A 113,038-nucleotide genomic window follows, 5' to 3' on the forward strand; every position below is an offset into this window, starting at 1 on the left:
CCAGAATATCGCCGTAACCGACACGCTCGACCCACTGCTCAATCGTTTGCTCGGTGCGCTGTCGCGGCGCGGTTCCCTGCACGGCCTGCTGCAGAACCACCCCCATCCCGGCATCGCCCGCCACCGCAACGCCGGCGCCCGCTGGATCAAGCGGCGCGGGATCGAAGCGCAACCCGGTCAGGTGCTCCTGTGCAACGGGGGACAGGATGGGCTGATGGCAATTTTTTTGGCCATCGCGCGTCCGGGCGGCACCATACTTACGGAAAAGCTGAACTATGCCGGCATAAGGTTTGTCGCAAGATGCCTGAACCTCAACCTCCGCGGCGTCGAAAGCGATGAGCAGGGCATTATACCCGATGCGCTAGAGGCGGCCTGCAAGCAAGAGAATGTCTCGGCTATTCTCGTAACCCCGACCAATCACAATCCGACCAATGTCTTCACGCCCCTCGAACGGCGGAAGGCCCTGGTGGAAATTGCCGGGCGGGCCGGGACGCTCCTCGTCGAGGATGACGCCTTCGGCCACCTGACGGGAAACAAGGTGCCGACCTTGACCGCCCTGGCGCCGGATCGCTGTATCTACGTTTGCGGGCTCTCGAAGAGCATGGCCGGGGGCCTGCGCGTCGGCTATGTACTGGCCCCTGCCGCGCTGGTGAGCGGCCTCGTCAACAGCCTCCGCACGATGTATTCGGTCTATCCGACCTTGATGGCCGAGATCGCGACCTCGCTGATTGAGGAGGGCCAGGCGGACGAATTTGTCGGCTGGCATCGCCGCGAAGCGCGGGAGCGTAACGATCTCGCACGCGAGGTGCTCGGGCTCGGCAACGGCCCGGAAGGTGTGTCGAGCTATCACCTTTGGCTGCCTTTACCTGAAGGCCGGCGGGCGGTCGATTTCGTGGCCGATCTCAGAGCGGAAGGCGTGCTCGTGGCCCCCCCTGAAAAGTTTACCGTCGACCACCAGCCGGCGCCCAATGCCGTTCGCCTCGCGCTCGGGTCGGTGCGCGACCGTGAGCGTTTGAAGGAAGGCCTCCGCCGCGTGGCCGACTGCCTCAGCGGCCGGCCGCACCGATGGCACAATTTGCGGCCGGATTAATACTTTTTAATACATCCTCAATCGATTGTCGTACGACAATCCTAACATTGCCTCCCGAAATTGTTTGCATTGTACTCTACCAAGCGGGGCGTAAATCGATTGCTTGCGGCAACAAGTTCTCCCCGCCACTCAAGAGTGGCTGAGAATCGCCAAAGGCGGCGGGCCGGACAGTGTGCGGGGATTTACTTTATGAGCGAAGCTGCGAGCTGGGAGAGTTTCTGGGACTTGGCCGATCCCGAACGAGGCGCCCGCCAGTTGAGGGAACTCTACGGCGCCGAAGCCGCCGAGGCGGCGGACAGTTGCGCGTCTGCCGCGCAGGCCGATGACCGGGACGACGACTACCGCTTCTGGACCGCGGTCAAGGCCAGGCTCTGAGCCGCCACGCCGCCGCCCTACCGGGCGCGATCCCGGCATCATCTCGAAAAACACTCCGTTACCCCCGTCTTTCCGGGATAATTGCCCTGACCTGAGCCCTTCGCGTGGAATCGGCTGAAGCGGTTCATCGACCCGATGAGACCGCTCCAAAGATGAGCTGATTCACCCATTTTACCACCTAACCGCGTTTTCCCTTGCCTGATTTCTAATCAGTCCGGTAAATTTTTACCCCTTCATCGTTCTTGCTGCATGATGGGGGCAGCGGGGAATAATCGGCTGTGGCGACGTCCCGCCGCCGATATCCTTGGCAGAAGAAGCGGCCAAGCAATCCGAAGGTGGCGGTTTGGATGGATCAGAAACGCTGTCTGGCAAAAAATGGAAGGGCCACCTGGTGGCCGGCACGAAGATCGAAAACACCGGAAAACCAACCATACTGATCGAAGGCGTTGACGGTCGTTATCTTGATCTTCTGGTGTACGTTCTGGCGGGCCAGGGTTTCGCGGCCGTTCGGTCGGGCGGCAAGTCTCAGAGTTCGGGATCTGCGCCGAAGCGCGCGGAGGTCATCGTGCTGGACTGCGTGTCGCTGGGATCTTACGCCCCGGACGCCCTGCGGCGGATCAGGGAGGCGCCGGCCAGCGCGCGGACCCCGGTTCTCCTGCTGACCGAAGAGCAGGCGGCCCCCCTGGCGACAGGGTCCGCCAATGGCGCCCACGACTATTATGTATGGAAGTCGGCGGGCCCGCAGGGGATCGTGGCGGGGCTTCGCCGGGCGCTGCGGGAACAGACGCCTGTTTCCGATCCCAACATCTTGGAATACGCGGGCATCAGGATGGACACCACCGCGCATCGGGTGCACCTTGGCGAAAAGGAAATCCATCTGGCGCCGACACAGTTCGAGATACTCAAGCTCTTCCTCACTCACCCCGAGCGCGTTTTCACGCGCGAAGAGTTGGTGCAGGCCATCTGGCCCGCGAAGGCGCATGTCGGAAAGCGGACAGTGGACGTCCATGTAGGGCGCCTGCGCCGCGCCCTTAGCGGGCCGGTAAAGCACGGCCTGATCCGCACGGTGCACGGCGTCGGCTATTCCCTCACCGGCGAATAGGCTCGGGCTGCCCCCTTGCGGCTGCCCTGCGGCGCCTTATCCGCGCGTCGGCCGGTCAGGCCGCCGGATTGACAAACCCTGGGGTTGAGCCTATACAGGAAGAAACAAGCCTGAAATCTTCCTCACGGCGTCAGCATCATGGCATTGAACATCAAGGACCCTGAGACCGACCGGCTGGTCCGCCAACTCGCCGACCTCACCGGCGAGAACATCACCGATGCGGTGAAAAAGGCGGTGCTGGAGCGGCTGCGGCAGGAACAGCGGCAGCGGGGCAAGAAGATCGACCTGAAAAAGCTCGACCGGATCATCACCCGCTTCGCCGCCCTGCCGGTGGTCGACGACCGCAGCCCGGACGAACTGCTCGGTTACGACGACGGGGGCCTGCCGACCTGATGGTGGTCGATACCTCTGCCGTGATCGCGATCCTGTGGAACGAGCCGGAGCGGCATCCCTTTGTCGCGGCCGTTCAAGCCGATGCCACGCGCCTGATCTCCGCCGGCTCCGCCCTGGAGGCGGCGGTCGTCGTCATGCGAAGGACCGGGCCCGAGACGGCTTCCCGTGCTGCCGCCGAGTTAGACGCGGTGATGAACCAACTTGGCTTGGCGATCGAACCCGTCACCGCCGCCCAGGCCGGGATCGCGCGCGAGGCTTACCGGCGCTACGGCAAGGGCTGTCACCGGGCCGGCCTCAACTTCGGCGACTGCCTTGCCTATGCCCTGGCCAAGGACAGCGATGAGCCCCTGCTCTTCAAGGGCGGCGACTTCGCGTTGACCGACGTGATCCCCGTGCCCGTGAAGCCAGGAACGATGCCATGATGAAGACCAGCCTGGATCACCTGCCGGCCAGGAAGCGGCGCGAGCTGAAGCAGGTCGAGAAGATCCTGCACGACGAGTTCGAGGACGCCTTGAAAGACAGCGAAGCGGCCTGGAAGAAAAAGGGCCGCATCCTCAAGATCATCCTCTTCGGCTCTTACGCCCGCGGCACCTGGGTCGACGAACCCCACACCACCAAGGGCTACCGCAGCGACTTCGATATCCTGATCGTGGTCAACAACAAGAAGCTGGGCGAATACGCGCCTTACTGGCACAAGGCCGCCGACCGCCTGCTCCGCCGCCGCGCACCGGCAACGCCGGTGAACTTCATCGTCCACAGCCGGCGCGAGGTGAACGCCGCCCTGCGCAAGGGCCAGTACTTCTTCAGCGACATCCGCAAGGAAGGCATCGTGCTCTACGAGCTGGACGAGGAGCCGCTGGCCGCGCCCCGCCCGCGCAACGTCAAGGACGCTCATCAAACGGCGAAAGAGCATTTCGAAGAGAGTCTACCTCTGGCACAGAGCTTCCTCGAAACCGGAATTTCGCTTTCTCGAAAGAACCAAAGGCACCAGCTAAAACACTCCGCCTTCGAACTGCATCAGGCGGTCGAGCAGATCTATCGTGGCCTCCTGCTGACCCTGACCAACTACTCGCCGCCCTCGCACAACATCAAATTCCTGCGCGCCCTGGCCGAGGGCCGGGAGCCGAAACTCGCCGCCGCCTGGCCGCGCGACCTGCCACGCCACCGCGCTTGGTTCAGCGGCCTCGCCGAGGGCTACGTGAAGGCGCGCTACTCCATGTTTTACCAGCTCGATGCCGATGCACTGGCCTGGCTCGGCGCCTGCACTCAGCAACTCCAAAAGCTGGCCGAGCGCGCCTGCCAGAAACACCTCGCCAAACTCGTCCGCGCCGCCGCCAAGCGCTGAACCGAACTCAGGCGCCGCCGGTCAGCCGCCGCCCGGTTCATCCTCCCCGCCGCCCAATCCCTCGGCGGCCTCCAACGCCTCTTCCTGCCAGTCCGCCATGTCCAGCGCCTCGTAGAGATAAGCGGCCTGATGCAAATGCCGCCGCGCCGCACCGGCCCGGCCGAGCTGCTTTTCCAGTTTGCCCAGGCCAAAAAGCACGTTGGCCTCGCCCAGGCGGTCTTCGACCTGCCTGTAGAGCCTGCGCGCCTCGGTGTAGGCCGTGCGCGCCTGATCGTCGCGGCCGAGCTTGCGTTCCAGGTCACCCAGACCGTGCAGCACATTGGCCTCGCCCAGGCGGTCTTCGACCTGCCTGTAGAGCCTGCGCCCCTCGGTGTAGGCCGTGCGCGCCTGATCGTTGCGGCCGAGCGTGCTTTCCAGGTCACCCAGACCGCACAGCGCGTTGGCCTCGCCCAGGCGGTCTTCGACCTGTCTGAAAAGCGTCCTTGCCTCGGCGTAGGCCGCGCGCGCCTCATCGTCGCGGTCGAGGTTGCGTTCCAGGTGACCCAGACCGGTGAGCACGTTGGCCTCACCCTGGCGGTCTTCGACCTGCCTGAAAAGCGTCCTTGCCTCGGCGTAGGCCGCGAGGGCCTGATCGTTACGGTCGAGTTTGCTCTCCAGGTGACCCAGACCGCTGAGCGCATTGGCCTCACCCAGGCGGTCTTCGACCTGCCTGAAAAGCGTCCTTGCCTCGGCATAGGCCGTGCGCGCCTCATCGTCGCGGCCGAGCTTGCGTTCCAGGTCGCCCAGACCGTGCAGCGCATTGGCCTCGCCCAGGCGTTTGTCAGCCTGCTTGTAAAGGGTCCGCGCCTCGGTGTAGGCCGTGCGCGCCTGATCGTTGCGGCCGAGCTTGCGTTCCAGGTCACCCAGACCGTGCAGCACATTGGCCTCGCCGAGGCGGTTGCCAGCCTGTTTGTAAAGCGTCCGCGCCTCGCCGTAGGCCGCGCGGGCCCGGTCGTTGCGGCCGAGTTTGCTTTCAATGTTGCCCAAACCGAGCAGTACGTTGGCTTCGCCCAGGCGGCTGCCAACCTGCCTGAAAAGCATCCTTGCCTCAGCGTAGGCCGCGCGGGCCTCATCGTTGCGGCCGAGCTTGTGTTCCAGGTCACCCAGACCGATGAGCACCTTGGCTTCGCCGAGGCGGTTGCCAACCTGCTTGTAGAGGGCGCGCGCCTCGGCATAGGCCGTCCGCGCCCGGTCGTTGCGGTCCGCAAGATAGTCCTCGTCCGCGCGCTTGAGGAGGGCATCCGCCTCCGGAGTCTCAGGCCGTGCGGCCGCCGGCGGCGGATCGGGATCGGCCCGCTCCACCCGGGGCATAGTCGGCGGTGCGGCCGCTGGCGGCAGAGGTGGGGCGGGATCGTCCGCCACCGGTTTCACGCGCGACGCGGCCCAGCCGAACAGCCCGAAGCCGGAGAAGATGAAAACGAACAGGCCGGCCCGGTATTCCAGCGGCGCCTCGTTGAAGAAGGCGAAGCCGAGCAGCCCGAGGGCAACGATCACCAGCGCCCAGATGCCCAGCGGGCTTCTGGCGGCCTCCGCGATGGTGCGCGGCACCTGCTCCCACATTGGTTCTTCTCCCCCGCCGACCCGGTTGTTTTTCCCTCTGCAATCAGACTACGCGAAGTCGCCCGCCCGCCGCCACATTCCCTGCCGCCACAATCGCCGCCGCCGGCGCCAAGGTTTCCCGATGCCCGCTCTGCAGTTGCATGACGGCGCAATTTCTGCAACTCTTGATTTCCGCGTACTTTGCCGTGCGGAGAGGCCGCGCCTCTGCCTGCATGGCGCCCATACCGGCCAGGGACGACACGGAGGACATCCGAAAGCGGATATCCGTAGACCCGTGTGCTCACGTATCCCGTGGGTTTGCTGAACGTCCGGCCACCGAGCTTTACACCCCGTGCCGGACCGAACCACGGGAGGTTTGGTATGGGCGATCAGTCCCTCGATTGGAACAGTTTTTGGGATGTCGCGAACCCGCGGCAGGCCGCGCGGGCCCTGACCGCGCTCTACGGCGCGGACGCCGAGGGCGCGGCGGCGCATTGCGCTCAGATTGCCGAAAGCGACGGACGAAGCGAAGACCAACGCTTCTGGCTGGCGGCCCTGGACGAGATTCGCGCTGTTGGCACGGAACCGCCCGGCACGACCGAGACGGCGGGGCCGCCGCCGGGGGACGAGCATTCCTGACCCCTGCCCGCGCCCAGGGGCCTGGCATAGGGCGCATCACTTTGTCCGTCGGGAAGCGCGGCTCGCAAGCCGCTGACGGCGGCAGTCTGAAACCGCCCTGGCCGAGACTGATATGGGTATGAACCGGCACCCAAGGCCGATCTGATGGGATCGCACGTCATGTCAGAGCAAGGCTATGAAGCAATGGACCTTCCAGTCCCGCCGGAGTGGGAAAGCGGCGATTGCCTTCGGAGGATAACGCCGGAGAACGGCTCTCTCGACGCCGCCATCCTGGCAGCCCTTTATTTGAAGGAGCCGCAAGCGCAACTCAGCCGGTATGAACGGGAAGCACAGCAGACAGACCGGCAGTTGGAAGTACTTTTTTGGCGGCGGGCCCAAGAACTTTTCGTCAGGATCATGACCCCAACCGAAAACAGCGACACCCTTGACAAACGACCCACTTGGCATTGAGTGCCGACACTATCCGTGCCATCGGACACTCGCCGGGAATGCCGCCGCCCTGCAAACCTTCTTGGCTCGCCAAGATCACCAATCGGAAACGGATTAGCGCAGAGTTCCGTGTAACGCCGGCCCGCGCTGCCATCGTTTCGGTGAGAAATCGAACGCGACAACGGGGTGCGAAACCCGGCGGGCGAGACACAGCCTCGCTGGATCGTAATCGACAAGTAAGCCGTCGCGTACCAGAGTTTTGAGCGCTTTCAGTATCGCCCCCTCACTCTCAGGAAAAACGAAAACTTCGACTTGGACACCTTCAGACACAGCGTGCACACATATCGAACAATCATCAGTATCTCCAGGATGGCTGCCTGTCACCGAAGCGGCCGGTTGCATTCTCAGGGCCGGTCCGCCGCTTCATGTCTCGTTGTTGACGTGAGTGTAGTGCAAACAATCTGACGGCCAAATGTAAGACTTGTCGTACGACAGTCACTGAATATTTGCCTTACGACAATGGTCATCAGATTGAATGCTGTTTTCGAATTTTTTCTGTCTTCAACGACAACCTGTGCTGACGCTCTATCGAATGCGAAGTAGTCGTCTGTGAAGAACCCGCACCGCTGTGTTTTCAGGCGATCTGATAGGCGAACGAGGTTTTGCGAAGCGCCTCAAACGACCGGATGAGCAGATGGAAGTTGTAGCCGGCGGCGGCGAGGACGGCGTTGGCGCGGTTGCCCTCACGGCCCTTGAGGTAATCGCGTTCCATACGGTGCTCGGCCTTGACGTGGCCGATCACCGGCTCGACCGGGCTCGGCAGTGAAAACAGTCGCAACAGTCACAGCAAGAAACGGATTCTTACGGAAAGCAGTTCAGTCGAGGTTGCGGTTCCGCGCGACCGCAGCGGAAGCTTTGAGCCTCAACTGGTCAAGAAGGGCCAGAGCCGGCTGCCAGGCTTCGAAGCGAAGGTGATTTCGCTCTACGCCCGCGGGATGATCCAGCGCGAGATCCGGACTCACTTCGAGGAGTTCTACGGGATCTCGGTATCGGCGGATCTGATCAGCCGGGTGACCGATGCGGTGATTGATGAAGTCAAAGCCTGGCAGACCCGGCCCTTGGATCAGATCTACCCGGTGATCTTTTTCGACGCACTATTCGTCAAGGTCCGCGATGAAGGAACGGTCCGGAACAAGGCGGTCTATTTGGCGATCGGCATCACCATGGGCGGGACCAAGGAGATCCTAGGCCTCTGGATCGAGCAGACCGAGGGGGCCAAGTTCTGGCTCCGGGTCATGAACGAGTTGAGAACCCGGGGGATCAAGGATCGGCTGATCGCCGTAGTCGATGGCCTCAAGGGCTTTCCCCAGGCGACCAACAGTGTCTTTCCTGAGACCCAGGTTCAGACATGCATCGTCCATCTGATGCGTCATGGCCTGTCTCTCTGCTCGTTCAAGGACCACCGCGAAGTGGCCAAAGGCATGAAGACGATCTACAGGGCCGAGGCCGCGGCCAATCGCCTGACCGAGTTCGAGCAGTTCTGGGCTGCCAAGTATCCCTCGATCGCGGCCGGTTGGCGTCGGAACTGGGAAGAAATCATCCCGATGTTTGCCTTTCCGCCTGAGATCCGCCTCTTGATCCATACCACCAATGTCATGGAGAGCCTGAACCGAGGGCTGCGAAAGATCATCAAGACCAGGGGGCATTTCCCCAACGACCAGGCGGCCACCAAGCTGCTCTTCCTGGCTCTCAAAAACATCGAGAAGCGTTGGAAGGCCGCGCCACAAACGCATTCCACTGCTCAATTGCGGCGCGGCGCTCAGCAAGATAGTCATATCGGTCATAGTGACGCGTAGAGACATCACTTCCCTTGAAGTGATTTTGCAAACGGTCTCGCATCTCCTTCGAAATGCCCGCGCGACCGGCAAGAGTCTTCCAAGTCCGTCGGAGGTCCCGTGGCGTAAACCCCTGGGTGCCTGTTTCATTCGCATATCTTATTTGGTGTCGTATCGATGGCGTGCCGCGTGGGATCGATCCGATGTGGGAAAAAGAACTCTGAATCATTGGCGATGAGTCCGTCGAGGATCTCCATCGCGATGGCTGGCAAAGGCAATGAATGTGGCAAGCCATTCTTGGTTTTTCCAAATTAGCAGGCGCTCAAGTCGATCATATTGGGTCTCTGTAAGACTCAGAATTTCTTGAACGCGTTGGCCGGTTACCATGATCAGTTGGATTGCCGACACAGAGCCGCTACGCATGTTGTTGGACACCAGCCAAGCCCAGAACAGTCTAAATTCCCTTGGCGTCAGAAATCGGTCGCCCACGCGCAATGCTTCCAAGTCAGTTGGGATCGCAGCAGCTGGGTTGGTCACTATGCCCCAGCGACTGCTCAAATCTCGGCGTGTATAGTCATGCTCGGATTTCATGCCAAATGCGAAGGCCGCGCCAATATAGGCACGCGCACCGTGCGCCATACCGATCTTGCCCCGCGAACGAATAGCGGCAAGGTAGCGCACAATGGCTTCGGGTCCGATTGACCTAGCCAACTGATCGGCACCGAGGGCAGCAGCTGCATTGTCATCACGCTTCAACAACATCCGTTCAACTTGGTACCAACTCACCTTCCGGGAGCTTCTCAAGTATTCAACTTAAGCGGTGAACAGACCCCGAACAGAGATCTCTGAAGCATTGTTGTGCAGAGAAACCATAGTCTCGCGTCGGAGATCGAAGACTGAGGAGTTTGACACCAAACACCCGATTACCTGATCAGCGGGGGCAGAGTTAAACCCGCGATCTCCAGATTGTGAGTCTGTGAGTTTGGGGTGCCATGGAACTTCTTGGCTCTCTTAGTGCAAAGGACTTGCACACACCACCGCATAACTACTTAGAATACATAGATTCCTTATCCAATCCATCATGGGCGCCGCGGACAACACTCTGCCGTCAAAAAAAGGTGCAATCTCGATCGGCCGTCCTGCCGACAAGGCAAGCACCGCCTTCGGCGCGTGCCAGCATCTCGACGGCCAATTGATCCAGTTCAACTCAACCACTTTGTGCAGGTTAGCTTGTCGACAGCCCGATGATCGCCCCCCATTTGGGGGCTGTAAGGCGGCCCTCTACCGATCACAATATCAACCGTCGGAAGTAATTTACGATCATTGATTTTTGACAGGTCAAGGCCCGTCACGAAGGCCGCGCCTGCGCGGCGGCAATACGACCGCCAATGTTTTTGGCGATGTTTGTACACTTCGTATTACTCGAAGGAGGGGAAGCATGAAAACCAGGATAAACCTTATTGTCCTTGCCGGATGCAGTATCGTGCTCGCTGCCTGTGCATCTGATGAATCGATTAACCGCGAAACCAAGATCGAACTGACGCCGATGCCCAAGCCAGCCAATCTGATCGACGAAGCGCGCTGGCTGGATAAGGGCGAACCGAGCCTGGACAAGATTGTCTCAATCGAGGACGGGTTAGTGGCGCGGACAGTATTAGAGGGCAAATCCAAGGGATGCGATTACACCACAGACGGTTGGTTCGCGCCCGCTGCGCGTTGGCTGAACTGCAATGGGTCGACCGGAAACCATAAATACACCAAAACAGGTAACATATGGCCGCTGGCCGTGGGCAAGACTGAGTCCTACAAGGTCGAAGGCAAAGACAATAAGAATACCTGGAAAACGACACGAAACTGCGAGGTCGCGGCGGCGGTCACGGTGTCTATTCAAGATCAGCAGTATCAAAGCTATGAAGTCGTTTGCAAAGACAGCTTTAACACGCGGACATGGTACGTCTCTCCGCAGTTGCAGCGCACCGTCAAATTCAAAAGGCGGCATCACAAACGAGGGCTGGAAGTAGATTCTGTCGCGGTCCTGAACTGACCGAAGCGCCACGAGGGCCTGCGCGCGGCAAGCTGTGCCATCGACGCCGCGTGCGGGCCCACTTTGGCGTAGTGGAGTCCGCTTTGCGTGTCTGTCCAAACAAAAGACCGTCACTCTTCATCGAACCTTAGCCGCGAGTAATACAGCACGGTCCTGGAACAGGCCTTCGGGAAGGCGTCGGTACAATCGAAATTCTATCACCGGATGTATTTTGAATCTCCACTCGACTGAAGTAACCGTGAAGACCTGCATGCGCTCAATAAAGTGATGAGGCATCAGAGGATTGTATTTCAAAGACTTTTCGGTAGCGGCCCTCGAATCTCTTAACACCTGCCTAGCATTCGACCACCATTCTTCTTAACAGGCGGTACTGCTTGTAGTTTAATCAACTCTAGAGAGCACCTGCAAAATCCATCTAGAACTCTGTCGGAACCGGTTCTTTAATGGGGGGAGGAACCAGTGACGAGCGACTCGTTAATCGATACCGTTGCCTGCATTTACCGCTCCGCCACGCTGCCGGAAGGACAATGGGCGGAGGCCTTGGATCGGATCGCGCGGGAGATGGGCGCGGCCGGCAGTCATCTGCATTTGGTAGACCTGCGCCGCGGAGAGGTTTCGATCAGCGGCATGTCGAGCATGTTTCCCGATCGGCATTCGTCTATCTGGAAGACCTGGCAAGACCTCTACGTGAAGTACGACCTGCCGGCCTATCGAGCCTTGATGGGACTTCAGAGAATAGGTTTTCACACCGATCTTGATCTGCTCGACTTCGCCGACGAAGAGCAGCATCGCGCCTTTCCCAGCGTTCGTTTCAACATCGAGCACCTGGGCATTCGACATCGCGCCGGCAGCCGGCTGAACCTTCATGACGCCTGGTTCGATATGGTAGCCGTGCAGTATGCCGATGACCGGGGGCCCATGACGCAGCCGGAGGCTGAAGTCGGCCGGCTTATCGTTCCGCACATCGCCAAAAGCGTCGAGATGCAGCGCACTTTCGGAATGCTTCGCCGTCGCTACGACGCCGTCGTCGCCGCACTTGATCACTGGCGTATCGGTGTCTGCATCGTCGTTCAGGATGGCAGTATCCTAGTCACCAACCATCACGCCGATAAGATCCTGAGCGAGAGGGATGGGCTTCAGATCAGCCGCGAGGGTCGGCTCGCGGCCCTCGGCAGCAATGAAGGCGGATTCCTGCAAGCAGCAGTCCACAGCGCCTCGAACACCGCCTCGGGAGCCCTGGACAGTGCGGAGTCTCTGTTCGCTGTAAATCGACCGTCCGGCGATGATGCCTATTTGGTTTGCGTATCCCCCCTGGGGGATGACGGGGGCGAGCTTGAACCCGGCTTCACAGGCGCTTTGGTCGCTATCATCGATCCGACTGAAACGGAGTCGATTTCGACCGCAGGCATGGGCGAGATCTACAACCTTACCGAAACGGAACAGCAAGTCTGCCGTCTGCTGGCCGAAGGCTACAAGTCCGATGACATTGCCGAAATCCGTAGCCTGCAGCTTGAAACCGTGCGCAGCTACGTAAAATCCATCTTGGCGAAAACCCGTACCCACAGCCGCGCCGATCTCGTCCGGCTTGCGGTACTTCTCAACCCGCCGATCGATGATGACCGAAAAGAGCCTTAGCGCCGCAGCGAGAGACATGACGCGCAGTTTCATCTTTGACGCACGACGATTGAGGAAACCTGAAAATGCGCATCCGGGGGCAGGATCGGAATAACCGGGTAAGAGCGGCACGGGCTCTTCATGTGCCGGGAGCGGCGCTGTGAAACCCCATACATCACTGATTGATACCGTTGCTTGCATCTACCGTTTGGCACTGGCGCCGGAAGGACAGTGGTCGGATGCCTTGGACCGTATCGCTTGGGAACTGGGCGCGATCGGTGCTAGCTTTCACTTGGTCGATCCACGCTGCGCGGAACTTTGCGTGAGCAGCGCGTCGTCGTTCTATCTCGGGCTTTCTTACGAGCAGTGGCAGCAATGGGCAGAGAAGTACGGCAAGAGCGATTTGCCGTCCTATCAAGCACTGATGGCGATGCGCGAAACCGGCTTTCACTCCGACATGAGCTTACTAGGCTACAATAGCGAGGAAGAACATCGGACTCATCCAAGCATTAGATACGCCATCGAAGAATTTGGAACCCGGCACCGCGCCGGCACCAGGCTGAATCTCCACGATGCTTGGCTTGATGTGCTTGCCGTTCAGTATGCTGCCGAACGCGGGCCCATCACCAAGGCGGAAACCGAAACCGGCGCTCTGATCATTCCACATATGGCCAAGAGTGTGGAGATGCATCGTGCCTTCGCTTTGCTTCGCAGCCGCCATGATGCCGTGGTTGCGGCCCTCGATCGCTGGCATGTAGGAATCTGTATTGTCCTCGAAGGTGGGAGCATTGTGGTATCCAATCGCCATGCCGAGGCGATACTGGACGCCGAAGATGGGCTGAAGACAGACCGACAGCGGCGTCTCTGCGTAACCGGCAGCGAAGAAAACGGGGCCTTGCAAAAGGCAATCCGCGGCGCCTGCGCGACCGCCCTGGGTTCCGATCTCAGAGCGGAAACACTCATGACGGTAAAACGCCCGTCCTGCTGCGACTCATACCTGATCTCTGTCTCGCCACTTGGCAACGATGGGCAAGAACTCGATCGTGGGTTTACCGGCGCGCTTGTCGCGATCATCGACCCGACAAAATCTGACTCGATTTCAACGGCCGGTATGGGCGAAATCTACGATCTGACCAGGACGGAACAAGAGGTTTGCCGGCTGCTGGCAAAAGGCTGTGCGACAGGCGACATCGCCGACATCCGAAACCTGCAGGTTGAAACCGTCCGCAGCTACGTGAAGTCTGTTCTGGCGAAAACCAGAACCCACAGCCGCGCTGATCTGGTACGCCTTGCGATCCTGCTCAACCCGCCAATCGATGCGCCGGATGAGAAGCCATAACCGCCCCTATCTCGACCCACACCCGCAGCGGCATCGCCCTCTGCCTATACGACGGCGCTGAAGACGTCAAGATTGACCTCGGAAACCGATATGCCCTGCAGCACAGCCAGGAAGGCACCGCTTGACTGAAGCGCAATCGCTGCGTCGCCGCCTTGCGTCGCGGTGACCGCAAGATCACCCACACTAAGGCCGTCAACCAGGCCGAGACTGTCGATGCCGATCTCAAAATCGGCGATGACATCGGCCAATTCCAAGACATCTGCACCATCTTCCGCGCGCAGAATGAAAAGGTCCGACCCGTCCCCTCCCGTAAGGCTGTCGCGCCCGCCGCCGCCGTCCAGCCGGTCGTCACCGGCACCGCCGATGAAGTCATCGCCGCCGGTCCCGCCGAGGAAGATCGCGGCATCACCGGCCCCGTTATCGTTCAGGACCACAAAGTCCGCATCTCCGCCGGAAAAATCGACCGCGAAGTCAAAGCCCTGACCGACGCCGCGAAGGATGAAGGACAGCGCCTCCACCTCCGCCGTCAGGCCGTCGCCGGCGGTGAGAAAGCCGAAGCTGTCGCCGGCCTGAGGAGCATACCCATCGATCACCACGAATTCGAAAACGCCGCCATTGAGCTTCGCCTCCCCGGCGATCTGATAGAGATCGAAGGCGCCCGAAACGGTGCCGCCCAGTTCCACCTCCAGGGTGCCGGCGTTCATGGTGAAATCGCCGCCGAAGACGGCGGTACCCGGCGAATTGCCGTTGATCAAGGTGCCACCGTCATTCTCAACGTCGCCAATCAGAGTGCCGCCGGCCTGCACCGTGACAGTACCGCCGCTGCCGATGAAGATGTCGGCGATCCCATCACCCTCAGCCACGCCGGCGCGGACCGTGCCGCCATTGGCGATGGTCACGCTGCCGGTACCGCCGTCGTCGAAAAGCACCTCGCCGCTGTCGAAGTCGAACCCGGCGCCTACGACCAGCACGGCCCCAGCGTCGAAGAGCGTCGCCGTGCCGTCCACCCCGTCCACCACCAGGGCGCCGTTAGAGCCGGCTTCACGGCCGACGAAGGTGTAACCGCCGGCGGCGTTCACGACCTGCCCGCCCTGGGTCAGGTCGAGACTGCCATCGCCCGCGCGGCCAATGTTTATGGTGCCCAAGCTACCAGCGACATCGCCGGCGCCATTCGAAACGATAACCTCGCTGCCAAGGCCGTCGACTGTCATGGTACCGACGGACCCGGCCTCACGGCCAAGATTGAACCCGGGAAACTCGCCGCCTTCTCCATCGATGGTGAGCAAGGCCCCGCCTTGAACCGTAAAGTTGCCCTCACCTAAGCGGCCGACCTGGAGGAAAGCGCCGAAACCGTCAACGTCCTGACCAGCGAGCCGCAGCTCGCTGCGCTGCGCACCATCGGAACTGCCGTCGATGAGCACGCTGCCCCGGCTGCCGACCTCCCGGCCAACATTCATGAATGTAGCGGTAACGAGGCCGCCCTGGTCGATGGTGAGTTCACCCGTTCCGAGGCGTCCGACATTGATGTTCGGCTCAACGCCCTGGAGCAGGAGCTCCGATCCTTCGCCGCGCACCAGGACCGATCCATTGCCGTTCGCGTAGCGACCGATGTTCATGCCGGCAAAGGCGTCATCCCCATCGATCGTCAGACGGCCACCACTCAAGATCTCGAGGCGGCTTTGGGCCAGGACCGTCGAGTCCTCGGGATTGCCGCGGCCTACGAACACAGTGGAGTCCTGGCCGAAGAGGCTGACGGCGCCGCCATTCCGGATGGTCATACTGGCATCGCCGCTGCGCAACTGAAGGCTTGGGCCGAAGATATCGTTATCCGGATCGACGGGGTCGGTTTGGGTGATATTGATCTGGGAGCCGGCACCGTCGACCAGCACGCTGCCGGTGCTCCCGTCCTCACGGGCGATCTGCAGGACCGGACTGTTGAAGCCCGGACCTGCCGCAACGTTGATCACCGCGCCTGCCAGAACGTTGAGCGCACCCTGACTCCCTGCATTGCGTCCGATCCGGAAAAAGCCGGCGTCGTCGTCATCCGGCGGCAAGTAGGTACCGAAGTCGTTTGAAAGATTGATCTCCGTACCGGCACCGGTTGCCGTCACCGTGCCGGCCCCGTCACGCGCGACATCAATCCAAAGCCCATCGACAGCGGCACCGCCCGAGACGGTCATCTCACCGGTTCCAGACCTGCCAACTTCGATGATTGCGTCCAAGCCCGAAGTCGTGAGCCTAGACCCTGCCCCCGTCACCTCAAGAGAACCGAAGGCACCGGGCTGGCCGCCGACAAGCACCCTCTGCGCCACAACCTCGGCACCGCCACTGATTTCTAGACTTCCGTTGGCGAAATCCGTGCCGACCACGATCTCACCCTCGAACGGCGTACTGACATCCCCGTCCGCAAGCACCCGGAAGACGAAATCGTTCGGATCCAGGACGTATCCAGGCAGGCCTTCAAGAAAAATCGCGTAACCGCCGCCGAAGTCGAGCAGCGTTCCACTTGTGACTGAGGACACGCCAATGCCGTCCGGGCTGGTGCTGTTCCAACCGATAACCTCAATGACATCCTGGCCCGGCGCAAAATCCGTCAGGGTGATCGCGGCGCTGGGTGCGCCGAGGTCCAGCGGCGCCAGGGTGATTACGAAGGTATCGCCACCAAAGCCGCCGCTCAGAGTGTCGTTGCCCCCGGCGCCACCCAAGGTATCGCTGCCTCCACCGCCTTCCAGCAAATCGGCGGTGGCGCTGCCGCGGTCGAAGTCGTCGCGGTCGCCGCCGTCCAGGATCACGCCGTCTCCGGACACCACGCCGTCGCCCAAGAGGTCCAGCGTCCGGCTCCCCGCATTCCCCGAGAACGCGAAACTGGCCTCGGCGGCGACGATCCCCGTCATCCGGTAGGACACAGAGTTGCTTTCAAAAAAGGAGCCATGGGTCAGGAAGGTAAAGCTGTCACCACTCTCGGCCACGAAACCCGGATCGAGGTCGAACTGGACCAGGCCGCCGTTGAAGTTGACGTTGCCGGTCGCCGAGACGACATCATGACCGCTGACCGGTGTTTGCCCTGCGATCTCGATGCGCAGCAGGCCTTCGTTCAGATTGAAGTCGCCGTCGATTGACAGTTGACCCGGCGAGAGGCCGGGGTCGATGGTGCCGCCATTCAGGGACAAACCGCCGTCGACCAGACCGTTGCCGCCAAGGCTGCCGTTGACACCGACGGAAATGAATTCGGCCTGAACCTCCCCGCCGTTCAACAGCGTTACCGTCCCCTGACCGGTCTCTCCGATCACGAGGCCCGCGCCGGCATCAAAAAGGGCGCCAGCGCCATCGACCGCAACCGTGCCTTGCCCCCGCTCGTGGCCGCCGACGTTTGCCTCCTCGGCGATGACCGTACCGCCGTTGATCGCGAGAGAGCCGGCGGCCACCAGGTCCTGCCCAAACTCGCCGAACGGGTCGAAGGAACCGCTCCCCACGGAGAGGAAACCGCTGAGGGTCAGCGACGAGGTGGCGTCGACGGTCACGCTGCCGGTCGAGCCACCGGCCGAAGCGATGGCGTTGAAATCCCCGCCAGCGGTGACCGACCCGCCATTCTCGATTGTCAGTGTCCCGGAACCCTCTCGCCCGACCTGGAAATTGCCACCGATCTCCCAGGTCGCATTGTCGACCACGGCAGTGCCGGCCCCGGAAATGCCAAATCCGATGTCGACACGCTCCGCCACCACCCTGGCGCCGTCGCGGGTCTCAAGTCTACCCTGTCCTTCCTTGCCGACTTCGATGCGGTTGCCGAAGCTGTCCTGGGCATTGGTGCCGCCGACGCTCAGCAGAGAATCCGCGCCCTCGATGACCACCCTGCCGTCGCTGCCCTCGTTGCGGCCGATCCTGAAGCGTGTATTGGCGTCGCCGCCCTGCACGGAGAGCGTGGCGCCGCTCTGGATCAGTAGGTTCCCCACGCCTCCGCCGTCTCGGCCCACGTCGAGCGCAACGAAATCGTCGCCGCCCACCAGAGAGAAGTCGGCGCCATTGCTGAGCGTCATCTGGCCGCTCCCCTCGCGGCCGATGCTGGAATACACCTCTTCGCCGGTCAGCGTGATCGAGGAATCCGGGCCATCGACCAGGACTGTGCCGTCGCCCGTTTCCCGGCGCCCCAAAGTGAGGTCCGAATTCTCACCGGTGAGGCTCAGCTGACCGCCGTTGCGGATTTCCAGGCTGCCGCTCCCGCGGAGGCCAACCGGCATGAAGGGCCCGAACACACCGTTGTCCGGGTCCGCCGGGGCCGTTTGTGACAACACGATTTCAGATCCCGCCCCATCGATCACCACTGAACCGGTGCTGCCGGCATCTCGCGCGATGTAAAGTCCCGGTTCGGTCGTGTTCTCGTTCACGCCTTGGCCGTTGCGAACTTCCAGACGTCCGCCATTCAGGACCTCGATGGTGCCGTCACTGCCAACTTTGTTCCCCACACTCACAAACCCGGCGGCATCAAAGAACTCACCGGAGAAGAGGCCCTCGTCGTTGGATGCCGTAACAATTGTACCCGCACCTTGGATAGTGATCGTTCCGGTGCCCTCGCGGCCGGCCTCGAGTTGCAGGGTGCTGAGGGAGGCGCCGCCCGACACCACCAACTCGCCGGTCCCGCCGCGGCCGACCTGTACGGTGTTGTCTTCTCCCCTTGTGGTGACAGTGGTGCCCGGCCCCTCAATCACCAAGGTGCCCGCACTCCCGGCCTCGGCGGCGACCACAAGGTTGTCGAAACCATCGCTCTCGAAGATGGCGGTGGCCCCGCCGCTGATGGTCGCTTCTCCGGTCCCAAAAACGCCGATGGCGGTGCTGCCCTCGACCGACAGTTGGCTGCCGCCAGTTACCTCAAGTGCGCCCTGGCCGGTCGCGGTCTCTCCCAGATTGAAGAAGCCGCCGGGACCGGACTTTACAACACTGGCACCATTGTCGATAGAGAGAGCGCCGACGCCGGCGTCGCCGACGATGATCCCCGAATCCGCGCCGTCAACGGCGATGGCTGAGCCGGCGCCATCTATCACGACAGCGCCATTGCCTACGGCCTCTATACCCATTCTCAGCGTAGCGCTGTCACCCGCCAGGGTCAGGTCACCGCCGCTTGAGACCGTCAGGTTCCCCTGCCCGCTGCGCCCTACCGTCACAAAGGGCCCGAAAAATCCGTTGTCCGGATCAGACGGCCCGGCCTGGGACACCGCGATGATGGAGCCCTCGCCATCGACCAGCACCGCCCCGTTGCTGCCCGCGTTGCGGGCGACCTGGAGACCCAGATCGCTGGTATCCTCATTCACGCCGACGCCGTTGCGGATCTCCAGCCGGGCGCCGCCCAGAACCTGGAGCGTGCCGCTGCTGCCGTCGTCGCGGCCGACGCGGACGAAGCCGCCGTCGGTGGAGTCCGGGTCCGAAAAGAGGCCGTCATCGTTGGAGACGGTGACCTCGGTTCCCAAACCGTTCAGTGTGACGTTGCCCTGCCCGGCCCTGCCGGCCTCCAGCCAGAGGGTGTTCAGGGCGGCGCCATCCTGAACCGTCAGCGTACCGGTTCCGGCAAGACCGACCTGCACCGTGTTGTCTTCGCCTCTGGTGGTAACGCTGGTGCCGGCGCCCTCGACGACCAGCGAGCCGGTACTGCCCTGTTCGGCGCCGATAATCAGATGGTCGACGCCGTCGCCTTCGAAAACAGCCGTGGCGCCACCGCTGATGGTCGCATTGCCGGTTCCAAAGTTGCCGATGTAGCTCGACCCCTCAATGGTGACTTGGCTATTGTTGGTCAGCACCAGGGTGCCGACACCGGTGGATTCCTCGCCCACCGAGAGGTAGCCGGAAGCGAGGACCTGGCCGGCGTCGATCATCAGGCTGCCGACCCCGGTCTCGCCGACAATGATCTCGAAGGGCTCGACGAAGGTGTCGCCGCTGCCGCTGATCGCCACAAAGCTGGCGACACCGCCGGCCAGTTGCACGCCGAGCAGGCCGCCGGCGTAGTTGAGCCCCGTGAATTCGACGCCGTTATCGATGACCTCGGCGGCATCAATGAAGTTCAGGGTTTCGCCTGCCAGAGGCAGAAAGCCGTCCAGAAAAACCACATCGATGATACCGGCAAAGGTGGCGGTGCCGCTGACCACAAGGCTGTCGCCGCCGCTGCCGTCGATTTCGACGGTGAGCACGCCGTCCGCGCCCTGCACAAATGCGCCGTCGATGGTCAGTTCTCCGGGGCTGGCGCCGGGATTGATGGTGCCGTTGTTGGTAAAGGTGCCGCCGGAAACATCGATAGTACCGCCGCCGCCGATCTCCCCGCCCAAAGTATTTTCGAAGTCGGCACCCACCAAGGCGAAGGTGGCAGCCGCAGCAAACGTCATGCTGCCGCTGTTGCGATAGGCGGCTGCGTTGGTCACCGTCACGTCAGCATTGGCGGCAAAAGTCGCGCCGGCTTCGTTACTGTGGGCGCCGCCGTTCCCGGCGATGTCGGTCACCGCATTGATCGTCACCGTGCCGTTGTTCACCAGATCGGCCGCAATGCTGCGCGGACCGCCCACCCCGGCCTCGCTGACGATGCTGCCCTGGTTGTCGAGCGGCGCCCCGGTCACCACCAGGCTGGCCTCGGTCGGACCTGTCGCCAGGCTGGCGGTGAGAGTGATCGTGCCTAACTGAACCAAGCCGGCGGTGAAGCTCAAGGTCGAAAGACCACTGCCCAGCCCGCCATCGATGACGATCGCCGCGCCGACGGCATTTGTGAAAGGCACAGCCAAGGCAACGCTACCGACAACGGTCAGGCTGCCGTCGTTCACCAGCGAGCCGCTGCCGCCGATATCGTTGGTGATCTGGCCTGTTCCGCTGAGCGTCAGAGCGGTGTCCAGGGTCAGCGGCGCGACGCCGCCAAGGGTGGCAAAGCCGGTGACGGCCAGGCTGCCGCCGCCATCCAGGGCGCCACCGGTCCAGTTGAATGCGCCGGCCAGATTCCCTGCCCCCCCGACGGTCAGTCCACCGCCGGACAGGATGACAGAGGCATCCCCATTCCCACTGAGAGGGCCGGCGACCGCCAGGTTGCCGCCTGTGATGTTCAATGTTTCATTGACCAGAGAAAGAGACTGCAGCGTGACCGCCCCGCTGGAGAAAGCAACAGCTCCAGCCTGGTCGGCGATCGTCACATCGGCGCCATCGCCGGGCACGCTGTTGCTAACCCAGTTCAGCGGATTGTCCCAGGCGCCGTCGCCCCCGGCATTGGTCCAGACGAAGCCCGAGGCCACCGTGACCGTCGCCACGGCCGGGACGCTCAGGTTATTCGCGACGGCGCCGTCATCGGCCTGCACCAGGATACTGCGCTCGCCTGCAGTGGCGCTGGGGGATGTGTTTTCGTAAACGAGGCTGCGCAGCACCTGCTCGTACTCAGCCAGGCTGGCGCCACCGCTCAGTGTCAGCGATGCCGTGCCGTTGCCCGTCACAACCACGGCGGTCCCGGTGGTATCGGCGCTCAGCACTTCGGCACCGCCGTCTTGAACGTTGCCGATGCTCACCGTCAGTCCGGTCAGGGTGGAGCCGTCCACGTCGCTTACGCTCGCGCCCGCCGCGGTAATGCCCACCGCAGCACCGCCCCGGACAAAGATCGTCTCGAAACCCAGGCCCGGACCGGGGCCGTTCAGATCCACCTCGGGCGCGTCGTTCACGCCGGTGACGGTGACCGTCACCGTGGCCGTATCGGTGCCGCCGTTACCGTCGGAGATCTCATAGGCAAAGCTGTCCGTCGTCGTCTCGCCCGCCGCCAGGAAGTCGAACTGGCCGTTGGGGTCGTAGTCAAAGGTGCCGTCGCCGTTATCGGTCACCAGACCGGCGGTGCCGGTGGCGTCGAGGCCAGCCACCGAAAGGCTGTCGCCGCTATTGGGATCGCTGTCGTTGGCCAGGACGTTCGCCGTGGTGAAGCTGCTGTCCTCGTCCGCCGTAAAGCCCGTGCCGCTGTCGTCGTCGGCATCCGGCGGAGAATTCGGGATCGAGAAATCGATTTCCGCAGGATCCGGCAGGCTCGCCAGCGTCCCGTCGCTCACCGAGACGCTATAGGCCGGCGCCGTGCCGTCTCCATCGTCGACGAAGATCACCGCGCCATCGATTACCTGTTGCTGGGTGAAGAAGAAAACCGCGACGCCCTGGCTGTCTGCCAACTCGAACTGGCCGCCGGTAACCCCGCTGACCGTGAACTCCAGGGCGGCAGCGGCGTTGTCGGCGTCAGTAGCGCTCAGGTTCGCGGGGCCCAGAACCACCATTTCTCCCTGTTCGACACTCAAGCCGTTGTTCACCAGGACCGGCGCATCGTTGACCGGAGTCACGATGATCGGCACCACCTTGGGCGCGGAGGTGCCGCCGTCCGGATCGGTAACGGTGACCGAAAAACTGGCCTGATCGTCCTCGTCGCCGTTATGGGCGAAGAACAGATTGCCGTTGTCGAGATCCGCCTGGGTGAACCCGGAGACGACCTGAAAGCCCGCGCCCACTCGCAGAACCACAAAGCCGTTGGTGGCCGTGATCAGGTCGTAGGTGTAGGCCGCGTTGGCCGGCGACTCGGCGTCGATGGCACTCACGGCCAGACTGTCGATGGCGGTTAAACCACCCTCTACGACCGTGATCGAGTTGATGTTCAAGATCGGTGGTGTGTTGGGTGGAGGGAGTGCCGGATCGTCGTCACCGCCTGAGTCTGACGCCGATTGTGGCGTCGTCACGTCCCCATCCGAGGACGTCGGTGGCAGGCTGGATGTAGCAACGTCTGTCCCGTCTGGCGCGGCATCGCCCCCCCCTTCGGACACCGCCGGCGCCTCCAGGCCCGCCGCAAACCCGCTGCCCTGACTTTGCGGTTGGTTGCCGCTGCCGGCCTGTGGCTCCGAGGACGGTCCCCCGGCAGTTTCAATCGCCGGCTCGTTCAGGATTGCATCAATCTGTTCCTCGCTGAGGCCGGCTTCCTCCAACTCTGCTTTCAGTTGATCGATCTCGGCTTGCTCTGTCTCGTTCTCTTCGGAGTCTTCGCCGTCATCCTCCGTACGATCCGGATTGATGGTCCGCTGAACCTCGACAGCCCTGTTGAGGGCACGGCCGAAAGCCGCGTTCAGGGCCTGGCCGGAGCCGACCGCCGGAACGCCGGGGTCGACGTTGGCGCTGCTGACGCTGAGAAAGTGATTGGCGAGGGAGAAGGTCGAGGTACCCGCATCGTTGCTGAAGGAAAAGCTGCCGAGTTCGCCGGTCTCCGGGTTGACCAGGTTGGCGATACGCGTACTGCCGCCAAAGGTCGCGATCTGCACACCGACGGTGGTGCCGCGGATGCCGATGGTGCCGACCGGGGTCTCGACGTCCATCCCGCCGCTCGGCGCCACCTTGCCGGTGATGAAGACAAAGGTGCCCTGGATCAGGGACACACCCATGGTGTTGGCGGTGCTGCTGGGGTTGTAGATCAGTTCGTTGATCACCATCCGCGCATTGGCGGAGAGGGAGAACACCGTATCGTCGATAAACAGGATACCGAGGTCGGAGCCGACGCCGGTGGAAACGACGTCCCCTTGGAAAATCGGATCGCCTTCGCTGAGGTTCGCCCGGCTGCCGTCCGCCCGCTGCACACTGGCCACGCCGTTGAGGGACTGAACCTCGCCGATGGATTCGCCGAGCAGCACACCGGCCGCCTGCGCGTAGCCCAACGGGAATTCCGGAATCGCAAGCCCGTCGACGGTCTCTGGCGTCAGCCGCGCGCCTTCCGCTGTTTCCAGGGACGGGCGCGCGTCCTGGGTGAAGTACCCAGGCAGCAGGATCTCCTCGCCGTCGGCGCCGCGCAGCAGGAGATCGTCGCCCAGTCTTATGAAATCGGCAGAAAACAGAAGGCCCGCATCGATGACGACGCCAGACTGCTCCGACAGATCGATAACCCGGAGGGCGCTGTCTGTCTGGCCTTCCGTCGAATAGGTCTGCTTGACCATGCCTCACCCCTATACCTGGTAAAAACACCAAGGGGCGGCCCGCCGGAACCCCATCCTGACCCGATTGCGGAAGGAGATTCCAAAGCTTCGCTGATCATCGACCGCCCCTATGGGTATCCTTGCAAGGAGAGCAAAGTTGAGGCATCCCCCATCTGGGGGGTGCGCTGCTGAAAGTGGAGTAGGTCGATACTAAAACTACTTAAGCAAAGGTTATTATTGCCATGGCTAAAACAACCTAAGGCTTTTTAAACCAGAGTCCCTTTAAGAAGCATTCGCTGGCTTTGCCGCAGCCCTTGACACGGACTCGTGCGAGGTTTTGTTCTCGGTGAAGGCTTTGTCAGAGGTCCACCGGCGGGTTGAGAAGCACGGCCAAACGCACCAGATCGGCGCGGCTGTGGGTCTTGGTCTTTGCGAGTATGATCTTCACATAGCTTCGCACGGTCTCCAGCTGGAGAGCTCTCATCTCCGCAATGTCCTCAGTCTTTTTGCCTTCCGCCAGTAAACCGCAAACTGCGGCTTCACTCTTGGTCAGGCCAAAGACCTCCTGCATCCCAAGCGTTGAGATCGAAGGTTTGTGGCAAGGGTCGATGATCGTTACCAGGGCGCCCGCAAAGCCTGGGTCCAAGGCACGGCCGTCATCGCCGACGGGCGAGACCGAGACAAGATAGGGATCGGAGCCCGAGCGTCGCCTTACCGCCAGCAGGCATTCAGCCTCTCGCCCGGTACCCGCCGCCGTTCGCGCGGCTTTGATCACAGCCGCCCTCAGGGTCCCGCTCTCGTCTCTGTTCCAGGCCGCAAGTCTTCCCGAGGCATCCAGAAAAACACCATCGCGGTCGCTGAACATCATCTCGGCGAAACTGTTGGCAATGACGCGCGAGCCATCGATCCCCAGGATCGCAATGCCGACCTGAAAGTGGTCAAGCGCCTGAATCACACTCTCGAAGCGGCTTTGCAGGATGGCGAAGTTGCGCTGCATCTCGACCGCCTTGGCCAGATGCGGTGCCAGCAGCGCACCTATCTGCGCCTCTTCTGCAGTCATGGCCCCACGCCCGCAGGCGTATTGCACCGCAAACATATCGAGCCACGCACCGTGCCGGCTGAGACGGGTTACTGCACGGTGCTGTGTGCCATAAACGGCCATAGTATAGCGCACGCTGAGGTGGGACTTGTGCTCTGCATCAGTTTCGATCCCAAGCAGTTCGGTGTCACTAAAAAATCCGATGGGCTGCTTTGCCGCCAGAGCCTTATAGCCCGGCTCGTCGGCTTGACTGATGTTCTCTTCCCAGTACCTCCAGGCTGCGCTCTCAGGATCCGGATAGATACTCGAGAATGCGGTTGCCGAGGCTTCGGCATGGCGCGGGTCGAAGACAAAGAGCGTGCTACCTCTGGCACCCATCTCCTGTGCAATGCGGTCAAGCGGCTCTACCCAGCGCCCTTCCGGACGAAGGGAAGAGCGATAAATCGACTCTATGCAGCCTAGAAAAGACTCCCTGATTTCCATCGCCCGATTCTCTCCCCTTGAGTCAAGCAATCAAGTAAATCAACAAACCTTAATCGGTTCGGTTGAGGTTGCCAAATCTCGGAGTTAAAGCCTGCCGCCGCCGCTTGGCGCATAATAGAGCGCAGTCGCAGTAACTGGGTGGTCGGTCGGCTCAATGACGCAAGAACCAAGCGCTTCCTTGAGCAATCATTCCATCGCTGCCCACCTTCGATCTTGATGTAAGCGAAGTCCTCCGCATTGGCTTAGGTGACTGGCGCGACCCAATCACGTGGCCGCAGGACATCTTTATCGATTTGGCCGCCCGTGCGGATTTTTATGTCGGCCTCGGTTTCGATCCGGCATTGACTGACCTTCCTCCGCCTGCCTTCCAGGGAAGTCTCGAGATCGCCGAGCTGCGTCGGGAGTCGCCGCCGATAATGAAAACCTACTGCGAGCCGGTACCCTCTCTGCCGAAGACGACGACGAGGAATTTGCCCTACGCCGCACCAACGACGCCGACAACAGGCAGATGCAGCTGGAGGCGTATATTCGCCGATTTATCGACTACCACATGACCAGGGAGTTGATGCAAAGTGGCCGAAGCGCCGATTGCCACCCAACTTATACGATCGATGGCAGAAGAAGAAGAGTAAGCGGGCTGCCGAGAACGCCGGTCGCGGGGGGACAGCCGCTAATCGCCTATGCCGACTTCACTGACTACCACCTCATTGTTTGCAGGAGAGACAATTGGCGAGAGGTCTTCAGCGCTTTCTTCCAGCGCGAAGAAAACGTATGGGAATCATTCCAGCGCCTGCATCTGATCCGTCTGGACACCATGCATGCACGCCCAATCACCCAAGACGATGAATAGCTGCTGTTGACGGAAACGTGGCGGCTAATGAAGCTGATCGTCTTATAGAGACGTATCCCCGAAAGCCACTTCCCTGGCACGCCTCCACGCCGCTTCGCCCCATATCCGGCACAGGCAATACCCTATACAGCCATACTCCCTAAAAAACGCCCTAAATGATTAGGGCACTCCAAGCGTTGGAAGCGCTAACTATTTGATTTGATTGGCGTCCCCTAGGGGAGTCGAACCCCTGTTTCCGCCGTGAGAGGGCGGCGTCCTAGGCCACTAGACGAAGGGGACCAATGGCCGGAAGGCGGGTGGTGTAGCCCAAGAATTAGGTGAAGGCAAGCCCCGATCGCCGCGCCCCGGGGAGGCTGGGCAGCAGGGGCCGGGCCCGCCACCGCGTTCGCGCCGCCGGGCTCCGTCGAACGCCGGCTCAATCGAAATCGGTGGGCCAGTCCGGGTTGCGGTGATGCGCGAACATGCGGGCCAGCTGCTCGGCCGTCACCCGCCCGGTCGAAAGGTCCGGCAGGGCGTCCTCGGCGAAGAAATCGACCTCGGAGGTTTCGATACTGGGCCGGGCCGCACCGTCGATGATCTCACAGCGGAAGAAGGCCTTGTAGGAATGCAGCGGATGGGGCTTGGCGCCGCGCTTGCGCTGGTCATAAAGCGCCAGCAGCTTCACCGCGCGGCTGCGAAAGCCGGTCTCCTCCAGCACTTCCTTTTCAACGCAGGCGGCCGGTGTTTCGCCGACATCGGCCCAACCGCCGGGCAGCGACCAGAGGCCGTCGCTGCGCTCACGCACCAGCAGCAGCTTGCCGTCGCGCAGCACCACGGCGCGCAGGTCGGTCTTGGGGGTGGCATAGCCGACCTCTTCGCTGAAAAAGCGCTCGACCTGTGCGGCCGTCGCCTCGCTGTGGCCGGCCATGATCGCGGCAGCGATGCGGGCAACTTCGTCGTAGCGCTCCCGGTCGAAAACGTCGTCGCAGTAGTGCAGCCCGCTTTGTGACAGCGCCTGCAGCCGCCGCGCCCAGGCCAGCCACTGCGGTTCGGCGGCATAGGGTGCCTTCGGCTCAGCGGGCTCAGGCCCCTCGTCAGATTCAGGCTTCGGCGTCATGCTCAGGCGCTCTCGCGGGCGGCTGTCGCACCGGTCAACTCGGCGGCGGCGGCGATGAAGGCCTCGACGTCTTCGGGCCGGGTGTTGAAGGCGGCAACCAGGCGGATCTGCTGTGCCCCCGACGCACCCCAGCTATAGAATTCAAAGCCCCGGGCCTCCAGGCCTTTGATCACCGGGTCGGGCAGCGCCAGGAAAAGCTCGTTGGCCTGCACCGGCGCCTGCAGGCGGATGCCCGGCAGGGCGCCCAGCCCTTCGGCGAGACGCGCGGCCTGGGCGTTGGCGTGGCGCGCATTATCGAGCCAGTGATCCTCGGTGAGATAGGCTTCGAGTTGGGCGGAGACGAAACGCATCTTGGAAAACAGGTGCCCGCCGCGCTTGCGCAGGTATTCGAAGTCACCGGCCTTATCGGGTGAAAAGAAGATCACCGCCTCCGCCGCCATGGCGCCGTTCTTCGTCGCCCCCAGGGTCAGCACATCGATCCCGGCGCGCCAGGTAATCTCCGCCGGGCGGCAGCCAAGGCTGGCCAGCGCATTGGCAAAACGCGCACCATCCATGTGAAAGGCCAGGCCGTGGCGCTGTGCGACGGCGGCCAGGGCGGCAACCTCATCGGGTCGGTAGACCGCCCCCAGCTCACTGGCCTGGGTGATGGAGATCGCTGCCGGCTGCACCCGATGCACGTCGCCGGCACCATCGATCGCAGCCTCCACGGCGGCCGCATCGATCTTGGCCGCAGGACCGTCGAGCACCACCAGTTTGGCACCGCCGGTGAAGAACTCCGGCCCGCCGCATTCATCCACGTTGATGTGGGCCTCGCGGTGGCAGTAGACCGCGCCGTAGCGCGGCACCAGGCTTGCCAAGGCCAGGGAGTTGGCTGCAGAGCCGGTCGCCACCGGAAAGACCGCGCAGTCCCGTTCGAACAGCTCGGAGACCTGCGCCGTCAGGCGGCGGGTCACGGTGTCCTCGCCGTAGGGCATCTCGCTGCCGCTGTTGGCCTGCTCCAGGGCCGCCATGATCGCCGGCGAGATGCCGGTCACATTGTCGGATGCGAAATTACTCATCGTGTTTCTCCGTTCGCAGCAGCCCGCTATGGCGCCCCCGGCACGCCACGGACCTGACCCAGGACCTTGCCCGTGGTCATGTCGACCACCACCACCTGCTGGCAACCGCGCTCCGCCAGGCCTTCGAAGCGCAGAATCAGGCGATTTTCGGCGACCGCTGTCTCGGCGATGCTGCAGCCGTCGGGCAGAGGCACGTCGACCGCCGCAAAGCCCCCTCCGCCGTCACCCTCGGCCACTCTTGTGACCAGACCATAGGCGAGAAGCCCCATGCCGGCCAGAATCAGGACGGCCATGAAAATGACGAGGAGTTTCAAAGCTTGCATCGGATGGGGCCTCGGGCTTATTGGGCGTTCAGAGGAGCGAGGAAGCATGGCCGGGCAAAAGGGTCAAGAGCGACATGAAGTAACCGTGGCCGAGGGGCCGGCGGGCCGGCGGCTCGACCGGGTGCTGGCTGACGCCCTGCCCCAGTTCTCACGAAACCGCATCAAGGCACTGATCGACGGCGGCCTGGTCAGCCTGGATGGCACCGCGGTCACCAGCGCCGCCGCCAAGGTGAAGGTCGGCCAAACTTTCGCCATCATTATCCCCGAAGTTGTCGAAGCGGCGCCGGTGGCCCAGGCCATCCCGCTGGATATTGTTTTCGAGGACGAGGACCTGATCGTGCTGAACAAACCCGCCGGGCTGGTGGTGCATCCGGCACCGGGAAACCCCGACCATACCCTGGTGAATGCCCTGATCGCGCACTGCGGCGAGAGCCTGACCGGCATCGGCGGTGAGCGCCGCCCCGGCATTGTCCACCGGCTGGACAAGGACACCTCCGGGCTGATGGTGGCGGCCAAGAGCGCCGCCGCCCACCGCGGGCTGGTCGAGCAGTTTGCCGCCCGCAGCATCGAGCGATCCTACCGGGGGCTGGTCTGGGGCCGCCCCTCTCCGACCCGGGGCAGCCTGAGCGGCAACATTGGCCGCAGCCCCAGAAACCGCAAGAAAATGGCGGTTCTGAAGCGCGGCGGCCGCCCGGCAGAAACCGGATACCAGGTTCTGCGCTCGTTCCGGAACGGCGCCGTCAGCGAGGTCGAGTGCCGCCTCAAGACCGGCCGCACGCATCAGATCCGCGTGCATATGACCGAAGCCGGCCATGGCCTGCTGGGGGATCCTGTTTACGGGCGCGGCAGCAGCAAGCGGATCGGATCGCTGCCCGCGGGCGCGCAGACCGCCCTCGCCGCCCTGGCCCGCCAGGCGCTTCACGCCAAGAGCCTGGGGTTTCACCATCCTGTGAAGCACGGTGTCTTGCAATTTGACAGTCAATTACCACATGATATGTGTGAGTTGATCAATTGTTTGGAATAGTTCCAAATATATATGACATGATCGGTCATATATCCGCGTAAGGGGGGTTCCATGCTATACTCGGTAAAGCCGGCACCCAGGGCTGTCAAAAACCCTGTTTTTTGGCCAGTGCCGTTACACAAATAGATTTTATAGTGACCCTTCTTTTCGCCTCTTCCGCGAAGCCTGGAGTACGCCATGTCCGCAGCAAAAGTTCCGGTTCTCGTCCCTGAAGGTAACCTTTCCGGCTACCTGCAGGAGATTCGCAAGTTCCCGATGCTGGAGCAGAACCAGGAGTACATGCTGGCCAAGGCCTGGCGCGAGCGCGGCGACACCCAGTCCGCGCATCAGCTCGTCACTTCTCACCTGCGTCTGGTCGCCAAGATTGCCATGGGCTACCGCGGTTACGGCCTGCCGCTGTCGGAGCTGATTTCCGAGGGCAACGTCGGCATGATGCAGGCCGTAAAGCGCTTCGATCCGGAGCGGGGCTTCCGTCTGGCGACCTATGCCATGTGGTGGATTCGCGCCGCGATCCAGGAATACATCCTGCATTCCTGGTCCCTGGTGAAGATGGGCACGACGGCGTCCCAGAAGAAACTGTTCTTCAACCTGCGCAAGCTGAAGGGGCAGTTGAAGGCCATGGAAGAGGGCGATCTGCACCCGGAGAACGTGTCCAAGATTGCCGAGACGCTGGGCGTGCCCGAGCAGGATGTGGTTTCCATGAACCGCAGGCTTGCCGCCCCCGATCACTCGCTGAATGCGCCGCTGCGTATCGACGGCGACGGCGAATGGCAGGACTGGTTGGTGGACGATAGCGAGGACCAGGAAAGCCTGCTTGCGGAATCGGAAGAACTCGGCAAACGCCGCACCCTGCTGAAGGCGGCAATGGCCAATCTGAACGAGCGGGAAAGGCGCATCCTTGAGGAGCGCCGCCTGAAGGACAATCCGACAACGCTGGAGGATTTGTCCCAGGAGTATGGCATCAGCCGTGAACGCGTGCGCCAGATTGAAGTACGCGCGTTCGAGAAGTTGCAGCGGGCCATCCGCAATGCGGCTATTGAAGAGCGGCTCGCCGTCAACTAGGTCGGATCATGTTTTATCGGAACCACTTCGGAGTGCCGATGAAACATGTGAATCCGATCGACATCAAACGGATAGAGCAGATTCACCTGGTCCAGGGCGGAGTCCGATTGTTTGGATAAGGCCGCGCCTGTCTGACACCCGGGTTTGACACTGGGGCCGAGCGATCGCCGTCAACCCGCGACGCTAACCTGCTTCGGCGGGTTGAACGACCTGCGCTTCGCTGACTTCGACAGGGTCGTCGCCTTCCGGCTCCGGCCCTGCATCCTCATCGGCATCCAACTCGTCACGCAGCGGGTTCAAGCCCGCACCCTCGGCAACGGCATGGCCCCATTCATCGATGAGGTTTTTTTGATGCTGTGCGAGGTTCCGGATGCGGCTCTCGGTCGTCATCTTGAAGTAACTGCCGATCAGCGAAGGCATGAAGCCGAACAGAACCCATCCCGCCATGGCGGCGCCATAGGCGATCGCCCAGACAAAAACGTCGGAGATCAGCATCATGGCCGCGTTATGGCTTTGGCCGCGCGACCAAAGCTCAATGATGGCCGGTAACGTGCCGCTGAAATTCAGCAGCCCCACGGTGATCGCCAGGTGCTTCTCGCTGGATCGGTCGGTTATGTAGGCGACCCAGGTAGGCGCCATCATTGTCGCGAAGACCAAGGTGGTCGGCAAAAGCAAAGCGGCGAAGGGAAACAATACGATGAAGATCAGGATCTTGGCCCAGGGCTTCATAGCCGGGCGCCGCCCCTTGGCCACCTTGTTGGATTTCGCCGCCTTTGCCATCAGGGTCTCTCGCTAAATGACCGCGGCCAGGGCGATGCCCAGCACGGCGACCCCGGCGACCACGGAAGAGACGATACTTGAGGCTTCGCGGGCATGGCGCTTGACGATCGCCGGCGAGGTCATACCGCCGCCACGCAGCCAGTTGGCCTGTTCGACAAGAGCCGCAAAATCCCTCTTGGCATTTCTGAACCCCTGCTCGTCTGCGGCCTTGCGGTTCGGGTCGTCGATCAGGGCCAGAAGCGTGGTCAGGTTGCCCTGGCCGGCCAGCCGCATCGCCATGTCTGCCATCTGCTCGCGGCGCGTACGATTGCGGAAACCCTCGACGACCGGCTTCAGCAGCGCTACGCACCAGGCCGCCAGATAGGGGGTCGGGGTCGGCGAGGCCGCGCGCTGCACCTCCGCCAGAAGGCGCAGGACACCAAGGTTGAAGACCGAAGGTTTCTCCGGGTTCCCCAGCTCACCCAGGGCCTGCTCGATAGAGCCCTTCATCCTTGCCGAGATGAACCCGGCGATATGCTTGTCGACCGGGCATCGCTCAGTCTTTCCCTGCTGGGCGACACGTTCAAGCGCGGGCAAGAGATCCTCCAGTTCGGCGACATAATCGTTTTGCAGAAGCGGACTTTGGCAAGGCCAACCGTGATTACTCGTGTAGAGCGCTTTTTCCAGACCGTAACCGATGCGTGGTTTGGACAGTGTCAGGGCGACGGTGTCATAGAGGCGCCGCAGGATCGATAGTTCAGGGGTCAGGATCGGCTGATTCTCGATCCAGAGCTGCGGCAGCCGCTGGGTGAAGATCTCCGAAAACATCTGCCGCTTATCCTTATCCTGATAGGTCACGGCAAAGGCCTGAGCCAAGCCGTCCAGCCTTGCGGAAACCGTCTTGTATCGAAGCGGTGCACGCTGATCCAGTGCCATCAGAACACGTGAGAGCAGACGATCCTCGCCCGAACCGCGCCCACCCGCTGCGCCAATCGCCGCTTGGCTGGATTGACGCACTGCATCGGCTTGTAGATCGTCACCCAGCGAACGCCGGACCCAGCTCTCAAGATCTTTCTTCTTGATGACCAAAAGCGCTTTGTCCCACTCGCTGCCGAGTGCATGCGACAGTGCCGGGGCATTCACATACTCAACCTCATCGAACTCAAAAACACGCGCAGCCTTCGGCGGCAGAAGCGCCTGCTTCGGGCTGAGATGACGGCCATTCAACCACATGTTCAAATCGTCGTACTGCCAGCGCTGCTCCGGGTCGTCGCAGAGCAGACCGCGCAGCACCTCAACCATCGGCAGGGAGAGACGCGTATTGCGCACCAGCGCCGCGTAAGACCCCTTGCTGATTTTGTTCTCAACGACCTGATCCTCACTGAGATCCGCCACCGGGTTCCCGCCGCAGAGCAGAACCAGCATCATGACACCCAGCGCATAGAAGTCGTCGGCCGGGGTGCCTGCGCCGCGCCCCTCCGGCATCGCCATGGCACTGTCGATGGGTTCGTAGTAATGGGGCTGTGCCAGGCCCGGTGGCCCACTGAAGCACTCACCCACGACCACCGATTCACGGCTGGGATCGGCAAAGAAGAGATTGTCCGCCCGGATCGAGCGATGGCTGAGCTTACGGTCGCCCAGTTCCTTGAACATGGGCAACAGAGGCTGCACGACAGAGCGCACCACGCGGTCTTCGCGCCAGGGTTCTATCGTGGCGCCCGAGTCGGCAAGGACGCGCTCGCCGGAGGGTTGTTCGAAGACGATGACAAAGCGGCGGGCGCGGGCCGGCGGCCAGTAGACGACGCCGTGGCGCACCGGGTTCATCATCGGCATCCTGCGGAAACGCGAGAACTGCGCCAGGACATCCGTTCGCGCCGCAATACCCTGGCGGCAGACCAGCGCGAAGAGCGGCCGGGGCGTGCCCTTTTCATCGGTTGCAGAGAAAGCCTGGACGCCCGGTGAGTTCAGGTCAGTGAGGGCCGATTCAGGGCGCAGACGATAGCGATCGGCCAGCATAACAATGCCACCGCCGTTTTCGGCACCCTGCCCTTTATCCTCGGTTTGACCGCTCATTCCCGCAACTAACCTGATGGTTTCTACAGGACAGGGCTGTTCAACCCGCCCTCATCCATATAGTTAAGCGAAATAAGGCAAAGAGTTCGTTAAGGTCGGGGCTCGGAGAACGCCGAAATATAGAGGTTTCCTGGGCAGGCTGTCCTAAATCGTCCGGCGCCGCCCCCCGATAAGGAATCAGTCGGCGAAAGGATCGCGAACCAGAATAGTGTCGTCGCGCTCCGGTGAGGTAGAGAGCAAAGCAACCGGCACCTCAATCAGCTCCTCCAGGCGGCGGATGTACTTGACGGCTGCCGCCGGCAGATCCACCCAGGAACGGGCGCCGCGGGTGCTTTCCGCCCAACCGGGAATTGTCTCGTAAACCGGCGTCACCCGCGCCTGACGTGACTGCAGAGCGGGCAGATAGTCGCGCTTTTCACCGTCGATCTCATAACCGATACAGACCTTCAACTCTTCCATGCCGTCGAGTACATCCAGCTTGGTCAGGGCGATCCCGGTAATTCCGCCGATCTTCGCCGCCTGGCGGACCATGACGGCGTCGAACCAGCCGCAGCGGCGCTTGCGGCCGGTCACCACGCCGAACTCGTGGCCTCTTTCACCCAGCAGCTCGCCGGTTTCGTCGTTCAGTTCCGTCGGAAAGGGCCCCGACCCGACCCGCGTGGTGTAAGCCTTGGTGATGCCCAGGACGAAGTCGATGGTGTCCGGCCCGGTCCCGGATCCGGTCGCCGCGTTGCCGGCCACGGTGTTGGAGGAGGTCACGAAGGGATAGGTGCCGTGATCGACATCGAGCATGGCGCCCTGCGCACCCTCAAAGAGGATCCGCCGGCCCGAACGCTTCGCTTCGTCAAGGCGCTGCCAGACCCGGTCGGCAAAGGGCAGGATGCGCGGCGCCAGCGCGAGCAACCCGTTCACCACCTCCTCGGCGGTGAACTCCGGCTGGCCCAGACCACGCAGCAAGGCGTTGTTGTGCAGCAGCAGATCATCGACCCGCTGACGCAGCAGCGTCGGGTCGGAAAGATCGCAGAAGCGCACGGCACGGCGGCCGGCCTTGTCCTCATAGGCCGGTCCGATACCCCGGCCCGTCGTCCCCAGCTTGCCCTCGCCTCTCAGCGCCTCGCGCGCACGGTCGACCGCGCCGTGCATCGGCAGGATCAGCGTCGCCCCTTCGGCAATTTTCAGGAACTCCGGCGTGACCTCGACGCCCTGGGCACGCAGCCTGTCGATTTCCTCTACCAGCGCCCAGGGATCGACCACCACGCCGTTGCCGATAATCGACAGCTTGTTCTGGCGCACGACGCCCGACGGCAGCAGCGAGAGCTTGTAGACCTCGTTGCCGACCACCAGGGTGTGGCCGGCGTTGTGACCACCCTGGAAGCGCACCACCACATCGGCGCGCTCGGACAGCCAATCGACGATCTTACCCTTCCCCTCGTCCCCCCATTGGGAGCCGACGACGACCACGTTTGCCATACTCTATCAGTCCTTTATCTCGATGATCGCGTCACTGCGCAGCAGGTGGCTGCAGCCGAGCCGCTGCGCCTCGCTCTCGGCACCCTCTCCGGCGGTCAGGCCGGCCAGGGTTGCCCAGCCCGCGTCGCGCAGCTCCCGCGCCTTCGCCGCCGGCGTTCCGAAGGGCAGAAAAATCCGACGCTGTGGCTGCGGCGCCGGAATCGCCCGCAGAACGGTATCCATGTAAAGCGTGAAGCCGGTCGACGACTCCTGTGCGCCGCCCGGTCCCGTCGCCTGATAGCGCCCGCCGCGGCCAAGCTCGCCCCGCACGCCCTTGGCGAAGAGAATGAAACTGATGCCGGTCTGGTACTCAAAGCCGCGGTGCTCGACCGGATCGATGGTCAGCCGCGCCTGGGGCGCCGCCGCCCGGATCAGATCAACAACGGAGGCCAGCCTTTCGACCTCCAGCATGGCGCCGCCGGGCAGGGCCAGCTTCTTGAGCGCCGCCAGCGCCGCTTCAGCCGGCCCGGCCGATTGCAGAAGCGCGTGAAAGAGTGCCGCCTGCGCGCCGGCAAGCCTTGCGACGGCCGCTGAGTCCTTGCGGTCCAGAGCCTGGCGTAGAGACAGCACCTGGTCCGCCGCAAGCCCCAGATCCGCCGCCAGCGAGCCGACGAGGGGCGGCAGGTTGAGATCAACCGAAAGCTCGGCAACGCCCAAAGCGGTCAGGGAATCGATCGCCAGCAGAATGACCTCGGCGTCGCTTGCCTCCTCCGAAGGGCCGATCAGCTCAACGCCGGCCTGGGCGAACTGGCGCTCCGGTCGCAACTGGCTGCCGCGTACCTGCAGCACCTGGCCGCCGTAACACAGCCGCAGCGGGCGCGGCGCGTTCTTCAGGCGGCTGGTGGCGATCCGCGCGACCTGGGGCGTCATATCGGCGCGCAGGCCCATCATGCGCTGGCTGACCGGGTCCATCAGACGAAACGTCTGACCGGCAAGGGCTGCGCCCGCGCCGGTCAGCAGCGCTTCCTCAAACTCCAGTAACGGCGGCTTTACCCGATCGTAGCTGTGCGATTGGAAGCAGGCGATAAGCCGTTCGACATTGGCGGATTCATGGGCCGCCAAGGGCGCCAAGACATCCTGCAGGCCAGCCGGCAAAAGGCCCTTTTCGGCGTTTTCTGTCATGTCAGCAGGTCTTCGGGGAAGTGCGGTCCGGTTCCATGGGCAAGCATGGAAGCGGTCGTGCCCGTGTAGGGCCCCGCTTCCGCCTTCTGTTAGCAGCCCAGGCCCCGGCGGGCAAATAGAAATCCACCGGCCGTAACCGGCGGGCACCCCCGGAAACCTCCGAAAACCTTTTACTTTCCATGGCCTACAAGGCTGGCTGCAAGCTGTCGGGTCGGATAGACTCCAGCGACACCCACGGACCGCAGATGACGATCGCCAAGCCCTTGATCCCCAGATTCTCCAAACCCGCCACACTGGCCGCCGGCAGCCGCGGGCCCGACCGTTTTCTGGGCCTGCTCATCCTCGCCGCCGCCGCCGCCCTGCTGGCCGGCTGGCTGCTGCCGGTCATGACCGTTCGTACACTGCTGGTTTTCTACGACGAGGTTTCCATCATGACCGGCGCCTTCCGGCTGCTGGACAGTGGCGACTACGTACTCTTTCTGGTGATCGTCCTCTTCACCGTGGTGCTGCCGGTCGGCAAGCTGCTCCTGGCCTACGTCGCCTGGAGCCGGCTGAACGTCGAAGACCCCCGGGTCCGGCGCGCCCTCGGCTGGATCGAAACCCTGGGCCGCTGGTCGATGCTGGATGTTTTCGTGGCCGCCCTGCTGGTGGTGGTGATCAAGCTGTCGCTGATCTCCGACGTCGAGATCCATGCCGGGCTCTACGTCTTCATCCTGGCGGTCATCCTCTCGATGATCGCGGTGCGCCGCATCGCGGTCCTGGCGCATCGCAGCCTGCATAGCAGTGAGGATGCTGTTTCGGGACAGAGCCCGCTCTAGGCCCCTGTCCGTTTATCTGTAGAGACGAAGTTCACGGCCGCGCTTCAAGGGAACGATCACGCCCTCCAGACCGTTGCCGTCCAGATCCTCCAGAAGGAAATCGCCGACGATTTCCGTGTCCAGCGGATGAACCGCGCGCTCACGCAGTTCGCCATCGACAAACCCCATCACACGCAGCGCCTGGCGGCGCGCATCAGGCAGCAGAATCTCCGGCAGCCCATCCTCATCGACATCCAGGACGGCGGAAAGGCCCAGCGCGCGCGAACCGATGAAGTGATTGGAAAACCCGGAAGCCTCAGCCTCCTGTGCCAATCGCCCGTCACGCAGAGCAAGGACTCGTAACACCCCGCCGATGTGCGGCGTCTCCACATAGGCAACTTCCAGGGTGCCGTCGCCGTCGAAGTCGGCAACCCCCACTGGATTAAGCCAGCGAAAGGCCGTCAAGCGTTCCGGCCCCTTGGCGACAAGCTGCAGCGTTCCATCAACCACACCATAGGCCGTCAACACCGCGCCGCTGCTCTGCGAGGAGCGCACGACGAGGATCTCCATCGCACCGTCGCCGTCGAGATCGGCCAGGCGCGGCTGCAGGTCCTCGAAGACCTGGTCTTCCGGTAGAGAGAGACTGACTTCGTTGCCATCGGCCAGCCGGACCAGCAGGCCGCCGGCCTCAATGCCGTCGCCCAGAACCGCGTGGCCGTAGCGATCCGTCGGCTCCGTCAGCCAGACTTCGGCAATCGCACCCGAACCCAGGGCGGGATGCCCGTCGGGCAACGCGTTCTCCGGACGGATCACCGGGCGAACCTCGATCGCGATCTCCCGCGCCGCCTCGCCGATCAAAGGACGGAAACCCAGATCCTCAAGATTCTCGGCCCGGGCAGCGCCGCCAACTGCGAGCACCGCCAGGATCAGCAGCGAAAGACCGAGGGACTTCACGACCCCCCCTAGAAGCGCAGCGCCTCGGCCTGCTTGGTATGCGGCAGAGCGCGCACCTTCCCCAGGACATCGGCGGGAATCGCCTCATCCAGCTCCAGCAGGGCAATGGCGTCGGACCCCCGCTCGGCACGGCCGAGGTGGAAGGTGGCGATGTTCACCCCGCCATCGCCCAGCGTCGTACCGAGGGCGCCGATGAAACCGGGCTTGTCCTCGTTGGTGATGTAGAGCATGTGCGGTGTCAGGGTGGCCTCGACGGAGATGCCCTTTACCTCCACCAGCCGCGGCTTGTCGCTGCCGAAGAGAGTGCCGGCGACGCAGCGCTCGCCGCGCTCGGTCGTCACAGTCAGACGAATGAGCGTCTGGTAGTCGCAATCCCGCTCATGCTTCACCTCGGCGACGTCGATGTCGCGCTCACGCGCGACGATCGGCGCGTTGACCATGTTCACCGTATCCAGCATCGGCTGCAGCAACCCACAGAGCATCACCTGAGTCAGCGGCCGGGTGTTCAGATGGGCGACATCGCCTTCGTACTCGATGCGGGCCGAGGTCAGGCCGGTGCGGGTCAACTGACCGGCAAAGCTGCCGAGCTGTTCGGCGAGCTGCATATAGGGGCCCAGGCGCTTGGCCTCCTCCGCCGAGAGGGAGGGCATGTTGAGCGCGTTGGTGACGGCGCCGGTGAGCAGGTAATCGGCCATCTGCTCGGCAACCTGCAGGGCAACCTTCTCCTGCGCCTCGGCCGTCGCGGCGCCCAGGTGCGGGGTCGCCACCACCTGCTCCATTCCGAAGAGCACGTTTTCTTTGGCCGGCTCCTTGGCGAAGACGTCGAAGGCCGCGCCGGCGACATGACCGGATTCGATGGCGGCCTTCAGATCCTCTTCCACCACCAGACCGCCGCGCGCGCAGTTGATGATGCGCACGCCCGGTTTGGTCTTGGCCAGGGCCGCCGCATCGATGATGCCGCGGGTCTGGTCGGTCATCGGTACGTGCAAGGTGATGATGTCGGCGCGCGCCAGCAGCTCATCCAACTCGACCTTTTCGATATCAAGGTCTTCGGCCCGGTCCGGCGAGAGGAAAGGATCGAAGGCGATAACCCGCATGCGCAGGCCCTGGGCCCGCTCGACGACGATGGAGCCGATGTTGCCGCAGCCGATGACGCCCAACACCTTGCCGGTCAGCTCGGTGCCCATGAAGCGCGACTTCTCCCACTTGCCGGCGTGGGTCGAGCGGTCGGCGGCGGGGATCTGCCGGGCCGAAGCGAACATCATCGCAATGGTGTGTTCGGCGGTAGTGATGGAATTGCCGTGCGGCGTGTTCATCACCACGATGCCCCGGCCCGTCGCCGCCGGGATATCGACATTGTCGACGCCGATGCCGGCGCGGCCGATGACCTTCAGGTTGTCCGCAGCAGCGATGATCTCCGCCGTCGCCTTGGTGGCGGAGCGGATGGCAAGGCCGTCGTAGGCGCCGATCTTCGCTTTCAGTTCCTCGGGCGCGAGCCCGGTATCGACATCCGTCTCGATGCCGCGCTCGCGGAAAATCTCCGCCGCACGCGGGCTCAACTTGTCTGAAATAAGGACCTTGGGCATCTCTGTCTAAACCTCTCTTCGCGGTGCGCCAATTTCACCCAATTCATCGGAAGCTGGGGGGCGCGCCGTTGTTGTCTCACGAAATGGTGCCGGGAAGAACGCGGATCAGGCCGCCGCCTTCTCCGATTTCACAAGGCCGTAAGCCCAATCGAGCCAGGGCAGCAGCGCCTGCATGTCGGACGCCTCGACCGTCGAGCCGCCCCAGAGACGCAGCCCCACCGGCGCGTCGCGATAGCCGCCGATGTCGAAGGCGATGCCCTCTTCCTCCAGCAGGGTCGCGATGCGCTTGGCCGCGGTGGATTGCCCGGCACCGTCCAGCGCCAGGAACCAGGGGTCGACGATCTTCAGGCAGATCGAGGTGGAGGAGCGGGTTTCCGCCCGCCCCGCCAGGAAATCCGCCCAAGACGACTGGGCGACCCAAGCCTCCACCGCCTGCAGGTTGGCTTGGGAGCGCGCGATCAGGGCCGGCAGGCCGCCGATCTCCTCGGCCCAGCGCAGACCGTCCAGCGCGTCTTCCACCGCCAGCATGGAGGGGGTGTTGATGGTCTCGCCCTTGAAGATGCCCTCGATCAGCTTGCCGCCCTTGGTCAGGCGGAAGATCTTCGGCAAGGCGCGATCCGGCGTGAAGGACTCCAGCCGCTCGACAGCGCACGGCGAGAGCGCCAGCATGCCGTGGGCCGCCTCGCCGCCCAGCACTTTCTGCCAGGACCAGGTGATGACGTCGAGCTTGCCGGCCGGCAGCTCCATCGCGAAGGCCGCCGAGGTGGCGTCGCAGATCGTCAGCCCCTCGCGGTCGGCGGCGATCCAGTCGCCGTCGGGCAGTTTCACGCCGGAGGTGGTGCCGTTCCAGGGGAAGACCACATCGCGGTCGGCGCCGATCTGGCCGAGGTCCGGCAATTCGCCATAGTCGGCTTCCAGCACTCGCAGGTCATCCAGCTTCAACTGCTTCTGGGCATCCGTCGCCCAGCCCTTGCCGAAGCTTTCCCAGGCCAGCACGTCGACGCCGCGCGGGCCGAGCAGCGACCACATGGCCATCTCCACCGCCCCGGTGTCGGAGGCCGGGACAATGCCCAGGCGATAGTCCGCCGGCAGGCCGAGCAGCGCCTTGGAACGCTCGATCACCTCGGCCAGCTTGGCCTTACCGATTTTCGCCCGATGAGATCGACCCAACGCCGCATCGCCAAGGCCCGAGAGGGACCAGCCGGGCCGCTTCGCGCAGGGACCCGAGGAAAAGTTGGGATTACCAGGCCGTGTGGCCGGGCGGGCGGCGTTCATAGCACTGCTCCTAGGTTTGATCTGTCAGTCGCTCATGCGGAAGATCCGTCCGGTCCCCGCTTCAGAGGCAAAAGCGCCCCGAACTCACTTTTGACCTGGAATTCCGGGACGCGCGCGGCGGGATACTAGCACTATGCTGCACCGCGTCAATTACCCATCCGCCGCTTTCCGGCGCCAAAGCGTCGCAGTTAGAAAACTTGACCGGAGAGACAGGAATCCAACAGCACAGACCCGACAGCCAAGTCATGCTGAAAGCTGAGTGTCGCAATACCTCTCCTGCGCAGGCCAATAACCACGACGCGCCAGGTCATGTAGCGCTAGACTTCGTCGTCATGACAGCGTCCGCCGACCCTTCCGCATCAGGTCTTCAACGGCCCGTTCTCTTCGCCGCCTTCCTGGTCGGGGCGGAGATTCTGCTGATCACCGGGGCGGCCGGGTTCTTCCGGGCGATGAATGCGGATATCCCCGACAACCTGCTGGACGGGCTGCTGCCGGCGCCCGGCGACGCGACACTGCGCGCCGAGGCGCTGCACGCGCGCCTTGCCTGGATCGCCAGTGTGGTCGTCGCTCTCTTCGCCGCTGTCGGCGCCACGCTGCTGGCGGTCACCAAGATCCTGAAGGAGGCCGCGCCGCTGCGCCGCCGGCTGCTCATCGCCCTGGTCGGCCTGGCCTTCGTCACCGCCCTGGTCGCGACCCTCTCGGACGTTTCCCGCGAAGTACTGCAGGTGCCAATTCTTGAGCCGACCCTCGGCCGCTGGACCGTCGGCGGCATCGCGGTGGCGACGACCTTTGCGGAAATCCGCCAGTTGGTGAACGCCCTCTTCTCCGCCGCCACCGTCGCCCTTGTCCTCGCCCTGGCCGCGCGCGCCGGCATCGGGGCAACCTACGAACAGATACAGGGCCGGGCGATATCGCTGCAGGCGCGCCGCGCCGATCTTCATGAATTGCTGCTGGCGGCGGCGGCGGTGCTGGTCTCCATCGTCATCACCATGGCCGCCTGGCTGACCTGGCCGACGGCGGGCCTGGCGGAAGACTCCGCCGCCTTCATCACCATCACCCACCTCGGCCAGGGGATCGGTCTCTACTGGGGGATCGTCTTTTCCCTCTGCCTGGTGCTGGCCTATCTGCCCTGCGTCGCCTACCTGAAACACCTGGCCGCCGGCGAAGCCGGGACGCCCGCGGCGACCGGCGAGAGCGCGGCTGCCCGTCAGGTTAAACTACTGAAAGACGTGGTGGCGCTGCTCAGCCCCTTCCTCTCGGCGCTGGTCCCGGTGTTCCTGATCTAGGATGCTTTCCTTGCAAGGATATGGATAGCGGTGAAGGTCATCACCGGCTGGCCGTCCTGGTTGGTGACGGTGTAGTCCATCAGCAGGGTGCCGCGGTCGGGTTTGGAACGCGAAGGACGCATCTCCTTCACCTTGCCGGCGACCCGCAGCGTGTCGCCCGGCCTGACCGGCCTGAGCCAGCGCAGTTCGTCGAAGCCGGGTGAGCCCATGGAACAGGCATTGATGACGTTGGCCTGATAGAACAGGCGAAACGCCAGGGACAGGGTCTGGAAGCCCGAGGCGATGAGGCCGTTGAACGGCCCCTCGGCGGCAGCTTCTTTATCCAGATGAAAGGGCTGAGGATCGTAGAGCAGCGCGAAGTCGAGGATCTGTGTTTCGCTGAGGGTCGCGCCCTTGCTGTGGAACTGCTGGCCGGTTTCGAAATCGTCGAAGTAAAGCTCCTGCACCGCGGTGCACCTCTCTTGCAATTGGCGTTCTGTCGAAGGGTGTTGGATCAGGCTGTGACCGGGGCGGTCAGATCGCGTTCAAGAAGCCGCACGTCATCCTCCGGGTTCCCGGTCCGCGACGTTTCGGCAAACCCCAGGCTGGCGTAAAGCCGGCGCGCTTCGGCCATGAAGCCGAGGGTCTCCAGCGACATCTGCTTGTAGCCCGCCGCCCGCGCCGCGTGCAGCGCGGTCTCGGCCAGGCGGCGCCCGAGCCTGCGTCCGCGATAGCCTTCACGCACCCAAAGCCGCTTCATCTCGCAAATCTGGGGCGCCAGAGGGCGATAGCCGACACAGCCGGCCGGTTCGCCGTCCACCCAGGCCAGCCAGAGCCCGCCCCCCGGCGGCGCATAGTCCCCCGGCAGGCCGGCCAGTTCCGCTTCGAAATCCTGAAGACAATAGTCGACCTGCAGCCAGCCGGCGTATTCGCGAAAGATCGCGCGCACCAGGTCCATGTCGTCCGGCCCGGCCGGGCCGATCTGAACGCCGGGGAATTGCACGCCGGTCATTCGTAGGGTTCGCCGTTCTTGCGGTGGAAGATTTGATTACCGTCCTTCGCCGCCGGCAGGAACAGATCGATGTCGGGATAGTGCACTTCGTCGGAATCCGACCGGTCGCCGATCTCCAGATAGGCCGCCCAGGCATCACTGCGGTTCACCAGTTGATGGCCGTCCTCGCGCCCGGCCGGAAAGCCCGCCGCCATGCCCGCCGTCAGGTTCTGCTCGCCGGCATCGCTGACAAGCACCAGCGCGCCCTCCAGCACATAGACGAACTCATCCTCGTGGCTATGCCAGTGGCGCTGCGCGGAGGCCGCCCCCGGCGGCAGGCGCACCAGGTTGACGCCGTAGCGGGTGAGGCCCAGGGGATCGCCCAGCGCGCGCTTCTCCCGCGCGCCGCAGGCATCGCGAAAAGGGGCGGGATAGCCGGAGCCCAGGCGCGGCTCAAGGCTCATGGGATCCAGCGCAGGGGCTTTCAGGTCCTTGCTCATAGCGCTCCTTTCGCATGTTGTTTCTGCCAATCCGGCAGCAGTTTACACGCGAATGCGCCCTTCGAGATAGGGGGTCACCCGTCCGGACAGCAACACCCGCTCACCCCGGTCCTCGACCGTCAGTTTGCCGCCTCTTGCGGAAATCTGCCGCGCCTCCATCACCGTTTTGCCCAGCCTTTCGGCCCAGTAGGGCGTCAGCACACAATGCGCCGAGCCGGTGACGGGATCTTCGGGGATACCGGCATGGGGGGCGAAAAAGCGCGACACGAAATCGCAGTCGTCGCCGGGCGCGGTCACGATCAGACCGTCGGCGGGCAGGCGCGACACCCTTTCCAGATGCGGTTCGACGTCACGCACCGCCGTTTCGTCGGCCAGGACGGCCATCATCTTCCCTGCCTTCAGGACCGCTTGCGGCTGCACGCCCAGAGCCTCGAACACGGCGCCTTTGTCGTCAAAAGGCTCAGGCCGGCTGACCGGAAAATCCAAGGTGAAGACCTCGCCGCGGCGGGTGACCAGCAGGGGCCCGCTGGCGGAATCGAAAAGCACTTTCTCGACGCCCGGGTTGATGTGCCTAGCGATCACATAGGCGCTGGCCAGGGTCGCGTGGCCGCAGAGCGACACCTCGATCTTCGGGGTGAACCAGCGCAGATGATAGCCGGTGGCGTTGGCCACGAAGAACGCCGTCTCCGAGAGGTTGTTCTCAAAGGCGATGGCCTGCATGGTTTCGCTCGGCAGCCAAGCGTCCAACGGACAAATCCCCGCCGGATTGCCGCCGAAGGCGACATCTGTGAAGGCATCGACATGATAGAACGCAATCTCGGTCATTGAGGGCTTCCCGTGTTGAGAGTTTCCTGTGTTTCAGGCCCGCCAGAAGGGCTTGCGGATTTCCGGTTCAAGGTCGGCGCGGCTTAAGGCGATATCCCCCAACTGCCGGTCATCCATCCCGGCCAGCCTGCTGCGATCGCTGCTGCGCTCCTGCCAGGTTGCCAGCAAGTCCAGAATGCCCAGCAGCCAGACGCCCGGCAACGCCCCGAAACGACGTCGTATTGGGCTTTCTCTCCTGTCCAGCCTACCAAGGGGGACAGGAGGCTTTGATATTGTATGCATTCAATCCTCCTATCTAGCCTTATTGTGTCCATTATAACCCTCCGAATTGTCTTAGTTGTTGCCGTGTAGGCAGGTCAATTGTATTATTGTCATCATGACAAAATGGACCCCGCAGATCGCTGAGGCCGCCGGGCCGCGCTACATCGCCATCGCCGATGCCCTGGCCGGCGACATAACCGGAGGGCGCCTGAAACCGGGTGACCGCCTGCCGACCCACCGTGATTTGGCCTGGCATCTGGGGGTGACGGTGGGAACGGTCAGCCGCGCCTATGCCGAGGCGGAGCGCCGGGGCCTGACGTCAGGCGAGGTCGGCCGCGGTACTTTCGTGAATGCGCCGGCCAGCAACGAGCACCTGCATCGTTGGAACGACGCCCCGGCGGGCATGATCCCGATGCGCTCCTCCTTTCCCATCCCCTGCCCGGAGGAAAGCGCCATAGCCGAGGTGATGGCGCGCTGTGCGGCGGACCCGCGAGCGATGGAGATGCTGGGATATCAGCCACAGCGCGGCCTGGCCGAACACCGCCAGGCCGGGGCCGAGTGGATTACGCAGAATGGATTTGAGGTCACGGCCGATCAGGTGACCATCACCGCCGGCGCGCATCACGGCATGCTGGTGGTCCTGGCCGCGGTCACCCGGCCTGGCGATCACATCGTCGCCGATTGCCTGACCTATCCGGGTATGCTCAGCCTGGCGCGGCTGCTGGGACTGCGCCTCGACGGCCTGGCGCGCGACCGTGACGGCCCCCTGCCCGATGCTTTCGAAGATGCCTGCCGCGCGCATGACGTAAAGGCGATCTATCTCTGCCCGACACTGCATAATCCGACCAGCGTCACCATCCCCGACGAACGCCGCCGCGCCCTTGCAGCCGTCGCCCAGCGCTACAACGTGGCAATTGTCGAAGATGACGTCTTCGGCTTTCTCGTCGACGACCGGCCGGCCCCGGTCTCCGCCCATGCGCCTGAGCTGGGCCACTACATCGTCGGCATCTCCAAAACCATATCGGCTGGTTTGCGCATCGGTTTCGTGGTCTCCCCCGACGACATCCAGGCCCGGCTGAGCCAGGCCATCAATGCCACCTGCTGGATGGCCTGCCCGTTGACCGCAGAGATCGCCGCCGAACTGATACGCAGTGGTGTGGCTGCAAAGGTTGCCGCGGGACGGCGGCGCGCCGCCGCCGAACGACGCCGCCTGGCCCTGGAAGCCTTCGACGGTTGGGATTTCGAATGCGATCCGGGTGCCAACTTCCTCTGGCTCAACCTGCCCGACCCCTGGCGCTCCAACGAATTCGTCGCTGAGGCGGAGCGCCGCGGAGTACTGGTCACCCCCGGCGATGTGTTTCAGGTGGGACGGCGTGACAGCATCCATGCGGTGCGGGTCTGCTTCGGGCCGCCACGCGATGACGACACGCTGCGCCGCGGCCTGAAAATCCTCGCCGGGCAGTTGCGCGAAGGCCCCTCTTACGCCTTCAGCAGCATGGTCTGAAGCACAGCCGGAAGCCGCCGCACCTTCCTTCTTTCAAATTTGCTTTTCGAGCCTGCTGGGCTTCTTTGGAAAAGCGCACTTGAACCCTTTCGAGACGGCCCACGACGCAGTAAAAGGTCCTTCCTTGCAGGCAGCCGCCAGATGGCGCCCGCAATGAAGAAGAAGCAGGGCTGCACCTGAAAGGTCAAAACCGGATCCATGCTGAAAACCCTCAACCAGCCGGTCGTGCTGCTGATCGGAGCGCTCACCCTTTCCGGCTGCTACAGGTTTGTCGAGCCGCCGCCCATCCAGGGTGAAATGGTCAGGATGGCGGATACCGAATTCGGACAGTTCATCCGCCAACACGTGGAAGATATCCCCGACACCAAGCAGACAAGAGAACTGAGAGCGGACATTCTTTCAAACCCCCGGGTCCATGTTGTTTCTGACGACTTTCTGATTCACCAAAGGCAATCGAAAGAAGACTCAGCCTGGGAACTCGTGATGATGACAAAGGACGATCATCACCTGGTGTTTTGCGATTTTATGGAACACCAGAGCGTCGAGATTCCTGAAGGCGCCCCTGCGCGGGCGGATAAAGGGACCCAAACAGACTCCCTGCTCGCTTCAGGTTCTCCGGAAAATCTGAAACGATTTGTGCTGAGCCTGTCCGCTACGGCACCCGACGCCTGCCTGACACTGCCCTTCGCGGATGCGCCGGAAGCCGAAGCGTCACAGTGATTTTTCGATACTGCTAAAGGTTGGCCGGCGCTCAGTCCGCGCCGTGGGTGCCGGCTTGCTGTTCAATGGTTTCGCAGATATCGCCGACCACTTGACCGACCAACCCCTCATCCTCACCCTCTGCCATGACCCGGATCAGCGGTTCGGTGCCGGACTTGCGGATGACCAGGCGGCCGGCGGTGCCAAGCCGGTCCTCCCCGGCACGGATTGCCGCCTGCACGGCCCCGTCTTCCAAGGGTGCCCCACCGTTGAAGCGGACGTTGCGCAGCAGCTGCGGATAGGGCTGAAAGAGCCGGGTGACTTCAGAGGCCGGGCGCTCGGACTGCACCACCACCGCCAGGATCTGGAGGGCTGCAATCAGGCCGTCGCCGGTGGTCGCAAAGTCGCTGAGAACGATATGGCCGGACTGTTCGCCGCCGACGTTGTAGCCGCCGTCGCGCATGCGCTCGACAACATAGCGGTCACCGACCGGCGTGCGAATGAGATCGAGGCCGAGTGTGGCCAGATAGCGCTCCAGCGCCAGGTTGGACATGACCGTTGCAACGACGGCACCGCCGGCAAGCCGGCCGGACTGCTGCCAGGAGCGCGCGACCAGGGCCATCACCTGATCGCCGTCGACCACATTACCTTTTTCATCGGCCAGGATAGCCCGGTCCGCATCGCCGTCCAGGGCAATGCCGAAATCGGCACCGTGGGTCACCACCGCCTCCTGCATGCGCAGGGGCTCGGTCGCGCCGCAGCGCTGATTGATATTGAATCCGTCGGGGTAGACGCCAACCGGCACCACCTCGGCGCCAAGCTCATAGAGAACCTTGGGGGCCACGCGGTAAGCCGCGCCGTTGGCGCAGTCGACGACAACCTTCATGCCGTCGAGCCGTAGCCCGCGCGGAAAGCTGCTCTTCACGAATTCGATGTAGCGGCCCAGAGCACCGTCCAACCGCTCCGCGCGGCCAAGCTGATGGGCGGGCGCCAGCTCCGCCCCGCCATTGTCGACACGCGCCTCGATCGCCTTTTCCACTTCGTCGGAGAGCTTGAAGCCATCCGGGCCGAAGAGCTTGATACCGTTGTCCTGATAAGGGTTGTGGGAGGCGGAGATCATGACCCCCAGGTCGGCGCGCAACGAACGGGTCAGCATGCCCACCGCCGGCGTCGGCATCGGCCCCAGCAAGACCACGTCCATGCCCACCGAGATGAAGCCAGCGGTCAGCGCCGGCTCCAGCAGATAGCCCGAAAGGCGGGTATCCTTGCCGATCACCACGGTATGTCGATGGTCGCCGCGCAGGAACTCCCGGCCCGCCGCCTTGGCAACGGCCAGGACCGTTTCTGCGGTCACCGGCTCCCGATTGGCGGTGCCGCGAATACCATCGGTTCCAAAAAGCTTACGAGACATTGTGTTTCCTTTTGGCGGGTCAGGCTTTCGCCCGACACGAAACCCAGGCGCCCAAACGCCTTACTATAACAGAGGGCGGGGGCTGCTGTCCGCTGCGAGAAATCCGCTGGGGGCCCGGGTCATGGCCTGCCAGACAGCGACCGCCTGGATGGTTTCCGCCACATCGTGGACCCGAAGGATCTGGACACCGCGCTGCAGGGCAAAGAGGATCGCGGCAAGCGAACCGGGCAGGCGTTCCTTCGGGCCTTCGCCCTGCGACAGCCGGGCAATGAAACTTTTGCGGCTGGCGCCCAGCAGCACCGGGCAGCCAAGCCCCTGGAACACGGCAATCTGCTCAAGAACCTGCAGATTGTGGGTCAGGGTCTTGCCGAAACCGATACCGGGGTCGACGACCAGGCGCTCTGCAGCAATGCCCGCCGCCGCACAGGCGTCCAGCCGCTCCGCCAGATAGTCGTAGATCTCGAGGGCGACGTGGTCGTAGTGCGGATCGCGCTGCATGGTCTGCGGCTGCCCTTGCATATGCATCAGCACCACCGGAACCCCGGCCTCCGCAGCCGCGGCCAGGCTCTCCGGATCGCCGCTCAGGGCGGTGACATCGTTGATGATCCGGGCGCCGGCCTGCACCGCCTCCTGCATGACCGCAGCATGACGGGTATCGACGGAGACGCAGGCGCCGGCGGCGGCCAGGGCCTCGATCACCGGCAGCACGCGGGCCCTCTCATCCTCAAGACTGACCGCATCGGCGCCCGGGCGGGTCGATTCGCCGCCGACATCCAGGATGTCAGCGCCCGCCGCCAGCATTGCCAGCCCGTCACGAACCGCAACGTCGGGATCAAAACGGTCACCACCGTCGGAGAAGGAATCAGGCGTTACGTTGACGATACCCATGATGCGGGGCTGATCGAGATCCATCCCGCCGAGCGGCCCGCGCGGACGCCCGAGCCGCTCCAGAATCTCTGTGGCGAGCGCGCCCTGACCGGCCGCCTGCTGCTCCGCCCAGGACACAACCGCCGCTAGCGGCAGGACAGAGCGCCGGGACTCACCGGCAGCGCGCCAAATCGCCTCGCAATGACTGAACGCCAGCGGACCGCCGGCCAGGGGCTGCAGCGGATCTTCCGAAGCCTCGCACTCGGCCGGGCCGCGCAGGCCGAGCGGGCGAAGGCTAAGCCTTCCTGGTGAAGTGCTTGTCATAGGGATTGCTTATATCCGTGCGGCCACCGGATTGGAAAGGCCAAGCAGTCCAAAGACCATGCAGCCCCCGGCGAAATAATCCTGAGCGAAAATGAAAACAGGGCCTCGCACCCCTTGGTGCAGCAGGCCCTGTTTTCGCACTTCCGTCTGTCTGCTTCAGGCGTTAGCCGCCGGGTTGGGGCTCCGGCTCCATGCCGCCGGGCGTGTCCCCACCCGGGTCCTTGGCCGCCTTGCCGCTGGTGGGCACTGAGGAGCGGCGGCCCGAAGAGCCCTGATCGCTCTGATCGCCCCTGTCGATATTCCCGCCATCGATGATGGTCTGCACTTCATCGCCGCTCAGCGTCTCGTATTCCAGCAGCGCCTTGGTCACCGCGTGCAGGTCGTCCATATGATCGGTCAGCACCTGGCGCGCTTTCGCCTCGGCTTCCTCGATGATGCGGCGGATCTCCTCGTCGATCAGCTTCGCCGTGGCACCGGAGATGGTCTGGCTGCGCGAGACGGAGTGGCCGAGGAAGACTTCCTCCTGATTATCCACATAACGCAGGCGGCCGAGCTTATCGCTCATGCCCCACTCGGTCACCATGCGGCGGGCCATATTGGTGGCCTGCTGGATATCGTTGCTGGCGCCGGTCGAGACGTCTTCCATGCCATAGATCAGCTCTTCAGCCATGCGGCCGCCGAACATCATCGCCAGTTTCGCGACGATCTCCTTGAACTTCAGGCTGTAGCGATCCGATTCAGGCAGGTTCATGGTGACACCCAGCGCCCGGCCACGCGGGATGATCGTCACCTTGTGCAGCGGGTCGTTGCCCGGCACGAACATGCCGACAAGGGCGTGACCGGCCTCGTGATAGGCGGTCATCTCCTTTTCCTCTTCGCTCATGACCATGGAGCGGCGCTCCGCCCCCATCATGACCTTGTCCTTGGCGTTCTCGAAGTCCACCATGGTGACCACGCGCTTGTTGGCGCGGGCGGCCAGCAAAGCGGCCTCGTTCACCAGGTTGGCCAGATCGGCGCCGGAGAAGCCCGGCGTGCCGCGTGCAATGACCTTGGCTTCCACGTCCGGGCCCAGCGGCACTTTGCGCATGTGAACCTTGAGGATCTTTTCACGGCCCAGGATGTCCGGGTTCGGCACCACCACCTGGCGGTCGAAGCGACCGGGCCGCAGCAGCGCCGGATCCAGAACGTCCGGCCGGTTGGTGGCGGCGATCAGAATGACGCCTTCATTGGCCTCGAAACCATCCATCTCGACCAGCAACTGGTTCAGGGTCTGCTCGCGCTCGTCGTTGCCGCCGCCCAGGCCGGCACCGCGATGGCGGCCGACAGCGTCGATTTCGTCAACGAAGATGATGCAGGGCGCATTCTTTTTGCCCTGTTCGAACATGTCGCGCACGCGGCTGGCGCCGACGCCGACGAACATCTCGACGAAGTCGGAACCGGAGATGGTGAAGAAGGGCACGTTGGCCTCGCCAGCGATGGCGCGAGCCAAAAGCGTCTTACCGGTACCCGGCGGGCCGATCAGCAGGCAGCCCTTGGGGATCTTGCCACCCAGGCGCTGGAACTTCTGCGGGTCACGCAGGAATTCCACAACCTCTTCCAGTTCCTGCTTGGCCTCATCGATGCCGGCCACGTCGTCGAAGGTGATGCGGCCGACCTTCTCGGTCAGCAGGCGGGCCTTGCTCTTGCCGAAGCCCATGGCCTTGCCGCCGCCGCCCTGCATCTGGCGCATGAAGAAAATCCACACACCGATCAGCAGCAGCATCGGGAACCAGTTCAGCAGCAGCATGAAGAGCGTGTTGTTGCTCTCCACCGGCTTCACATCGAAGGTAACGCCACCGGCCTTCAGGGTGCCGACCAAGCCGTCCAGATCGTCGGTCGCGCGCGTCACGAAGGTGCCGCCGCCGTTCGAGCTGGTATAGACACCGGAGATGTCGCTGCCCTGGATGGTCACACTGCTGACCTGTCCACTCTCCACATAGCCCAGAAACTCAGAATAAGGGATCTCCGTCTGCGGGCGTCCGCTCATCGAGGTCTGGAAGAAATTGAACAAGAGGAACAACAGTAGAACAATGATGATCCACAGTGCCGCATTCCGACTGAGATTCACGATCAACTTCCCTGTTAGACGCTAGGGGCACACAAAAAGCCCCGGCATCGCGATTGACTGCCTGATTTCTAAAGATAATGCCCGCGGCGCTCTAAACAACCGTAAATGCGGCGCCGGTTAACCCATTTGTGGGTGCAAAACGACATAAGTTCAACCTCTTGGCCGCCGATTCGTCGCGAAAATAGCCCAGGGGTGGAACCGCTGCCAGCCCTTCCCGGTCGCTCAGCGCCGGCAGAGCCGCCCTGGCAGCCGCCGGAATCCGGCCGGCAAGCCGCCTCGCGGCATCAGAAAGCCCGGCCGCCAGCTGACGCCAACCGGCCGTCCCCAGGGCCCCGACAGCAAGGGGATCGCAGTCTTTTTGCCGCTGACGGCCCAGGACAAGCTCGAAGCGGCCGTCCCAAAGCAGCTTTATCCCCGGCTCCAGCGGTGCCGGCGCGGAGCGGCCGGCCTCGCGGACGATAAGCCACTGCGATCCGCGCGCCAGAATACGGCAGCCCCCGAGCGTCGCCCCCTTGCCGAGGCCGCTGCGCAGCCGGCTGTGGAGCCGCTCGAGACGGTCGAGGCGCGGCGTATAGTCGCTGCCCCCCACGGCCATCAGGCAGCGGGCCAGGGCACGCAGCGAAACCTCCTTGGCGCAGTCCGCCAGCATCGCCGGGTGGACTTCCAGGAAACCGGCCGGATCGGGCCGCGCCGCCCGGGCCAGGACGGCCGCGACGTCGACTTCCAGGGCTGCCCGCGCCCGCGCCAGATGCTGCGTGGCGGAACCAAGACGGTCGGCGGACATGCCCTCGCGCGCCAGCTCGGGCAGCAGACGGCGCATACGCACCCGCGCAAAAACCTCGTTTGTATTGCTGGGATCTTCGATCCAGCCAAGCTCGTGGGTCCGAAGGCTTTCAACAAGCTGTTCCTTGGGCACTGTCAGCAGGGGGCGCAGCAGACGCAGGTTCGCGTTTTCCACCACCGGCGCCATGGCCGCAAGCCCGTCGAGGCCGCTGCCGCGCCCAAGGCGCAGCAGAAAGGTCTCCGCCTGATCTTCCAGGTGATGGGCGAGTGCCAGATGAAAAATTCCGCGCGCCTCACAAGCCCGGCTGAGCAGTGCGTAGCGGGCGTCACGCGCCGCCGCCTGGCGCGAGGCTGTGGGCTTCACCCCGTCCCAGCGCAAAACCTTCTGTGCGATGCCGAGCCGGCGCATCAGGGCGGCGACCTTCGCGGCTTCGGCGGCGGAGCCTTGGCGCAGACCGTGATCGACGGTCAGCGCCAACAGTTTCCCGTCTCGTGCGGCCAGCCAGTCCTGCAGCAAAAGCGTCAGCGCCAGGCTGTCCGCCCCGCCGGAAAGGGCGACGGCGATCCGCGGGCTTGGTTCAAACGGCCCCAGGCTGTCCATCAGGACGGCAAACTGACCGGCTGTGATTGCGGTCATGACAGGCCTCTCATCAGACCGTTGCGCCGGGTCCTTCAGCAGGGCCCGACTTCAGCAGCCGTTGCGCTGGGCTTCCTGACGCGCCCGCTGAATAATCGTCGCCGAGGCATCGGCGTAGCGCTCCTGAAGCACCTCGAAAGTCCCGCAGGCGTCCGCCTTGCTGCCGAGAGAAGCCAACGACATACCCAGTTTCAGCAGGTTGTCCGGGGCTTTGGGATTATCGGGATAGGCCTCGAAGCCTTCGGCAAAGGTCACCGCTGCGGACTGATAGTCACCGCGCACATAGTAGGTTTCCCCCAACCAGTACTTCGCATTGCCTGCCAGCGCATCATCGGGGTGTTGCACCAGAAACGCGGAAAGCGCCTGCTCGGCCCCCTGGTAGTTGGCCTGGCGCAGCAGCCCGAAAGCATGATCGTACTGCTCACGCGGGGTGTTGCCCGGCAGGGCGGCAACAGGGGCAGCAGCGGCGGGGGAACCTGCCGCCGCCGAAGCATCGGGCGGCACGTTGGCCTGCTGACGCTTGAAGTTCTGCAGATCGGTCTCGGCAATCCTGCCGAGGGTCTGCGGCGTCGCGCTGCTCGAAGCCGTCCCGGGGGCGCCCTGGGTTGCGCCCTGGGTTGCGCCCTGGGCTAAACCCTGGGAGGCCGCCGGCGCACCGGGATTGCCGGTATCGGCAAGCGACGCGGAGGGGCCGCCGGCAACGCCACCTTGTTCGAGCTGCTGCAGGCGCAGGTCCACATCGGCAACCAGGCGGTCCATCCGGCTGCTGACGCTTTCCGTTTCAAACCGCATTTCCTCGACCTGACCGGTCAGGGTTCGCAGCTCCGACTCAAACTGATTGAGGCGCAGTTCGATGCGTGCCGCCTGGGTCGATGAAAGGCCGGCCGATCCGCCGGACGAAGCCGCCGCGGCACCGGCGTCGCCGCCGTAGACCTGCCGCTGCAGGTCGGAAAGTTCGCGCTGCAGGCGCTCGATCCGGTCGTCGACCGACTGTGCCGCGGCCGGCTGCAGGCCGAGGCCGCACAGCAGCACCGTCGCCAAGATCCGGCCGATCCATGATCGGGTGGCCGGCCTTAAATCGGTCTTGGGCACCAAGGGATTCGCGGTGATCATCGCTTCATCCTCTGAAAGCTCTTTAGCGTTCTATACTTTGGGAGCGCATCTCTTTGCCAGGGCTTCATGTCATTATTATGGCGCAGATTATAGGCTGCGGCGCCCCGAGCCGATGGCCGCCTCCGAATCCAACTGGCCGGGATCCCTGTAGCCCGGATTCGTTTGGTCCGGACTCTTTGGGAAGAGGCACAGATGTGAAAAGGCCCCTTCCGGCGTCAGCGGCAACCCGCAGAGCCGAAGGGGGCCTCCTCGAAATGCACAGGCTTGAAATGCCGGGGCTTCCGGGATCCGGAGGCCCCTGTCCAGTGCAGTCCTGGTCTTAGTTGACCACAAAAGCGCTGCGGCGGTTCTGCGCCCAGGCGGAGTCGTTGGAGCCCAGCACCGCCGGACGCTCCTCACCGAAGCTGACGACGCTCAGACGGCCGGGGTTGCTGCCCAGGGCGATCAGGTAGTCGCGCACGGAATTGGCCCGCCGTTCGCCGAGGGCCAAGTTGTACTCGCGCGTGCCGCGCTCATCGGCATGCCCCTCCAAGGTCAGGGTAGCCCCCGGATTGGAATCGAGCCAGGCCGCCAGAGCTTCGACCGTGCCACGCTGGTCGGCACGGATGTTGTACTGGTCGAAGTCGAAGAAAACACGGTCGCCGACTTCCACCGTCAGCTCTTCCTGTGTACCGGCAGCCGGCCCAGGAAGGCCGGATTGCGAGGTACCCGCATCCGTAGAGCTCGATGTTGTGGAACCAGATGAGCCGCTGCCCGACGTGGTCGAAGCCTCTTCAGACGGCGTTGAACATGCAGCAAGCAACATCGCCGCAGCAAAGGTCGTAACCAAGGAAAAGCGCATAGTCTGCCCTCTCAAACACATCCCCGGATTTTATGGATTGAGACCGACCTGCCACCGGTGACTTCACAGGTCGTGTCTGCTTGATATGCCCCCCCAACGACGGCGCGTAAAGGCCGAAAATGGTTAACGGACTATACCGACGCCCCCCTAGGGAATCAAGGGGGACCAAGCCGGATCAGAGCCGTCCAGAGGCGTCACAAGCTCGCGTTCATTGAACCCTGTCAGATCAATCGTAAAGATCTTACTAGTGATGCGGCCCTGCGAATCCGCACGGGTGGTGCGGAAATAGGAAAGCACCCGGCCGTTCGGCGCCCAGGTCGGTGCTTCGACGTTGTAATCGCGCACCAACATCCGTTCGCCGCTGCCGTCGGCGCGCATGATTCCAATGTAAAACTCCCCTGCATGCTGGCGCGTGAAGGCGACGAGGTCGCCGCGCGGCGACCAGACCGGCGTATAGTAACTGCCCTTACCACGACTGATCCGGCGCACATTACTTCCATCGCTGTCCATCACATAAAGTTGAGGCCGCCCGCCGCGGTCGGAATTGAAGACAATTTGACTCGAATCCGGCGAATAGGACGGCGAGGTGTCGATGCCCGGATGATTGGTCAGGCGCTGCTGGCGGCGGGTCCTGAGATCGATGGCATAGACCTCGGTATTGCCGTCCTTGGCCATGGAGAGGGTGACTGAATTGCCTTCGGTCGAGAATCGCGGGGCAAAGGTCATGCCCGGAAACTCGCCCAGGACCTCCTGCTGTCCGGTGTCCAGATTGAACAGATAGACCCGGGGGACCTCGCGCCCGCCGATTTTCTGGAAGGCCAGATAGGTGATCTCCCGCGTCGAGGGCGAGAAGCGCGGTGTCAGTACGGTCTCATTGCCGCTGGTCAGGAAGCGGTGGTTCTCGCCATCCTGATCCATGATGGCGAGACGCTTGATGCGGCGGTTCTGCGGCCCCTGTTCGGCGACATAGACGATCTGCGTAGTGAAGTAGCCGCTTTCGCCGGTCAGCCTTTGATAGATCTGGTCGGAAATACGGTGGGCGATGTTGCGCCAGTTGGCCGGCGTCGTGGTGTACTGCAGCCCGGTCATCTGGGCTTCCGAAAACACATCCCAAAGGCGGAACTGGACGCGCATCCGCCCATCGCCCTGGAGCTGGACGTTGCCGGCGGCCAGCGCCTGGGCATTGATCAGTCGCCAATCGCCATAGCGCGGTCCGCTGCGCAGGCTTTGGGCATCCTGAATGAAGGCGCCTTTATCGACCGGGCGGAACAGTCCGCTGCGCTCCAGATTGGCGGCGATCACGCCGGCGATATCGCCGCCCAGCTTCTGCTCGTCGGGAATCTCACCGAAGAAATCGGTGATCGCGATCGGCAGCGGTTCGACGAAGCCCCGGGTGATATCGACCTTCAATTGGGCCTGCGCCGGGCCTGCGCCGGCGATCACCCCGACCGAAAAAGCCGCCAGGACGGCTGTCAGAGCACATAAAGAAAGACGGCGGGCTCGCCCGGCGGTGCGGGATTTGAAGCGCTGCATCGACATCATGATCCAAACATCTCTCTCGGGTTGAAGGTCAAATTCATCTGCTTCCACTCGGAATACTGGTTGACGGGCAACTCGAAGGGGCTGCACCGGAGAATGGCCCTGATCGCCGCTTCCGCGGCGGTACGGAAATAGGCGTCACGGCCCATGCGCCTGAGGTCGACCACCTTGGGCTGCCCCACCACACGGCCGTCGGGCGCCAGATTGACGATCAGCTCGACGATCAGATCCTCGGCCTGCAGAGCGCCGGCGTCCGGGCTCCAGCAGCGTTCAACCTGTCCCCTGATCGAGTTCTCAAGCTGAACCCGCTGTACCGCCGACACCCTGGCCTGCGGCGCCGGCGTCGGCGCCTTGGCTGTCTGCTCCACGCGCTTTGGCGTCTGCTCCCTGAGCTTCTCAACATTCTTCAGGATCGAGCTTATCTTGTCCTCAGGTTTCGCCGGTTCTTCGACCGGTTCCTGCTGCCGTTCGGCGATCTCGATCTGCGGCTTGCGCAGCGGCTTTGGCGGCAGCTTCGCCTCGGGTTCAGGTTCAGGCTCAGGCTCAGGCTCGGGTTCAGGCTCTGGTTCCGGCTCCGGTTCGGGCTCAGGCTCCGGCTCGGGAATCGGTTCCGGCTCGGGTTCGGGTTCCGGTTCGGGGATTGGCTCCGGCTCGGGGATCGGTTCCGGTTCCGGTGCCTCGGCGATCTCCGGCTCGGGTTCAGGCGCGACCTCGGGGGCTTCCGGCGGCTCCGGCTCGGGCTCCGGTTCCGGCTCAACCTCCTGGTCCACCTGGACCGCCTCTTCGGGCAGGGATACCAGTTGCACCGGAATCGCTTCGAAATCAGGCAGAGGCTCGCGAAACACAGGCAGCCCGACCACCAAGGCGACGATTACCGCCAGGTGCAGAAGTGCTGAAAAGATGGTCGCCTTACCCATGCCTACGCCGAACCTGCCTGTCCCGAACCCTCATGATCTGGACGCTAGTTACCTGTGGAATCCTGGCTGCCGTCAGGCGCCGCCTCACCACCGCCTGCCGGCAGGGGCACCTCATCGCCTTTGGGCAGCTCGGCAATCAGGGAAACCCGGCGAAAGCCCGCCGCGTTGACGGTTCCCATGACCTGCATGATCCGCCCGTAGGCAATGGCCCGGTCGCCACGCACGAAAATACGGGTGTCGGGCTTGCTTTCGGTAATCGCCCTCAGGCGTGGCACCAGTTGCCCAAGCTCCACCGGGGAATCCTGAATGTAGACCGTACCTTCTGAATTGACGGAGATGACCAGCGGTTCATCCGGGTCGGCGATCGATTGTGCCTGGGTCTTGGGCAGATCGACGGGAACGCCGACGGTCAGCAGCGGCGCGGTGACCATGAACACAATGAGCAGAACCAGCATCACGTCGACAAAAGGCGTCACGTTGATCTCGCTCAACGGCGTGTAGCGGGGCCCGCCGCGCCCACGGCCACGGCGGGGCTGGATCAGGGTTGCCGCCATCGCCCTAGCCCTTCTCGTCCAGCTTGCGCGACAGGATCGCCCCGAACTCGCCGGCAAAAGCCTCCAGGCGGCCGGCGTAACGGCCGAGATCGTTCGACAGCTTGTTGTAGCCGATCACTGCGGGAATCGCCGCAACGAGGCCGAGCGCGGTCGCGAAAAGCGCCTCGGCGATGCCCGGCGCCACCACCGCCAGAGAGGTGTTCTTGGCCGCCGCGATCGAAGTAAAGGCGTTCATGATGCCCCAGACCGTGCCGAAGAGACCGATAAACGGCGCCGCCGAGCCGACCGAGGCCAGAAAGGTCATGTGGCGCTCCAGGCGTTCCATCTCACGGCCCAGGGCGATTTCCATGACCCGCTCGATGCGCTGCTGCAGGCTGGCCTTGATCTCGGCACCGCCTGAGATGCCGCGCGCCGAGGAACGGCGCCATTCGCGCATCGCCGAGACAAAGACCGATGCCATCGGATCGGGCGGCCGGTTGTCCAGGCGGTCATAGAGGTCGTCAAGCGACCCGCCGGACCAGAAAGCCTCTTCAAACTGCGCTGCGCGCTCTTTCAGGCGGCGCATCCGGAAAACCTTCTCAAAGATGATCGCCCAGCTCCAAAAGGAAGCCAGCAACAACATGACCATCACCGCCTGCACGATGATGTCCGCTTCCAGGAAAAGCCCCCAGACCGATAAGGTCGGATCCACCGAACCCTCGAGAACCAGAGAATTTATGGCATCCTGTTCCATGGCTTACCCCTGCTCCATAGACTGCAAATAAGGCTCCAAGGCGACGCGAACCGTCGCCGGGATACGTGTCGGTCGCCCGTCGTCGCGAACCGAAGCAACCTCTACATCAATGCGCGTAAGTTCTTCGTTACCACGCCAGATCGATTGCGCCGCCGTCAGCTTGGCGCCCTTCAGACTGGTGAAGCGCGAGCGCACCTCGACCAGGTCGTCGAGCACGGCCGGGCGGCGAAAATCGACGCTGCAGCTGCGCAAAGCAAAGACCACGCCGTAACGCGCGCGCAGCTCGGTCTGCTGAATCCCGGCCAGACGCAGCACCTCGGTGCGGGCGCGTTCGGCAAAATTCAGATAGCGGGCGTGATAGACGATCCCACCCGCGTCGGTGTCCTCGTAAAAAACCCGCAGTGGATAGCGATGCTCGCCATCCACCATCCTGCCGGACAGTGCGGTCAAGCGGCCCCCTCCCCGGTTTTATCACCGGGAAGCCCGTCAGGGCTGGCGCTGTCCGGATTGCCGCCCAACATGTCCAATTGCTCCAGGCTGCGCGGCACGTCGAGGCCCAGATAGGTAAAGCCGCCGCGCGATAGCATCCGCCCGCGCGGGGTGCGCTGGACCAGACCCTGCTGGATCAGATAGGGCTCGATCACCTCTTCCAGCACATCGCGCTGTTCCGAGAGGGCGGCGGCCATCGTCTCGACCCCGACCGGACCGCCGCCATAGTTTTCGGCGATGCAGCGCATGTAGCGCCGGTCCATGGCATCCAGGCCGCGCTCGTCGACATCCAGCCGGCGCAGGGCACCGTCGGCCTGGAGCGCGGCGATCACCTCGACCCCCGCCACCGCGGCAAAGTCCCGCACCCGGCGCAGCAGGCGGCCCGCAACCCGCGGCGTCCCCCTTGCGCGTCGCGCAATCTCGGCCGCGCCGTCATCGGTGAGGTTCATCTTCAGGACCCGCGCGCCACGGCTGACGATCTGCTGCAGCTCCTCCGGCTCGTAGAACTGCAGGCGCAGCGGAATGCCGAAGCGCTCACGCAGGGGCGTGGTGATAAGGCCGGAACGGGTGGTGGCGCCGACCAATGTGAAAGGCGGCAGATCGATCCTGACCGAGCGCGCGGCCGGCCCCTCGCCGATGATGAGATCGAGGTGGAAGTCCTCCATCGCCGGATAGAGCACCTCCTCCACCGCCGGGGAAAGGCGGTGAATCTCATCGATGAAGAGCACGTCATGGGGCTGCAGGTTGGTGAGTATCGCGGCCAGGTCGCCGGCCTTGGCGATCACCGGCCCGGAGGTAGCACGAAAACCGACCGCCATTTCCCGCGCGACGATCTGCGCCAGGGTGGTCTTGCCGAGCCCCGGCGGACCGAAGAACAGCACATGGTCCAGCGCATCGCCGCGCCCGCGCGCCGCCTGCACGAAAACCCGCAGGTTCTCGCGCACCGCGCGCTGACCGACAAAGTCGTCGAGCTGGGCCGGCCGCAGGCTGATGTCGCCGCTGTCTTCCTCGCGGAAGTCCGGCGTCACGACGCGCCCATCGCTGGCCGAACCGTCAATCACTGCGCCCGCTCCTTCACTGGGCCAGCTCCTTCAGGCCGGCCTTGATCAGGGCCTCAACCGGTGCCTCGGCGCCCAGGTCGCCCATCGCCTTGGCGACGGCGGAAAAGGCCTCGGCCCGGCGATAGCCGAGATTGACCAGGGCGGAGACCGCGTCTTCCGAGACACCGACCGCCGAACCGGCGCCGCCATTGGCAAGGGCAACCGGTCCGAGAGCAATGCCGCCGGCCTTATCTTTCAATTCCAGGGCGATGCGCCCGGCCAGCTTGGGGCCGACACCGCTGGCCCGCGCCAAAGCCGCCTTGTCCTGTGCGGCAATCGCCTGCACCAGCTCGGCCGGCGGCAGGACCGAGAGAATGGCCAGCGCCATCTTGGCGCCCACCCCCTGAACCCCGTTCAGCAGGCGATACCAGTCCCGCTCCGCCGGATCGGCGAAGCCGAAGAGGTTGATGTGATCCTCGCGCACGTGGGTTTCGATCCACAGGCTGGCCGCGCCGCCCGGCGGCGGCAGCAGCCCCAGCGTGCGGCCGGAGCAGAATACCAGGTAACCGACCCCGCCGACGTCGATGATCGTCCAATCGTCGCCGCTCGAATCGATGACGCCGGTAAGCTTGCCGATCACAGCGAACCTCCCGAAACCGCCCGGCCCGGGCCTGAAGCCGCACGCGGGGCCGTCTTCAGCGGATCCTCGCTGCCCGCGGCCCAGCGCCGGCCGGTGGCATGATGGTGGCTGTGACAGATCGCAACCGCCAGGGCGTCCGCGGCATCGGGGGCCGCGATGGCGCAGCCCGGCAACAGGCGGCCGACCATCATCTCGACCTGTTTCTTGTCGGCATGGCCGGTGCCCACCACCGCCTTCTTCACAATCATCGGCAGGTATTCGGCCACCGGCAGGCCGGCAAGCGCCGGGGTTAAAAGCGCGATACCCCGTGCCATCCCAAGCTTCAGGGTCGACGAAGGGTTCTTGTTCGCCAGGGTCACCTCGACCGCCGCAAAGTCCGGCGCATAACTTTCCACCACCTCGGCAATGCCGCGATGAAGCTGCAGCAAACGCTCCGCCAGATCGGCCTTCGCGTCGGACACCACCACCCCGTTGCCAAGATGACGCAGGTGGTTGCCGTCCGCCTCAATCACGCCCCAGCCGGTGTTGCGCAACCCAGGATCCAAACCAAGAACTCGCATCGCTATGACTTCGGTTCCCCTCGTTACTTAAAGTCCCGTGAGGGACCGGGTCCTGTGTTCCGCGGGCCGGCCTAGGCCGTCAGGCGGGCCATCACGTCTTCGCTGATCTCGAAATTCGCCGAGACGCGCTGCACATCGTCGCTCTCGTCCAGCACATCCAGAAACTTCAGCATGGTCTGGGCCTTGTCCTCGTCGATCGCCACGGTGTTCTGCGGCCGCCAGGTCAACTCCGCCGCGCTGGGGTCGCCGAAGCGTTCGGTCAGGGCGTCGCGCACCGACGAGAAATCATCGGGATCACAGGTGATTTCGTGGCTCTCCGCAGTGGATTCGACGTCACCGGCACCGGCCTCGACCGCGGCCTCGAAGACCTCGTCGGAAGAACCGATGGCCACCGGGTAGGTCACGACACCGAGGCGGTCGAACATGAAGGAGACCGAATTCGTTTCCCCCAGGGTGCCGCCATGCTTGCTGAAGGCCGAGCGCACTTCGGAAGCCGTGCGGTTCCGGTTGTCGGTCAGCGCCTCGACGATCACCGCCACACCGCCGGGGCCGTAACCCTCGTAGCGGATTTCCTCATAATTGGTGTCATCCTCGCCGCCGGCGGCCCGTTTGATCGCCCGTTCGATATTGTCTTTCGGCATATTGGCCGCCCGCGCCGCCTGAATGGCGCCGCGCAGACGCGGGTTTTTGTCCGGTTCCGGCAGGCCGGACTTGGCAGCCACCAGGATCTCGCGGGTCAAACGCGCGAACTGCTTGGCGCGCTTCTTATCCTGCGCGCCCTTGCGGTACATGATGTTCTTAAACTGTGAATGGCCCGCCATAACTGGACGATCCTATCCTACATAGTGGGACGAAGTCAGCTTGAGCCTACCATATTTTGAGGTTAAGCGGGGCATTCGAGCTTCAGCGTTACCCCCCCAATATGGCGACAATAGGGCGGCTTCTATCAGGTCGCGGGCCGAACCTAAAGCCTCTCGCAGTGCCGGCCCCGGCTTGCAGGCGCTTCATCTGGCGGCAAGCCGGGCCCTTCGGGCGCTTACGAGTTAACGCAACGTTAATTCAGTTGAGACACACTCAATCCATCGCAAACCATTGGAACTGGACGGAAGCCGCAATGCCGACGCCGTTGAACATCATAGATCTGGCGATCACCGAGGAGATCTCGGGCGATTCGGCCGAGGTCGCGCGCCGACTCGACAAGGCCGCCGATCTGGTCGAGGGCTTTGCCGAGCAGAGTGGCCTCGATGCTCTGGACCAACTGCTGTCCATCGCCGAAAAGACCGGTGTCCAAGGATCGACCATCGATCTGGTCGAGGCAGCGCAAGAGGTTGCCAAGGAAGTCACCGGGCAAAGCGGCGTCCTGCACCGCGAGGTCGAGCGCTTTATCTCCGTCTCATCCGAGCGTTGATCTAACTTTCCGGAAACGTCGGTTCGGCCAAAAGCCCAACCCATCGGGTCAGTCGGGCAAAGCCTCTGACAAGCGCCCGCCGACGCGCAGAGGCAGGACCCGTTCGGCCAATCCGCTGGCGTCGTTGGTTTCGACAAAAACACCGCAGAGCGTGCCCTCGCCGCTGGCGACGCTCAGCCGCTCGCCCCGCACCTTCTTCACGAAGCGCTCGATCGGCACCGTCTTTTCCATGCCGATGACCGAATCGTAGTCGCCGCACATCCCCGCGTCGCTTTGATAGGCCGTGCCGCCGGGCAGAATCATGTTGTCGGCCGTGGGCACATGGGTGTGCGTCCCGACAAAGAGGGAAACCTTGCCGTCGACAAAGTGGCCCGCCGCCATTTTCTCCGAGGTCGCCTCGGCATGATAATCGACGACCACCGCATCGACCGACGCACCCAGACGGTACTGGGCCAGCACGCCCGCCAGGCAGGCGAAAGGGTCGTTCAGGTCTTCCATGAAAAGCTGACCCATCACGTTGACCACCAATACCTTCTTCCCGCGGCGGGTTTCAAAGACCCCGACCCCCTTGCCCGGCGTGCCGGTGGGGAAATTCTGCGGCCGCAGCAGCCTGGGCTCGCCGGAGATGTAGGACATGACTTCCCGCTGATCCCAGCTGTGATTGCCGCCGGAAATCACGTCGACGCCGACCTCGAAGAGTTGTCGGCAGATCTTCTCGGTAATGCCGAAACCCGAGGCCGCGTTCTCGCCATTGGCGATCACAAAATCCAACTTCAACCGCTTGCGCAGACCGGGCAGCTGGGCGAGCACGACGTCACGCCCCGGCCGGCCGACGATATCGCCGCAAAAAAGAAGTCTCATACGAAGGTATCGCAATCTAACAAAGGAATAAGGCCAGCCCGCAACGGCGCTGCCTGCCACAACGGCACTAAAACCGGATCACCGCCTTTTCGGTCACCAGCCCGTCCAGCTTCTGATCATTACCATCCCGCGGAACCTGCCCCACCTGCTGGGCCGAAAACGCCAAGCCGAGTGCCAGGATATCACCTCTGGTGCGCAGAAGCGCAAGACTGCGGTCATAAAATCCGCCGCCATAGCCCAGGCGATAGCCCAGAGCATCGAAAGCCAGCAGGGGCACCAGCAGAACCTGCGGTTCCAGCAACGGGCTTTCCGCCGCCGGCTCCTCGGTTCCGAAGCCGGCGGGAAACAGCGGATCCCCGGGCGCCCAGGCGCGGAAGTCCAGCGGCCGGCCAGGGCCGCGCAGGGCCGGCAAAGCCAGTCTGCAGCCCACCGCCGCCAAGGCCTGGAGCAGCGGTCGCGGGTCCATTTCATCGCCCATCGGCCAATAGGCGGAGACGACGGTATCGGCCAGCGCCATGTCATGAGCCATAAAAAGGTCGCGAAGCGCCGCCGCCGCCCGACCGCCGGCCGCCCGATCCGCCTCGGCGGCGGCCTTGCGGGCTGCCTTGGCAGCCGTCCGCAGCCGTTGCTTGGCGGCGGGAACATCGTCAGGCTGATTATCGGGGCTGGCGTTTTCGGGGGACAAGATGGCGTCCGGTCTCAACCGCTCGGCTATCGGCGTCCGCCGCAGGCGGCGGTCCGCTTGGCGGTAACCGGGCCGGAACCGGGCTCAGGATAGGTATCGGGTGGCGCCGCATAGGCCGTTGGTAGCATAGGATCCTCTGTGGCCTGCCAAGCAGGTGGGCGCCATATACCAGGACCACGGCCCCGGCAGGGACAGCTCCCTAGAGGTTCGGTATTGGCCCCAGGGATCTCGAAACCTGACGCACCCAGCAGCGCCACCCGACAAAGCTTACCTTATCTAGGCCTCTTGCAGCCGGGCGGCAAGGGCTTCGATGCGCTGGGCGCAGGCGTCGAGGGCGCGCGAAGCCTGCTCTTCACCGGCACCCGGGGCCGGATTCGCAGCCCCCCGGCCGGACGGCGTCTCGCCGGCCTTCAGCCCGTCGATCTGACGCCGGGCGTCGAAAAGCTCGTCGGCGACAAGCAGGCAGGACATGAACAAAAGGCGTTGTTCACCCACCTGGCCGATGCTGCCTTCAAGCTCAACGACCTTGCGGTCGATATGCTCAGCCAGCTTCTTCAGGTGGCTTTCCTGGCCGTCATCGCAGGTGACCTGGTAGGAGCGGCCGTGAACCATCAGGGAAATCTGTGCCATCGGCGTCAGCCTGTCAGGCGGCGAAGCCGCCCGATCGCCTGATCCAGCCGCGCCGAGACGCTGCTGGTCAGTTGCTGCAGCACCGCGTTCTCGCGTTGCGCCGCGCTCAAGGCTTCGCGCAATGCGGTATCGTCGCCGCCCTGCGCGACGCGGGCCGAAACCACCTTTTCAAGATTCTCGATTGCGAGCTGCAGCCGTCTGCCGGCTTCATCCATCTGTGCCATTGGCTTTCCGTCCGGTCCCTTCCTGCAGCCGACCGCCTGCTGCCGTCCTTGGTCTTCACCTTCAACATAAGCATCCGCCCCGTAACCGGTCAACCGGGCACCCCTAAAGTGACTCACGAGTAACGGCCACACGGCACCTTTGTCCGGCGGTTCTCGATCCACGATCCCCCCAACCCGCTATCACCGGCGGAATTCGCCGAGTTATCCACCAGATGCCGGTTGACCTTAGCCGGTGGTGTCGGCATGTTGCGGCCCATCCGGTCGCGCAGTTTTGTGCCGCTACCCTCTGGTTTCCCGCAGGTGGATTTCTTCGATGGACGCCGTCACGTCGTCTGCACCGCATGACAACAGCAAGCCCCCCATGGATCATCAAGACATGAACCACCGAGATATGGCCAATGCCATCCGCGCTCTGGCCATGGACGCGGTCCAAAAGGCGAACTCCGGCCACCCCGGCATGCCGATGGGCATGGCCGACGTGGCAACGGTACTCTTCACCCGCTTTCTGAAGTTCGACCCGGCCCAGCCCGACTGGCCGGACCGCGACCGCTTCGTGCTCTCCGCCGGCCACGGCTCCATGCTGCTCTACGCGCTGCTGCACCTGACCGGCTACGAAGATATGACGATGGAGGAGCTGCGCAATTTCCGTCAGCTCGGCAGCCGCACCGCGGGGCACCCGGAATACGGTCATGCGACAGGAATCGAAACCACCACGGGCCCGCTGGGACAGGGCCTGGCCAATGCGGTCGGCATGGCCCTGGCCGAGCGCCTGTTGAACGCCCGCTTCGGCGATGCGCTGGTCGATCATCACACCTATACGATTGCCGGTGACGGCTGCCTGATGGAAGGCCTCAGCCACGAGGCAATCTCGCTGGCCGGCCATCTGAAGCTGAACAAGCTCATCGTGCTGTTCGACGACAATTCGATCTGCATCGACGGCAGCACCGACCTCACGGTGTCCGACGATCAGATCAAGCGCTTCGAGGCCTGCGGCTGGGCAGCGACCCGCGTGGACGGACACGACCCGGAAGCCATCGCCGCCGCCATCGCCGCTGCACAGACGAGCGACCGGCCGAGCCTGATTGCCTGCAAGACCACCATCGGCTACGGATCGCCGAACAAGCAGGGAACCGCGGCGACCCACGGCGCACCACTCGGCGACGACGAGATCGCCGCCACCCGGGCCGCCCTCGGCTGGCCCCACGCGCCCTTCGAGATTCCCGACGACATTGTGGCATCCTGGCGTAGCGCCGGTGCGCGCGGCGCCGCCGATTCAGCGGCTTGGCAGGAACGCCTGAACGACACACCCGCCGAACTCCGTAGAACCTTCAAGCAGCAGATGGCAGGCGAACTGCCGGCAGGCTGGAAAGAGGCCATGGCCGCCTTCAAGGCGGAGATTATCGCCGAGGCGCCGACGGTGGCCACGCGGGTGTCTTCACAAAAGACCCTGGACGTCCTGACCGCTGCGATCCCGGCGATGCTCGGCGGCTCGGCCGATCTCACCGGCTCCAACAACACCAAGAGCAAAAGCCAGGGCATCGTCTCTGCCGCCGATTTCTCCGGCGCCTATGTCCACTATGGCGTGCGCGAGCACGGCATGGCGGCGGCGATGAACGGGATCGCACTGCACGGCGGGCTCATTCCCTACGGCGGCACCTTTCTGGTCTTCACCGACTACTGCCGCCCCTCGATCCGCCTTTCGGCTCTGATGAAACAACGGGTCATCTATGTCATGACCCACGATTCCATCGGCCTGGGCGAGGACGGGCCGACCCATCAGCCGGTCGAGCAGATCGCCGCGCTGCGGGCAATTCCCAATCTTCTGGTGTTCCGGCCGGCCGATACCATCGAGACGGCGGAGTGCTGGGAACTGGCACTGCAGAGCGAGGACGCACCCTCGGTGCTGGCCCTGACCCGCCAGGGCCTGCCCACGCTGCGCAAGGACGGCTCCGAAAACCACTCCGCCTACGGCGCCTACATCATGGTGCCGGCCGACAGCGAGCGGCAGGTGACCCTTCTGGCATCGGGGTCCGAAGTGCTGATCGCGGTGGAGGCGCAGAAGATGCTGCGCGATGAGGGCATATCGGCGGCGGTCGTGTCGGTTCCCTGCTGGGAGCTGTTCGAGCAGCAGCAGCCGCACTATCGCGACGAGGTTCTCAGCCCCGGCACCCTGCACATCGCCATCGAGGCAGCCAGCCCCTTCGGCTGGGAACGCTGGATCGAATCCGGCGGCGGCTTTGTCGGCATGCGCTCCTTCGGCGCCTCCGCGCCGGCCAAGGACCTCTATAAAGACTTCAACATTACCGCCGAGGCCGTTGTGGAAGCCGTCAAGACACGTTTTTGACCACTCCAAAGCGGTGCGGCCTTCCTATATAGATCAGCGCAAACGGAGGGCTCAGCCATGACATCTGCCAAACTTGCCGAAACAGCCAACGCACTCGTCGCCGACGGCAAGGGCATTCTTGCCGCCGACGAGAGTTCGCCGACGATCAAGAAACGCTTCGACGGCATCAAGATCGCTTCCACCGAGGAGAACCGCCGCGACTACCGCGACATGCTCTTCAGCACACCCAAAGCCAACAGATACATCTCCGGCGCCATCCTCTACGACGAGACCATCCGCCAGAAGGCGGCGGACGGGAAAACCCTTGTCGCCAAGCTGAAATCCGCCGGCATAATCCCCGGTATCAAGGTGGATATGGGCGCCAAACCCCTGGCCGGACATCCCGACGAGACCGTCACCGAAGGCCTGGACGGCCTGCGCGACCGGCTGAAGGAATACGCCAAGCTCGGCGCCCGCTTCACCAAGTGGCGCGGTGTCTACCGCATCAGCGATGCCGCGCCGAGCCCCGCCTGTGTGATCGCCAATGCCCATGCCCTGGCCCGCTACGCCGCGCTGGCGCAGGAGGCCGGCCTGGTGCCGATCGTCGAACCCGAGGTCCTGATGGACGGCGACCATACCATCGACGTCTGCGAAGAGGTCACGGAAGAGGTGCTGCGCAGCGTCTACGCCGAACTGGCCAACCAGAATGTCTGGCTGGAAGGCACACTGCTGAAGCCGAACATGGTAATCTCCGGCAAGGACTGCCCCGAGCAGGCCGGCGTCGCCGAGGTTGCCGAACGTACCGTCCGCTGCCTGAAGCGCACCGTGCCGGCGGTGGTGCCCGGGATCGTCTTCCTGTCCGGCGGGCAAAACGACGAACTGGCAACCGAACACCTGGACGCCATGAACAAGCTCGGCAACCTGCCTTGGAAACTGAGCTTCTCCTATGGCCGCGCCCTGCAAGCCGCCCCGCTGAAGGCCTGGTCAGGCAAGGCCAAGAACCTGGCGGCGGGCCAGGCGGCCTTCCTGGAGCGCGCCAAGGCAAACAGCGAAGCCGCCACCGGCCGCTACGCCTGACGGCGCAAACCCGTCTAAACTCATTGGTACCGGTCCTCGCAGGGGGCGGGATACGGCAAGCAAGAAGGGAACAGGACCATGGCAGTTAAGGTTGCGATCAACGGATTTGGCCGGATCGGGCGGCTCGTCTTCCGTGCGGCGATGGAGAGCAAGCGCAAGGACATCGAATTCGTTGCGATCAACGATCTCGGCACCCCCGCGGCCAATGCACACCTGCTGAAGTACGATTCCGTACACGGCACCTACCCCGGCAAGGTCGATGCCATGAGGGACGCCATCAAGGTCGATGGCAAAAAGGTGAAGGTGCTGTCGGAGCGCGACCCGGCCCAACTGCCCTGGGCCAAGCTGGGCGTCGATATCGTGCTGGAATGCACCGGCATCTTCACCAGCAAGGAAGCCGCCGGCAAGCATCTGGAAGCGGGCGCAAAGAAGGTCCTGGTTTCGGCCCCGGCCTCCGGCGCCGACATCACCGTGGTCTACGGCGTCAACCACGACAAGATGCGCAAGAGCCATAAGATCATCTCCAACGCCTCCTGCACCACCAACTGCCTGGTGCCGGTCGCCCACGTGCTGGAGCAGACGGTCGGCATCAAGCACGGTTTCATGACCACCGTGCATTCCTTTACCGGCGATCAGCCGAGCGTCGACACCCTGCACAAGGACCTGCGCCGGGCCCGGGCGGCGTCGCTCTCCATGATCCCGACCTCGACCGGCGCCGCGCGCGCCACCGGCCTGGTGCTGCCGGGCCTGGACGGAAAGCTGGACGGCACTTCGATCCGGGTGCCGACCGCCAACGTCAGCCTGATCGACCTGACCATCGAAGCGAAGAAGAAGACCACGGTAGAGGCCATCAACGCCGCTATGGTAAAGGCCGCCAATGGCCCCCGCCTGAAGGGCGTCCTGGCAGTCAACGAGGCGCCGCTGGTTTCCTGCGACTTCAATCACTCGATGGCCAGTTCGACCTTCGATGCAACCCAGACCCAGGTGCTCGACGGCACCTGCGTGCGCGTGCTGTCCTGGTACGACAACGAATGGGGCTTCTCCAACCGCATGAGCGACACCGCTGTGGCCCTGGGTAAGTTGCTCTAGGCAAGTGTTTTCGCTTCAGGCGGCGCCGGCCCGCTCCCCCTCCCGGCCACCCAACGCCAGTATCCTATGGGTGGCCGGGAGGGGGAGCGGGCTGGAACCGCTTCGACGTCAGTCGGCAAAACAAAAGGCGGGGCCGCGCGGGTCCCGCCTTTTCTCTGTCTATCGCGATTTCAGCCCCCTGCGGCTATTTTTCACCCTCCCTTAAACCTGTTCGGGCCCTATTCTCCCCAAAGGCCTTCGTTTGAAGCACCCGGATATGCACGCCAAGACGATCATCATTCACTCGCTGGAGCACGCGGTCTGCGCCTTGAAAGCAGCCCGCGCGCTGGGTTGCGGCGTCACCCTGGCCTCTCCCCCCGGGGCGGCCGCCTATACCGGCGCCCTGTGGTTCCGCGAAGTCGTCAAGGCCGCCGAGCGGGAGGTTCCCGATGCGGACTTCTCCGCCGTCCTGGACTGCGGCGACAAGCCGGGCCTGGTCATGGCCGCCTTCCGCCAGGGGGTGAGATCGGTGCGCTTCACCGGCGGCAAGGTCCAGACCGGGAAACTGCAGGCCCTGGCCGACAACGAGGGTTATCACCTGATCACCGGCAAGCTCGACAGCCTGGACCTGGCCGCGGAGAGCGATCCCGCCGGGGCCTGCCGCGCCTGGCTGGAGCAGGCGCCCTAGCCTTCATCCAACTTTCAAGACTCGAAACCCGAAAGACCCAGCCTTTGTCCGACGACCTTCCCCAGATCCTGCTGATCGCGCCAAACCCCGATGATGCGACCTTCACCGACGGCCGCCTTGCGGCAGCATTGGACAAGCTGCTGAGAAGCGGCACAGTCCCCAAGCCCGCGGTCCTGCTGCTGCGCGACGGCCCGCTGGAGGATGCCGGCTTTCTCGAAGCCATCGCACCCCTTGTCGAAAGGGCCCAGGGCGAGGGCGTCGCGGTGCTGCTGGAGAACCGTGTGGATCTGGTGAGCCCCAGCGGCTGCGACGGCGTGCACATCACCCTGCGCGAGAAGGGCGGTGCCATTAAAAAGCTGCGCCAGCGGCTCGGCGACGACCTGATCATCGGCGCCGGCTGCGGCACCTCGCGTCACGCGGCGATGGAGGCCGGAGAACAGGGCGCCGACTACATCGCCTTCGGCGCCGCCGATGACCCCCCCGGCGACGGCACCCTGGCCGCCGACCCGGAGCTGGTCGACTGGTGGGCCCACTGGATGACCCCGCCCCTGGTTGCCTTCGGCGCCGACGACCCGGCCAAGGCCCGCGCCCTGGCCGCCCTGGGGGCCGACTTCCTGGCCCTCCCGCCTGCATTCTGGCTGGAGGCCCCGGACCCGGCAGCCGCTTTCACCGGGCTCCTGGAAGCGCTGGCCCAACCCGACTGAGCGGCCCGGAAGACAGGCGCCGCAAAGCGCCACCAGGGGCGTTGCCACCCCTGGGGCAAGCTGGTAGCTTCCGCGCGCTTTCCAAAACCGCCATTTTCCGGACTATTCAGCCATGAAGATCAACGGCAATGCCATCCGCCCCGGCAACGTCATCGAGCACAAGAACCGCCTCTGGCGGGCCGTGAAGACCCAGCACACCCAGCCCGGCAAGGGCGGCGCCTATCTGCAGGTGGAGTTGAAGGACCTCCGCGACGGCACCAAGCTGAACGAGCGCTTCCGCGCCAGCGAGGACGTCGAGCGGGTCCGCCTCGACCAGAAGGCCTTCCAGTTCCTCTTCGCCGACGGCGACATGCTGACCTTCATGGATAACGACACCTACGAACAGATCATGTTGAACAAGGATCTGGTGGGCGAGCCGGTGATCTTCCTGCAGGACGGCATGGCGGTCACCATCGAATCCTACGAGGACGAGCCGATTTCGGTCATGCTGCCGGAAACCGTGGTCATGGAGATCGTCGAGGCCGACGCGGTGGTCAAGGGTCAGACTGCCTCTTCCTCCTACAAGCCCGCAAAGCTGGAGAACGGCGCCCGGGTCATGGTCCCGCCACACATCGCCAGTGGCACCCGCATCGTGGTCAACACCGCCGATGCCAGTTACGTCGAGCGGGCCAAGGACTGATCCAGCCGCCCGCCCGGCAACGCCGGGCTTATTCCCGCCTTCCCACACCGCGCCCTTCCAACACCGCTTTCGAGAAAGTCCCGCCCGCCATGGCCACCCGTTCCGCCCTCATCAATGTCATGGAAAAGGCCGCCGACAAGGCCTCGCGCGGCCTCAAACGCGATTTCGGCGAGCTTGAAAACCTTCAGGTCTCGCGCAAGGGCCCGGCGGACTTTGTCTCCGCGGCCGATCTGAAAGCGGAAAAGACCATCAAGGAGGAACTGGCGAAGGCGCGGCCCGGCTATGGCTTTCTGATGGAAGAATCGGGCACCCAGCCGGACAGCGACGGCAGCGGCCGGCGCTGGGTCGTCGATCCGCTGGACGGCACCACCAACTTCCTGCACGGCCTGCCGCATTTTTCCATCTCCATCGCCCTGGAAGAGCGGGGCGAGATCATCGCCGGCCTCGTCTATGACCCGATCAAGAACGATCTTTTCCATGCCGAGCGCGGAATCGGCGCCTTTCACAACGGCCGGCGCATGCGCGTATCGGCCCGCAGCCGCCTGGGCGACTGCGTGATCGGGACCGGCGCGCCCTTCCTCGGCCACGGCGACCGCCCCCGGTTCCTCGGCGAAGTGGACGCGATTACCGAAAAGACCGCCGGCATCCGGCGCTGGGGCTCAGCCGCACTGGACCTGGCCTATATCGCCGCCGGGCGCTTCGACGGCTTCTGGGAATGGGGGCTGTCCCGCTGGGATGTGGCCGCCGGCATCATCCTGGTGCGCGAGGCCGGGGGCTATGTGAGCGAAGTTAACGGCAAGCCTATCAACCCGGAAAGCCCCTCTATCTTGGCCAGCAACAACAACATACACAGCGACATAATGAAGTTGCTTCGCAAACCTTTGAGTAACCAAAAGGCGCCATAATAGGGTCCCGGCAGTCCACATCCTTTTGGTGGGCTGTGTTTGGCGACGCCTGTAAAGCGGTTGTCCCAGGCCTGCCGGAGGAATACTGTTAACCAAAGGGTTCTCCAAGGAGAACGGGTGCCAGGGGCCAAATGAGCATGTTCGCCGACCAGGGATGTCTTCGAAGCCTGAAATACAGGGCCGCGGGGCCGCGTAAAGCGGCGGTGCTGAGCCTTTTGACAGCTGCCGGTTTTCTGGCCGTTGGCTTGGCCGCAGGCCCGGCATGGGCGCAATATCGGTCGAATTCGGACATTGTGATCAACAATGACGTCCTGAACAGCCTGGGCCCGGGCCCCGCGCCTTTGGCGCCGCTGCCCCCGGCCACCCTGCCCCAAGCAGTGCCCCCCCAGGCCGCGCCGGCGCCCGGTTTGACCCCGACGTTCAATATTGGCTCCGGCAATACCAGATCCCGCAGCGCCGCCCCACAGCCCCAGGGCAACGGGGCCTTTGTGGTGACGCGGCCGGGCACCCTGCTGTTCCCGCCGCTGCGCGAGCCTTCCAGCAGCCTGACCCCGGGTTTTGCGACAGAGGCGGCCCGCGAACAGCGCAAGCAGGCTTTCGACAATGCCTTCGCCGAGGGGCCGGAGCCCCAATCCCAGCTTCTGCTGCCGCTGGCCAATGCCGAGGCAACGGCCCCGGCCGACCAGGGCGAGTGGGTCTTCGAGACGGTGATCATCGAATCCAAGCCGGTCCCCCAGCCCGCACAACGCAAGCCGGAACCCTCCGCCGCCATGCTGGCCACGCTTGAGGAAGCCGAACAGCAGGAGCCGGGGCTGCAGGAAGCCGTGGATCAGGGCCTGCCGCCGGTTGCCGTGGAAACGGCCCTCTTACCTGCAAACGAAGACCTGGCACCGGAGTTCAGAGAACCGGTCCGATCAGACAGCGCTGTGGAAGCGCCCGTGGCCGAGCCTGCAATGGCCGAGGCCCCGGCGGTCGAGGCAACTGAGCCAGCGACCCGCGCCGTTCAGCCGCTGACCGATGCCGACCGGATGCCGGTTGCGGAAATGCCGGACGCGGCCCCCGCCGATATGCCGTCTCAAAGCGTTGCGGCGGCAAACGATACGGCTGACAGCAACGCACCGCTCAGCCTGCTGCCGGCGGATCAGGCAGCAGCGACAGCTGAGATGACTGAGGTCGCCGCGGCGCCGGAACCGGCTGCTGTGGAAGGGCCGGCCGGGGAAACATCGGTCTCCGTCCCGCTTCAGCAGACTGCCAGCCTGTCCGAAACGGCTGGATTGCCGCTGGCGGTCGACGATATTTCCTTCATCTTCGATCCCAATTCGGCGGAGCTGACCACCTCGGCCCAGGAAACGCTTCGCTCGCTGGCCGATGATCTGCGCGACAAGGGCGGCGACCGCATTCAGGTGCTCGGTTTTGCCTCCAGCACCGACGGATCGGCGGACCTCGCCCGCCAGCTCGCCCTTTCCAGGGCGTTGAAAGTCCGGACTTTCCTGATCGACGCCGGAATTCCCTCGGCCCGCATCCAGGTGCGCCCGCCGAGCGGCACGTCGGGCAGCGGCCCGGCGAATCGGGTGGACATCAAACCCGTCGGCAGCTGACCCCCGGCACGGCGGTTCAGCATCGAGCCGCCGGGAATGCGACCCGGTACCAAGGGTCAATTACAGCAAATACAAATAGTTAGCGCTCTGTCGCTCCATGGGTTCGATGTCACGAAATTCTGTGTCGAGCCACTGGGACGTGATATGTAGAGTCGGGTCATGATGCAAAAGGGCTTTGCGTCATCGGCTGTATCTGTTCACTGACCGGCCCGCCCTTGGGGAATGGGGCGGACACGGAGGAAAAGACCTTTCGCATGTCCTTCCTGCAGACCTATCTCCTGCGCATGGTGCTCTTCCTGGTGGCCGTCATCGTTGTCGCCGCCTTCATCGCACCGCAGCTGCAAGACGCTTTCCTGGCCAACTGGGCGCTCAACGGCCTGATCATACTGATCCTGCTGTTCGGCGTGGGGCTCAGCTTTGTCCAGGTGCTAGGCCTTAGGGGCGAGATCCACTGGCTGGAAACCCTGCGACGGGAAAGCCGCGGCGGGCTGATCTTTCCGGGCACCCTTTCCCAGGACACACCGCCGCGCCTGCTCGGGCCCATGGTGACCATGATCGGCGACCGGGCTGGGCGATTGAGCCTTTCGACCATGTCGATGCGCAGCCTGCTGGACACCATCCATGCGCGCATCGAGGAATCCCACGAGATCTCCCGCTACATCATCGGCCTGTTGATCTTCCTCGGCCTGCTGGGGACTTTCTGGGGCCTGTTGGATACGGTGAATGCGGTCGGCCAGACCATCGGCGGCCTGTCCGGCGGCGGCGATCCGGTCTCGCTTTTCGAGGAATTGAAGGGCGGCCTGGAAGCACCGCTTTCCGGCATGGGCACGGCTTTCAGTTCCTCCCTCTTCGGCCTCGCCGGCTCGTTGGTGCTCGGCTTTCTGGAACTGAACTCGGGTCAGGCCCACAACCGCTTCGTGAACCAACTGGAAGAATGGCTTTCCAGCATCACCAAGCTGGGCAGCGCCGGCGCCACCGGCGAAGGCGAGCAGCCGGTTTCCGCCTACGTCCATGCCCTGCTGGAGAAAACCGCCGACAGCCTGGAGCAGCTTCAGCGCACCGTGGCGCGCGGCGAGGAAGACCGCAGCTCGGTGAACCAGAATCTGGCGGCGCTCAGCGACCGGCTCAGCAGCCTCACCGATCACATGCGCACCGAGCAGTCGGTCATGCTGTCCCTTGCCGAGACTCAGGCCAGTCTGAAGCCGATCCTCATCCGCATTGCCGATGCTGGCGGCGAGGAAGGCGGTTTCGACAAAGCGACCAAGGGGCACATACGCAATCTGGATCTGCGGCTGGAGCGCATGTCCGCCGAGATGGCCGGCGGGCGCGAGCAGGCGGTCGAGGAACTGCGCAGCGAAATCCGCCTGCTGACCCGCACCCTGGCCGCCATGGCCGAAGAAGGCTAGCGCATGTACGCCCTGGGCCGTGGCGGATCGCGGCGCTCCATCAACATCTGGCCCGGCTTCGTCGACGGCCTCGCCACCCTGCTGATGGTGGTCATCTTCGTCCTCATGGTCTTCATGGTGGCGCAGTTCTTCCTGACCGTCGCCATCACCGGCAAGGACGAGGCGCTGCTGCGCCTGGAAAACGAGATCAACGAGCTGGCCGATCTGCTGGCGCTGGAGCGCAATGCCAGTACCGAGCTGCGCACGAGCGTAGCACAGCTGTCTTCCGAGCTGCAGTCCTCCCTGGCCGCCCGGGAATCCCTGGCCGGCCAGCTTGCCGCCCTGACCGAGCAGCGCGAGTCCCTGGCCGAGCAACTCGCCGCCCTGGCCGACGAGCGCGACAGCCTGGCGAGCCTGCTGGCGGCGGAACAGGAAGAGTCCAACCGCCTCGCCGCCCTGGCCAACGCCAACGACGAAGAACTCGAACAGGCGCGCAGCGCGCTGGCCGAACGCGACACGGCCCTGGCTGAGAGCCAGCAAGCCCTGGATGCGCGCCAGGCCGAACTGGATGCCGCCCTGGCCCGCCTGCAGACCGATCAAAAGAAACTGGAAGAGGCCCTGGCCGCCATCGCCGCCGGCAGGCTGGAGCTGGAAGCCGCCTATACGACCATCGATGCCGACAAGGAAAAGATCGAGGCCCAGCTCGCCGAACTCGCCATCCTGAAATCCCTGCGCGACGATCTGGTCGAAAAGCTGCGCGCCGCCGAGGCTGCCGGACAGGACACCTCCGCCGCCCTCGTCGAACAGACGAAACTCTCCGAAGAAGCGCAGATCCAGATCTCTTTGTTGAATCAGCAGCTCGCCGTCCTGCGTCAGCAGCTCTCGACCCTCTCCGAGGCCCTGGATCTGGCGGAATCGCAGAACGAGGCCCAGCAGGTGCAGATCGCCGATCTGGGCAAGCGCCTGAATGTCGCCCTGGCCAGCAAGGTGCAGGAACTGGCGCGCTACCGCTCCGAATTCTTCGGCCGGCTGCGCGAGGCCATCGGCAACCGCCAGGACATTCGCATCGTCGGCGACCGCTTCGTGTTCCAGTCGGAAATCCTGTTTCAGAGCGGATCGGCCACCATCGGCGATCAGGGCCAGGTCCAGCTCGGCCGTCTTGCGGAAACCCTGAAAGAGATTTCCGGCACCATTCCCACCGAACTGGACTGGGTGATGCGGGTCGACGGCCACACCGACCGGGCGCCCATCGCCACCTTCCAATTCCCCTCCAACTGGGAGCTCTCCGCCGCCCGGGCCATTGCCGTGGTGAAGTTCATGATCGACCGAGGCATCCCCGCCAACCGCCTGGCCGCCACCGGCTTCGGCGAGTTCCAGCCGCTCGACGGCGGCAACGACGAGATCGCCTTCCGCCGCAACCGCCGCATCGAATTCAAACTGACCCAGCGCTAGGTTGGACACGATGACGGCTAACGGTGAGCCCCAGGGAAATCCCCTGGAGAAGTCCCAGGAAAATTCAGGCGACAAGTCCAAGGAAAAACAGAGCAAGACGCAGATCGTCGTCGTGGGCGGCGGCGCCGGTGGTTTGGAGCTGGTCCGCCGCCTGGGCGACCGCTTCGGGCGCGACGACTACGACATCATCCTCGTCGAACGAAACCGGACGCACATCTGGAAACCGTTGCTGCATGAAGTAGCGGCGGGTTCTCTGGATGCGAACATGGATGAGGTCGGCTACGGCGGTCACGGCGTGCGATGGGGCTACCGCTTCTTCTATGGCACCTTTGCCGGTATCGACCGGGAAAAGCGGCTGGTGCATACCGCCCCCCTCAAAGACGAAGACGGCCGGGAGATCATCGCGGCGCATGCGATCCGCTATGACTACCTTGTGCTCGCCGTCGGCGGGGTGTCCAACGACTTTGGGATTCCCGGCGTCCTGGAGCACGCCCTTTTCCTGGAAGACCGCACCCAGGCGGACCATTTTCGCTCGAAGCTTCTGAACGCCTGCCTGCGCGTCACCCATAACGTCGCCCAGGGCCAGACCGACAGCATGGTCCGGATCGCCATCGTCGGCGCCGGCGCCACCGGGATCGAACTGGCGGCGGAGCTCTACAACGCCGCCCATGCGCTGCGCCACTATGGCCTGGAAGTCTTCGACGAAACGCGCCTCAAGGTCACGATTCTCGAGGCCGGCCCGCGCATCCTCCCGGCCCTGCCGGAGAAGCTTGCCGAGGCCGCCGCCGCCGAACTCGAAGCCCTAGGGGTCGAGATCCTCACCGATACCATCGTGGAAGAAGTGCAGCCCTTCGCCGTCAAAATGAAAGACGGGAAAACCATCCCCGCCGAGTTGACCCTCTGGGCGGCGGGTGTGAAGGGACCTGACTATCTCGCATCTCTCGACGGGCTTGAAGCGGACCCGGCGAACCGGCTCGTCGTCCGGGCGAGCCTGCAGACAACCCGGGACGATCGGATCTTCGCCATCGGCGACTGCTGCGCCTACACCCCGGAGAATGCGGAGCGCCCGATTCCACCGCGCGCCCAGGCCGCCCACCAGATGGCCAACCAGGTCTTCGAGAACATCGTCTGCATTACCGAAGGCCGTCCTTTGAAGGACTTCGTTTACAACGACCGGGGGTCGCTGGTCGCGCTCAGCCGATTCTCGACCGTCGGCAGCCTGATGGGCAACCTGATCGGCGGGCGCATGGCAATCGAGGGCCGCCTCGCCCGCATCGCCTATACCTCCCTCTACCGCATGCACCTCATCGCCATCCACGGCTGGATCAAGGGCCTCGCCCTGATCCTGGTCGGCCACGTCAACCGGATCGTGCGCCCGAAACTGAAGCTGCATTGAGGGTCAGACACCGGAAGCCCCTTTCAGCTTCACATGGTCAACGAGCGCCCGGAGCTTTGGGGCCATGTTCCGGCGCTGCGGGAAGTAAAGGAAGAAGCCTGGGAACGGCGGCAGATAGTCCTGCAGGATCGGAACGAGATCGCCGGACTCCACATAGGGCCGGCCGGTCTCCTCCGTCACGAAGGTGATCCCGCCGCCGGCGACAGCCGACCGCAGCATGAGGTGCAGGTCGTTGGTGGTAATCTGTGGCCCGACCGCGATGTCGAAGGGAATGCCGTTCTCTTCGAACTCCCAGCGGTAAGGCGCGACGTTCGGGGCCGGGCGCCAGCCGATACAACGGTGGTCGAGCAGCTCGCGCGGGTGCGACGGCGTGCCGTGAGCATCAAGATAGCCCGGCGCGGCCACCACCATCTCGCGCTGATCGCCGGAGACCGGCACCGCGATCATGTCCTGTTCGATGATCTCACCGAGCCGCACGCCCGCGTCGAAGCCGGCAGCCACAATGTCGAACTCTTCGTCGGTTACCGTCACGTCAAGCGTTATGTTTGGGCAACGCTCGGCGAAGGAGGCGACCAGAGGGCCCGACAGGAACCGCTCCGCGATCGAAGTGACGGCGATCTTCAGATGACCCCGTGGGGTAACATCGCCCGCAACCTGCTCAAGGACAGAGCGGATGTCCGACAGGGGCCGGGACAAACCCTCCAGCAACCGTTCGCCCGCTTCTGTCAAACGCACGGCGCGGGTCGTCCGGGTGACAAGCGCCGCTCCGAACGCGTCCTCCAGCCTGCGAACGCCCTGGCTTACGGCCGAACGGGTCACCCCTAATCGGTCTGCGGCCGCTCGAAAGTTGTCTTCTTCCGCGACCGCGAGGAAAAGCGGCAGAAGGTTCAAATCAATTCTCATTGTACAGCATTGCTTACCACTCTGTCGCTCAGAAGGCCAGTAGCGACGACGCCGAAAACTGCCATTTGTTCATTCGAACCCAAGACAGGAGGACGAATTGGACAAGATCATTCTTATTACCGGGGCATCCAGCGGCATCGGCGAAAGCATTGCGCGCGCGCTTGGCGCAGCCGGGGCGAAGGTTCTTTTGGGGGCCCGGCGGCGCGACCGCATCAAGGCCGTCGCGGCCGAAATCGAGACGGCGGGCGGCACCGCCGAGGCCCTGGCGCTCGACGTAACCGACCGCGCCGCGGTGACGGACTTCGCTCAGTTTGCCATCGACACCTGGGGCCGGATCGACGTGCTGGTGAACAATGCCGGCGTGATGCCGCTGTCACCGCTCGCCGCAGGCAAGCACGATGAGTGGGAACGCATGGTCGACGTCAACATCAAGGGCGTGCTTTGGGGGATCGGCGCGGTGCTGCCGCAGATGGAGCGCCAGGGCGGCGGACAGATCATCAACATCGCCTCGATCGGCGCCCACTACGTCGTGCCGACGGGCACCGTCTATTGCGCCACGAAGTTTGCCGTCCGCGCGATCTCCGACGGGCTGCGGCAGGAGAGCGACAAGATCCGCGTCACCTGCGTCAATCCCGGCGTCGTGGAAAGCGAACTGGCCTCGACCATCACCCACGAGGAAACGATGGCCGTGATGGATGCGTTTCGGGCCATCGCGCTGCAGCCCGCAGACGTCGCCCGCGCCGTACGGCAGGTGATCGAGGCGCCCGACAGCGTCGATACGACCGAGATCACCATCCGGCCGACAGCCTCTGCCCAGTGACGCGAACGGATAGCGCCGGCGTTCCTGTGTGCCGTTCTACCCAACCCAACTGAAGGGACCGACAATGATCGACTTCCGAAGCTCACGCCTGATGACTCTTTCCGCCTGCGTACTGGCCATTGCCGCGACCACGATGACCGCCCAGGCCGATCAGCCCGACGCCACCGCCGCGAACGAAGCAGTTGTGCGCCAAGCGTTCGAGACATGGACCGAGGGGACTTATGTCTTCAACGAACTTCTGGCCCCCGATGTGGTCTGGACGATCCACGGCTCAGGGCCGGTGGCCGGCACCTACACCAATATGGACGACTTCGTCGAACGGGCCGCCAAGCCGCTCACAAGTCGCCTCGTGAGCCCCTTGGTGCCCGAGGTGCACGACATCTGGGCGCAGAAAGACACCGTCATCATTCGCTTCGACGGTTCGGCGATCACGACGTCGGGTACGCCTTACAACAATCAGTTCGTCTGGATCTTTCAGATGGAAAACGGCCTCGTTACCGAAGCGGAAGCTTTTCTGGATCTCCTGGCCTATCAGGAGGTCGTCGACAACAACGCGCCGCGCGCGGACTGAACCCTGTCTGCCGCGCGCCCGGGAACGGCGGCGACGTCAGCCGGATGGTAAAGCCGAAGCCGCATCGAAGGTGGGCTTACACACGTATTGCGGTTTGCGGGCCCGAGGATCCATCGCTCTGGTCATGGGATAGGTGCCGATTTCGACCCGCAAGCGGCCGTTGTTAGTCCCGCGCGGGATGACTGAAATGCAGACAAAGCGGCCATCGGTACTGACGAAACAGGCCTCTCATGGTACAGGGTCATATGAACTCTTTGTACGACACAATTGGACTGAATTACGCCGACCTACGACGGCCGGACGCCCGAATAGCCCGCAAGATTGAAGACGCTTTGGGGGCTGCCCGGACCGTTTTGAATGTCGGGGCTGGGACTGGTTCATATGAGCCGACTGACAGGCAGGTCACGGCGATAGAGCCTTCAGCAGAGATGATACAACAGCGTTCCGCTACTGACGCCAACGTCTTTCAGGGTGGTGCGGAAGACCTGCCTTTTGAAGACAAGTCGTTCGACGCTTCGATGGCCCTCCTGACTATTCACCATTGGTCTGACCAGGAACGGGGAGCCATGGAGATGCGCCGGGTCACGCGCGATAAGATCATTTTTCTGACCTACGACCCTTCATTCCGTGGGTTTTGGCTTGCCGATTATTTCCCGGCACTTGTGACGTTGGATGAGGGACAAATGCCGAAAATGACAGACTATGAAAGGTGGCTTGGCTCCACAGAAGTTTCGGTGGTGCCAATTCCTCACGACTGTACGGATGGTTTCTTGGCTGGCTACTGGCGGCGTCCCGCGGCCTATCTTGAGGAGCGGGTACGTGCCGCCATGTCGTCGTTCTGGGCATTGGGTGATGTTTCCGACGGGTTAAGAAAGCTTGAGGCGGATTTGAAGAGCGGCGCGTGGGAGCAGCGTTACTCTGATTTGCTCAATCTTGCGGAACTGGACTGCGGCTATCGACTGGTCGAGACCAGGTAACGTTTCACGACATCTGAGATTTTCATCATTCATGGATGTCGCATCAGGGCTCTAACCGGCTCGTCGTCCGATCGTCCTGCGTTGTCTGCAGGCGGTAGCGATATCATCTTCTAAGAACGACAACCCGCTGCGTTGCTTGAAGCCCATGACACAGTATTATCGGGTGGCATTGTTTGCGCCTCGGCAAACCGAAGCGAAACGTCGGTAGGTTTCCAGCTGCTTTGACCTCGTCAACGCCCACCACATCCAACTCGGACCGGTCTCATGCGGCGACCGAGGCGTTTGCTGCGCTGGAAAGAAGGCTCGACGAACTGGTTCCCCAGCGGCTTGACGAATACAAGGTACCCGGCGCTGCGGTGGTGGTCATTGATGGCCCCCAGAAGCTCCTGCGGGGATATGGGCTAAGGCGATCTAGAAACCCGGAGGCCGTCGGTCCGGACACCATATTTGAGGCAGCGTCACTGGGTAAGCCGCTTTTCGCCTATGCCATGCTGACGATGGCCCGCCAAGGTAAACTCGACTTGGACCTCACGCTTTCGGGCAAGCTTAACGAACTCTATGTAATCGACGACGCGCGCATCGACCGCGTAACGGCCCGCCACGTGCTCTCGCACACGACGGGCTTGCCCAACTGGCGCCCGGACCGTTTTTCCGCTCAGGCAAAGCCGCTCAAGTTTTTGCGTAGTCCAGGCAGCGAATTCGGTTACTCCGGTGAGGGCTATATGTACCTGCAGGCCGTGATCGAAAAACAAAGCGATGAGGCGTTGGACAGGATCATGGAGGCGCTCGTCTTCCAACCAATCGGGATGCCGAGAACAAGCTACCTTTGGTCCGACGGCTTCGAAGCGGACTTTGCCATGCCTCATGACCATAGGGGCCGTGCGGGGGAGAAGTGGCGTATCCGGGAAGCCGGCGCCGCTTACTCGCTGCATACGACGGCCTCAGACTACGCAGGCTTCCTGCGGGTCATGCTGGAGGACGATAGCGAGCTTGCCCGGGCCATGCTGAGTCCTCAGATCGATCTTTCCGCCAGCGCGCAACTTGCCTGGGCGCTCGGTTGGGGCATAGAACGCCGCGCCGATGTGGATTGGTTTTGGCATTGGGGCGACAACGTCGGCTACAAGCATTTTGTCATGGGATCGCGGTCCGAGAAGCGGGCGGTCCTGGTATTCACCAACGCGCGGCGCGGCGCCAACGTTTATCGCACGGTCGTCGAGGAGGTGCTTGGATTTTTACCGGACGCACTCCAGCAGCCCTACATACAGTACTAGCAATTCCGGACAGCCGGCGGTGCCGGCGGGCAGCCGTGAGCTGTAAGGTCGCGCCCTAAGCCGCCGAGGTATCCAACGCCGCGGCCTGGCCGAACTGCAGGGCGGCGAGGCGGGCGTAGAGGCCGTTGGCGGCGACCAGTTCCTTGTGGCTGCCGCTTTCCACCAGGCGGCATTCCCCTTGGCAGAGCGGCCAGTCAATCGGATCAGAGTCCATGGGCTGCATTCGGCCCGTAACAGTCATTCATTCTTAGAGCAGATCCCGGTCGGATGGAATCGCCGAAGGCGATCCATCGACCGGGTGAATCTGCTCTAACTGTTTGATGTCGATCGGATTCACATGTTTTGGCGCAACCACGAAGTGGTTCCGTCAAAACATGATCCGATCTAGGGGCCCAGCGACCGGATAGAGCCCGCGGCCAACCTTCCCCGTGCCATCCAGATGCCAGCGCCGGGCGAAAAATGCCGTCATGTCTTCATCCCTCTTGAAAAATCAAGACGACCAGTCATATTATTGATATGCCCAAGCCGAACCATCGCGACAAAATTCTTTCCGCCGGCCTCGCCGTTTTTCACGAACGGGGGTTTCATGGCAGCGGAATCCAGGATGTCGTGGACCATGCCGGCGTGCCCAAGGGGTCGTTCTACAATCACTTCAAAAGCAAGGACGCCCTTGGCCTTGAGGTGCTGGAGCGCTACTGGCAGAACAATGCAAAAACGCGGACGGAGTTGCGTGACTCCGAGATCCCGGCCCTCACGCGCATCGACCGCCATCTCGCCGCTGCCGGCTACGACGAGAACGGCTGCCTCATCGGCAATTTCAGTGGTGAGCTCGCAAGCTCCGACGCATTTCGCCCACGTCTTTCCAAGCTGTATGAGGCGTGGATCTCGGACGTCGCCGCCTGCATTCTAGATGGCCAAAAGGACGAAACGATCCGAAATGACGACGGCGCCGAGAACCTCGCGGAATTCGTGATCGAGGGCCTTGAGGGCGCAAAACTGAAGGCTAAAGTCGACCGCGATCCCGGCGTCCTCGAACGCTATCGCAAGTCCATCCGCCTGTTACTCCAGAACCGCTAACCCAAGTGCCCGGCGATAGTGGAAGCCTTACCTTAAAATAAGACGACCGGTCATATTATTAATCATACCTCCGCAAAGGAAACGACCATGAACGCCAATAATGAAGCCGAACGTCAGTCTTACGATGAATACGCAGCCGTCGAAACGGCGCTGAAACCCTACATCGACGGTCCCTACACCGGCGACGGTGAAGCCCAACGCGGCGTGTGGATGGATCACGCCCGGATCGTCGGATCCCTGGATGGGCAGTTCATGGCCCTCACGGTCGACGAGTTCATCGCTGCGGTGAAGGAGCAAGGCCCGGCGCCGAACGTCAATCACCGCATCGTCGCCATCGGCATCGCCGGAAGCGCCGCAACGGCGCGGATCGAGTTCATCGACTGGCACGGTCTTCGGTTCACGGATTTCTTTGTCCTGATCAAGCAGGACGGGGTTTGGAAGATCAGCAGCAAGGTCTTCGACAGCCATTCCCGTAACTGACCCGACAGTCTCAAACGGCCGCCCACATATGGCTTTTGAAGATCAGGCGCAATAAAGGGCGGCGGGCCGCGAACCGGCGAAACAGATCATTTCGAATAGGTGTTCGACACATGAAAGCAACTTACTACCACGACCGCGCCGAAGTGCGTGTCGGCAATTTGGAAGAACCCAGTTTGATAAAAGACACGGATGCGATCGTTCGTGTCACGCTTGCAGGTATTTGCGGCGCGGACCTCGACTTTACCCAGAATGGGCCCGAGATGGGTGTGCAGCAAGGGATGCGCCTGGGGCATGAATTCGTGGGTGTCGTCGAAGCGGTCGGCAAGGACGTTCATAGCGTCAAGGTGGGCGAGCGAGTCGTTGCCTCGGCCATGTTTGTCGATGGCGAGTGCCACTACTGCAAACGCGAGCTGACATCGGCTTGCGAGCATGGCGGCCTGTTTGGCTCACCTTTCTTTGTCGAACACGGCGGCGATGACATTCAGGGCGGTCAATCTGAGTTCGTTCGTGTCCCTTATGCGAACGCGTCGCTCTTTACACTCCCCGAGGGTCTCAGCACGGGCGCGGAAGATGCCAAAGCGCTCCCGCTCGCCGATAACTTTGCGACCGGCTTTCACGGCGCCCTGAACTCAAATGTTCGTCCGGGTGAGACTGTCGTGGTCATCGGGGACGGCGCCGTCGGGCAATGCTCGGTGATGGCGACAAGCCTTTTTGGCGCGTCACAGATTGTGTTCGTGGGTCGACACGAAGGCCGGCTCGAATTCGGTCGTCAGAAAAGCGGCGCGACGCACACTGTCAATGGCAAGCTCACGGACCCGGTCGAGTATGTCAAAGAGTTGACTCAGGGTCGCGGCGCCATGTCGATCATCGATACCATCGGCAACCAGACTTCGCTCAAACAATCCCTCGACATGGCGCAGGCTGGTGCCTCAATCAGTGTGCTTGGCTTCGGCCATCTTTATGCGCCGGTGGACGCGCCCTATTCGGAAGCTCTGTTCCGTAATCTCACCATTCACACAGGCATAGTGAACGTCGTCGCTTACATGCAGAAACTTCTGCCGCTGGTCGAGAACGGGCGTATCGACCCCAGCGTGATCTTCACCGACACGCTACCGCTTGCTGAAGCCGAGAAGGGCTATGCCCTGATGCGTGACCGTTCGGCAGGCACCATCAAGGTCGCGCTGCAACCCTGACGCCGTCACAAGCCAACTGAAAGGAAGCCGTTATGCCGTTCACCCGCATCGCGCTTAAGAAAGGCAAGTCGCCAGAGTATCGCCGCACACTGATGGAGCAGATCTATCTCGCGATGCGCCAAACCATTGGCATACCCGAGAACGATCGCTTCGCGACCATAACGGAGCTTGAAGCCGATAACTTCAACAACAGCGGAGACTATGCCGGCATCGACAGGTCTGGGGATGTCGTATTCGTACAAATAACACTGAATGCCGGCCGGACAGTCGAGAAGAAAAAAGCCCTCTACGCAGAGATCGCGGAACGGCTTAAGACAGACCCGGGTGTTCGGCCCGAGGATGTTGTTATCAGCCTTCTCGAAGTGGAGAAGGAAGACTGGTCGCTTGGCAATGGCGTGGCGCAGTACGCCTAGAGCAGATCCGGGTTGAAAAGAGGCTATACCGGGGCTTTCGCGGACACTCGGCTGTGTCGCCGGGCAACCGTGATCTGTAGGGTCGCGCCCTAAGCCGCCGAGATATCCAACGCTGCGGCCTGACCGAACTGGAGAGCGGCGAGGCGGGCGTAGAGGCCGTCGGCGGCGACCAGCTCCTTGTGGCTGCCGCTTTCCACCAGGCGGCCCTCGTCGATCACCAGGATGCGGTCGGCCTTCAGCACCGTCGCCAGGCGGTGGGCGATGACCAGGGTGGAGCGGTCCGCCATCAGGCGGTCCAGGGCCTGCTGCACGGCACGCTCGCTCTCGGCATCCAAAGCGCTGGTCGCCTCGTCCAGCAGCAGCAGCGGCGGGTCCTTCAGGATCGCCCGGGCGATGGCGAGGCGCTGGCGTTGGCCGCCTGAAAGACGCACGCCCTTTTCGCCGAGATAGCTGTCGAGGCCGTCAGGCAATTGCTCCAGGAATTCCAGCGCACCAGCCGCCGCCGCCGCTTGGCGCACTTCCTCGTCGCTGGCGTTCGGGCGACCGTAACGGATGTTTTCCCAGGCGTCGGCGGAAAAGACCACCGGCTCCTGCGGCACCAGGCCGATGCGGGCGCGCAGATCCGCCGGATCGGCCTGCGGCAGGGCCACGCCATCCAGGCGAATGCTGCCTTCCTGCGGGTCGTAGAACCGCAACAACAGCTGGAACACCGTGGTCTTACCGGCACCCGAAGGGCCGACGATGGCGATCTTCTCGCCCGGCTGGGCGGTGAAGCTCAACCCCTGCAGGGCCGAACGGTCGGGGCGGGAGGGATAGTTGAAAACCACGTTGTCGAAACTGACCGCACCGCGCGCCGGCGTCGGCAGCGCCAGAGGGTTCGCCGGCGCGGTGATCTCCGGCTCGGCTTCCAGCAGGTCCATCAGCCGCTCGGTCGCCCCGGCGGCGCGTTGCAGATCGCCGATCACCTCGCTCACCGCCCCGGCGGCCCCGGCCACCACGATGGCATAGAAAACAAAGGCGGAGAGTTCGCCGGCGCTGATCCGCCCGCTGAGCACATCGTGACCGCCGATCCAGAGGATGACGCTGACGGCGCCGAAGACCAGCACGATGACTACGGCGGTCAGCATGGCGCGCGCGGCAATGCGCAGGCGCGCGGCACCGAAAGCCTCCTCCACCCGGGCGGAGAAGCGACGGCGGTCCACCCCTTCGTGCACGAAGGCCTGGACCGTGCGGATCGCATCCATGGTCTCACCGGCATAGACGCCAAGGTCGGCAATGCGGTCCTGGCTGTCACGGCTGAGCCGGCGGACCCGTCGCCCATAGGTCAGGATCGGCAGCAGCACCAGGGGCACCACCAGAAAGACCAGGGCGGTCAGCTTCGCCGAGGTGATGAGCAGAAGGACCGAGCCGCCGATCAGCATCAGCGAATTACGGATAGCGATGGAAAACGACGAGCCCACCACCGTCTGCAGCAGGGTGGTATCGGTGGTCAGGCGCGACAGCACCTCGCCGGTGCGGGTCACTTCGTAGTAGGCCGGCGACAGCGTCAGGATGTGATCGAAAATGCGTTTCCTGATATCCGCCACCACCCGCTCACCGATCCAGGAGACCAGGAAGAACCGAGCATAGCTGGCGGCCGCCAGCAGGATGACCACGCCGAAGAGAACCAGCACCGCCTGGTTCAGCAGGGCGGCATTGCCGGCGGAGAAACCTTCGTCGACCAGGCGGCGCAGCCCCATGCCCAGGCCGAGCACCGTCCCCGCCGCCACCAGCAGCGCCGCCATGGCCCCCAGCAGCTGCAGGCCGTAGGGCCGGACGAAAGGCCAGAGATCCGTCAGCAGCTTCAGGCTGCCGCGGGCCGGTGCGTCGCCTCGGATACCCTCGGGCGGGGGGGAAGACATGCGCATCGGAACTACTCTTTCAGGTCAAACGGACAGGGCAGGCCAAACGGACAGGTCGGTCCGGGGATTCGGTCGAAACCCGGGCCGTTGAACATCCGGCCCCGGGGGCAGGCCGCCCTTCCGACCGGCCCGGCAGAGAACAGAAGATATTCCCTGAGAGCGCAAATGGCGAATGGACGCAGGACCAAACCGCCCCCAAACCCTCACCCAGAGCGCGATCAGCCCCTTTCCCGGGCCCATTCCACCAAGGAGGCGCCCCCGCCGCAAGCCCGAAAAGCCGCCGGAACCATCCTGTCAAAGCCTTGAATTAACGAATTTTCTGCAGATTCCCGGCGCTCCGGCCCAAGGCCCCGGGCGGCGGCTCTCCAGGCTTGCATCCCGGCCCTGCCTCGGGTATACAGCGCCGCGCTTTCTCGAGGATCAAAGCCATGAAAAAAGACCTGCACCCGGACTACCACGAGATCAAGGTGGTAATGACCGACGGCACTGAGTTCACCACCCGCTCCACCTATGGGGCGTCGGGCGACACCATGCGCCTGGATATCGACCCCAAGACCCATCCGGCCTGGACCGGCGAGCATCGCCTGGTCGACAGCGGCGGTCAGGTGGCCAAGTTCAACAAGCGTTTCGGCGGTTTCGGCCTGAAGACGGAATAGCCGTTTTCCCGGTACTCCCGCAGCGGGCCTGATGGGCCGGGCGGGGGCTGAAAAAACGCTTCGAAGACGGATAAAGGGCGGCTGTTCGGCCGCCCTTTTGTCTTGCCCGTGTTTGCGGGCTACTCCTGCAGGGCCGGACGGGAAGAGCGTTCCTGCATGGCATCGAGACGCGCCACCCGCTCATACAGCCGGTGGGATCGATCCAGCAACTCGTTCAACCGGGGCTGCAGGGTCACCCCCTCCACCGGTGGCGAGGTCTCCTCGCAAACCGCCTTTCCGGACAGCCTGAACTCCGGCGCCCGCGCCTCTTCGCGCGTCATCTCGCCGGCATGAACGGCTTTTTGGACCATCAGCCAGGCCATGATCTGGGTGAGCCGGGATGTCAGCCGCATGGTTTCGCAACTCATGGCCATGCGGTCGCCCGGCGACATCTCTTTGCGCTCGCCCGGGTCGCGATTGGTCAGGTATTCCCTGGCCTCGCGAGTCAGAGCCAGGGCTTCCTCGAAGGTCGAATCAAAGAAGGCGACGGTTTGATCGCTCAAAACAGATCTCTTGCAGCGGTTCGTTCAAAAACAGGGACCGCTTGGCCCCCGGAAAAGCGCCGGAGTTTAACGCGATTGGACTTAACAATCCCTTGGGACATTCACCATCCCAGACTAGGAATAATATCGCATCGCGTAATCCCGGCAAGGCTTGAATCGTCTTTTCGAGACCCAATATCTTATAGGCTGCGGGGGGCGCCTCATAGAGGGTTCCCAAAAAAGCGGCAGATGAAGAGGGCTCGACCATCCGGTGGGCCCAATGACCAACCATGTTGCTCATGAAGGAGAATATGGACATGAGAAGTCTCGACCTTTCCCCCCTGTTCCGTGCGACCGTCGGTTTTGACCGCCTCGCTTCCGCCCTCGATACCGCCAGCCGGCTTGACGAGAGCGCCTACAGCTATCCGCCCTACAACATCGAGAGAACCGGCGAGGACAGCTACCGCATCGTCATGGCGGTGGCCGGTTTCGCCGAGGACGAGCTCGACATTACGGCGAAGGAAAACAGTCTGACCATCACCGGCAAAAAGACCCCGGTCGAAGACGATCAGACCAACTACCTGCACCGCGGCATCGCCGCGCGCGCCTTTGAGCGCCGCTTCGATCTGGCCGACTACATCAAGGTCGCCGACGCCAAGCTGGAAAACGGCCTGCTGTCCGTTGACTTGGTCCGCGAGGTGCCGGAGGCCAAGAAGCCCCGCAGTATCAAGATCACCTCTGCCATCGGCAGTGCCAAGGTGCTTGAGAACGAAGCGGCCTGACCACCGCTTTTGCAGAACTTAATCAGAGTACCATGACCTGTGTTCAGCGGCCGGGCGGCGTCAAACCGCCCGGCCGTTTCTCATTCGACGAATCGGCCTCGCCGCGATTGCGTTATCCGATGACCCGCTGAAGGCCCAAGGCCCCTGGCCGGGACTCCGCCCGACCCTCTAAGCTGCGTGAACCATGTTGTCGGTCCACCAACTCTCCCGCCCCGGCCTTGAGCCGGTCTCCTTCGATCTCGCCGCCGCGGAGAGTATCGCCCTCAGCGGCCCTTCGGGCGCCGGCAAGACCCTGCTGCTGCGCGCCCTGGCCGACCTCGACCCCTGCCAGGGCGATGTCTCGCTGGACGGCAGGGAGCGGCGCAATATGCCGGCGCCGGACTGGCGGCAAAGGGTCGGATACGTGCCGGCGGAACCGGGCTGGTGGTCCGACCGGCTGGCCGATCACTTTCAGGACTGGGACAGCCTGGCGCCGCTGGCCGAAAGCCTGCAACTGAAAACGGCGGTCAACGATCGCCCGGTGCCGCAGCTCTCCACCGGGGAGCGTCAGCGCCTCGCTCTGTTGCGCGCGCTGGAACGGCAACCCAAGGTACTGCTGCTCGACGAGCCGACCGGCCCCCTGGACGAAGACGCCACCGCCGCCGTCGAAGCCCTGCTGAAGGAAAAACAGAACCACGGACTTGCGCTGCTCTGGGTCACCCATGACCGGCGCCAGGCCGAACGCATCGCAAGCCGGCAGTTCTGGATCGACCGCGGCCGCCTGCGCGAAGCGCTGCAGGAAGACGCGCAATGAACGACTACATCCGTCTTGAGTATTTGGATCTCGGCCTTTCCGCATTACTGCTCTTGGCGGTCGCCGGCCTGTCGCTGCTGCTGCAGCTCAGGATCGAGCGCAGCCTCGCCATCGCCGGACTGCGCTGCGTGCTGCAGCTCTTCCTCGTTGGCCTGGTCCTCACCAAGCTCTTCGCCCTGGCCTCGCCCTGGTGGACCGGTCTGGCGGCGCTGGCCATGATCCTGTTTGCCGGACGCGAGATCATGGCGCGCCAGGAACGCGGCTTCCAGCGCCTCTGGGCCTATGGCATCGGCACCTCGGCCATGCTGATGGCCGCCACCCTGGTGACCCTCTTCGCGCTCACCACCCAGGTTCAGCCGGACCCCTGGTACGACCCGCGCTATGCCCTGCCGCTGCTCGGCATGATCCTCGGCAACACCATGACCGGGATCGCGCTGGGCCTGCAGCGCCTGACCGAGGGTGCGCGCCAGCAACGGGCGGGCATCGAGGCGCAGCTCTGCCTCGGCGCCACCCGCCGCGCCGCCATGCTGCCGGTCACCCGCCAGGCCCTGACCACGGCCCTGATGCCGATCATCAATTCCCTGGCGGCCACCGGCCTGGTCTCCCTGCCCGGCATGATGACCGGCCAGATCCTCGCCGGCGTCGAGCCCATGGAGGCGGTGAAGTACCAGTTGATGATCATGTTCCTGATCGCCGGCGGCACCACCCTGGGCGCCGTCACCGCCGTCTTCGTCGGCGTCTACCGCCTGACCGACAGCCGCGATCGTTTGAGATTGGACAGATTGGCGGCGGAGTAAGGAAGATCCCCCTCGCCCTCCTGCTTCGCGGGAAGCTCATCTCGCCCTCCCGCTTCGCGGGCCCCTCCCTCTCCCACGAGGGGAGAGGGTGTCTTCAGCAGCATCTATAACTTCCCCCTCTCCCCTCCGTGGGAAAGGGCCGGGGTGAGGGGGCATTTTTGTTCGACGCCCTGATGAAAAGATGCTGCGCCTACGCCTGCAGCTTCTCCAGCGCGGCGCGCAGGCCGTCGGGGATCGGCACGGCCTTCATGGTCGCGCGCTCGACGAAGACGTGGACGAAGCTGCCGGTGGCCGCGGCCTCGTCGCGGCCTTGCTTGAACAGGGCGATCTCGTAGCGCACCGAACGCTTGCCCAGATGGGCAACCTTGAGGCCCGCCTCCACCGCCTCGGGAAAGGCGAAGGCCGCCTTGTACTGGCAGGCGCTCTCGGCGCAGACACCGATCACCTGGCCGTCGTGAATGTCGAGCCCGCCCGCGCGGATCAGGTAGTCGTTGATCACGGTGTCGAAGTAGGAATAGTAGACCACGTTGTTCACGTGGCCGTAGATGTCGTTGTCCATCCAGCGCGTCGGGATGGTGAGGAACTGCGGATAGTCCGCGCGGGTCGCGGGAACGGGCTCGGTCATCTCATCCGGTCACAATATGGTTCTGAGGGCGTCGAGGCTTTCGTCGGGTTTTTCCGAGAGCATCATGTGGCCGCAGGCGGGGATGGTCACCTGCCGCGCGCCGGGGATCGCCGCGGCCAGCTTGGCCCCGGCCCGCGCCGGGGTCATCTTGTCCTGGTCGCCCATCACCACCAGCAGCGGGCAGGTGATCTTTTCCGCCGCCGCCATGGCCCCCTGATAGGCATTGCAGGCCGAGAGATCTCTGTACAGCACGCCGGGGGGTACCTGGGCCAGAAGCTGCTCGCCGCCGCCCATCATCCAGGCACCCGGCATGCGCGCACCGCCGAAGTGGCCGCTCGGCCCGAAACCCCAGGAGGTCATCAGCGCAAAAGCGACCGGGTCGTTGGTCTCGGCTGCCGCCAGCAGGTCGGGATGCACCGGCATCTTCGGCGCCACCCCCATCAAGGCGGCAGCGCGCACGCGGCCCGTGTGGCGGGCGGCACAGTCCAGCGCCGCCAGGGCGCCCATGGAGTGGCCGACAAGCGTGGCCTTCGCCAATCCCGCCTCGTCCAGCAGCTTCACGGTCCAGTCGGCAATCGCCTCGATCGACGTCAGCGCCGCGCCGCCGGAGCGCCCGTGGCCCGGCAGGTCGACCGCGAGAACGCTGGCGTCGTGGTGTGCGAAATAGCGCGCCGGCAGGGCCCAGACCGTATGATCCAGGCCGGCGCCATGCAGGAAGACGACCGCCGGCAGGTCCGGGTCGAAGGAGCGGCCGCCGGTCGCGGTATAGACCCGCGCACCCTCTACAGTCAGTTCCATATGATTCTATCCGCCGGTAAAACTTTGGTGACTCAGTCTTTCTGGGAAACGCGCAGGGCCTGACGCAGATCGCCGATGATGTCGTCCGGGTCTTCCAGGCCGACGGAAAGACGGATCATATCCTCCCCCACCCCGGCGGTGGCAAGCTGGTCCGTGGACATCTGCTGATGGGTCGTGCTGGCCGGATGGATCACCAGGGTCTTGGCATCGCCGACGTTGGCCAGGTGGGAGGAAAGCTGGCAGGCCTCGATGAACTTCGCCCCCGCCGCGCGGCCGCCCTTCACGCCGAAGGAAACGATGGAGCCGCAGCCCTTGGGCATCAGCCGCTGGCCCAGCGCGTGATCCGGGTGGTCCGGCAGATCGGGGTGAATAACCCAGGAGACCGCGTCTTCGCCCTTCAGGTAGTCCAGCACCTTGTGGGTGTTGGCCATATGGCGTTCCATGCGCAGCGGCAGGGTCTCGACGCCCTGCAGGATGTAAAAGGCGTTCTGCGGGCTCATCGCCGCACCGAAATCGCGCAGGCCCTCCGCCCGGGCACGCATGGAAAAGGCCTGGGGGCCGAATTCCTCGGCGAAGTCGATGCCGTGATAGCCGGCGTAGGGCTCGGTCAGGGTGTCGAAGCGCCCACTCGCCTCCCAATCGAAACGGCCGCCGTCGACCAGCAGGCCGCCGAGCGCCAAACCGTGGCCGCCCAGCCATTTGGTGGCGGAGTGCATGATCAGATCGGCGCCCAGTTCTATCGGCCGGCAGAGATAGGGCGTCGCAAAGGTGCTGTCGATCATCAGCGGCAGGCCGGCGGCATGGGCCACCTCGGCAACCGCCGGAATGTCGAGCACCTCCAGCCCCGGATTGCCCAGACCTTCGGCGAAGACGAGGCGCGTTTCCGGGCGAATGGCATCGCGGAAAGCCCCGACATCGCGCGGATTGACGAAGGTCGTGGTGATACCGAAACGCGGCAGGGTGTGGGTGAAGAGATTGATCGAGCCGCCGTAAAGCGAGGAGGAAGCCACGATGTGCCCGCCCTGGCCCATCAGGGTCGCGACCGCCAGATGCAGCACCGCATGGCCCGAGGCCGTGCCGATGGCCCCGACCCCCAGTTCCAGGGCGGCAATGCGCTCCTCCAGCACCGCGACGGTGGGATTGGAAATCCGGCTGTAGATATGGCCGGCCCGCTCCAGATTGAACAGAGCCGCCGCCTGATCCGTATCGCGGAAGACATAGGATGTAGTCTGGTAGATCGGCACCGCCCTTGCGCCGGTCACCGGATCGGGCTGCTGGCCGGCATGCAGGGAAAGGGTGTCGAACTTCAGGAACTTGGGATCTGCCACGGTGAGGCCTCCGATGCTGTGCGGGCAGATTACACAAGTCAGCAGGCCGAGCGCAGCCCCAATCATCGCAGGGCGCGGCGCCGGATCACGCGATGATGTCAGGATGTCGAAGAAAGGAGGTTCGGGGAGACTCGAAAACCGGGGCCCAAAATTGAAGGAGGGCCTTCGATCCAGATGGATCGTGGCCCCTCCCCTTGTTTCGTTCTACCCTGTCAACTTGCCGTGCCAAACACTAGCAGCGTCCACCTGATGGTCAAGTGGAGAATCGTTAACGCCTTGATAGAAAGCCGTTTCGTCGAGGTAAAAGCCGTCTCGCCGCGCTACGAATCAAGACCTGGGTCCATGCATCCAAGTAGACACAAGAGAGCACTGCGCAGCGAAGCAGAGCAATTGCAATCTTCGGGGGAAATGACCTGCGTGATACAGCCTCAACGTGACCACGACCGACGGCTGACCAGTCTTCGCATCGGCGGCAACGGGCGGCACAAAGAAAAACCGCCGGGGCGAACCCGGCGGCAAGTTTAACAGGGAGGCGTTACAAGGAACGGATAAACATCCGAACGACGACCCAGGAGGACCCGGGGAGGGCTTGCCAGGCCGTCTGTACTTAAAATTAGTCTCGAATTCCTAATGAATAGTTAACGATATCATTAATTCCAAATTTGACCCAATGGCCGGGCTCGATCAGACAGAAAAGCCCGATTTTCAGCCGAATCCTGGTCGCTCGGCGCTTTCCTCGACTGTCCGGTGGCCCCCTCAGATAATGCTGGTCTGACGCCGAGACGGCCTTAAATAGTAACCATAGCGGAGAGCGGCAGGCGCTAATCTGTGAAGAACACGGCTGACAACGGAGGCTCTGATATCATGGCGACAAGGCGGCGATTCGTTATTGGCAGCAGTGTAGTGCTTGGTCTGGCAGCGCTGGGCGGGACACTTGGAGTCAGGACCGCCCTGGCCCACCACGGCTGGCGCTGGACCGAAGGCGGAAATTTCGAGCTGGTCGGCTTGATCAAGACCGTCCAGCTCGGCAACCCCCACGGGGTGCTGACCGTCGATGCCGAAGGCGAGATCTGGACCGTGGAAGTCGGCCAGCCCTGGCGCAACGAGCGGGCCGGACTGAAAGACGGGATGCTGGCGATCGGCACCGAAGTAACCATCTTAGGCGAGCGCGCCGCCGACCCGGACGACAAGCGGGTGAAGGCCGAGCGCGTTGTCATCGACGGCGAAATCTACAACCTCTATCCGGACCGCGACTAAATCCATAAAGCTGCTGGGACCGCACCCGGATGGATCTTGGGGCAACGCTGCTGGAGGCGCTGACGGCGCTGCAGAACATGGCCCTGCCGTCGGCCCTGCGCGCCTCGCGCTGGGTCTATCCGGTGGTCAACGCGGGGCACATCCTGGGCCTTGCCCTGTTGTTCGGGGCGATTCTGCCGCTTGACCTGCGGCTCCTGGGGTTCTGGCGCAGGATGCCGATCAAGCCGCTGGCCCGGGTTCTGATCCCGGTCGCCGTCTCGGGGTTGGCGATCTCCGTCACGACGGGCCTGCTGCTGTTTTCCGTCGGCGCCGCAAAGTACGCCGCGACGCCGCTGTTTCAGGTGAAACTCCTGCTGCTGCTGGCCGCCGTCGTGAATGCCCTGCTGCTGCGCCGCGCCGCCGACTGGACCCTGGCCCAGGTGCCGGAGATGCCGGTGAACACCGCACGGCTGCAACTGGCCGGCGGGCTCTCCATCGCACTCTGGCTGGCGGTCATCCTCTGCGGGCGCTTCCTCGCCTACATCTGATCGGCCGCGCCGGCAGCTTGCCTAGAGCAGATCCCGGTCGGATGGAATCGCCGGAGGCGATCCCCTGGGATATCTGGCGACCGGGTGAATCTGCTCTAACTGTTTGATGGCGATCGGATTCACATGTTTTGGCGCAACCACGAAGTGGTTCCGTCAAAACATGATCCGATCTAGAGGTCCGCTTTCAATACCGCCAGCAGGATCGAGAGCGTTACAACGGACAAGGCCGTCGAGATGAGCACGGCGGAGGCCGAACGGGCGAGATAGATGTTGTACTGCCGCGCCATGATGAAAACGTTGGCGCCGGAGGGAATGGCGGCGGTGAGGATCGCCACGACGGCCGCCAGCGGCGTCAGGTCGAACACGTAGAAGGCCATCACCGCCATCACCGCCGGGTGAACGAACAGCTTCATGACGACAATCGCCAGGGTTTCCCTCAGGTCGCCCGCGATGGTAAAGCCGGTCAGCGTGGCCCCCAGGGCAAAGAGCGCGCAGGGCGCCGCCGCGCTGCCCAGCAACACCGTGAAACGTTCGGCGGGCGCCGGCAGGGTCAGGCCCGAGGCACCGAAGGCGATTCCGGCCACCAGCGCCAGGATGATGGGGTTCACCGCCAGCGCCTTCACCGTGTTGACCGCAAGACTGCGCCACCCCTGGCCGGCCCCGAGACCCAGTTCGATCAGCACCGTGATGACCGGAAAGATCACGATCGAATGGAAGGTGATGATCAACATCAGTTGGACGCCGCCTTCGTCGCCGAGGGCGGTGAAGATCAGGGGAATGCCCAGCAGCACGGTGTTGGAGAAGGTCGATCCCATACCGAACAGCGTGCGCTCCGCCAGGTTGGTGCGGAACAGCAGCCGCGAAACGCCCAGCGCCACGACGAAGGTCACGAAAATGGCGCTCATGTAGGCGCCGACGATGGAAATCTCGATCAGACCCGGGCCGCGGGCCATGGCGCGGAACAGCAGGGCGGGAATGGCAAAATAGAAAACGAAGGTGTTGAGGCCCTTGATCGCCTCCTCGCTCATCCAGCCCTTGCGGCCAACCAGATAGCCACAGAGAATCAGGCCGAAGATCGGCAGCACCGTCTCAAGAATGCTTTGCATGTCGGTAAATCGTCGCTTTGGATGGGACCCTGCAGAAAGGCTCGCAGAACCCCGCCCGAATCCGACTGGAGCCGGGGCCCGCGATGGGCCAAGATAGCAGGCATGGACCCAAAACTCACGGCCTGGCTGATTCTCGGTTTCGGCTACCTGCTGCCCCTTGCGCACATTACGCTGTCGCGCAACGCCGGCAGTTGGCGCCCGCCGCCGGGCAGCCGCTGTCCGATGGGGCCACGGGTCGGCTGGCTGGTCATGGTCCTGCTGCTCGGCCCGCTCGGCTGGCTGCTGTTCTGGCGCAGCCGCCGGCGGGTCAGGGCCTGAACAGCCCTTTAACGCGCCGGGGCACAGCAGCGCGTTTGACCAAGGACGACCGCCTTCAGTCGGGACCACGAACGGGCATGACGGCGCCCGGCGATGGCTTGATCACACGCTGCACGAACAATATGGCCGCGACCAGGCCGATACCGATGATATCGGACAGGATTCCGCCCTCGATCATGAAGAGAGCCGCAAGGACAAGGGCAACACGCAGGAACCAGACCGTGCGTGCGCCCAGGAACCAACCCTGTACACCGGCCGACAGCAGAAATACGCCGAGCACGGCCGTGACCAAAGCGCGCCCTATTTCGAAAGCACTGCCCTCCATCAGGATCGCCTGGTTGTAGAAAAACATGAACGGCACGATGAAGGCGGCGATGCCAATTTTAAACGAGGCGACCGACGTCTCCATCGGATTGGCGCCGGAGATACCGGCGGCAGCATAGGATGCCAGAGCGACCGGGGGCGTAATGGCCGAAACAACGGCGAAGTAAAACACGAAAAAATGGGCCGTCAGGGCCGGGATGCCGAGTTCGATCAAGCCGGGGGCCACAACCGATGCCGCCACGGCGTAAGCTGCAGTTGTCGGCATGCCCATGCCAAGAAGAATGGCGATGCACATGGCGAAAAACAACGCCAGGAGTTGGGATGCCTCGGCAAGGCCCAACAGCAGGTTCGAGAACCGCGCGCCGACGCCGGTCAATGAGATAACCCCGACGATGATACCGGCGCAAGCGCAGACAGCGATGATCTGCACTGACATGACGCCGGCAATCTCGAACGCCTTGGCGATGGAACGCGGTCCCATGCGGTAAGGGGTAAGCCAGCTCACCACAGCAGCGGCGGCGGTCGCAAGGGTGCCGGCCCGGATAACCGAATAGCCCATGAAGAGCGCTGCAATCAGGATGATAATCGGCAGGAACAGGAAAATGCGCCGGGACATCTCGCGCAGCTTCGGCAATTCGTCATCGCGCATACCCCGCATGCCGAGCTTCGCGGCCTCGAAATCAACCATGAAGTAGATGGATACGAAATAAAGGATTGCCGGGATGATCGCTGCAACCGCGATGTCGGTATAAGGGATACCGGTGATCTCTGCCATGATGAAGGCGCCCGCACCCATGATGGGGGGCATGATCTGCCCGCCGGTCGACGCCGCGGCTTCGATCGCGCCGGCGGTTTTACGATGATAGCCGACCTTCTTCATCAGCGGGATGGTGAGTGAGCCCGTGGCAACAACGTTGCCGGCAGAGGTTCCGTTGATCATCCCCATCAAGCCGCTGGCAAAGATCGCCACCTTGGCCGGGCCGCCACGTGCCCGACCTGCCGCCGCAAAGGCGAAGTTGACGAAGTAGGCCCCTACCTTGGAGGCCTGTAGAAACGCCGCGAAGATGATGAAAAGAATGATGTAGGTGGAGGATACAGCGGTTGTCGGCCCAAGAATGCCGGCGTCTGTGTAGACCTGGCTGAAAAATCGCTGCCAGGTGATCGCTGGCGCGCTGAGAAAACCGGGCAGGTACTGTCCGGTAAAGACGTAGACCAAAAAGATAACGGAGATGATGACCAGCGCCAGTCCGGCAACGCGACGGGTCAGTTCCATGATCAGGATCGTACCGGCGACCGCCGCGATGGAGATGCCGATGGGGGCAAAGGGCGTTCCCGTGGAGTTGCGCATCAAGGTGCCGTAGATAGCAATCAGGTAGGTCGCCACGGCCATGCCACAGACCGCCAGCACGATGTCCGGGAAGGCAAAATGGCTGCGCTCCCGCCGGTCGACCCAGGAGAGCAGCATGGCCCCGATGGTTGCCAGCATGAGCGGCAGGCCAAAGAGCCACATCTCTTTGAACTTGATCCCTTCATCGATGCCGTTCCACATCGCGCCGCCGGCGATATCCACCGCGAAAGACAGTGCCGTAGCGAGTGCGAAGAGCGCCGGCAGGATCAGCAGATAGGAAAGATAATCCAACAGGCGGGTTTCGTTCGCCGGACCGCTGGCAAAGTTGCGCGCCGAGAAGAGAATGAAACCGAGACCGAGCGCCCCGGCAATGTGCACGATCCGAAAATTCCAGGTTTCCATAGGAAAAACCGGCAAGAAGGGAAGGTCCACCAGGCCGCCCGTCATGGCACTGATAGACAAACCGTTCAGCGCGGCCATATGGAAGCCTGCGTAGACCGCAGCCAGTGCGCCGACCACGAGATACGCCCGCCCCTCGAACAGTCGCCGGTTGCTTTCGACGGGCTCCTTGTCGACCCCCTCGACGGTAATCTGACTCTCAGTTTCGGTTTGGTTCGTCACGGCGCCCTCCCTTTTTTTCATTAGTCTGCCTGAATGACTCCAGAATACCAGCGCTTACTCTCGCCCCCTAAGTGACTGATAAAAAGAGGGCCGCCCGGCAAAGCAGGCGGCCCATATCTCACTATCAGGCAATGACGCTTAACTGCCGTGGATCATGTCAGCGGCAATTGAGGCGCCGTTCTCGTTGAACCACTTGGCCGCGCCCGGATGCCACTTCATAACTTCGTTCTTGTCCCAATTCTCGAGCAGTGTTGAGCGGGCGGCACGGTGGATGTTGACCATCCTCTCGTTGTCGGACATCACAACATTGACGGCCGCGTAAACAAAGTCTTCCGGCAAGTCGCAGTTCGCAATCGCGAAGTTCCACATCGATACCGAACGCGCGTTCTTTTCCAACGTGGTGTAGGTATCAGCCGCGATCTCGAAGGAGGAGACGGGGAAGGTTTCGAGAATTTTCCCCTGCTCTTCTTCCGTGAACTCGATGATGTTCACCTTGGTCTGCACTTCAAGCTGACTGACCGCAGGTACCGGCACACCGGCGGCAAAGGCAATCACATCAAGCAAGCCGTCCTGAAGCTGACCGCCCAGATCGGACCAACCGCCGTTCCGGCGCTCGAACTTTACACCCAGGGCCTCGATCATGCGGGGGAAGTAGGTATCTGACGTCGAGCCCGCCGGGCCGAAACCGATGCGGGCGCCTTCGGGAATGTCTTTGACGGATGCAATGCCGGAGGACGAAAGCGCGGTGATCGAGAAAGGCGTCTGGTACATCGGGAACATGGCACAGGCATTGGTCATCTGCAGGCCCGGGGCGATGGGATTCGTACCCTGGATCGACTCCGCCGCAGGACCCATGGTGGTCATGCCGAAGGCCGCATCGCCGGTATGCACCAACGCCATGTTCTGCATGGGTCCGCCGGTGACCTCGCCGCCACCCGAAATACCAAGCTCGTCCGCCACAAGGTTGGCCCAGCCGGAACCGTAGGCGAAGTAGGTTCCACCCTGCGAGGCCGTGCCGACGGTGAAGCTGTCCGGCCAGCCGGCGCGATCCTGGGCAAAGCCCGTCGTTGCGGTGAGGGCGATGGCAACGGCGGCGCCGGTGAATACCGTAAATCTCATTTCGAACTCCCTGTACTGATTTGCGCAGCTCTCAAGCTGAGCGTTTTGATTGATACGATCGCAGTAGTTATTAGTTCCCCGCGCCTCTATTTCAAGATGATCTGTGCTCGCGAACAACACTCTCCACCCACCAAGACGTGGTTCCGGGGGTTTGGCCTACCTCCAGGGACCGCTTCGTCCGGGGATCTTGGAGAAAGCGGCAAACGCGTCATTCAAAGCCGATGATCATCGAGCCGCGCAGCTTGGCGCTTGAAGTAAGGAGTCGGCGCCGGAGCGGTGGTTTTCCTGGAAGTAGCTTCCCCTTGCACCCGCGCCGCCAGGGTCGTCGCAACGGGCAGAGGCACAGCAAGAGCCACGGCGCCCGCCGTGGCAATCAGTTTGGTCTTCACTGGTTTCCTCCCGTTTTTTCTTGAGCCGCAGCGGGGCCGTCTATCCCAACACCGCCAGCCTGCTGTTCTGAGAGCAACAGCCGTGCCAGTTTCGCTGACTTTCGGCCCGATCAGACTAAGCCACTCATTCGCCTAGACAAGCTCCGCGAAAAACAGTGCTTGGGGCCGGCAGAATGTCACCCTGCCTACCCAAAACAAGGGCCTGGCGGGTAGATTCCTACACAACAAGCGCAAACCGCCCGGCCGCGACCCGGCGGCGTGCCGCAACGGCGTCGGCGAGCCCGCGCAAGACCCCGACCGAGGTGTCCCAGTCGATGCAGCCATCTGTCACCGATTGACCGTAGGTCAGCGGCCTTGCGTCCAGATCTTGACGCCCGGCGACCAGATTGCTTTCGATCAGGAGCCCGATGATGCGATCTTCGCCGCCGGCGATCTGGGCGGCGACATCCTCGGCCACCATCGGCTGATTCTCGGGCTTCTTGGCGCTGTTGGCGTGGCTGGTATCGATCATGGCCATGCCCCGCAGGCCAGAGGCTTCCGCCGTCCTGCAGGCGGCATCGACAGAAGCTGAATCGAAATTCGGCCTTACCCCGCCGCGCAGGATCATATGGCAGTCGGCGTTACCGGTGGTCGCGGCAATGGCGGCGCGCCCGTTCTTGGTCACCGCCATGAAGTGGTGGGGATGGGCTGCCGACTGGATGGCATCGACAGCGATCTTCACATCGCCCGCTGTACTGTTCTTGAAGCCGACGGGGCAGGACAGACCGGAAGCGAGTTCCCGGTGAACCTGGCTTTCCGTCGTGCGGGCACCAATGGCGGCCCAGCCGACCAGATCGGCAATGTATTGCGGCACGGTGGTGTCCAGGAACTCGCAGCCGACCGGAAGCCCCAGTTCGTTGATCTCCGCCAGCAGTCTTCGCGCCCGCCGGAGGCCCGTGTTGATATCGTAGGAGCCGTCAAGATGCGGGTCGTTGATCAGGCCTTTCCAGCCGATTGTGGTGCGCGGTTTTGCGAAATAGACCCGCATCACCACTTCCAGCCGATCCGCAAGATCGCGGCGGAGGGCGGCAAGGCGCCGCGCATAGTCCAGCGCCGCCACAGGATCATGGATCGAGCAGGGGCCGACGACCACCAGCAGGCGGTCGTCCTCTCCGTTCAGGATTTGATGGATCGCGGCGCGGGCATTCTGCGCCGTCCCGGCCGCAGGCGGGGTCAGGGGGATTTGGTCGAGGAGCGTCTCAGGCGAGACCAGCTCCCTTATTTCCTGGATTCTCAGATCATCGGTCAGTGTCGGCATCGTCGGGTTCCTTGGTCTGGCCCCCGGCGGCAACAAAAAAACCGCCAGAGAGCTGGCGGTTGGTTCGGTTCTTTGTCGATCTGCTGAATTCAGACCATACGTTCCCCTCCGTCCGCCTGAAGGCCCGGATAGCTAAAAAAGTACCAAAAAGTGGCGAACGCGTGGGTCATGCCTTTTCGAATACACGCCCCGGCTTGTCCTGTCACCTGCTTTTTTGCGACAGCGCGAGCGCGTCGTGGAGCACTCTCGGGCAGTTACCCGGGCCGACGAACGTCGTCCCCCATACAGTGACCCGGACCGTTTCCGGCACCCCGCCGGGCATTACTTCACGCCCGGCGGGGGTGTCTCCCGGCCGCGCTACTCGGCGGGGCTTGTGGCCGTGGCCGCTTCGCCTTCCGGGTCGCGTTTTTTGATGGTCCAGCCCATGACGCCGAAGACGATGGTCACGATGGGCGACATCCAGCAGAAGAAGTTGAACGGCAGATAGGCGATGGTCGCGACGCCCAGGGTTGCGGCCTGGAAGGCGCCGCCGGAATTCCACGGCACCAGGTTGGCGGTCACCGTCGCCGAGTCCTCCACCGCGCGCGACAGATTCTCCGGAGCCAGGCCGCGCTCGCGGTAGGCCGGCGCATAGGTGCGCGCGCCCATGACGATGGCCATGTACTGGTCGCAGAGGATCAGGTTGGCGGCGATGCAGGTCAGCACCGTGGAGGTGATCAGCGATCCGGTTGACTTGGCATATTGCAGGATCGTATCGGCAATCACTTTCAACTGGCTGGTCCGCTCCATCACGCCGCCGAACATCATCGCCACGATGATCAGGCTGATGGTGAAGAACATCGATTCCAGACCGCCGCGGCTGAGCAGGGAGTCGACGTCCTCAATGCCGGTCTCGGAACTGAAACCGCCGTAGGCGGCATTCGCCAGCGCCTCGTAGCCGGCCCCCTGAAGACCGATGGCGCAGACTGCGCCGGCCAGCACGCCCAGGGTAATGCCGGGAATGGCGGGCATCCTTTTATAGGAAACGAAGAGCACCACCAGCGGCGGCAGCAGCAGCACCGGGTTGATGACGAAGTTGCTGTCCAAGGTCGCCAGCACGGTTTCGATGCGCGCCAGATCGCCGCCGCCACCGCCATAGTTCAGCCCCAGCACGATCTCGATCACCAGCGTCAGCGCGAAGGTGACGCCGGTGGTGTAGGACATGTGCTTGATGTGGGTGAAGAGGTCCGTGCCGGCCATCGCCGGGGCCAGGTTGGTGGTGTCCGACAGCGGCGACATCTTATCGCCGAAGTAGGCGCCCGAGAGCACGGCGCCGGCGACGATGGGCAGCGGAAAGCCGAGGCCGGCCCCGATCCCCATCAAGGCAACACCGATGGTGCCGGCGGTGCCCCAGGAGGTGCCGGTTGCCAGCGAGGTGATGGCGCAGATCAATAGCGTCGCCGGCAGGAAGATCGACGGCGACATGAACTGCAGACCGTAATAGATCAGCGTCGGCACCACACCGGCCAGGATCCAGACCCCGATCAGGATACCGACCACCAGCAGGATGATCATCGCCGGCAGGGCGTTGGTGATGCCGCGGACCATGCCGTTCTGAATGTTCTGCCAGGAAAAGCCGCAGCGCAGCGCCACGATGCTTGAAACAATGACGCCGAGCAGCATCGGTATCTGCGGGTCGAGCCCGTAAACCACGATTGAAACGCTGATCCCGATGACCAGCGAGAAAAGCGAAATGATTGCTTCCCAGAGGTGAGGCAGGCGTGCGCCTTGTGGAATATCCGTCTTCATCGCATTTCCCCCACTTGGAGTCGTTCTTCGCTGACAGCGAGTTTGACTCTTTTTTTGTGTATTAGTGAACTCTTTCTTATTTTCCCGACCGTAAGAGCATGCCGAAGAGGTCGCGCGGGTCGTCCGGATCGGCGACCATGTCGAGATCCTGATAGAACCCGGTCTCTTTGATCCGCCCCCAGACGTAGCGCAGGGCGGAGAAGTCCTCGATGGCAAAGCCGACGCCGTCGAACAGGGTGATCTGGTTGTCGTTCACCCGGCCCGGCGCGGTGCCGTTGATCACCTGCCACATCTCGGTCACAGGAAAATCCTCGGGCATCTGCTGGATCTCGCCTTCGATGCGGGTCTGCGGCGGATACTCCACAAAGACCGTCGAGCGCGACAGGATGTCCCTATGCAGTTCGGTCTTGCCGGGGCAATCGCCGCCGATGGCGTTGATGTGAATCCCGGCGCCGACCATGTTGTCGGTCAGGATCGTTGCGTACTGCTTGTCGGCCGTGCAGGTCGTAATGATCTGCGCGCCTTCCATCGCCTCTTCCGGCGTTCTGCAGGCAGTCATACTCAAGCCGAACTTATCGAGATTCCGCATCGCCTTTTCCGTCGCCCGGCTGTCGATGTCGTACATCCGCAGCGTGTCGATCCCGCAGATCGCCTTCATCGCCAGCGCCTGAAACTCCGACTGCGCGCCATTGCCGATGACCGCCATGCAGCGCGCGCCTTTGGGCGCCAGATGTTTGGCCACCATTGCCGAGGACGCCGCTGTGCGCATCGCGGTCAGCACCGTCATCTCGCTCAGCAGTACCGGGTATCCGGTGCCGACTCTGGCAAGCAGGCCGAAGGCGGTGACGGTCTGCAGTCCGTCATGGATGTTCTTCGGGTGACCATTGACGTATTTGAAGCCATAGACCTCACCATCCGAGGTCGGCATCAGCTCGATGACGCCTTCTTCGGAGTGGCTGGCGACGCGCGGTGTCTTGTCGAACAGCTCCCAGCGCCGGAAGTCGTCTTCGATATAGTCGCCAAGGCCGCGCAGCATCGCCTCGATGCCGATGTAGTGCACCAGCTTCATCATGTTCTCGACACTGACGAAGGGCACAAAGGCCAGTTCCGACGGTTTGGGGGCAGTCATATCCTGTCCCTCAGAAAAAACTGGGGGTTTGGCGGTCGAAGACGCGGCGGCCCAGCAGGGATGCCGTCAGATCGACCATGAGGGAGGCGGTGCGGCCGCGCTCGTCCAGAAAAGGATTCAGCTCGGCAAGGTCCAGCGATGTCACGAGCTCCGATTCATGCAGGATCTCCATCACGTGATGGGCTTCGCGGAAGGTGGCCCCGCCGGGCACGGTCGTGCCGACAGCCGGTGCGATGGTCGGGTCGAGAAAGTCGACGTCCAGGGAGACATGCAGCATGCCGTTGGCGGCGGCGACCTTGTCCAGGAATGCCGACAGCGGTTTGGCAATGCCGTGCTCATCGATTACCCGCATGTCGATCGCCGACATCTCGCTGCCTTTGAGCATCTGCTTTTCGACCGCATCGACGGAGCGAAGGCCGATCATGCAGATGTTGCCGGCGGGCACCGCCTTGGGCATCGGCGGGAAGGCATCGAAGCCGTTCAGGCCGGAGATATAGCCCATCGGCGTGCCGTGCAGGTTTCCAGAATCCGTGGTCATCGGCGTGTGCAGATCGGTATGGGCATCCAGCCAGAGGATGAAGAGCGGACGGTCCTGTTCCAGGGCATGGGCGGCGATGCCGTGGACCGTGCCCATGGAGAGCGCATGGTCGCCGCCGAGGAAGATCGGAAAGCCGTCTGCAGCGGCGCGTTGGGCCACCGCACTCACCGCTTTGGCCCAGGCCACGGTTTCCGACAGGGAGTGCACAAGGCCATTGGCACAAGCCGTGTCGCTTTCCTCTGCGGGCGCGACGTTCCCCCAGTCGACGGCGCTGTGTCCCAGCTCCGTGACGGTCTCCGCCAGCCGCGCGGTGCGGTAGGCGTCGGGGCCCATCAGGCAGCCTTTTCGTTTTTTGCCGCTGTCGACGGGAACGCCGACCAGTATGCAGTTTCGCCTGTCCACTTGCTCTCTTTCCTCTCAAGCCGCCAGTCCAGATAGCATCTGACCAAAAAGGGTAGGAGAACAGCCTATTATTTGCATATAATGTAAAAGTTTCCGTCATATTGAAGGCATAAACATCCAAATTGGATAGCTACGATACGAAAATTATCGCGGAACTCCGGCGCGACGCCCGTATGTCGCTGTCGAGCCTGTCTGCCGCCGTCGGCCTGTCGCGGGTGACCGTGCGGACGCGGCTGAATCGCCTGATCTCCGACGGTACGATTGTCGGCTTCACCACCATTCTGGCCGACGATATGCAGGATCATCCGGTCCGCGGCCTGATGATGCTGGGCATCGAGGGGCGCGGCACGGACCGCATTCTGCGCAGCCTAGGCGGTTTCACCGCCGTGCAGGCGATCCACACCACCAACGGCAAGTGGGATCTGATTGTCGAACTGGGCACCGAGACGCTTGAAGTGCTCGACGGCGTGCTCGCCAAGATTCGTCGCCTGGAAGGCGTCGCCACCAGCGAGACCAACCTGCTGCTCGCCACCCGCATGACGACGCAGCTGCCGCGCAGGTGAGACCCGCTTGGCAGCGGCCGGCCCGATGACTACTGCGAGAATGACAGGGCAAGCAGATCGGCCCGCAGGACCGCCCCGTCTTTGTCGTGCAGAATCCGATCGACGCCGTCATGGGTTGAGCGCCAGAGGGGCACGGCCTGCACCAGCAGGTCACGCCCGGCATCGGTGAGCTGCAGACGGCGGCTGCGCCTGTCCTGCGGGTCCGGAGAAACCGTCAGCAGGCCGCGACGCTCCAGCGGTTTCAGGTTCGCCGTCAAGGTTGTCCGGTCCATCGCCAGCAGGTAGGCAACGTCACCGATCCTCGGCGCCTCCGGCCGGTTCAGCGAGACCAGTATCGAATACTGGCCGTTGGTCAGATCCACTGGCCGCAAGGCTTCATCGAAGCGCCGCCCGATCGCACGCGCAGCACGCTGAAGATGGAGACAGAGGCAGCGGTCGCGGACCTCATGGGTCACGCTCAAAGGTAGGTCGTCTCTCATGGTTTTCATTTTACGTTGACATCAACGTATATGTCAATTTATGGTTCGGATGCTGGCTCACAAAAAAAAGGCCCCCCGCCATGAACGTCTACATCAATCTGCCGGTTGCCGATCTTGAGCGTTCCCGCGCCTTTTTTAGCGATCTTGGTTTCGGCTTCAACGAGACCTTCAGCGACGAAACCGCGCTTGCGATGGAGATCGGCGGCAACTGCTTTGCCATGCTGCTGACCCACCAGAAGTTCGCGCCCTTCACACCGCGGCCCATTGCCGATGCAACGCAGACGACAGAGGTTCTGACGGCTCTGCAGCTCGACAGCCGCGAAGCGGTCGACCGCCTGGCAGACCTGGCTCTGGCAGGCGGCGGCGCAGAGGTCCGCGACACAGAAGATCACGGTTGGATGTACGGCCGCGCCTTCGCCGACCCGGATGGCCATATCTGGGAACCTTTCTGGATGAACCCCGAAACGATGAGCAAAAGTCAGTGACCGGGAAGCCAAAAGTCCGCACCTGCCTCTGGTTCGACGATCAGGCAGAGGAAGCAGCAGACTTCTACGTCTCCCTGCTGCCGGACAGTCGTATCGAGTCAGTTCAACAGGTCGACCCGACGGGGCCGACGCAGGTCATTGAGTTCACGCTGTCGCGCGCGCCCTACAGCGCATTGAATGGCGGGCCGATGTTCAAGCCTACGCCGGCGGCCTCCATCGCGGTAATGACCAAGGATCAGGCTGAGACCGACGACCTCTGGGAGAAGCTGATTGCGGACGGCGGCGCGGAAAGCATGTGTGCCTGGCTGACCGACAGGTTCGGCGTCTCCTGGCAGATCGTGCCGGAAGTACTGCCGCGCCTTCTGACCGCAAGCGACAAAGCCGCAGCGGTGCGGGCGCGCGACGCCATGATGACCATGCGCAAAATCGATATCGCCGCGCTGGAAGCGGCGTTCAACAACAGATAAAGGAGGAACCGCAATGACCTACGTGGACGGATGCGTGCTGGCAGTACCGACAGCCAACCGGGAAGCTTATCAAAAGCATGCCGAAGAAGCGGCTGTCGTGTTCAAGGACCATGGCGCGCTGAAACTTGTGGATTGCTGGGGCGACGACGTGGCGGACGGCGAGGTCACATCTTTTCCCATGGCGGTGAAGTGCCAAGCGGATGAGACCGTCTGCTTTTCCTGGATCCTCTGGCCCTCGCGGGAGGCGCGAAACGCCGGCATGGAGAAGGTCATGGCCGATCCACGCCTTCACCCCGACAACAACCCCATGCCCTTCGACGGCAAGCGGATGATTTTCGGCGGCTTTGAGATCATCGTCGACGCATAGCGCGTTTTCGACTTACGTCGAATCGGTTCCAGCCCGCTCCCCCGCCCGGCCACCCCCGAAACAACCCAGGGGGCGATTATCCTGGTGGATAGCTGGGCGGGGGAGCGGGCTAGAGCAGATCCCGGTCGGATAGAATCGGCGCTGTAGAGTCACCCCGGGGCGATCCATCGACCGGGTGAATCTGCTCTAACTGTTTGATAGCGATCGGATTCACATGTTTTGACGGAACCACTTCGTGGTTGCGCCAAAACATGATCCGATCTAGTGCCGTAAAAAACGTGAAAGAGTCTAACGCATGCGAGCCGGCGGCGGGGCATCAGCAGCCCGTCAGCCTCGGGATATCAAAACCCTCAATGGCTCGGAAGGGAACAATCCTATGGCGACGTATAGGGTACGTAAGGCATACGCTCCCGCTTCGCAGATCGTGGCAGGAGTTCCTCAATCGCCTCTTTGAAATGCTTCGTCGCCTGGTGCTCGGCCCACGCTTTCTCATCTCTGTAGAGTTCAAACAGAAAGAACTGCAGCGGATTTGTTGGAGAGCGATAGGGCAGGAAAAGCTTCACGCCAGGTTCGGCCATGGTAGGTTCAACCAAGCTCTCCAAGATTGCGGCGACCGCCTCGCCCTGGTCTTCTTTGGCTTCTATGTTGATGGCCACGACGAAGCCGTCATTGAGCTCGCCGGGTGTAAAACTGATTTCTTGCATGGACACACCCCTTAGTTCGTCCGCGTGACGACACGACAGATTATACCATGCCGAAAAGACAAAATGCTTTGATCATGGTCGAAATGTTGATGCTCCCCTACCTTTCCTCGCGCACCAGGAAATCCTCGCGCCTGAGACCGTGGCGCTGGAGTTTGTCGTAGAGGGTTTTCCGCGACAGGCCGAGGGTCTCGTAGGTGGCTTTCAGGCTGCCGCCCTGGCGGCGCAGCTCGGCTTCCAGGATCGCTTTCTCCACCGCTTCGAGACGGCCGGCGAGCGGCCCCTCCCCCGGCGGTTCTACAGCCTCCGCGCCCTCCGGCAGGGTGACACCCAGCCCTGCGGCGCCGGGCACCTTTGCCCCCAGCCCTAAAACGAAACGGTCGGCGGCATTGCGCAGTTCGCGCACGTTGCCCGGCCAGTCGTAGGCCAGCAACGCCGCAAGCTGACGGTCGTCGAGATCGGGAATCTCATGGCGGTAACGGGCCCGGGCCTCGCGCGCCAGGTGATGAAACAGCAGGGGAATGTCCTCGCGGCGCTCACGCAGCGGCGGTATCTGCAGCGCCACGACATTGAGGCGGTAGTAGAGATCCTCACGGAAACGCCCCTCGCGGCAGGCTTCAAGCAGGTCCTGCTTGCTGGCGGCGATAAAGCGCAGATCAAGCGCGATCGATCTGTTGGACCCCAGGCGTTCGATGCTGCGCTGTTCGATGGCGCGCAGCAGTTTCACCTGAAGATCGAGCGGCATGGACTCGATCTCGTCCAGCAGCACCGTGCCGCCGTCGGCGAATTCCAACTTGCCGATGCGCTGCTTCTGGGCGCCGGTGAAGGCCCCGGCCTCATGGCCGAACAGCTCACTCTCGATAATCTCCGCCGGCAGGGCGCCGCAGTTGATGGCAACGAAAGGCCCCTGGGCGCGCGGTCCGAAATCGTGCAGGGCGCGGGCCACCACCTCCTTGCCGCTGCCGGTCTCGCCGGAGATCAGCACGTCGGCATCGGTCTGCGCCAGCGCCCGCAACTGCTCACGCAACTGCTCCATGCCCGCGCTGCGGCCGACCAGACGGGCATCCAGCCCGCCGCCGGTTTCCAGCTCTTCGCGCAACGCACGGTTTTCCAGCACCAGGCGGCGCTTTTCCATTGCCCTCGCCACCACGCTGGCCAGGTGCGAGGTGTCGAAGGGCTTTTCGATGAAGTCGTAGGCGCCGGCGCGCATAGCTTCGACCGCCAGGGGGACATCGCCGTGACCGGTCACCAGAACCACCGGCAGGGCCGGATCGATTTCCAGGGCGCGGCGCAGCAGAGTGAGGCCGTCCATATCCGGCATGGTGATATCGGTCACCAGCACGCCGTAAAGCGCGCGGCTGAGCTGGGCCTCGGCCTGGCGGGCGGCAGCGAAGCAGGTCACCGGATGGCCGCAGAGTTCCAGGCCCTGCTTCACCGCGTGGCGCAGCGGTTCCTCGTCGTCGACGAAAAGAACGCGTCCTTCCGTCATGCCGGCTCAAGCACGGTTTCGGGCAGCGGCAGCAGTGGCAGATCCACGACAAAGACGGCACCGCCACCTGGATGATTTTCGGCCCGGATCGAACCGCCGAAATCCCTGACGATGTTGTAGGAGATCGAAAGACCCAGGCCGAGACCCTTGCCGACGTCCTTGGTGGTGAAGAAAGGGTCGAAGATGCGCGCGACCTGTTCCCGGTCGATGCCGGGACCATGATCGCGCAGCGAGACGATCACACGCTCACCCTTCTCCACTACGGTGATCTCGATCCGCGGGTGCTCCTGGTTTTCCATGGCATCCAGGGCATTGGAAACCAGGTTCAGGATGACGTGCTGCAGGCGCACCCGGCCGGCGCGGACCTGCAGGCCGCGGTCCGGCTGCTCCAGGGAAACGACGGCCCCGGCACGCTCCAGACGGATGCGCAGAAAACTCAATGTGTCGTCCAGCACCTCCGACAGCACCAGGGGCCGCAGTTCGCGGCGCGGCTTGCGCGCGAAGGTCATCAGGTGCTTGCTGATTTCAGCCATGCGCGCCGTCAGATCTCTGATCCGCTGCAGGTTCTCGCCCGCTTCGCCATGGCGGTCCCGCTCGATCAGCAGCCGGGCGTTGTCGGCGTAGGAACGTATCGCCGCCAGCGGCTGGTTGAATTCGTGGCTGAGCGCCGCCGACATCTGGCCCAGCGCCGCCAGCTTGCCGGCCTGCACCAGATCGTCCTGGGCCTGGCGCAGATCCGCCTCGGCTGCCTGGCGCTCGCCGATCTCCCGCTCCAGGCGGACGTTGGCCGTGGTCAGGTCCGCCGTACGCTCCTCCACCCGCTGCTCCAGTTCCTCCGATGCCCGCCGCTGGTAGGCGATGCGCTCAACAAAACGGCTGCGCCTTTGCCACACCAGGGCGGCGACCAGAAACGTAATGAGACAGGCCAGCGCCGCCATCAGCGTTGCCGTGATGCTTTGCGAGCGGGCCAGTTGGGTCGAGGCCAATACAGAGACGGTCCAGCCGGCCTCTGGCATCGCCCGCGACACCATGAGGTACTCGGCGCTATCGGAAACTCCTGTCTCGCCGGCGATGCGAATAAGGTGCGGGCCGGGACCGGCGCGGTCTTGCGCGACGACATCCAGGGGCCGCAGGTCGACGGACTGATAGCGGCGGCTTTCGGCAATCGCCTGCAAGGCCGCCTCGTCCAGAGGCGCCAGGCTGCGAAACCGCCAGTCGGGATAGCTGGAAACGAAGATGACACCGTGCGGGTCGGTGACGATGACCTTCTCCTCGTCGGCGGTCCAGGCGGCTTCGATATCCGTAAGGCTGACTTTCACCACCACCGCGCCCAGGATCTCGCGGTCACGGAACACCGGCGAGGCGAAGTAATAACCCCGCCTGCCCGACGTCGTCCCCAGTGCAAAAAAGCGCCCGAGGCGCCCCTGCATGGCTTCCCGAAAATAGGGCCGGTAGCTGAAGTTGTGGCCGACAAAGGGCCGGTCGCTGTCCCAGTTGCTGGCGGCGAAGGTCAGGCCCTCGGCATCCATGAAATAGGTGTCTTCGGCCCCGGTCAGAAGACTGACCGTTTTGGTCAGCTCGTTGGCGCGCCGCAGAGCTTCGTCATCCAGGGGCGCCTGGAAAAAGGCGGCGACCTCGTCATGCAGGGCCAGCAATTTGGGAACCGACTGATACTTGCCCAGCGCTCCGTCCAGGTTGCTGTTGTAGAGGTCCAGTTTGGCGGCGGCGCGAACCTGGGTCTGGTCGAGGAACAGGTCGGAAGACCAGTACCAGGTGAGCGCCAGGACCAACGCCGTCGCCGATAGGGCGGCGGCAAGACCGATGACCAGCCCGCGCCGGCGCAGCGCGCCATCCTGTCCCACTATCTTTTGGCGATGATCGCCCACGCGCTCGAAACCCTAGCTCTTGAAAAAGGAGTCGGCGCCGGAGAGATAGCTTTTCTTACTGTCGATCTTCGCCTGCACCCGCGCCGCCTCGGCCTGCAGCTCGGCCAGATATTCCTCAAGCTGA

General features: G+C 63.4%; 107 protein-coding genes, 1 tRNA gene, 1 other RNA gene and 2 pseudogenes (2 of these 111 only partly in view). 50 read left to right on the forward strand and 61 right to left on the reverse strand.

Annotated features, from left to right (window positions below; translation table 11 throughout):
• The 6 genes from HBA54_RS17755 to HBA54_RS17780 form a co-directional block, all read left to right on the forward strand.
• Nucleotides 1-1,090: the 3' portion of an aminotransferase-like domain-containing protein gene (locus tag HBA54_RS17755; protein WP_240932749.1), read on the forward strand. 299 nt of this gene lie to the left of the window's left edge; the window shows 1,090 of its 1,389 coding nt (coding positions 300-1,389); its start codon lies beyond the left edge, outside the window; the stop codon is at nucleotides 1,088-1,090.
• Between the two features lie 189 nt (nucleotides 1,091-1,279).
• Complete coding sequence (locus tag HBA54_RS17760; RefSeq protein ID WP_167227067.1) at nucleotides 1,280-1,465, forward strand: Y4oE-related protein; 186 nt, start codon at nucleotides 1,280-1,282, stop codon at nucleotides 1,463-1,465.
• A gap of 304 nt (nucleotides 1,466-1,769) precedes the next feature.
• Complete coding sequence (locus HBA54_RS17765) at nucleotides 1,770-2,567, forward strand: winged helix-turn-helix domain-containing protein (protein WP_167227069.1); 798 nt, start codon at nucleotides 1,770-1,772, stop codon at nucleotides 2,565-2,567.
• Between the two features lie 138 nt (nucleotides 2,568-2,705).
• Nucleotides 2,706-2,960, forward strand: coding sequence for a type II toxin-antitoxin system VapB family antitoxin (locus tag HBA54_RS17770; RefSeq protein ID WP_167227071.1), 255 nt, complete (start codon nucleotides 2,706-2,708; stop codon nucleotides 2,958-2,960).
• The gene (locus tag HBA54_RS17775) at nucleotides 2,960-3,382 is read left to right on the forward strand and encodes a type II toxin-antitoxin system VapC family toxin (RefSeq protein WP_167227073.1); all 423 of its coding nucleotides are present in this window, start codon (nucleotides 2,960-2,962) and stop codon (nucleotides 3,380-3,382) included. Before HBA54_RS17770 ends, HBA54_RS17775 begins: the two co-directional genes overlap by 1 nt.
• Nucleotides 3,379-4,305: a nucleotidyltransferase and HEPN domain-containing protein gene (locus HBA54_RS17780; RefSeq protein WP_205944734.1), complete on the forward strand. Its 927-nt coding sequence runs from the start codon at nucleotides 3,379-3,381 to the stop codon at nucleotides 4,303-4,305. Before HBA54_RS17775 ends, HBA54_RS17780 begins: the two co-directional genes overlap by 4 nt.
• A 21-nt stretch (nucleotides 4,306-4,326) precedes the next feature.
• On the opposite strand, the gene HBA54_RS17785 is transcribed toward HBA54_RS17780, so the two are convergent.
• Nucleotides 4,327-5,904 carry a tetratricopeptide repeat protein gene (locus HBA54_RS17785; RefSeq protein WP_167227076.1) on the reverse strand — a complete coding sequence of 526 codons (1,578 nt, stop codon included), beginning with the start codon at nucleotides 5,902-5,904 and terminating at the stop codon, nucleotides 4,327-4,329.
• 360 nt (nucleotides 5,905-6,264) lie between these two features.
• On the opposite strand from HBA54_RS17785, the gene HBA54_RS17790 reads away from it, so the two are divergent.
• Nucleotides 6,265-6,522, forward strand: a complete 258-nt coding sequence (locus HBA54_RS17790) for a Y4oE-related protein (protein WP_167227078.1) — start codon at nucleotides 6,265-6,267, stop codon at nucleotides 6,520-6,522.
• A gap of 159 nt (nucleotides 6,523-6,681) precedes the next feature.
• Complete coding sequence (locus tag HBA54_RS17795; protein WP_167227080.1) at nucleotides 6,682-6,972, forward strand: hypothetical protein; 291 nt, start codon at nucleotides 6,682-6,684, stop codon at nucleotides 6,970-6,972.
• Between the two features lie 613 nt (nucleotides 6,973-7,585).
• Here HBA54_RS17795 and HBA54_RS17800 read toward each other — a convergent pair.
• Nucleotides 7,586-7,768: pseudogene (locus HBA54_RS17800) on the reverse strand (hypothetical protein); the annotation flags it as partial.
• Between the two features lie 16 nt (nucleotides 7,769-7,784).
• On the opposite strand from HBA54_RS17800, the pseudogene HBA54_RS17805 reads away from it, so the two are divergent.
• Nucleotides 7,785-8,807: pseudogene (locus HBA54_RS17805) on the forward strand (IS256 family transposase); the annotation flags it as partial.
• A gap of 204 nt (nucleotides 8,808-9,011) precedes the next feature.
• On the opposite strand, the gene HBA54_RS17810 reads toward HBA54_RS17805, so the two are convergent.
• Entirely contained in the window at nucleotides 9,012-9,572 is a 561-nt protein-coding gene (locus HBA54_RS17810; protein WP_167227084.1) for a site-specific integrase, read from the reverse strand.
• Nucleotides 9,573-10,224: 652 nt separating this feature from the next.
• Here HBA54_RS17810 and HBA54_RS17815 point away from each other — a divergent pair.
• From HBA54_RS17815 to HBA54_RS29710, 3 genes are all read left to right on the forward strand, one after another.
• Nucleotides 10,225-10,830, forward strand: coding sequence for a hypothetical protein (locus HBA54_RS17815; RefSeq protein ID WP_167227086.1), 606 nt, complete (start codon nucleotides 10,225-10,227; stop codon nucleotides 10,828-10,830).
• Between the two features lie 540 nt (nucleotides 10,831-11,370).
• Nucleotides 11,371-12,465 (forward strand): helix-turn-helix transcriptional regulator, encoded by a 1,095-nt coding sequence (locus tag HBA54_RS17820; RefSeq protein ID WP_167227088.1) that lies wholly within the window; start codon nucleotides 11,371-11,373, stop codon nucleotides 12,463-12,465.
• A gap of 139 nt (nucleotides 12,466-12,604) precedes the next feature.
• Nucleotides 12,605-13,783: a helix-turn-helix transcriptional regulator gene (locus tag HBA54_RS29710; protein WP_167227090.1), complete on the forward strand. Its 1,179-nt coding sequence runs from the start codon at nucleotides 12,605-12,607 to the stop codon at nucleotides 13,781-13,783.
• Nucleotides 13,784-13,827: 44 nt separating this feature from the next.
• Here the strand turns inward: HBA54_RS29710 and HBA54_RS17830 are convergent, their stop codons facing one another.
• Complete coding sequence (locus HBA54_RS17830; RefSeq protein ID WP_167227092.1) at nucleotides 13,828-23,736, reverse strand: cadherin-like domain-containing protein; 9,909 nt, start codon at nucleotides 23,734-23,736, stop codon at nucleotides 13,828-13,830.
• A 337-nt stretch (nucleotides 23,737-24,073) separates the two neighbouring features.
• Nucleotides 24,074-25,237 carry a helix-turn-helix transcriptional regulator gene (locus HBA54_RS17835; RefSeq protein WP_167227094.1) on the reverse strand — a complete coding sequence of 388 codons (1,164 nt, stop codon included), beginning with the start codon at nucleotides 25,235-25,237 and terminating at the stop codon, nucleotides 24,074-24,076.
• A 508-nt stretch (nucleotides 25,238-25,745) separates the two neighbouring features.
• Here HBA54_RS17835 and HBA54_RS17840 point away from each other — a divergent pair.
• A complete protein-coding gene (locus HBA54_RS17840; protein WP_167227096.1) occupies nucleotides 25,746-26,087 on the forward strand; it encodes a hypothetical protein in 342 nt (113 codons plus the stop codon).
• A gap of 203 nt (nucleotides 26,088-26,290) precedes the next feature.
• Here HBA54_RS17840 and HBA54_RS17845 read toward each other — a convergent pair.
• From HBA54_RS17845 to HBA54_RS17860, 4 genes are all read right to left on the reverse strand, one after another.
• Nucleotides 26,291-26,366 (reverse strand) — tRNA-Glu (locus HBA54_RS17845).
• 136 nt (nucleotides 26,367-26,502) lie between these two features.
• Nucleotides 26,503-27,183, reverse strand: coding sequence for an NUDIX hydrolase (locus HBA54_RS17850; protein WP_167227098.1), 681 nt, complete (start codon nucleotides 27,181-27,183; stop codon nucleotides 26,503-26,505).
• A gap of 2 nt (nucleotides 27,184-27,185) precedes the next feature.
• Nucleotides 27,186-28,241 (reverse strand): threonine aldolase family protein, encoded by a 1,056-nt coding sequence (locus HBA54_RS17855; protein ID WP_167227100.1) that lies wholly within the window; start codon nucleotides 28,239-28,241, stop codon nucleotides 27,186-27,188.
• A 26-nt stretch (nucleotides 28,242-28,267) separates the two neighbouring features.
• Entirely contained in the window at nucleotides 28,268-28,564 is a 297-nt protein-coding gene (locus tag HBA54_RS17860; RefSeq protein ID WP_167227102.1) for a hypothetical protein, read from the reverse strand.
• Nucleotides 28,565-28,610: 46 nt separating this feature from the next.
• Between HBA54_RS17860 and HBA54_RS17865 the strand changes: the two genes are divergently transcribed.
• Together HBA54_RS17865 and rpoH are read left to right on the forward strand one after the other, a co-directional pair.
• A complete protein-coding gene (locus HBA54_RS17865) occupies nucleotides 28,611-29,588 on the forward strand; it encodes an RluA family pseudouridine synthase (RefSeq protein WP_167227104.1) in 978 nt (325 codons plus the stop codon).
• Between the two features lie 177 nt (nucleotides 29,589-29,765).
• Nucleotides 29,766-30,650, forward strand: coding sequence for an RNA polymerase sigma factor RpoH (rpoH, locus tag HBA54_RS17870; protein ID WP_167227106.1), 885 nt, complete (start codon nucleotides 29,766-29,768; stop codon nucleotides 30,648-30,650).
• 183 nt (nucleotides 30,651-30,833) lie between these two features.
• Here the strand turns inward: rpoH and HBA54_RS17875 are convergent, their stop codons facing one another.
• The 4 genes from HBA54_RS17875 to HBA54_RS17890 form a co-directional block, all read right to left on the reverse strand.
• On the reverse strand, nucleotides 30,834-31,430 hold the full coding sequence (locus HBA54_RS17875; protein WP_167227108.1) for a Voldacs domain-containing protein: 597 nt from the start codon (nucleotides 31,428-31,430) through the stop codon (nucleotides 30,834-30,836).
• 12 nt (nucleotides 31,431-31,442) lie between these two features.
• On the reverse strand, nucleotides 31,443-33,482 hold the full coding sequence (locus HBA54_RS17880; RefSeq protein WP_167227110.1) for a protein kinase family protein: 2,040 nt from the start codon (nucleotides 33,480-33,482) through the stop codon (nucleotides 31,443-31,445).
• Between the two features lie 177 nt (nucleotides 33,483-33,659).
• Nucleotides 33,660-34,952: an adenylosuccinate synthase gene (locus HBA54_RS17885; protein WP_167227112.1), complete on the reverse strand. Its 1,293-nt coding sequence runs from the start codon at nucleotides 34,950-34,952 to the stop codon at nucleotides 33,660-33,662.
• Nucleotides 34,953-34,958: 6 nt separating this feature from the next.
• Complete coding sequence (locus HBA54_RS17890; protein ID WP_167227114.1) at nucleotides 34,959-36,113, reverse strand: ATP phosphoribosyltransferase regulatory subunit; 1,155 nt, start codon at nucleotides 36,111-36,113, stop codon at nucleotides 34,959-34,961.
• Between the two features lie 179 nt (nucleotides 36,114-36,292).
• On the opposite strand from HBA54_RS17890, the gene HBA54_RS17895 reads away from it, so the two are divergent.
• Nucleotides 36,293-36,931, forward strand: a complete 639-nt coding sequence (locus HBA54_RS17895) for a paraquat-inducible protein A (RefSeq protein ID WP_167227116.1) — start codon at nucleotides 36,293-36,295, stop codon at nucleotides 36,929-36,931.
• A gap of 12 nt (nucleotides 36,932-36,943) precedes the next feature.
• On the opposite strand, the gene HBA54_RS29150 is transcribed toward HBA54_RS17895, so the two are convergent.
• The 3 genes from HBA54_RS29150 to HBA54_RS17910 form a co-directional block, all read right to left on the reverse strand.
• A complete protein-coding gene (locus HBA54_RS29150) occupies nucleotides 36,944-37,864 on the reverse strand; it encodes an FG-GAP repeat domain-containing protein (protein WP_167227118.1) in 921 nt (306 codons plus the stop codon).
• 8 nt (nucleotides 37,865-37,872) lie between these two features.
• Nucleotides 37,873-39,450, reverse strand: coding sequence for a phosphoglycerate dehydrogenase (serA, locus tag HBA54_RS17905; RefSeq protein WP_167227120.1), 1,578 nt, complete (start codon nucleotides 39,448-39,450; stop codon nucleotides 37,873-37,875).
• A 105-nt stretch (nucleotides 39,451-39,555) separates the two neighbouring features.
• Nucleotides 39,556-40,725, reverse strand: a complete 1,170-nt coding sequence (locus HBA54_RS17910; protein ID WP_167227122.1) for a phosphoserine transaminase — start codon at nucleotides 40,723-40,725, stop codon at nucleotides 39,556-39,558.
• Nucleotides 40,726-41,057: 332 nt separating this feature from the next.
• Here HBA54_RS17910 and HBA54_RS17915 point away from each other — a divergent pair, with 332 nt between their 5' ends.
• Nucleotides 41,058-42,011 carry a hypothetical protein gene (locus HBA54_RS17915; RefSeq protein ID WP_167227124.1) on the forward strand — a complete coding sequence of 318 codons (954 nt, stop codon included), beginning with the start codon at nucleotides 41,058-41,060 and terminating at the stop codon, nucleotides 42,009-42,011.
• Here the strand turns inward: HBA54_RS17915 and HBA54_RS17920 are convergent.
• The 5 genes from HBA54_RS17920 to HBA54_RS17940 are packed head-to-tail and all read right to left on the reverse strand — an operon-like array spanning nucleotide 42,008 to nucleotide 44,588.
• Nucleotides 42,008-42,457 carry a MaoC family dehydratase gene (locus HBA54_RS17920; protein ID WP_167227126.1) on the reverse strand — a complete coding sequence of 150 codons (450 nt, stop codon included), beginning with the start codon at nucleotides 42,455-42,457 and terminating at the stop codon, nucleotides 42,008-42,010. The genes HBA54_RS17915 and HBA54_RS17920 overlap by 4 nt on opposite strands.
• Nucleotides 42,458-42,504: 47 nt before the next feature.
• Nucleotides 42,505-43,002, reverse strand: coding sequence for a GNAT family N-acetyltransferase (locus tag HBA54_RS17925; RefSeq protein ID WP_167227128.1), 498 nt, complete (start codon nucleotides 43,000-43,002; stop codon nucleotides 42,505-42,507).
• Entirely contained in the window at nucleotides 42,999-43,481 is a 483-nt protein-coding gene (locus HBA54_RS17930; RefSeq protein ID WP_167227129.1) for a cupin domain-containing protein, read from the reverse strand. The genes HBA54_RS17925 and HBA54_RS17930 overlap by 4 nt, the downstream gene beginning before the upstream one ends.
• Before the next feature lie 42 nt (nucleotides 43,482-43,523).
• A complete protein-coding gene (locus HBA54_RS17935) occupies nucleotides 43,524-44,306 on the reverse strand; it encodes a PhzF family phenazine biosynthesis protein (RefSeq protein ID WP_167227131.1) in 783 nt (260 codons plus the stop codon).
• 33 nt (nucleotides 44,307-44,339) lie between these two features.
• A complete protein-coding gene (locus HBA54_RS17940; protein ID WP_167227133.1) occupies nucleotides 44,340-44,588 on the reverse strand; it encodes a DUF1127 domain-containing protein in 249 nt (82 codons plus the stop codon).
• A 94-nt stretch (nucleotides 44,589-44,682) separates the two neighbouring features.
• Between HBA54_RS17940 and HBA54_RS17945 the strand changes: the two genes are divergently transcribed.
• Together HBA54_RS17945 and HBA54_RS17950 are read left to right on the forward strand one after the other, a co-directional pair.
• A complete protein-coding gene (locus HBA54_RS17945; RefSeq protein ID WP_167227135.1) occupies nucleotides 44,683-46,071 on the forward strand; it encodes an aminotransferase-like domain-containing protein in 1,389 nt (462 codons plus the stop codon).
• A gap of 198 nt (nucleotides 46,072-46,269) precedes the next feature.
• Complete coding sequence (locus tag HBA54_RS17950) at nucleotides 46,270-46,791, forward strand: hypothetical protein (protein WP_167227137.1); 522 nt, start codon at nucleotides 46,270-46,272, stop codon at nucleotides 46,789-46,791.
• Nucleotides 46,792-46,822: 31 nt separating this feature from the next.
• Here HBA54_RS17950 and glmM read toward each other — a convergent pair whose 3' ends face one another.
• The 15 genes from glmM to HBA54_RS18030 all read right to left on the reverse strand — a co-directional run bounded on the left by glmM (nucleotide 46,823) and on the right by HBA54_RS18030 (nucleotide 62,146).
• Complete coding sequence (glmM, locus tag HBA54_RS17955; protein ID WP_167227139.1) at nucleotides 46,823-48,181, reverse strand: phosphoglucosamine mutase; 1,359 nt, start codon at nucleotides 48,179-48,181, stop codon at nucleotides 46,823-46,825.
• Nucleotides 48,182-48,244: 63 nt separating this feature from the next.
• A complete protein-coding gene (gene folP / locus HBA54_RS17960; protein ID WP_167227141.1) occupies nucleotides 48,245-49,372 on the reverse strand; it encodes a dihydropteroate synthase in 1,128 nt (375 codons plus the stop codon).
• A gap of 163 nt (nucleotides 49,373-49,535) precedes the next feature.
• Nucleotides 49,536-51,479, reverse strand: a complete 1,944-nt coding sequence (gene ftsH, locus HBA54_RS17965) for an ATP-dependent zinc metalloprotease FtsH (RefSeq protein WP_167227143.1) — start codon at nucleotides 51,477-51,479, stop codon at nucleotides 49,536-49,538.
• Between the two features lie 91 nt (nucleotides 51,480-51,570).
• Nucleotides 51,571-52,899, reverse strand: coding sequence for a tRNA lysidine(34) synthetase TilS (gene tilS / locus HBA54_RS17970; RefSeq protein WP_167227145.1), 1,329 nt, complete (start codon nucleotides 52,897-52,899; stop codon nucleotides 51,571-51,573).
• A 51-nt stretch (nucleotides 52,900-52,950) separates the two neighbouring features.
• Complete coding sequence (ybgF, locus tag HBA54_RS17975; RefSeq protein ID WP_167227147.1) at nucleotides 52,951-54,012, reverse strand: tol-pal system protein YbgF; 1,062 nt, start codon at nucleotides 54,010-54,012, stop codon at nucleotides 52,951-52,953.
• 319 nt (nucleotides 54,013-54,331) lie between these two features.
• Entirely contained in the window at nucleotides 54,332-54,664 is a 333-nt protein-coding gene (pal, locus tag HBA54_RS17980; protein ID WP_322096066.1) for a peptidoglycan-associated lipoprotein Pal, read from the reverse strand.
• A gap of 336 nt (nucleotides 54,665-55,000) precedes the next feature.
• On the reverse strand, nucleotides 55,001-56,386 hold the full coding sequence (gene tolB / locus HBA54_RS17985; protein ID WP_437126220.1) for a Tol-Pal system beta propeller repeat protein TolB: 1,386 nt from the start codon (nucleotides 56,384-56,386) through the stop codon (nucleotides 55,001-55,003).
• A 5-nt stretch (nucleotides 56,387-56,391) separates the two neighbouring features.
• Complete coding sequence (tolA, locus tag HBA54_RS28760) at nucleotides 56,392-57,309, reverse strand: cell envelope integrity protein TolA (protein WP_205944737.1); 918 nt, start codon at nucleotides 57,307-57,309, stop codon at nucleotides 56,392-56,394.
• A gap of 44 nt (nucleotides 57,310-57,353) precedes the next feature.
• Entirely contained in the window at nucleotides 57,354-57,863 is a 510-nt protein-coding gene (tolR, locus tag HBA54_RS18000) for a protein TolR (RefSeq protein ID WP_167227154.1), read from the reverse strand.
• Nucleotides 57,864-57,867: 4 nt separating this feature from the next.
• Nucleotides 57,868-58,596 carry a protein TolQ gene (gene tolQ / locus HBA54_RS18005; RefSeq protein WP_167227156.1) on the reverse strand — a complete coding sequence of 243 codons (729 nt, stop codon included), beginning with the start codon at nucleotides 58,594-58,596 and terminating at the stop codon, nucleotides 57,868-57,870.
• A gap of 3 nt (nucleotides 58,597-58,599) precedes the next feature.
• Entirely contained in the window at nucleotides 58,600-59,046 is a 447-nt protein-coding gene (gene ybgC / locus HBA54_RS18010; protein WP_240932750.1) for a tol-pal system-associated acyl-CoA thioesterase, read from the reverse strand.
• Complete coding sequence (ruvB, locus tag HBA54_RS18015) at nucleotides 59,043-60,146, reverse strand: Holliday junction branch migration DNA helicase RuvB (RefSeq protein WP_437126217.1); 1,104 nt, start codon at nucleotides 60,144-60,146, stop codon at nucleotides 59,043-59,045. The genes ybgC and ruvB overlap by 4 nt, the downstream gene beginning before the upstream one ends.
• 13 nt (nucleotides 60,147-60,159) lie before the next feature.
• Nucleotides 60,160-60,765: a Holliday junction branch migration protein RuvA gene (ruvA, locus tag HBA54_RS18020; RefSeq protein ID WP_167227158.1), complete on the reverse strand. Its 606-nt coding sequence runs from the start codon at nucleotides 60,763-60,765 to the stop codon at nucleotides 60,160-60,162.
• Nucleotides 60,762-61,325, reverse strand: coding sequence for a crossover junction endodeoxyribonuclease RuvC (gene ruvC, locus HBA54_RS18025; RefSeq protein ID WP_167227160.1), 564 nt, complete (start codon nucleotides 61,323-61,325; stop codon nucleotides 60,762-60,764). Before ruvC ends, ruvA begins: the two co-directional genes overlap by 4 nt.
• Nucleotides 61,326-61,396: 71 nt before the next feature.
• Nucleotides 61,397-62,146 carry a YebC/PmpR family DNA-binding transcriptional regulator gene (locus HBA54_RS18030; RefSeq protein ID WP_167227162.1) on the reverse strand — a complete coding sequence of 250 codons (750 nt, stop codon included), beginning with the start codon at nucleotides 62,144-62,146 and terminating at the stop codon, nucleotides 61,397-61,399.
• A 293-nt stretch (nucleotides 62,147-62,439) separates the two neighbouring features.
• On the opposite strand from HBA54_RS18030, the gene HBA54_RS18035 reads away from it, so the two are divergent.
• Nucleotides 62,440-62,733: a hypothetical protein gene (locus HBA54_RS18035; RefSeq protein ID WP_167227164.1), complete on the forward strand. Its 294-nt coding sequence runs from the start codon at nucleotides 62,440-62,442 to the stop codon at nucleotides 62,731-62,733.
• A gap of 48 nt (nucleotides 62,734-62,781) precedes the next feature.
• On the opposite strand, the gene HBA54_RS18040 is transcribed toward HBA54_RS18035, so the two are convergent.
• From HBA54_RS18040 to HBA54_RS18060, 5 genes are all read right to left on the reverse strand, one after another.
• Nucleotides 62,782-63,594 carry a TIGR00282 family metallophosphoesterase gene (locus HBA54_RS18040; RefSeq protein WP_167227166.1) on the reverse strand — a complete coding sequence of 271 codons (813 nt, stop codon included), beginning with the start codon at nucleotides 63,592-63,594 and terminating at the stop codon, nucleotides 62,782-62,784.
• A 67-nt stretch (nucleotides 63,595-63,661) separates the two neighbouring features.
• Nucleotides 63,662-64,279 (reverse strand): 5-formyltetrahydrofolate cyclo-ligase, encoded by a 618-nt coding sequence (locus HBA54_RS18045; RefSeq protein WP_205944738.1) that lies wholly within the window; start codon nucleotides 64,277-64,279, stop codon nucleotides 63,662-63,664.
• Between the two features lie 99 nt (nucleotides 64,280-64,378).
• A non-coding RNA gene (gene ssrS, locus HBA54_RS18050) (6S RNA) lies at nucleotides 64,379-64,536 on the reverse strand.
• A gap of 19 nt (nucleotides 64,537-64,555) precedes the next feature.
• The gene (locus HBA54_RS18055; RefSeq protein WP_167227168.1) at nucleotides 64,556-64,909 is read right to left on the reverse strand and encodes a cell division protein ZapA; all 354 of its coding nucleotides are present in this window, start codon (nucleotides 64,907-64,909) and stop codon (nucleotides 64,556-64,558) included.
• 5 nt (nucleotides 64,910-64,914) lie between these two features.
• The gene (locus HBA54_RS18060) at nucleotides 64,915-65,133 is read right to left on the reverse strand and encodes a hypothetical protein (RefSeq protein WP_167227170.1); all 219 of its coding nucleotides are present in this window, start codon (nucleotides 65,131-65,133) and stop codon (nucleotides 64,915-64,917) included.
• 376 nt (nucleotides 65,134-65,509) lie between these two features.
• Here HBA54_RS18060 and tkt point away from each other — a divergent pair, with 376 nt between their 5' ends.
• The 11 genes from tkt to HBA54_RS18115 all read left to right on the forward strand — a co-directional run bounded on the left by tkt (nucleotide 65,510) and on the right by HBA54_RS18115 (nucleotide 78,408).
• The gene (gene tkt / locus HBA54_RS18065; RefSeq protein ID WP_240932751.1) at nucleotides 65,510-67,477 is read left to right on the forward strand and encodes a transketolase; all 1,968 of its coding nucleotides are present in this window, start codon (nucleotides 65,510-65,512) and stop codon (nucleotides 67,475-67,477) included.
• 57 nt (nucleotides 67,478-67,534) lie between these two features.
• Nucleotides 67,535-68,533, forward strand: coding sequence for a class I fructose-bisphosphate aldolase (locus HBA54_RS18070; protein ID WP_167227174.1), 999 nt, complete (start codon nucleotides 67,535-67,537; stop codon nucleotides 68,531-68,533).
• Between the two features lie 78 nt (nucleotides 68,534-68,611).
• Nucleotides 68,612-69,622, forward strand: coding sequence for a type I glyceraldehyde-3-phosphate dehydrogenase (gap, locus tag HBA54_RS18075; protein WP_167227176.1), 1,011 nt, complete (start codon nucleotides 68,612-68,614; stop codon nucleotides 69,620-69,622).
• Nucleotides 69,623-69,878: 256 nt separating this feature from the next.
• Nucleotides 69,879-70,289 carry a hypothetical protein gene (locus HBA54_RS18080; RefSeq protein ID WP_167227178.1) on the forward strand — a complete coding sequence of 137 codons (411 nt, stop codon included), beginning with the start codon at nucleotides 69,879-69,881 and terminating at the stop codon, nucleotides 70,287-70,289.
• Nucleotides 70,290-70,333: 44 nt separating this feature from the next.
• Nucleotides 70,334-70,993: a thiamine phosphate synthase gene (locus HBA54_RS18085; RefSeq protein ID WP_167227180.1), complete on the forward strand. Its 660-nt coding sequence runs from the start codon at nucleotides 70,334-70,336 to the stop codon at nucleotides 70,991-70,993.
• A 112-nt stretch (nucleotides 70,994-71,105) separates the two neighbouring features.
• A complete protein-coding gene (gene efp / locus HBA54_RS18090; RefSeq protein ID WP_167227182.1) occupies nucleotides 71,106-71,672 on the forward strand; it encodes an elongation factor P in 567 nt (188 codons plus the stop codon).
• 89 nt (nucleotides 71,673-71,761) lie between these two features.
• Nucleotides 71,762-72,577, forward strand: a complete 816-nt coding sequence (locus HBA54_RS18095; protein ID WP_167227184.1) for an inositol monophosphatase family protein — start codon at nucleotides 71,762-71,764, stop codon at nucleotides 72,575-72,577.
• Between the two features lie 293 nt (nucleotides 72,578-72,870).
• On the forward strand, nucleotides 72,871-74,175 hold the full coding sequence (locus HBA54_RS29715) for an OmpA family protein (RefSeq protein WP_167227187.1): 1,305 nt from the start codon (nucleotides 72,871-72,873) through the stop codon (nucleotides 74,173-74,175).
• Nucleotides 74,176-74,429: 254 nt separating this feature from the next.
• Nucleotides 74,430-75,581, forward strand: a complete 1,152-nt coding sequence (locus HBA54_RS18105; protein WP_167227189.1) for a flagellar motor protein MotA — start codon at nucleotides 74,430-74,432, stop codon at nucleotides 75,579-75,581.
• A gap of 3 nt (nucleotides 75,582-75,584) precedes the next feature.
• The gene (locus HBA54_RS18110) at nucleotides 75,585-77,012 is read left to right on the forward strand and encodes a peptidoglycan -binding protein (protein ID WP_167227191.1); all 1,428 of its coding nucleotides are present in this window, start codon (nucleotides 75,585-75,587) and stop codon (nucleotides 77,010-77,012) included.
• Between the two features lie 10 nt (nucleotides 77,013-77,022).
• Nucleotides 77,023-78,408, forward strand: coding sequence for an NAD(P)/FAD-dependent oxidoreductase (locus tag HBA54_RS18115; protein WP_167227193.1), 1,386 nt, complete (start codon nucleotides 77,023-77,025; stop codon nucleotides 78,406-78,408).
• Between the two features lie 3 nt (nucleotides 78,409-78,411).
• Here HBA54_RS18115 and HBA54_RS18120 read toward each other — a convergent pair whose 3' ends face one another.
• Nucleotides 78,412-79,311 carry a LysR family transcriptional regulator gene (locus HBA54_RS18120; protein WP_167227195.1) on the reverse strand — a complete coding sequence of 300 codons (900 nt, stop codon included), beginning with the start codon at nucleotides 79,309-79,311 and terminating at the stop codon, nucleotides 78,412-78,414.
• A 97-nt stretch (nucleotides 79,312-79,408) separates the two neighbouring features.
• On the opposite strand from HBA54_RS18120, the gene HBA54_RS18125 reads away from it, so the two are divergent.
• The 4 genes from HBA54_RS18125 (at nucleotide 79,409) to HBA54_RS18140 (ending at nucleotide 82,950) form a co-directional block, all read left to right on the forward strand.
• A complete protein-coding gene (locus HBA54_RS18125) occupies nucleotides 79,409-80,131 on the forward strand; it encodes an SDR family oxidoreductase (protein WP_167227197.1) in 723 nt (240 codons plus the stop codon).
• A gap of 64 nt (nucleotides 80,132-80,195) precedes the next feature.
• On the forward strand, nucleotides 80,196-80,702 hold the full coding sequence (locus tag HBA54_RS18130) for a nuclear transport factor 2 family protein (protein ID WP_167227199.1): 507 nt from the start codon (nucleotides 80,196-80,198) through the stop codon (nucleotides 80,700-80,702).
• Between the two features lie 245 nt (nucleotides 80,703-80,947).
• Nucleotides 80,948-81,679 (forward strand): class I SAM-dependent methyltransferase, encoded by a 732-nt coding sequence (locus HBA54_RS18135; protein ID WP_167227201.1) that lies wholly within the window; start codon nucleotides 80,948-80,950, stop codon nucleotides 81,677-81,679.
• Nucleotides 81,680-81,900: 221 nt separating this feature from the next.
• Entirely contained in the window at nucleotides 81,901-82,950 is a 1,050-nt protein-coding gene (locus HBA54_RS18140) for a serine hydrolase domain-containing protein (protein ID WP_167227203.1), read from the forward strand.
• A gap of 55 nt (nucleotides 82,951-83,005) precedes the next feature.
• Here the strand turns inward: HBA54_RS18140 and HBA54_RS18145 are convergent, their stop codons facing one another.
• Nucleotides 83,006-83,164 carry a hypothetical protein gene (locus HBA54_RS18145; protein ID WP_167226981.1) on the reverse strand — a complete coding sequence of 53 codons (159 nt, stop codon included), beginning with the start codon at nucleotides 83,162-83,164 and terminating at the stop codon, nucleotides 83,006-83,008.
• 302 nt (nucleotides 83,165-83,466) lie between these two features.
• On the opposite strand from HBA54_RS18145, the gene HBA54_RS18150 reads away from it, so the two are divergent.
• The 4 genes from HBA54_RS18150 to HBA54_RS18165 all read left to right on the forward strand — a co-directional run bounded on the left by HBA54_RS18150 (nucleotide 83,467) and on the right by HBA54_RS18165 (nucleotide 86,113).
• Complete coding sequence (locus HBA54_RS18150; protein ID WP_167227205.1) at nucleotides 83,467-84,027, forward strand: TetR/AcrR family transcriptional regulator; 561 nt, start codon at nucleotides 83,467-83,469, stop codon at nucleotides 84,025-84,027.
• A gap of 87 nt (nucleotides 84,028-84,114) precedes the next feature.
• Nucleotides 84,115-84,507, forward strand: coding sequence for a nuclear transport factor 2 family protein (locus HBA54_RS18155; protein WP_167227207.1), 393 nt, complete (start codon nucleotides 84,115-84,117; stop codon nucleotides 84,505-84,507).
• Between the two features lie 110 nt (nucleotides 84,508-84,617).
• On the forward strand, nucleotides 84,618-85,700 hold the full coding sequence (locus HBA54_RS18160; RefSeq protein WP_167227209.1) for a zinc-dependent alcohol dehydrogenase: 1,083 nt from the start codon (nucleotides 84,618-84,620) through the stop codon (nucleotides 85,698-85,700).
• A gap of 32 nt (nucleotides 85,701-85,732) precedes the next feature.
• Nucleotides 85,733-86,113, forward strand: coding sequence for a tautomerase family protein (locus HBA54_RS18165; RefSeq protein WP_167227211.1), 381 nt, complete (start codon nucleotides 85,733-85,735; stop codon nucleotides 86,111-86,113).
• Nucleotides 86,114-86,202: 89 nt separating this feature from the next.
• On the opposite strand, the gene HBA54_RS18170 is transcribed toward HBA54_RS18165, so the two are convergent.
• Nucleotides 86,203-88,020 carry an ABC transporter transmembrane domain-containing protein gene (locus HBA54_RS18170; protein WP_240932752.1) on the reverse strand — a complete coding sequence of 606 codons (1,818 nt, stop codon included), beginning with the start codon at nucleotides 88,018-88,020 and terminating at the stop codon, nucleotides 86,203-86,205.
• Between the two features lie 422 nt (nucleotides 88,021-88,442).
• Between HBA54_RS18170 and rpmE the strand changes: the two genes are divergently transcribed.
• Nucleotides 88,443-88,670, forward strand: a complete 228-nt coding sequence (rpmE, locus tag HBA54_RS18175) for a 50S ribosomal protein L31 (protein ID WP_167227213.1) — start codon at nucleotides 88,443-88,445, stop codon at nucleotides 88,668-88,670.
• A 119-nt stretch (nucleotides 88,671-88,789) separates the two neighbouring features.
• On the opposite strand, the gene HBA54_RS18180 is transcribed toward rpmE, so the two are convergent.
• Nucleotides 88,790-89,212 (reverse strand): DUF1465 family protein, encoded by a 423-nt coding sequence (locus HBA54_RS18180; protein WP_167227215.1) that lies wholly within the window; start codon nucleotides 89,210-89,212, stop codon nucleotides 88,790-88,792.
• A gap of 296 nt (nucleotides 89,213-89,508) precedes the next feature.
• Here HBA54_RS18180 and HBA54_RS18185 point away from each other — a divergent pair, with 296 nt between their 5' ends.
• The 3 genes from HBA54_RS18185 (at nucleotide 89,509) to HBA54_RS18195 (ending at nucleotide 91,563) form a co-directional block, all read left to right on the forward strand.
• Entirely contained in the window at nucleotides 89,509-89,973 is a 465-nt protein-coding gene (locus HBA54_RS18185) for an Hsp20 family protein (RefSeq protein ID WP_167227217.1), read from the forward strand.
• Between the two features lie 184 nt (nucleotides 89,974-90,157).
• A complete protein-coding gene (locus tag HBA54_RS18190) occupies nucleotides 90,158-90,766 on the forward strand; it encodes an ABC transporter ATP-binding protein (protein WP_167227219.1) in 609 nt (202 codons plus the stop codon).
• On the forward strand, nucleotides 90,763-91,563 hold the full coding sequence (locus HBA54_RS18195) for an ABC transporter permease (RefSeq protein ID WP_167227221.1): 801 nt from the start codon (nucleotides 90,763-90,765) through the stop codon (nucleotides 91,561-91,563). Before HBA54_RS18190 ends, HBA54_RS18195 begins: the two co-directional genes overlap by 4 nt.
• A 190-nt stretch (nucleotides 91,564-91,753) precedes the next feature.
• Here the strand turns inward: HBA54_RS18195 and HBA54_RS18200 are convergent, their stop codons facing one another.
• The 3 genes from HBA54_RS18200 to HBA54_RS18210 are packed head-to-tail and all read right to left on the reverse strand — an operon-like array spanning nucleotide 91,754 to nucleotide 94,314.
• Entirely contained in the window at nucleotides 91,754-92,188 is a 435-nt protein-coding gene (locus HBA54_RS18200) for an acyl-CoA thioesterase (RefSeq protein WP_167227223.1), read from the reverse strand.
• Nucleotides 92,189-92,197: 9 nt separating this feature from the next.
• Nucleotides 92,198-92,986, reverse strand: coding sequence for an alpha/beta fold hydrolase (locus HBA54_RS18205; protein WP_167227225.1), 789 nt, complete (start codon nucleotides 92,984-92,986; stop codon nucleotides 92,198-92,200).
• A gap of 32 nt (nucleotides 92,987-93,018) precedes the next feature.
• A complete protein-coding gene (locus HBA54_RS18210) occupies nucleotides 93,019-94,314 on the reverse strand; it encodes an O-acetylhomoserine aminocarboxypropyltransferase (protein ID WP_167227227.1) in 1,296 nt (431 codons plus the stop codon).
• 864 nt (nucleotides 94,315-95,178) lie between these two features.
• Here HBA54_RS18210 and HBA54_RS18215 point away from each other — a divergent pair.
• Nucleotides 95,179-95,571, forward strand: coding sequence for a DUF6152 family protein (locus HBA54_RS18215; protein ID WP_167227229.1), 393 nt, complete (start codon nucleotides 95,179-95,181; stop codon nucleotides 95,569-95,571).
• 29 nt (nucleotides 95,572-95,600) lie between these two features.
• Nucleotides 95,601-96,098 carry a hypothetical protein gene (locus HBA54_RS18220; RefSeq protein WP_167227231.1) on the forward strand — a complete coding sequence of 166 codons (498 nt, stop codon included), beginning with the start codon at nucleotides 95,601-95,603 and terminating at the stop codon, nucleotides 96,096-96,098.
• 170 nt (nucleotides 96,099-96,268) lie between these two features.
• On the opposite strand, the gene HBA54_RS18225 is transcribed toward HBA54_RS18220, so the two are convergent.
• Nucleotides 96,269-97,204 carry an AEC family transporter gene (locus HBA54_RS18225; protein ID WP_167227232.1) on the reverse strand — a complete coding sequence of 312 codons (936 nt, stop codon included), beginning with the start codon at nucleotides 97,202-97,204 and terminating at the stop codon, nucleotides 96,269-96,271.
• A 102-nt stretch (nucleotides 97,205-97,306) separates the two neighbouring features.
• Between HBA54_RS18225 and HBA54_RS18230 the strand changes: the two genes are divergently transcribed.
• The gene (locus HBA54_RS18230) at nucleotides 97,307-97,522 is read left to right on the forward strand and encodes a hypothetical protein (protein WP_167227234.1); all 216 of its coding nucleotides are present in this window, start codon (nucleotides 97,307-97,309) and stop codon (nucleotides 97,520-97,522) included.
• Between the two features lie 55 nt (nucleotides 97,523-97,577).
• Here the strand turns inward: HBA54_RS18230 and HBA54_RS18235 are convergent, their stop codons facing one another.
• From HBA54_RS18235 to rocF, 7 genes are all read right to left on the reverse strand, one after another.
• Nucleotides 97,578-99,815 (reverse strand): TRAP transporter permease, encoded by a 2,238-nt coding sequence (locus HBA54_RS18235; RefSeq protein ID WP_322096067.1) that lies wholly within the window; start codon nucleotides 99,813-99,815, stop codon nucleotides 97,578-97,580.
• Between the two features lie 138 nt (nucleotides 99,816-99,953).
• Nucleotides 99,954-100,934, reverse strand: a complete 981-nt coding sequence (locus tag HBA54_RS18240) for a TAXI family TRAP transporter solute-binding subunit (protein ID WP_167227238.1) — start codon at nucleotides 100,932-100,934, stop codon at nucleotides 99,954-99,956.
• Between the two features lie 212 nt (nucleotides 100,935-101,146).
• A complete protein-coding gene (locus HBA54_RS18245; protein ID WP_167227240.1) occupies nucleotides 101,147-101,323 on the reverse strand; it encodes a hypothetical protein in 177 nt (58 codons plus the stop codon).
• 217 nt (nucleotides 101,324-101,540) lie between these two features.
• Nucleotides 101,541-102,620, reverse strand: coding sequence for a 3-deoxy-7-phosphoheptulonate synthase (locus HBA54_RS18250; RefSeq protein WP_167227242.1), 1,080 nt, complete (start codon nucleotides 102,618-102,620; stop codon nucleotides 101,541-101,543).
• A gap of 357 nt (nucleotides 102,621-102,977) precedes the next feature.
• The gene (nhaC, locus tag HBA54_RS18255) at nucleotides 102,978-104,408 is read right to left on the reverse strand and encodes a Na+/H+ antiporter NhaC (RefSeq protein ID WP_167227244.1); all 1,431 of its coding nucleotides are present in this window, start codon (nucleotides 104,406-104,408) and stop codon (nucleotides 102,978-102,980) included.
• A 76-nt stretch (nucleotides 104,409-104,484) separates the two neighbouring features.
• On the reverse strand, nucleotides 104,485-105,537 hold the full coding sequence (ocd, locus tag HBA54_RS18260) for an ornithine cyclodeaminase (protein WP_167227245.1): 1,053 nt from the start codon (nucleotides 105,535-105,537) through the stop codon (nucleotides 104,485-104,487).
• A gap of 10 nt (nucleotides 105,538-105,547) precedes the next feature.
• Nucleotides 105,548-106,477 carry an arginase gene (gene rocF, locus HBA54_RS18265; RefSeq protein WP_167227247.1) on the reverse strand — a complete coding sequence of 310 codons (930 nt, stop codon included), beginning with the start codon at nucleotides 106,475-106,477 and terminating at the stop codon, nucleotides 105,548-105,550.
• Between the two features lie 122 nt (nucleotides 106,478-106,599).
• Here rocF and HBA54_RS18270 point away from each other — a divergent pair, with 122 nt between their 5' ends.
• Nucleotides 106,600-107,040, forward strand: coding sequence for an Lrp/AsnC family transcriptional regulator (locus HBA54_RS18270; RefSeq protein WP_167227249.1), 441 nt, complete (start codon nucleotides 106,600-106,602; stop codon nucleotides 107,038-107,040).
• A gap of 29 nt (nucleotides 107,041-107,069) precedes the next feature.
• On the opposite strand, the gene HBA54_RS18275 is transcribed toward HBA54_RS18270, so the two are convergent.
• Complete coding sequence (locus tag HBA54_RS18275) at nucleotides 107,070-107,519, reverse strand: MarR family winged helix-turn-helix transcriptional regulator (protein WP_167227251.1); 450 nt, start codon at nucleotides 107,517-107,519, stop codon at nucleotides 107,070-107,072.
• 80 nt (nucleotides 107,520-107,599) lie between these two features.
• On the opposite strand from HBA54_RS18275, the gene HBA54_RS18280 reads away from it, so the two are divergent.
• From HBA54_RS18280 to HBA54_RS18290, 3 genes are read left to right on the forward strand one after another with little or no spacing between them, the layout of a single operon-like run.
• A complete protein-coding gene (locus HBA54_RS18280) occupies nucleotides 107,600-108,004 on the forward strand; it encodes a VOC family protein (RefSeq protein WP_167227253.1) in 405 nt (134 codons plus the stop codon).
• Nucleotides 108,001-108,471 carry a VOC family protein gene (locus HBA54_RS18285; RefSeq protein ID WP_167227255.1) on the forward strand — a complete coding sequence of 157 codons (471 nt, stop codon included), beginning with the start codon at nucleotides 108,001-108,003 and terminating at the stop codon, nucleotides 108,469-108,471. Before HBA54_RS18280 ends, HBA54_RS18285 begins: the two co-directional genes overlap by 4 nt.
• A gap of 13 nt (nucleotides 108,472-108,484) precedes the next feature.
• Nucleotides 108,485-108,838 (forward strand): DUF1428 domain-containing protein, encoded by a 354-nt coding sequence (locus HBA54_RS18290; RefSeq protein WP_167227257.1) that lies wholly within the window; start codon nucleotides 108,485-108,487, stop codon nucleotides 108,836-108,838.
• A 374-nt stretch (nucleotides 108,839-109,212) separates the two neighbouring features.
• On the opposite strand, the gene HBA54_RS18295 is transcribed toward HBA54_RS18290, so the two are convergent.
• The 4 genes from HBA54_RS18295 to HBA54_RS18310 form a co-directional block, all read right to left on the reverse strand.
• Nucleotides 109,213-109,542, reverse strand: a complete 330-nt coding sequence (locus tag HBA54_RS18295; RefSeq protein ID WP_167227259.1) for a putative quinol monooxygenase — start codon at nucleotides 109,540-109,542, stop codon at nucleotides 109,213-109,215.
• A 97-nt stretch (nucleotides 109,543-109,639) separates the two neighbouring features.
• Nucleotides 109,640-111,028, reverse strand: coding sequence for a sigma-54-dependent transcriptional regulator (locus HBA54_RS18300; RefSeq protein WP_167227261.1), 1,389 nt, complete (start codon nucleotides 111,026-111,028; stop codon nucleotides 109,640-109,642).
• The gene (locus tag HBA54_RS18305) at nucleotides 111,025-112,914 is read right to left on the reverse strand and encodes a sensor histidine kinase (RefSeq protein ID WP_167227263.1); all 1,890 of its coding nucleotides are present in this window, start codon (nucleotides 112,912-112,914) and stop codon (nucleotides 111,025-111,027) included. The genes HBA54_RS18300 and HBA54_RS18305 overlap by 4 nt, the downstream gene beginning before the upstream one ends.
• 12 nt (nucleotides 112,915-112,926) lie before the next feature.
• A protein-coding gene (locus HBA54_RS18310; RefSeq protein ID WP_167227265.1) for a DUF1192 domain-containing protein crosses the window boundary here: on the reverse strand, nucleotides 112,927-113,038 show its 3' portion. Its footprint extends 71 nt past the window's final position; the window shows 112 of its 183 coding nt (coding positions 72-183); its start codon lies off the right edge, out of view; the stop codon is at nucleotides 112,927-112,929.

This window comes from Pelagibius litoralis, assembly GCF_011683915.1.
GTDB classification, from domain to species: Bacteria; Pseudomonadota; Alphaproteobacteria; order Kiloniellales; family Kiloniellaceae; genus Pelagibius; species Pelagibius litoralis.

Bases quoted from the DNA above. Each gene is read 5' to 3' on its own strand.
- HBA54_RS17760 (WP_167227067.1), top strand. From the start codon at position 1,280: ATGAGCGAAGCTGCGAGCTGGGAGAGTTTCTGGGACTTGGCCGATCCC.
- HBA54_RS17770 (WP_167227071.1), top strand. From the start codon at position 2,706: ATGGCATTGAACATCAAGGACCCTGAGACCGACCGGCTGGTCCGCCAA.
- HBA54_RS17775 (WP_167227073.1), top strand. From the start codon at position 2,960: ATGGTGGTCGATACCTCTGCCGTGATCGCGATCCTGTGGAACGAGCCG.
- HBA54_RS17780 (WP_205944734.1), top strand. From the start codon at position 3,379: ATGATGAAGACCAGCCTGGATCACCTGCCGGCCAGGAAGCGGCGCGAG.
- HBA54_RS17785 (WP_167227076.1), bottom strand. From the start codon at position 5,904: ATGTGGGAGCAGGTGCCGCGCACCATCGCGGAGGCCGCCAGAAGCCCG.
- HBA54_RS17790 (WP_167227078.1), top strand. From the start codon at position 6,265: ATGGGCGATCAGTCCCTCGATTGGAACAGTTTTTGGGATGTCGCGAAC.
- HBA54_RS17795 (WP_167227080.1), top strand. From the start codon at position 6,682: ATGTCAGAGCAAGGCTATGAAGCAATGGACCTTCCAGTCCCGCCGGAG.
- HBA54_RS17815 (WP_167227086.1), top strand. From the start codon at position 10,225: ATGAAAACCAGGATAAACCTTATTGTCCTTGCCGGATGCAGTATCGTG.
- HBA54_RS17830 (WP_167227092.1), bottom strand. From the start codon at position 23,736: ATGGTCAAGCAGACCTATTCGACGGAAGGCCAGACAGACAGCGCCCTC.
- HBA54_RS17835 (WP_167227094.1), bottom strand. From the start codon at position 25,237: ATGGAAATCAGGGAGTCTTTTCTAGGCTGCATAGAGTCGATTTATCGC.
- HBA54_RS17840 (WP_167227096.1), top strand. From the start codon at position 25,746: ATGCAGCTGGAGGCGTATATTCGCCGATTTATCGACTACCACATGACC.
- HBA54_RS17850 (WP_167227098.1), bottom strand. From the start codon at position 27,183: ATGACGCCGAAGCCTGAATCTGACGAGGGGCCTGAGCCCGCTGAGCCG.
- HBA54_RS17855 (WP_167227100.1), bottom strand. From the start codon at position 28,241: ATGAGTAATTTCGCATCCGACAATGTGACCGGCATCTCGCCGGCGATC.
- HBA54_RS17860 (WP_167227102.1), bottom strand. From the start codon at position 28,564: ATGCAAGCTTTGAAACTCCTCGTCATTTTCATGGCCGTCCTGATTCTG.
- HBA54_RS17865 (WP_167227104.1), top strand. From the start codon at position 28,611: ATGGCCGGGCAAAAGGGTCAAGAGCGACATGAAGTAACCGTGGCCGAG.
- rpoH (WP_167227106.1), top strand. From the start codon at position 29,766: ATGTCCGCAGCAAAAGTTCCGGTTCTCGTCCCTGAAGGTAACCTTTCC.
- HBA54_RS17875 (WP_167227108.1), bottom strand. From the start codon at position 31,430: ATGGCAAAGGCGGCGAAATCCAACAAGGTGGCCAAGGGGCGGCGCCCG.
- HBA54_RS17880 (WP_167227110.1), bottom strand. From the start codon at position 33,482: ATGAGCGGTCAAACCGAGGATAAAGGGCAGGGTGCCGAAAACGGCGGT.
- HBA54_RS17885 (WP_167227112.1), bottom strand. From the start codon at position 34,952: ATGGCAAACGTGGTCGTCGTCGGCTCCCAATGGGGGGACGAGGGGAAG.
- HBA54_RS17890 (WP_167227114.1), bottom strand. From the start codon at position 36,113: ATGACAGAAAACGCCGAAAAGGGCCTTTTGCCGGCTGGCCTGCAGGAT.
- HBA54_RS17895 (WP_167227116.1), top strand. From the start codon at position 36,293: ATGGCCTACAAGGCTGGCTGCAAGCTGTCGGGTCGGATAGACTCCAGC.
- serA (WP_167227120.1), bottom strand. From the start codon at position 39,450: ATGCCCAAGGTCCTTATTTCAGACAAGTTGAGCCCGCGTGCGGCGGAG.
- HBA54_RS17910 (WP_167227122.1), bottom strand. From the start codon at position 40,725: ATGAACGCCGCCCGCCCGGCCACACGGCCTGGTAATCCCAACTTTTCC.
- HBA54_RS17915 (WP_167227124.1), top strand. From the start codon at position 41,058: ATGACAGCGTCCGCCGACCCTTCCGCATCAGGTCTTCAACGGCCCGTT.
- HBA54_RS17925 (WP_167227128.1), bottom strand. From the start codon at position 43,002: ATGACCGGCGTGCAATTCCCCGGCGTTCAGATCGGCCCGGCCGGGCCG.
- HBA54_RS17930 (WP_167227129.1), bottom strand. From the start codon at position 43,481: ATGAGCAAGGACCTGAAAGCCCCTGCGCTGGATCCCATGAGCCTTGAG.
- HBA54_RS17935 (WP_167227131.1), bottom strand. From the start codon at position 44,306: ATGACCGAGATTGCGTTCTATCATGTCGATGCCTTCACAGATGTCGCC.
- HBA54_RS17940 (WP_167227133.1), bottom strand. From the start codon at position 44,588: ATGCATACAATATCAAAGCCTCCTGTCCCCCTTGGTAGGCTGGACAGG.
- HBA54_RS17945 (WP_167227135.1), top strand. From the start codon at position 44,683: ATGACAAAATGGACCCCGCAGATCGCTGAGGCCGCCGGGCCGCGCTAC.
- HBA54_RS17950 (WP_167227137.1), top strand. From the start codon at position 46,270: ATGCTGAAAACCCTCAACCAGCCGGTCGTGCTGCTGATCGGAGCGCTC.
- glmM (WP_167227139.1), bottom strand. From the start codon at position 48,181: ATGTCTCGTAAGCTTTTTGGAACCGATGGTATTCGCGGCACCGCCAAT.
- folP (WP_167227141.1), bottom strand. From the start codon at position 49,372: ATGACAAGCACTTCACCAGGAAGGCTTAGCCTTCGCCCGCTCGGCCTG.
- tilS (WP_167227145.1), bottom strand. From the start codon at position 52,899: ATGACCGCAATCACAGCCGGTCAGTTTGCCGTCCTGATGGACAGCCTG.
- ybgF (WP_167227147.1), bottom strand. From the start codon at position 54,012: ATGATCACCGCGAATCCCTTGGTGCCCAAGACCGATTTAAGGCCGGCC.
- tolB (WP_437126220.1), bottom strand. From the start codon at position 56,386: ATGCAGCGCTTCAAATCCCGCACCGCCGGGCGAGCCCGCCGTCTTTCT.
- tolA (WP_205944737.1), bottom strand. From the start codon at position 57,309: ATGGGTAAGGCGACCATCTTTTCAGCACTTCTGCACCTGGCGGTAATC.
- tolR (WP_167227154.1), bottom strand. From the start codon at position 57,863: ATGGCGGCAACCCTGATCCAGCCCCGCCGTGGCCGTGGGCGCGGCGGG.
- tolQ (WP_167227156.1), bottom strand. From the start codon at position 58,596: ATGGAACAGGATGCCATAAATTCTCTGGTTCTCGAGGGTTCGGTGGAT.
- ruvC (WP_167227160.1), bottom strand. From the start codon at position 61,325: ATGCGAGTTCTTGGTTTGGATCCTGGGTTGCGCAACACCGGCTGGGGC.
- HBA54_RS18030 (WP_167227162.1), bottom strand. From the start codon at position 62,146: ATGGCGGGCCATTCACAGTTTAAGAACATCATGTACCGCAAGGGCGCG.
- HBA54_RS18035 (WP_167227164.1), top strand. From the start codon at position 62,440: ATGCCGACGCCGTTGAACATCATAGATCTGGCGATCACCGAGGAGATC.
- HBA54_RS18040 (WP_167227166.1), bottom strand. From the start codon at position 63,594: ATGAGACTTCTTTTTTGCGGCGATATCGTCGGCCGGCCGGGGCGTGAC.
- HBA54_RS18055 (WP_167227168.1), bottom strand. From the start codon at position 64,909: ATGGCACAGATTTCCCTGATGGTTCACGGCCGCTCCTACCAGGTCACC.
- HBA54_RS18060 (WP_167227170.1), bottom strand. From the start codon at position 65,133: ATGGCACAGATGGATGAAGCCGGCAGACGGCTGCAGCTCGCAATCGAG.
- tkt (WP_240932751.1), top strand. From the start codon at position 65,510: ATGAACCACCGAGATATGGCCAATGCCATCCGCGCTCTGGCCATGGAC.
- HBA54_RS18070 (WP_167227174.1), top strand. From the start codon at position 67,535: ATGACATCTGCCAAACTTGCCGAAACAGCCAACGCACTCGTCGCCGAC.
- gap (WP_167227176.1), top strand. From the start codon at position 68,612: ATGGCAGTTAAGGTTGCGATCAACGGATTTGGCCGGATCGGGCGGCTC.
- HBA54_RS18080 (WP_167227178.1), top strand. From the start codon at position 69,879: ATGCACGCCAAGACGATCATCATTCACTCGCTGGAGCACGCGGTCTGC.
- efp (WP_167227182.1), top strand. From the start codon at position 71,106: ATGAAGATCAACGGCAATGCCATCCGCCCCGGCAACGTCATCGAGCAC.
- HBA54_RS18095 (WP_167227184.1), top strand. From the start codon at position 71,762: ATGGCCACCCGTTCCGCCCTCATCAATGTCATGGAAAAGGCCGCCGAC.
- HBA54_RS18105 (WP_167227189.1), top strand. From the start codon at position 74,430: ATGTCCTTCCTGCAGACCTATCTCCTGCGCATGGTGCTCTTCCTGGTG.
- HBA54_RS18110 (WP_167227191.1), top strand. From the start codon at position 75,585: ATGTACGCCCTGGGCCGTGGCGGATCGCGGCGCTCCATCAACATCTGG.
- HBA54_RS18115 (WP_167227193.1), top strand. From the start codon at position 77,023: ATGACGGCTAACGGTGAGCCCCAGGGAAATCCCCTGGAGAAGTCCCAG.
- HBA54_RS18120 (WP_167227195.1), bottom strand. From the start codon at position 79,311: ATGAGAATTGATTTGAACCTTCTGCCGCTTTTCCTCGCGGTCGCGGAA.
- HBA54_RS18130 (WP_167227199.1), top strand. From the start codon at position 80,196: ATGATCGACTTCCGAAGCTCACGCCTGATGACTCTTTCCGCCTGCGTA.
- HBA54_RS18135 (WP_167227201.1), top strand. From the start codon at position 80,948: ATGAACTCTTTGTACGACACAATTGGACTGAATTACGCCGACCTACGA.
- HBA54_RS18145 (WP_167226981.1), bottom strand. From the start codon at position 83,164: ATGGACTCTGATCCGATTGACTGGCCGCTCTGCCAAGGGGAATGCCGC.
- HBA54_RS18150 (WP_167227205.1), top strand. From the start codon at position 83,467: ATGCCCAAGCCGAACCATCGCGACAAAATTCTTTCCGCCGGCCTCGCC.
- HBA54_RS18155 (WP_167227207.1), top strand. From the start codon at position 84,115: ATGAACGCCAATAATGAAGCCGAACGTCAGTCTTACGATGAATACGCA.
- HBA54_RS18160 (WP_167227209.1), top strand. From the start codon at position 84,618: ATGAAAGCAACTTACTACCACGACCGCGCCGAAGTGCGTGTCGGCAAT.
- HBA54_RS18165 (WP_167227211.1), top strand. From the start codon at position 85,733: ATGCCGTTCACCCGCATCGCGCTTAAGAAAGGCAAGTCGCCAGAGTAT.
- HBA54_RS18170 (WP_240932752.1), bottom strand. From the start codon at position 88,020: ATGCGCATGTCTTCCCCCCCGCCCGAGGGTATCCGAGGCGACGCACCG.
- rpmE (WP_167227213.1), top strand. From the start codon at position 88,443: ATGAAAAAAGACCTGCACCCGGACTACCACGAGATCAAGGTGGTAATG.
- HBA54_RS18185 (WP_167227217.1), top strand. From the start codon at position 89,509: ATGAGAAGTCTCGACCTTTCCCCCCTGTTCCGTGCGACCGTCGGTTTT.
- HBA54_RS18190 (WP_167227219.1), top strand. From the start codon at position 90,158: ATGTTGTCGGTCCACCAACTCTCCCGCCCCGGCCTTGAGCCGGTCTCC.
- HBA54_RS18195 (WP_167227221.1), top strand. From the start codon at position 90,763: ATGAACGACTACATCCGTCTTGAGTATTTGGATCTCGGCCTTTCCGCA.
- HBA54_RS18200 (WP_167227223.1), bottom strand. From the start codon at position 92,188: ATGACCGAGCCCGTTCCCGCGACCCGCGCGGACTATCCGCAGTTCCTC.
- HBA54_RS18205 (WP_167227225.1), bottom strand. From the start codon at position 92,986: ATGGAACTGACTGTAGAGGGTGCGCGGGTCTATACCGCGACCGGCGGC.
- HBA54_RS18215 (WP_167227229.1), top strand. From the start codon at position 95,179: ATGGCGACAAGGCGGCGATTCGTTATTGGCAGCAGTGTAGTGCTTGGT.
- HBA54_RS18220 (WP_167227231.1), top strand. From the start codon at position 95,601: ATGGATCTTGGGGCAACGCTGCTGGAGGCGCTGACGGCGCTGCAGAAC.
- HBA54_RS18225 (WP_167227232.1), bottom strand. From the start codon at position 97,204: ATGCAAAGCATTCTTGAGACGGTGCTGCCGATCTTCGGCCTGATTCTC.
- HBA54_RS18230 (WP_167227234.1), top strand. From the start codon at position 97,307: ATGGACCCAAAACTCACGGCCTGGCTGATTCTCGGTTTCGGCTACCTG.
- HBA54_RS18240 (WP_167227238.1), bottom strand. From the start codon at position 100,934: ATGAGATTTACGGTATTCACCGGCGCCGCCGTTGCCATCGCCCTCACC.
- HBA54_RS18250 (WP_167227242.1), bottom strand. From the start codon at position 102,620: ATGCCGACACTGACCGATGATCTGAGAATCCAGGAAATAAGGGAGCTG.
- nhaC (WP_167227244.1), bottom strand. From the start codon at position 104,408: ATGAAGACGGATATTCCACAAGGCGCACGCCTGCCTCACCTCTGGGAA.
- ocd (WP_167227245.1), bottom strand. From the start codon at position 105,537: ATGACTGCCCCCAAACCGTCGGAACTGGCCTTTGTGCCCTTCGTCAGT.
- HBA54_RS18275 (WP_167227251.1), bottom strand. From the start codon at position 107,519: ATGAGAGACGACCTACCTTTGAGCGTGACCCATGAGGTCCGCGACCGC.
- HBA54_RS18280 (WP_167227253.1), top strand. From the start codon at position 107,600: ATGAACGTCTACATCAATCTGCCGGTTGCCGATCTTGAGCGTTCCCGC.
- HBA54_RS18290 (WP_167227257.1), top strand. From the start codon at position 108,485: ATGACCTACGTGGACGGATGCGTGCTGGCAGTACCGACAGCCAACCGG.
- HBA54_RS18295 (WP_167227259.1), bottom strand. From the start codon at position 109,542: ATGCAAGAAATCAGTTTTACACCCGGCGAGCTCAATGACGGCTTCGTC.
- HBA54_RS18300 (WP_167227261.1), bottom strand. From the start codon at position 111,028: ATGACGGAAGGACGCGTTCTTTTCGTCGACGACGAGGAACCGCTGCGC.